At 68.2% G+C, this 115,343-nt stretch carries 93 protein-coding genes (2 of these 93 only partly in view); 60 read left to right on the top strand and 33 right to left on the bottom strand.

From position 1 onward, the window contains the following. The 13 genes from NA3_RS01585 to NA3_RS01525 all read left to right on the top strand — a co-directional run. Positions 1–9,061: the 3' end of a WXG100-like domain-containing protein gene (locus tag NA3_RS01585; RefSeq protein WP_062961768.1), read on the top strand. 10,529 nt of this gene lie to the left of the window's left edge; only the last 9,061 of its 19,590 coding nucleotides appear in the window; its start codon lies off the left edge, out of view; it ends in the stop codon at positions 9,059–9,061. Positions 9,062–9,161: 100 nt separating this feature from the next. Further along, positions 9,162–10,727, top strand: coding sequence for a hypothetical protein (locus tag NA3_RS01580; RefSeq protein WP_227995379.1), 1,566 nt, complete (start codon positions 9,162–9,164; stop codon positions 10,725–10,727). Between the two features lie 196 nt (positions 10,728–10,923). After that, entirely contained in the window at positions 10,924–12,894 is a 1,971-nt protein-coding gene (locus NA3_RS36600; protein ID WP_157126520.1) for a hypothetical protein, read from the top strand. Beyond that, positions 12,891–13,703 carry an ESX secretion-associated protein EspG gene (locus tag NA3_RS01570; RefSeq protein WP_062961766.1) on the top strand — a complete coding sequence of 271 codons (813 nt, stop codon included), beginning with the start codon at positions 12,891–12,893 and terminating at the stop codon, positions 13,701–13,703. Before NA3_RS36600 ends, NA3_RS01570 begins: the two co-directional genes overlap by 4 nt. Before the next feature lie 47 nt (positions 13,704–13,750). Then, the gene (locus NA3_RS01565; protein ID WP_062961765.1) at positions 13,751–14,071 is read left to right on the top strand and encodes a hypothetical protein; all 321 of its coding nucleotides are present in this window, start codon (positions 13,751–13,753) and stop codon (positions 14,069–14,071) included. Positions 14,072–14,145: 74 nt separating this feature from the next. Further along, the gene (locus NA3_RS01560) at positions 14,146–14,451 is read left to right on the top strand and encodes a YbaB/EbfC family nucleoid-associated protein (protein ID WP_062961764.1); all 306 of its coding nucleotides are present in this window, start codon (positions 14,146–14,148) and stop codon (positions 14,449–14,451) included. Positions 14,452–14,575: 124 nt separating this feature from the next. Beyond that, complete coding sequence (locus NA3_RS01555; RefSeq protein ID WP_036498234.1) at positions 14,576–14,890, top strand: type VII secretion target; 315 nt, start codon at positions 14,576–14,578, stop codon at positions 14,888–14,890. Beyond that, positions 14,887–16,272: a hypothetical protein gene (locus NA3_RS01550; protein ID WP_372464250.1), complete on the top strand. Its 1,386-nt coding sequence runs from the start codon at positions 14,887–14,889 to the stop codon at positions 16,270–16,272. The genes NA3_RS01555 and NA3_RS01550 overlap by 4 nt, the downstream gene beginning before the upstream one ends. 9 nt (positions 16,273–16,281) lie before the next feature. Further along, the gene (locus NA3_RS01545) at positions 16,282–16,578 is read left to right on the top strand and encodes a PE family protein (protein WP_062961762.1); all 297 of its coding nucleotides are present in this window, start codon (positions 16,282–16,284) and stop codon (positions 16,576–16,578) included. A 15-nt stretch (positions 16,579–16,593) separates the two neighbouring features. Further along, positions 16,594–17,556 (top strand): PPE domain-containing protein, encoded by a 963-nt coding sequence (locus NA3_RS01540; protein ID WP_062961761.1) that lies wholly within the window; start codon positions 16,594–16,596, stop codon positions 17,554–17,556. Between the two features lie 8 nt (positions 17,557–17,564). Then, a complete protein-coding gene (locus NA3_RS01535; protein WP_062961760.1) occupies positions 17,565–18,353 on the top strand; it encodes an ESX secretion-associated protein EspG in 789 nt (262 codons plus the stop codon). Positions 18,354–18,431: 78 nt separating this feature from the next. Further along, positions 18,432–18,767 carry a WXG100 family type VII secretion target gene (locus NA3_RS01530; RefSeq protein ID WP_030513428.1) on the top strand — a complete coding sequence of 112 codons (336 nt, stop codon included), beginning with the start codon at positions 18,432–18,434 and terminating at the stop codon, positions 18,765–18,767. Between the two features lie 49 nt (positions 18,768–18,816). Next, the gene (locus NA3_RS01525) at positions 18,817–19,128 is read left to right on the top strand and encodes a WXG100 family type VII secretion target (RefSeq protein WP_062961759.1); all 312 of its coding nucleotides are present in this window, start codon (positions 18,817–18,819) and stop codon (positions 19,126–19,128) included. Positions 19,129–19,213: 85 nt separating this feature from the next. Here NA3_RS01525 and eccE (NA3_RS01520) read toward each other — a convergent pair whose 3' ends face one another. Next, complete coding sequence (gene eccE / locus NA3_RS01520; RefSeq protein WP_062961758.1) at positions 19,214–20,977, bottom strand: type VII secretion protein EccE; 1,764 nt, start codon at positions 20,975–20,977, stop codon at positions 19,214–19,216. Between the two features lie 116 nt (positions 20,978–21,093). Here eccE (NA3_RS01520) and eccB (NA3_RS01515) point away from each other — a divergent pair, with 116 nt between their 5' ends. Beyond that, a complete protein-coding gene (eccB, locus tag NA3_RS01515) occupies positions 21,094–22,602 on the top strand; it encodes a type VII secretion protein EccB (protein ID WP_062961757.1) in 1,509 nt (502 codons plus the stop codon). Positions 22,603–22,652: 50 nt separating this feature from the next. Here the strand turns inward: eccB (NA3_RS01515) and eccA are convergent, their stop codons facing one another. Further along, positions 22,653–24,470: a type VII secretion AAA-ATPase EccA gene (eccA, locus tag NA3_RS01510; protein WP_062961756.1), complete on the bottom strand. Its 1,818-nt coding sequence runs from the start codon at positions 24,468–24,470 to the stop codon at positions 22,653–22,655. Between the two features lie 129 nt (positions 24,471–24,599). Between eccA and eccD (NA3_RS01505) the strand changes: the two genes are divergently transcribed. The 3 genes from eccD (NA3_RS01505) to eccCa (NA3_RS01495) are packed head-to-tail and all read left to right on the top strand — an operon-like array spanning position 24,600 to position 31,653. Beyond that, complete coding sequence (eccD, locus tag NA3_RS01505; RefSeq protein WP_062961755.1) at positions 24,600–26,069, top strand: type VII secretion integral membrane protein EccD; 1,470 nt, start codon at positions 24,600–24,602, stop codon at positions 26,067–26,069. A gap of 8 nt (positions 26,070–26,077) precedes the next feature. Further along, complete coding sequence (gene mycP / locus NA3_RS01500; protein WP_084490822.1) at positions 26,078–27,571, top strand: type VII secretion-associated serine protease mycosin; 1,494 nt, start codon at positions 26,078–26,080, stop codon at positions 27,569–27,571. A 2-nt stretch (positions 27,572–27,573) separates the two neighbouring features. Further along, complete coding sequence (gene eccCa, locus NA3_RS01495; RefSeq protein WP_062961754.1) at positions 27,574–31,653, top strand: type VII secretion protein EccCa; 4,080 nt, start codon at positions 27,574–27,576, stop codon at positions 31,651–31,653. A gap of 2 nt (positions 31,654–31,655) precedes the next feature. Here the strand turns inward: eccCa (NA3_RS01495) and NA3_RS01490 are convergent, their stop codons facing one another. Both NA3_RS01490 and NA3_RS01485 read right to left on the bottom strand, forming a co-directional pair. Continuing rightward, positions 31,656–32,240 (bottom strand): GNAT family N-acetyltransferase, encoded by a 585-nt coding sequence (locus NA3_RS01490; protein WP_062961753.1) that lies wholly within the window; start codon positions 32,238–32,240, stop codon positions 31,656–31,658. Continuing rightward, the gene (locus NA3_RS01485; RefSeq protein WP_062961752.1) at positions 32,237–33,076 is read right to left on the bottom strand and encodes a GntR family transcriptional regulator; all 840 of its coding nucleotides are present in this window, start codon (positions 33,074–33,076) and stop codon (positions 32,237–32,239) included. The genes NA3_RS01490 and NA3_RS01485 overlap by 4 nt, the downstream gene beginning before the upstream one ends. 151 nt (positions 33,077–33,227) lie before the next feature. Between NA3_RS01485 and NA3_RS01480 the strand changes: the two genes are divergently transcribed. Further along, entirely contained in the window at positions 33,228–33,749 is a 522-nt protein-coding gene (locus tag NA3_RS01480; RefSeq protein WP_233427266.1) for a DUF4254 domain-containing protein, read from the top strand. 6 nt (positions 33,750–33,755) lie between these two features. Here the strand turns inward: NA3_RS01480 and NA3_RS01475 are convergent, their stop codons facing one another. Beyond that, positions 33,756–34,274, bottom strand: coding sequence for a hypothetical protein (locus NA3_RS01475; RefSeq protein ID WP_128145076.1), 519 nt, complete (start codon positions 34,272–34,274; stop codon positions 33,756–33,758). 109 nt (positions 34,275–34,383) lie between these two features. Between NA3_RS01475 and NA3_RS01470 the strand changes: the two genes are divergently transcribed. Further along, complete coding sequence (locus NA3_RS01470; protein ID WP_062961750.1) at positions 34,384–35,376, top strand: GlxA family transcriptional regulator; 993 nt, start codon at positions 34,384–34,386, stop codon at positions 35,374–35,376. A 41-nt stretch (positions 35,377–35,417) separates the two neighbouring features. Here NA3_RS01470 and NA3_RS39180 read toward each other — a convergent pair whose 3' ends face one another. After that, entirely contained in the window at positions 35,418–38,594 is a 3,177-nt protein-coding gene (locus NA3_RS39180; RefSeq protein WP_308189560.1) for a nucleotide-binding protein, read from the bottom strand. 267 nt (positions 38,595–38,861) lie between these two features. Between NA3_RS39180 and NA3_RS01460 the strand changes: the two genes are divergently transcribed. The 9 genes from NA3_RS01460 to truA all read left to right on the top strand — a co-directional run bounded on the left by NA3_RS01460 (position 38,862) and on the right by truA (position 45,310). After that, complete coding sequence (locus tag NA3_RS01460; RefSeq protein WP_062961749.1) at positions 38,862–40,148, top strand: MFS transporter; 1,287 nt, start codon at positions 38,862–38,864, stop codon at positions 40,146–40,148. Positions 40,149–40,405: 257 nt separating this feature from the next. Next, entirely contained in the window at positions 40,406–40,627 is a 222-nt protein-coding gene (gene infA / locus NA3_RS01455) for a translation initiation factor IF-1 (RefSeq protein ID WP_003886926.1), read from the top strand. Positions 40,628–40,794: 167 nt separating this feature from the next. Further along, positions 40,795–40,908, top strand: a complete 114-nt coding sequence (rpmJ, locus tag NA3_RS01450; RefSeq protein ID WP_025347279.1) for a 50S ribosomal protein L36 — start codon at positions 40,795–40,797, stop codon at positions 40,906–40,908. Between the two features lie 223 nt (positions 40,909–41,131). Beyond that, entirely contained in the window at positions 41,132–41,503 is a 372-nt protein-coding gene (gene rpsM / locus NA3_RS01445) for a 30S ribosomal protein S13 (RefSeq protein ID WP_030513443.1), read from the top strand. A gap of 9 nt (positions 41,504–41,512) precedes the next feature. Next, complete coding sequence (gene rpsK / locus NA3_RS01440; RefSeq protein WP_025347281.1) at positions 41,513–41,926, top strand: 30S ribosomal protein S11; 414 nt, start codon at positions 41,513–41,515, stop codon at positions 41,924–41,926. A gap of 20 nt (positions 41,927–41,946) precedes the next feature. Continuing rightward, positions 41,947–42,552 (top strand): 30S ribosomal protein S4, encoded by a 606-nt coding sequence (gene rpsD, locus NA3_RS01435; protein WP_062961748.1) that lies wholly within the window; start codon positions 41,947–41,949, stop codon positions 42,550–42,552. A 102-nt stretch (positions 42,553–42,654) separates the two neighbouring features. Next, positions 42,655–43,713 (top strand): DNA-directed RNA polymerase subunit alpha, encoded by a 1,059-nt coding sequence (locus NA3_RS01430; protein WP_030513445.1) that lies wholly within the window; start codon positions 42,655–42,657, stop codon positions 43,711–43,713. 49 nt (positions 43,714–43,762) lie between these two features. Continuing rightward, positions 43,763–44,302 (top strand): 50S ribosomal protein L17, encoded by a 540-nt coding sequence (rplQ, locus tag NA3_RS01425; protein WP_062961747.1) that lies wholly within the window; start codon positions 43,763–43,765, stop codon positions 44,300–44,302. Positions 44,303–44,407: 105 nt separating this feature from the next. Then, a complete protein-coding gene (gene truA / locus NA3_RS01420; protein WP_062961746.1) occupies positions 44,408–45,310 on the top strand; it encodes a tRNA pseudouridine(38-40) synthase TruA in 903 nt (300 codons plus the stop codon). A gap of 216 nt (positions 45,311–45,526) precedes the next feature. Here truA and NA3_RS01415 read toward each other — a convergent pair whose 3' ends face one another. Further along, a complete protein-coding gene (locus tag NA3_RS01415) occupies positions 45,527–45,979 on the bottom strand; it encodes an Hsp20/alpha crystallin family protein (protein WP_062961817.1) in 453 nt (150 codons plus the stop codon). Positions 45,980–46,146: 167 nt separating this feature from the next. Between NA3_RS01415 and NA3_RS01410 the strand changes: the two genes are divergently transcribed. Further along, complete coding sequence (locus NA3_RS01410; RefSeq protein ID WP_062961745.1) at positions 46,147–46,992, top strand: LLM class F420-dependent oxidoreductase; 846 nt, start codon at positions 46,147–46,149, stop codon at positions 46,990–46,992. A gap of 75 nt (positions 46,993–47,067) precedes the next feature. Here NA3_RS01410 and NA3_RS01405 read toward each other — a convergent pair whose 3' ends face one another. Continuing rightward, the gene (locus tag NA3_RS01405) at positions 47,068–47,418 is read right to left on the bottom strand and encodes a metal-sensitive transcriptional regulator (RefSeq protein WP_062961816.1); all 351 of its coding nucleotides are present in this window, start codon (positions 47,416–47,418) and stop codon (positions 47,068–47,070) included. 132 nt (positions 47,419–47,550) lie between these two features. On the opposite strand from NA3_RS01405, the gene NA3_RS01400 reads away from it, so the two are divergent. Further along, complete coding sequence (locus NA3_RS01400; RefSeq protein WP_062961744.1) at positions 47,551–48,360, top strand: S-methyl-5'-thioadenosine phosphorylase; 810 nt, start codon at positions 47,551–47,553, stop codon at positions 48,358–48,360. Between the two features lie 34 nt (positions 48,361–48,394). Here the strand turns inward: NA3_RS01400 and NA3_RS01395 are convergent, their stop codons facing one another. Beyond that, positions 48,395–49,387, bottom strand: coding sequence for a GAF domain-containing protein (locus NA3_RS01395; RefSeq protein WP_062961743.1), 993 nt, complete (start codon positions 49,385–49,387; stop codon positions 48,395–48,397). A gap of 160 nt (positions 49,388–49,547) precedes the next feature. Here NA3_RS01395 and NA3_RS01390 point away from each other — a divergent pair, with 160 nt between their 5' ends. Continuing rightward, positions 49,548–50,108 (top strand): NADPH-dependent FMN reductase, encoded by a 561-nt coding sequence (locus NA3_RS01390; RefSeq protein ID WP_062961742.1) that lies wholly within the window; start codon positions 49,548–49,550, stop codon positions 50,106–50,108. Between the two features lie 50 nt (positions 50,109–50,158). Here the strand turns inward: NA3_RS01390 and eccE (NA3_RS01385) are convergent, their stop codons facing one another. After that, complete coding sequence (gene eccE, locus NA3_RS01385; RefSeq protein WP_062961741.1) at positions 50,159–51,835, bottom strand: type VII secretion protein EccE; 1,677 nt, start codon at positions 51,833–51,835, stop codon at positions 50,159–50,161. Between the two features lie 113 nt (positions 51,836–51,948). Between eccE (NA3_RS01385) and eccB (NA3_RS01380) the strand changes: the two genes are divergently transcribed. Beyond that, on the top strand, positions 51,949–53,457 hold the full coding sequence (gene eccB / locus NA3_RS01380; RefSeq protein WP_062961740.1) for a type VII secretion protein EccB: 1,509 nt from the start codon (positions 51,949–51,951) through the stop codon (positions 53,455–53,457). A 9-nt stretch (positions 53,458–53,466) separates the two neighbouring features. Here the strand turns inward: eccB (NA3_RS01380) and NA3_RS01375 are convergent, their stop codons facing one another. Then, on the bottom strand, positions 53,467–54,741 hold the full coding sequence (locus NA3_RS01375; RefSeq protein ID WP_062961739.1) for an MFS transporter: 1,275 nt from the start codon (positions 54,739–54,741) through the stop codon (positions 53,467–53,469). A gap of 209 nt (positions 54,742–54,950) precedes the next feature. Between NA3_RS01375 and NA3_RS01370 the strand changes: the two genes are divergently transcribed. Continuing rightward, entirely contained in the window at positions 54,951–55,493 is a 543-nt protein-coding gene (locus tag NA3_RS01370) for a pyridoxamine 5'-phosphate oxidase family protein (RefSeq protein WP_062961815.1), read from the top strand. Between the two features lie 3 nt (positions 55,494–55,496). Here the strand turns inward: NA3_RS01370 and mycP (NA3_RS01365) are convergent, their stop codons facing one another. Together mycP (NA3_RS01365) and eccD (NA3_RS01360) are read right to left on the bottom strand one after the other, a co-directional pair. Beyond that, positions 55,497–56,858, bottom strand: coding sequence for a type VII secretion-associated serine protease mycosin (gene mycP / locus NA3_RS01365; protein WP_308189559.1), 1,362 nt, complete (start codon positions 56,856–56,858; stop codon positions 55,497–55,499). Between the two features lie 61 nt (positions 56,859–56,919). Then, positions 56,920–58,386: a type VII secretion integral membrane protein EccD gene (gene eccD / locus NA3_RS01360; RefSeq protein WP_062961738.1), complete on the bottom strand. Its 1,467-nt coding sequence runs from the start codon at positions 58,384–58,386 to the stop codon at positions 56,920–56,922. Between the two features lie 159 nt (positions 58,387–58,545). On the opposite strand from eccD (NA3_RS01360), the gene eccCa (NA3_RS01355) reads away from it, so the two are divergent. From eccCa (NA3_RS01355) to NA3_RS01345, 3 genes are all read left to right on the top strand, one after another. Next, entirely contained in the window at positions 58,546–62,586 is a 4,041-nt protein-coding gene (gene eccCa / locus NA3_RS01355) for a type VII secretion protein EccCa (RefSeq protein WP_062961737.1), read from the top strand. Between the two features lie 266 nt (positions 62,587–62,852). After that, the gene (locus tag NA3_RS01350; RefSeq protein ID WP_062961736.1) at positions 62,853–63,167 is read left to right on the top strand and encodes a WXG100 family type VII secretion target; all 315 of its coding nucleotides are present in this window, start codon (positions 62,853–62,855) and stop codon (positions 63,165–63,167) included. A gap of 51 nt (positions 63,168–63,218) precedes the next feature. Next, complete coding sequence (locus NA3_RS01345; RefSeq protein WP_036498258.1) at positions 63,219–63,521, top strand: WXG100 family type VII secretion target; 303 nt, start codon at positions 63,219–63,221, stop codon at positions 63,519–63,521. 90 nt (positions 63,522–63,611) lie between these two features. Here the strand turns inward: NA3_RS01345 and NA3_RS01340 are convergent, their stop codons facing one another. The 7 genes from NA3_RS01340 to NA3_RS01310 all read right to left on the bottom strand — a co-directional run bounded on the left by NA3_RS01340 (position 63,612) and on the right by NA3_RS01310 (position 73,174). Beyond that, positions 63,612–64,889, bottom strand: a complete 1,278-nt coding sequence (locus NA3_RS01340; RefSeq protein WP_062961735.1) for a DUF7373 family lipoprotein — start codon at positions 64,887–64,889, stop codon at positions 63,612–63,614. A 32-nt stretch (positions 64,890–64,921) separates the two neighbouring features. After that, positions 64,922–66,124: a DUF7373 family lipoprotein gene (locus tag NA3_RS01335; RefSeq protein ID WP_128145078.1), complete on the bottom strand. Its 1,203-nt coding sequence runs from the start codon at positions 66,122–66,124 to the stop codon at positions 64,922–64,924. Between the two features lie 74 nt (positions 66,125–66,198). Further along, positions 66,199–67,815 carry a serine/threonine-protein kinase gene (locus tag NA3_RS01330; protein ID WP_062961733.1) on the bottom strand — a complete coding sequence of 539 codons (1,617 nt, stop codon included), beginning with the start codon at positions 67,813–67,815 and terminating at the stop codon, positions 66,199–66,201. A 76-nt stretch (positions 67,816–67,891) separates the two neighbouring features. Continuing rightward, on the bottom strand, positions 67,892–69,136 hold the full coding sequence (locus NA3_RS01325; RefSeq protein ID WP_062961732.1) for a DUF7373 family lipoprotein: 1,245 nt from the start codon (positions 69,134–69,136) through the stop codon (positions 67,892–67,894). Further along, entirely contained in the window at positions 69,133–70,341 is a 1,209-nt protein-coding gene (locus NA3_RS01320; protein ID WP_062961731.1) for a DUF7373 family lipoprotein, read from the bottom strand. Before NA3_RS01320 ends, NA3_RS01325 begins: the two co-directional genes overlap by 4 nt. Positions 70,342–70,480: 139 nt before the next feature. Continuing rightward, positions 70,481–71,899 carry a type VII secretion-associated protein gene (locus NA3_RS01315; protein ID WP_062961730.1) on the bottom strand — a complete coding sequence of 473 codons (1,419 nt, stop codon included), beginning with the start codon at positions 71,897–71,899 and terminating at the stop codon, positions 70,481–70,483. A 75-nt stretch (positions 71,900–71,974) separates the two neighbouring features. Further along, positions 71,975–73,174, bottom strand: coding sequence for a DUF7373 family lipoprotein (locus tag NA3_RS01310; protein WP_062961729.1), 1,200 nt, complete (start codon positions 73,172–73,174; stop codon positions 71,975–71,977). 154 nt (positions 73,175–73,328) lie between these two features. Here NA3_RS01310 and NA3_RS01305 point away from each other — a divergent pair, with 154 nt between their 5' ends. Further along, entirely contained in the window at positions 73,329–74,627 is a 1,299-nt protein-coding gene (locus NA3_RS01305) for an FHA domain-containing protein (protein ID WP_062961728.1), read from the top strand. Between the two features lie 36 nt (positions 74,628–74,663). Here the strand turns inward: NA3_RS01305 and NA3_RS01300 are convergent, their stop codons facing one another. Then, positions 74,664–76,109 (bottom strand): neutral zinc metallopeptidase, encoded by a 1,446-nt coding sequence (locus NA3_RS01300; RefSeq protein ID WP_062961727.1) that lies wholly within the window; start codon positions 76,107–76,109, stop codon positions 74,664–74,666. Between the two features lie 111 nt (positions 76,110–76,220). Between NA3_RS01300 and NA3_RS01295 the strand changes: the two genes are divergently transcribed. From NA3_RS01295 to NA3_RS01260, 8 genes are all read left to right on the top strand, one after another. Then, positions 76,221–78,872: an FHA domain-containing protein gene (locus tag NA3_RS01295; RefSeq protein ID WP_062961726.1), complete on the top strand. Its 2,652-nt coding sequence runs from the start codon at positions 76,221–76,223 to the stop codon at positions 78,870–78,872. Between the two features lie 85 nt (positions 78,873–78,957). Further along, on the top strand, positions 78,958–80,706 hold the full coding sequence (locus NA3_RS38380) for a hypothetical protein (RefSeq protein ID WP_062961725.1): 1,749 nt from the start codon (positions 78,958–78,960) through the stop codon (positions 80,704–80,706). Between the two features lie 176 nt (positions 80,707–80,882). Beyond that, positions 80,883–81,326, top strand: coding sequence for a 50S ribosomal protein L13 (gene rplM / locus NA3_RS01285; RefSeq protein WP_030513473.1), 444 nt, complete (start codon positions 80,883–80,885; stop codon positions 81,324–81,326). Next, positions 81,323–81,835 (top strand): 30S ribosomal protein S9, encoded by a 513-nt coding sequence (gene rpsI, locus NA3_RS01280; RefSeq protein ID WP_062961724.1) that lies wholly within the window; start codon positions 81,323–81,325, stop codon positions 81,833–81,835. Before rplM ends, rpsI begins: the two co-directional genes overlap by 4 nt. A 203-nt stretch (positions 81,836–82,038) precedes the next feature. Then, on the top strand, positions 82,039–83,406 hold the full coding sequence (gene glmM, locus NA3_RS01275) for a phosphoglucosamine mutase (RefSeq protein ID WP_062961723.1): 1,368 nt from the start codon (positions 82,039–82,041) through the stop codon (positions 83,404–83,406). 302 nt (positions 83,407–83,708) lie between these two features. Next, on the top strand, positions 83,709–84,113 hold the full coding sequence (locus NA3_RS01270) for a hypothetical protein (RefSeq protein ID WP_227995377.1): 405 nt from the start codon (positions 83,709–83,711) through the stop codon (positions 84,111–84,113). After that, positions 84,110–85,486 carry a hypothetical protein gene (locus NA3_RS01265; protein WP_062961722.1) on the top strand — a complete coding sequence of 459 codons (1,377 nt, stop codon included), beginning with the start codon at positions 84,110–84,112 and terminating at the stop codon, positions 85,484–85,486. The genes NA3_RS01270 and NA3_RS01265 overlap by 4 nt, the downstream gene beginning before the upstream one ends. After that, positions 85,473–86,480, top strand: a complete 1,008-nt coding sequence (locus NA3_RS01260) for a DUF8176 domain-containing protein (protein ID WP_062961721.1) — start codon at positions 85,473–85,475, stop codon at positions 86,478–86,480. Before NA3_RS01265 ends, NA3_RS01260 begins: the two co-directional genes overlap by 14 nt. A 14-nt stretch (positions 86,481–86,494) precedes the next feature. On the opposite strand, the gene NA3_RS01255 is transcribed toward NA3_RS01260, so the two are convergent. Then, positions 86,495–86,929 (bottom strand): hypothetical protein, encoded by a 435-nt coding sequence (locus NA3_RS01255; protein ID WP_062961812.1) that lies wholly within the window; start codon positions 86,927–86,929, stop codon positions 86,495–86,497. Positions 86,930–86,988: 59 nt separating this feature from the next. Continuing rightward, positions 86,989–88,650, bottom strand: coding sequence for an ABC-F family ATP-binding cassette domain-containing protein (locus NA3_RS01250; protein ID WP_062961811.1), 1,662 nt, complete (start codon positions 88,648–88,650; stop codon positions 86,989–86,991). Between the two features lie 147 nt (positions 88,651–88,797). On the opposite strand from NA3_RS01250, the gene NA3_RS01245 reads away from it, so the two are divergent. The 5 genes from NA3_RS01245 to NA3_RS01225 all read left to right on the top strand — a co-directional run bounded on the left by NA3_RS01245 (position 88,798) and on the right by NA3_RS01225 (position 92,048). Beyond that, entirely contained in the window at positions 88,798–88,989 is a 192-nt protein-coding gene (locus NA3_RS01245; RefSeq protein ID WP_062961720.1) for a PspC domain-containing protein, read from the top strand. Positions 88,990–89,143: 154 nt separating this feature from the next. Continuing rightward, positions 89,144–89,452: a DUF6802 family protein gene (locus NA3_RS01240; protein ID WP_030513482.1), complete on the top strand. Its 309-nt coding sequence runs from the start codon at positions 89,144–89,146 to the stop codon at positions 89,450–89,452. A 169-nt stretch (positions 89,453–89,621) separates the two neighbouring features. Beyond that, positions 89,622–89,972 (top strand): hypothetical protein, encoded by a 351-nt coding sequence (locus NA3_RS01235; protein ID WP_062961719.1) that lies wholly within the window; start codon positions 89,622–89,624, stop codon positions 89,970–89,972. 46 nt (positions 89,973–90,018) lie between these two features. After that, positions 90,019–91,689, top strand: a complete 1,671-nt coding sequence (locus NA3_RS01230; RefSeq protein ID WP_128145080.1) for a WXG100 family type VII secretion target — start codon at positions 90,019–90,021, stop codon at positions 91,687–91,689. A 32-nt stretch (positions 91,690–91,721) separates the two neighbouring features. Next, the gene (locus NA3_RS01225; protein ID WP_062961717.1) at positions 91,722–92,048 is read left to right on the top strand and encodes a hypothetical protein; all 327 of its coding nucleotides are present in this window, start codon (positions 91,722–91,724) and stop codon (positions 92,046–92,048) included. Here the strand turns inward: NA3_RS01225 and NA3_RS36595 are convergent. The 7 genes from NA3_RS36595 to NA3_RS01195 all read right to left on the bottom strand — a co-directional run bounded on the left by NA3_RS36595 (position 92,021) and on the right by NA3_RS01195 (position 100,877). Continuing rightward, a complete protein-coding gene (locus NA3_RS36595; RefSeq protein ID WP_128145081.1) occupies positions 92,021–92,308 on the bottom strand; it encodes a toxin-antitoxin system YwqK family antitoxin in 288 nt (95 codons plus the stop codon). The two genes, NA3_RS01225 and NA3_RS36595, sit on opposite strands and share 28 nt — an antisense overlap. Before the next feature lie 46 nt (positions 92,309–92,354). Next, positions 92,355–93,203, bottom strand: coding sequence for a hypothetical protein (locus NA3_RS01215; RefSeq protein ID WP_062961715.1), 849 nt, complete (start codon positions 93,201–93,203; stop codon positions 92,355–92,357). 418 nt (positions 93,204–93,621) lie between these two features. Then, positions 93,622–94,722, bottom strand: a complete 1,101-nt coding sequence (locus tag NA3_RS36590) for an IQM protein middle domain-containing protein (RefSeq protein WP_128145082.1) — start codon at positions 94,720–94,722, stop codon at positions 93,622–93,624. 10 nt (positions 94,723–94,732) lie between these two features. Then, positions 94,733–99,061, bottom strand: a complete 4,329-nt coding sequence (locus tag NA3_RS01210) for a WXG100-like domain-containing protein (RefSeq protein WP_062961714.1) — start codon at positions 99,059–99,061, stop codon at positions 94,733–94,735. A 12-nt stretch (positions 99,062–99,073) separates the two neighbouring features. Continuing rightward, on the bottom strand, positions 99,074–99,388 hold the full coding sequence (locus tag NA3_RS01205; RefSeq protein ID WP_062961713.1) for a WXG100 family type VII secretion target: 315 nt from the start codon (positions 99,386–99,388) through the stop codon (positions 99,074–99,076). Next, on the bottom strand, positions 99,385–99,912 hold the full coding sequence (locus NA3_RS01200; protein ID WP_062961712.1) for a YbaB/EbfC family nucleoid-associated protein: 528 nt from the start codon (positions 99,910–99,912) through the stop codon (positions 99,385–99,387). The genes NA3_RS01205 and NA3_RS01200 overlap by 4 nt, the downstream gene beginning before the upstream one ends. A 98-nt stretch (positions 99,913–100,010) precedes the next feature. Next, complete coding sequence (locus tag NA3_RS01195; RefSeq protein ID WP_062961711.1) at positions 100,011–100,877, bottom strand: dienelactone hydrolase family protein; 867 nt, start codon at positions 100,875–100,877, stop codon at positions 100,011–100,013. A 130-nt stretch (positions 100,878–101,007) separates the two neighbouring features. On the opposite strand from NA3_RS01195, the gene glmS reads away from it, so the two are divergent. Then, positions 101,008–102,876 carry a glutamine--fructose-6-phosphate transaminase (isomerizing) gene (glmS, locus tag NA3_RS01190; RefSeq protein ID WP_062961710.1) on the top strand — a complete coding sequence of 623 codons (1,869 nt, stop codon included), beginning with the start codon at positions 101,008–101,010 and terminating at the stop codon, positions 102,874–102,876. 21 nt (positions 102,877–102,897) lie between these two features. Here glmS and NA3_RS01185 read toward each other — a convergent pair whose 3' ends face one another. After that, a complete protein-coding gene (locus NA3_RS01185; protein WP_062961709.1) occupies positions 102,898–103,332 on the bottom strand; it encodes a plastocyanin/azurin family copper-binding protein in 435 nt (144 codons plus the stop codon). 151 nt (positions 103,333–103,483) lie between these two features. Here NA3_RS01185 and NA3_RS01180 point away from each other — a divergent pair, with 151 nt between their 5' ends. After that, complete coding sequence (locus NA3_RS01180; protein ID WP_227995376.1) at positions 103,484–105,013, top strand: NAD(P)H-hydrate dehydratase; 1,530 nt, start codon at positions 103,484–103,486, stop codon at positions 105,011–105,013. A gap of 58 nt (positions 105,014–105,071) precedes the next feature. On the opposite strand, the gene NA3_RS01175 is transcribed toward NA3_RS01180, so the two are convergent. Then, a complete protein-coding gene (locus NA3_RS01175; protein WP_062961708.1) occupies positions 105,072–105,890 on the bottom strand; it encodes an SDR family oxidoreductase in 819 nt (272 codons plus the stop codon). Between the two features lie 161 nt (positions 105,891–106,051). On the opposite strand from NA3_RS01175, the gene alr reads away from it, so the two are divergent. The 6 genes from alr (at position 106,052) to tsaD (ending at position 111,322) form a co-directional block, all read left to right on the top strand. Further along, positions 106,052–107,194 (top strand): alanine racemase, encoded by a 1,143-nt coding sequence (alr, locus tag NA3_RS01170; RefSeq protein WP_227995375.1) that lies wholly within the window; start codon positions 106,052–106,054, stop codon positions 107,192–107,194. Then, the gene (locus NA3_RS01165; RefSeq protein WP_062961707.1) at positions 107,194–108,324 is read left to right on the top strand and encodes an alpha/beta fold hydrolase; all 1,131 of its coding nucleotides are present in this window, start codon (positions 107,194–107,196) and stop codon (positions 108,322–108,324) included. The genes alr and NA3_RS01165 overlap by 1 nt, the downstream gene beginning before the upstream one ends. Continuing rightward, on the top strand, positions 108,317–108,802 hold the full coding sequence (gene tsaE, locus NA3_RS01160) for a tRNA (adenosine(37)-N6)-threonylcarbamoyltransferase complex ATPase subunit type 1 TsaE (protein WP_062961706.1): 486 nt from the start codon (positions 108,317–108,319) through the stop codon (positions 108,800–108,802). Before NA3_RS01165 ends, tsaE begins: the two co-directional genes overlap by 8 nt. A 269-nt stretch (positions 108,803–109,071) precedes the next feature. After that, complete coding sequence (gene tsaB, locus NA3_RS01155) at positions 109,072–109,761, top strand: tRNA (adenosine(37)-N6)-threonylcarbamoyltransferase complex dimerization subunit type 1 TsaB (protein ID WP_062961705.1); 690 nt, start codon at positions 109,072–109,074, stop codon at positions 109,759–109,761. Beyond that, a complete protein-coding gene (gene rimI, locus NA3_RS01150; RefSeq protein ID WP_062961704.1) occupies positions 109,758–110,291 on the top strand; it encodes a ribosomal protein S18-alanine N-acetyltransferase in 534 nt (177 codons plus the stop codon). The genes tsaB and rimI overlap by 4 nt, the downstream gene beginning before the upstream one ends. Continuing rightward, positions 110,288–111,322: a tRNA (adenosine(37)-N6)-threonylcarbamoyltransferase complex transferase subunit TsaD gene (gene tsaD, locus NA3_RS01145; protein ID WP_062961703.1), complete on the top strand. Its 1,035-nt coding sequence runs from the start codon at positions 110,288–110,290 to the stop codon at positions 111,320–111,322. Before rimI ends, tsaD begins: the two co-directional genes overlap by 4 nt. Before the next feature lie 26 nt (positions 111,323–111,348). On the opposite strand, the gene NA3_RS01140 is transcribed toward tsaD, so the two are convergent. Beyond that, entirely contained in the window at positions 111,349–112,923 is a 1,575-nt protein-coding gene (locus NA3_RS01140) for a DUF7159 family protein (protein WP_128145086.1), read from the bottom strand. A 689-nt stretch (positions 112,924–113,612) separates the two neighbouring features. Here NA3_RS01140 and groES point away from each other — a divergent pair. After that, positions 113,613–113,915 (top strand): co-chaperone GroES, encoded by a 303-nt coding sequence (groES, locus tag NA3_RS01135; protein WP_030513506.1) that lies wholly within the window; start codon positions 113,613–113,615, stop codon positions 113,913–113,915. 181 nt (positions 113,916–114,096) lie between these two features. Further along, positions 114,097–115,343, top strand: partial view of a chaperonin GroEL gene (groL, locus tag NA3_RS01130; RefSeq protein WP_062961702.1) — the 5' portion only. Its footprint extends 361 nt past the window's final position; 1,247 of the gene's 1,608 nt are visible here — the first part of the coding sequence; it begins with the start codon at positions 114,097–114,099; the stop codon falls past the right edge of the window.

The following is a 115,343-nucleotide window of genomic DNA, read 5'->3' as shown; positions in this document are numbered from 1 at the left end:
TCGCGCTGCGGCGCGCCGGGTGGTCGACTGGCTGCGCGAATTCCAGGCCGCACACCCGGATGTCATCGGCTGGGATGTTCCGGCGATGACGCGGCAGGTGCTGCCGGGTGTGGGCATCGGCGCGGATCCGCCGGGCGAGCTGCGGCGCAACCACAGTTTCGGATCGCTGCGAAGCATTCTCATCCGCGAAGCCCTCGATGCCCACCGGACGGGGACATTCGAGGACTTCCGTGCCGAGGTGCTGGACCGCTTCCGCGCACGCGGCATCGATATCGACCGTCCGCATATCCACGCCGGCGACGAATCCGGCGAAACGCTGCTCGACCCGCCCGCGCGAAACGCCGAGCATGCCGCACCCGAGGCCGGAGCGCCGAAACAGAGTGGCGCGCCGGATATCCGGGAATCGCGCCAGGAGAGCCCGCCGGACGCCGAGTCGAATCGCGACAGCGCGCCGGTCGCCGCTGTCCCGAAGCAGGAGGACGCACCGGGGGCCGGGAAGCCGAACGACGCCGCAGCGGCATCTGCGGATAAGGCCCGGGAGCCGGAGAACGGAGTCGACGAGCCGCAGCCGGGTGCCGAGGTGGCGAAGCAGGACCCGGCCGCGACCGAGCCACCCGAATCGGAACGGCAGCCCGAAGGTGCGGAACAGCGGGCGTCGAGAGTCGAAGGCGCCCAACCCGACCCGATCGACGCCGCGCTCGCGAAGCAGGACGCCGCACACGGCGAATTGCGCCGGATCGCACGAGAACTCGGCCTTCCCGACCGCGGCAACGCGCGTGAGCTGGAGGCCGCGATCCTGCGCCGGATCGAGGACGAGTCGGCCGAACATCAGGCCACCATCGCCCGGAACGATCTGCGTCCGGACCAGTGGGCGGCAGCCCGCGACCGCGCCCAGCAGCGGCTGAACGAGCTGTACGGCCTGCGCCGCGAGATGATGCGCGCCGCCCGGGACTACCAAGCCGCCCGGATCGAGGAACGGCAGCTTCGGGCCGCGAATCCCCAGAGCCCGCCGGATCCCGCCGCGAAGTCCGCAGAACCCGCTCCGCAGGCCGAGCCGGAACCCGGCGCGCGGCCCGCACCCGATGCGGCCGGTGGTGGGACCGATGGTGGCGCCGGTGGTAAACCTCCGACGAGTGGAGGATCGGACGACAGCGTCCGGCCGCAAGGTGACGATGGGTCCGAAAACGCACCAGGACAACAGGATTCGAGCACCCTGCCCGTCCCGCCTCAGCCCGAGCCGCCCGAGCCGCCCGGTGGCGAACGGCCCGCGCGCGAGGCGTGGCATCAGGACGGCCCGCAGCGGGAGCATCGTCCGGTGACGCGTGCCTTGCGCAAGGCGCTGCGGGAGCTGGCGGATGCCGGCACCACGCGCGTTCGCGCCTGGACACGCATGACCGCGCGCGCTCACGATCTCGGTCTGCGGCCGGACGAGATACGGCGCGAGATTCTGCGCGAGACGATCGCTCGCACGGCCGATGCTGCCGGCACCACCCCCGCGGCGCGAGGCGAATTGCGTGATCTGCTCGGCGATCTCGACCGCGGCGCACCCCGGCTGGAGGTCGACCGGCGCGCCGCGCGCCTGGGCGTGCCGCTGCCGTCCGACCATCAGGTCGCCGACGCGATCCGCGACAGGTTGGCACCGCCGGCCCAGCGGCGTGCCGAACTGTCCATCGAACTCGGCGATCGCCGCACCGTCGATCCCCATCGGCTGGAGCGGCTCGCCCGCGAATTCGGCGTCGATCCGGAGGGACTGTCGCGATCCGACCTGCAACGCGCGGTCCGGGACGCGGTGAACGACCATCGCGACACCATCTCCGAGCGGCAGCGGCGCGCGACCGTCGAATCGGTGGACCGGTATCGCACGGCGGCGGCGAACGAATCCGCCCGCAGGGCCGCCGCCCAGCATGCCGCCGAACGCGAAATGCTGCAGCTGCGAGCCGGTTTCGACGATCGCGGCCCGCGGATCTCCGGAGTCTCCTACCGGCGCTTCCGGTTCGACGCCCCCAACCACATACGGGTGGACGGCGCCCCCGGCGAGCGCGGCCGGTGGGTCGGAGTCGGCGCGAGCCACGATCCGGAGCTCCGGTTGCCGGCGCGAGATCGCGTGCGGCATGCGGCCGAGGGGTTCGACGCCGTCTACTACCGGCTCGAGCTGGATCACAACGGCCGGATCTGGGTGAGCGAGCACCATCCGGCATCGACGGAACCCGTTGCGGCGCGGCCGGAAACGGCGCGTCGGCCCGGTGACTGGATCCCCGGCGGTGACGAGCACGACCACGAGCCGGGTACCCGGGCGCTCCGCCGGCAGCTGCGCGATCTCGGCGCGGAGCTGGGTCGCCGAAACGATCAGGTGGACAAGAACTTCGCCAAGATCGTCCAGCTCGCCGAACATCTGGGTATCGACGACGCCTGGCGGATGCGGCCGCGCGAGCTGGCCGGTGCGGTGCGCGATCTGATCGCGCAGCGTCGGGCCCGGGCCGACGAACTGTGGAATCGCGCGGACATCCCCCGGGCCGATCTGCGGAAGTTCTTCGAGGACCGCCGCGCGGAGGAAGCGCGGGCCGAGGAGACCGAATCGCTCGGTAAGGCCCTGCTGGGGCTGTTGCGGGTGCACGATCAGACGTTGGTGGCCGCGCGTGACCGCGTGGCGGCCGATGCCGCGCTACTCGCCGCCCGCGACGTCCTGGCCGGTTACGACGGCCTGCCGCTGGACGCCGACGGGCGCCCCGTGGATCCGGCGAATCCGAAACGGGAAGTGGCGCGGCTGGTTCCGGGCCGTGACGGCACACCGGACCGGCTCGTGGTGGTGGCGCCGGGAGCGAATCCGGATCATGTGCTGGATCCCGCTGTCCGCCGCGCCCTGCTCGGTGACGACGGCGAATTCGTGTTCCAGCAGGTGCGCGTGGACGCCGACGGGCACGTCCGGCTCAGCGACATGCACCGGCCGCCGGCCGGACTCGACACACCCGCGCACCGTCCGGCCGAACTCGAGCAGCCGCGTCGTGCCGGGACCGTGCCGCGTTCACCGGATTCTGCCGAGCCGCGGGCGGAAGACGGGCCCCAGCCGGCGGGCGACCGGCCCGAGCCGGTGGCCGACCCGCAGGCCGCACTCGACGCCAAGGTGCTCGAACGTGCCCATGTGGCAGCCGATCTCGAGTTCTGGCGCAGCAAGGTCGACCATCGTGCCGACCCGTTCGGCGATGTGGATCTGAGCCGCAACCGCTGGTCGGAAACCTTGCGTCAGTTGCGCGGGGACACCGGGCGTTACGTCAGCGACAGCGCGGGCCCGGACAGTCCCGACGTCGCGCGGCACGAGCAGCTCAACCCGGAGCAGGAGCGGGAACAGACCGACCACGTCGACAAACTGGCCGAGGCGCTGGACCGGCTGTTCCATTTCGAGGACCGGCTCGACGCCATCGACCGCGAGATCCACGATCTGGAACAACAGGGCGCCCGGCACGACGCGTCGCAGGCCGAAGCGGTCCGCGACGAACTGGGCCGGGTCGCCGACGAGCACCGGGCCGCCGTCCAGCGTGCGAAACCGTTGCGGCGCATCAGGGATGAGCTGTCCCGGCTCCTCGACGATCCCGCGCAGCGCACTCCCGAGAACCTGCGCCGGCTCGCCGATGCCGAGGAAGCGGTGGAGCACGCCGAACACGAGATCGACCGCTTCAACGACGAGCGGGTCGCTCTCACGGGTGCGTGGCCCGATGCCGTCGCCGATCACTGGCGGGCCGCGGTGGGCACCGACGAGACGCCGGCATTGCGGCGGATCAGCGAGAACGTGTGGGTGGACCACGGTCGCGCACCCGACGAGGACGGAACCGGCGGCCGCCCGGCCCGCTTCATCGTCGTCGCCGGTCGGGCCGCATTCGACCATCCGGACGTGCCGGTCCACGCCGACGATCCGGCCGGGCCACGACGACCGGCCGACGATCGGTTCGACGCGCCGCTGCTGGACGCGCTGGCACGGCATCCCGAACTGGCTCCGCTGCTGAAGGATCCGGCCACCACCGTCGATCGGCTGGCGGTCACCGGCGAGCTGGCCGGCGGTGATCGTGACGGCGCCGGTCAGATTCGCGCGCGCATCGAGACCATGGCGCCGGTGGAGATCGAGCGCACGGGCCTGCCCGCGCACGGCCGCCTGGGTGAAGACGCGCTGCCGTTCGCGGGCGACACGATGGTGCGCTGGCGCGGTGCGGACGGACGGTGGCACGACACCAGGGAGGGCCAGGCCCGCGGTTTCCGCGCCTACCAGCCGGAACTGCCACGCGGCACGAAACTGGACAAATACTGGCAGAAGGAGGTCGACGGCTGGCGGCTGCCGCCCAAGGGGTGGGCGGCGTTCGGCGGTACCGACAACTCGCACATCCCGTACCGGCAGCGTGAGGAGAAGATGCCGGACGGGTTCAGCGGCACACTCGGCGCCGAACCGTTCCAGAACATGGTGGAGCCGTTGGTACTTCGGCTCCTGACCGATCACTGGCCGGAGCTGAGCTACGAGCAGATCCTGACGCTGAGCGAAGCCGGTCGCGCCGAACTATGGTGGCATCAGGGACCGGGGCCGAAGCCGGAGCCGCCGCCGGGCTGGGACGAGGAAGCCCATCACGGCATGCCGCTCGACGGCGCGCTGTACACCATCGGGAAGCGGTGGGTGCAGCTCTACGACATGGCGCGCAAGCATCCGTGGGTGCTGGGGCCGCTGCAGCGCCGCCCGGAGATCGGGGAGTGGGTGCGCGGGCACACCACCTGGCTGCCCGACGGCGCCTTCGATCCGGATCATCCGGTGCTGCGCAAAATTCCGATCGTGCGCTCGTTCCGCGGTTGGAAGGGCTGGCGCGCCGGGCCGCGGATCGATCTGCAACCGCCGCATCGACCGTGGTCCGCCGCCGATCACGTGCCGCCGCGTGACCGCGTGGAGTGGTCCACGCCGCGCCAGAACCGTGATGTCGCGCGCTGGAATGCGGTGCAGCGCTGGGCGGATCGCGTGATCGGCGAATTCGCCGACGATGCCGGCAATGCCGATGTGCACCGGATCGTCGACCTGCTGACCCGGGCCCGCGACCCGCTGCTGGACCCCGCCGATCCCGGCGGCGCCCGGCTGGAGGCGCTGAACCTGGCGCGGCATCCGGACGGCACTCCGCTCACCCGCGCGGAGCTGACCGAGCGCATCCAGCTGGTCAAGGACCACCTCATGCGCAACGAGATGTGGGTGCGCGACCACGCCGACCCGACCGGCCGGATGGTCAAGAAGACCTACGACCGGCTTCCCCATGTGGCCGACGCCTGGCTGCGGCTCACCGGCGAGGGCGACGGCGACGGCCGGACCACGCCGTACAACGAAGATCTGCTGCTGCTCGACGACGCCTATGTCGAAGCCAGATACCTCGCCGACCACGACGACGCCACCTGGCACGACGCCGACCTGGAAGCGGCCCGGTACGGCTACGACTGGGACACCAACCGGCGCCGCCTGAGCGGACATCTCGTAATCCGTGACGGGGTGCCCGTCCATCCGGACGAATTGCCGCCCGATGCGCCCGAGCACGACGGCGACAAGACACTGCGGATGTCGCGGATTCCGTATGCGGTCGATGCGCCCGCACCCGACCCCTCGTGGCTCTCGCCGCGCGAACGCCGCGCCGCCGAGATCCTCGCCGAAGCCGGTGCGCGGCAACGCTTCCCGGGATTGCCCCGCAACCCGGTCGAGGCCTTGAAGGAATTGGCGGCGCGAGAGGCGGGACCGCTGCGCGCCCTGCCCGCCCCCGGTGCGCGCGACCCGCTGCTGGATCTGCTGCTGCGTGCGGGCCGCGTGGAGCAGCTCGCCGACGCCGACCCGGGCGAGCGCTTCGTCTGGGCGGAACGCCTCGGCGAACCCGAAGCCGCCGTGGAGTCGAAGCAACTGCCCGACACCCTGCGCCGGCTGCGCGGCGATCTCACCCGCCGCCTGGACGACCTCGGCGCCGGTCCCGATGAGCCGAATCGCACCCGGCCCGCTCTCGGCGACGGTGCGGGCGAGAGAGGCACGGACGCTCCCGGCGCCGACGAGCGCGGCGTGAATGGGCGTAGCCCGGACGAGTCCGGTGCGGACGGGCGTGGCACCGGTGAATCGGACGAGGGGGATACGGGCGCGAGCGGTGCGAAACCGGATCGCCCGGATCGCCCCGGTTCGGATTCCGGTGGTGCGGTGGCACCGCGCGCGGACGAGACACGGGCATCCGGTGACGGCCCGCTGCGGCAGTCGGGGCCGATGCGACCACACGAATTGTCTTCGAGCCGGCCGGAAGTCGAGCGTCTGGCGACCGAACGGGCGCGCCTCAGCGACGAACTGGCCCGGTTACGCGCCGAACGGGACGCCGCCACCGGCAGCGAACGGGAACGCGCGGCACGAGCCTACGAGGAGGTGCGTGCCCGGGTCTTCGCCCTCACCGAGCGGATCACCGATGCGGCCGGACCCGATTTCCTCGCGGCGCAGGGAGCGCGGCCGGTGACGAACCGCGTCGGAATCATCGAGGGCGACCATCCGACCGTGATCGTGGTCGGCCTACGCTCCGACGGTTCCGGTGGTTCTCCGCACCGTGCCGAACTCGATGCCGCCGCCGACGCCCACCCGGAACTGGCACAGGCTCTGACCCACCCCGACGTCGAGATCCGCTACATCCGCCTGACCGTGGATTCCCAGGGCCGCGCCCACGTCGCCCCCTTGGAAGCGCCGACCCGGCCCCCGCGTCCGGACTCGGAAGCCACACCGCGCGTGGCGGATCCGAATCCCGTCCCCAATCCACCCACGCCAGAGGAGCCCGGCACCGCCCCGCAGCGAGAGGCCCGCAACCAGCAGGCACCCGCCGCCGATTCTCCGCCCGGAGAAGCAAGGGCCGAGCAGGCCGGCGCCGCGAAAAATGCGCGCAGCCAAGCTGATACGCCGAACCTCGCTGTCGCCGGCGAGCGTCCGGTGGTGCCGGTGCGCACCGGCGATCCATCGGAAGGCGAAGGCGGAGGCGCGAATACGAATCGAAACTCGTCCCGCGACGCCGATGCCGGGGAATCCGAAGGGAAGGGAGATCCCGAAGAGGAGCGGGCGGAGGAACCGCGGAACACACAAACGCGCGGGGGCGGTCGGCGTGGGTCCGGCTCGGACGGAGACGGACCGGACTCGGAGTCCGGAGACAGCGGTAGTCGCGCGGGTACCGGTCGGCCGGCGGGGCAGCAACCCCCGGACGGCGGTGCTCCCGATCGCCCGGGCGGCCCGACCCCGCGTGCTCGCGATCCGCGCAAGCCGTACATCACGCCGGTCCCGCACGTCCCGCACAACGCCGAATTCGACTGGCCGGATTACACACCGAAGCGCATCGACGTCAACCTCCCGCCCGCGCCGATCCCCACCCAGCCGCCGCATCAGCCCCCGCCGCATCAGCCGACGCCACCTCATCAGCCGCCGCGGGAACCCGGCCCGGCCCAACCCGGCGTAGGCCATCACAACCCCGGCGGTGGCCATCACGACCCTCACGGTCACGACCACGATCACCATGGTGATCCCAGTGGGCACGGCCACGGGCATGATCACGCCGACAACGACCACCACGGCGACCACAACGGGCACGGTCACGGCGACCACGGCCATGATCATCACGGTCACGGCCATCACGACCACGACGGTCGCGGGCATGGCCATCACGACCACGACCATCACGGGCATGGCCATCACGGTCACCGTCACCAGGGCCACGATCACGGTGGTCCGCAGCACCATGGCCCCGGCCATGACGGCGGGCGTCACGAGGATCACGACCACGTCGAGCGTCCCGGCCCTGGCGATGGCAGTCCGTGGCACGACCGCCATGACCCGGATCGTGTGGGTGACAAGGGCGACCATCGTGATCCGCGGCACCACGGCCACGGTGGACGGGCTGGCTACGGGCTGCCCGGCAGTGGTTACGACGGTTCGCACGTCCGGCCCGAGGGACACGACCGCGGGCCCGATGCCGTCCAGGGCTCCTCGAATCCGGATGCGCCGCGAATTCCGAGTCCGGTGCCGCACGCTCACTCGAATATCCCCGTGCCGCCGTGGCTTTCGGATTCGGGGGACCGGCTCGGCGACGAGAATCCGCGACAGTCCCTGTCGCGCGCGGGGAGCGACCAGGGCGTGAAAGCCGCCGGAACCGCTCCCAACCCGTTCGGTGCGCCGGTGGGCGCGGCGCAACAGCCTGCCGAATCGGCTTTCCCGCAACAGGTTCCGCCGCACCAAGACCTCGGCTCGAATGCGCCTGCCGGCCATTCACCTGCGGCGACCCCTCTGAATCCCGTCGGCCAGGGGCATGGCGGCGCCGATCGGCACGGCACCGGGAACAGTGACGGCATGGGATACGACCCGGTATCCGAGCACGGAAACAGTGACGGCACCGGGTACGACCCGCGATCCGTGATCGGACACGACCACGATCGTCGTTTCTCGGTCGATCGCCCGTTCTCCCTCGGCGATCCCGCTGCAGGCCAGGCGGGACACTTCGGGGCACAACAAGTTCCGGCCATCCAACCGCAGGACAACCTCCCGCAGAACGGCTTCCCGCCGTTCGCCCCACCGATGCCGAACGGCGGGCCCCCGGCCTCCACCTCCACTCCGCGCCACCCCGCGCATCCGAATGGTTTACCGGCTCCCGCACGGCCTCGCATCCTGGTGCAGGAGTTCAGCGGTCACCGATGTGCGGAGGTCGATCCGCTCACCGGTTCGCTGCACGAGGCGGCCGAGCCGATGGGCCCGTTCAGCGGGGTGTACGGCGATCTGGACGGTGTGGAGTTCGTCTTCTTCCGCACCGACGATCGGCTCTTCCTGCGCGTGGCCGGCCGGTTGATCGATGCCGACGATCTGGCGGTCGTCGTGCACTGGCAGCGGGCGGGCCGCCGGCATACCGAGTTCACCGTGACCCGGGCGGGACTGACGGTGTGCACCGTGCGGTATCGCCAGCGCAAACCGGAACTCGACCTCGGTTTGTGGATCCGCGATGTGCTCGACAATCCGGCCCGCCGTACGCAGATCTTCGCCGAAGTCCGGGGTGTGTGGTGAAAAGCGCAGCACCGCACACTGTTACCGACCATCGCACCGATGAGGATGTCCGCACCCGGCCGCGCCGGACGGTGGACGCGAACGAGGAGAACACCGCGACGTGACCCGCCCCGACGACCACGACCCGGTCCCGCAGCCGGAATCCGACCCGGCCGCCACTACGGACACCGCACGCGCCGACCGGCCTTCGCACGACAACGCCGCCGAGGACGAGCCGGACGTCGGCTTCACCCTGGGCGGCGGGGTCCCCGAATCCCTCGCGACGGCAGTGGATCCGGAGGCTCGTGCCAGGGAACTGGCGCACCGGATCGCGCGCGAATTGGCGGCGGTCGCGCCCGAGGGGTGGCACGAGCTGACCGCCGTCTTCGCCCTGACGGTGGTGGTCGGCGGTGGTGAGGTCGTCTTCACCGACGATCAGGACCGCGTGCTGCGCGCCGATCCGCCCGAGTCGGTCCTGGAGTTGGTGCGTGAGCACCGCGACCTGTCCGCCGCCTTCGACAGCGGCCCGTGGTGGCGCCTGTTCGTCCGGTTGGACCGGGAGGGACATCTGCAGGTCGACTACGACTACGGCGACGAACCGTTCCCCGACGATCAGCTGCTGGCGCCGGAGGCGTATCTGGCCGATCTGCAGGCATATCCGCGCGATCGGGTGCCGGTCTGGCTGGGCGCCTACATCGGGCACGGTGACCGGCAGTCCCGCCCACCGGCCGTCGCGGCCCGGCAGGCGCGCGCCGATCGAGCCGAGGGGGTGGTTCCTGTGGTGTCGGACGACGACTTTCCCGATCTACCCACGCTGTGGAGCCGGTGGGCGGTGATGGCGGCCGCCTTCGTCGCCGCCGGATCGCAGTGGGGTCCGCGCGTATTGCCCTCGCTGGGCTGGTTCGAGGGCGCGCGGCGCGGCGGCAGCACGCTGTATCTGCTGCCGGGTGGCCGTGCCGTGCTCTCCGGTGGGGTGTGGGAGGCGCCGGCGCTCGATGCCGCCTACAACGGCGGTGCCCCGCTGCCGCGGCTGTATGCCGGCGCACCGGAATGGGTATCGAATTCGGTGCTGAACCCGCGCTTCGGCGACGGGTTGCTGTCGTTCTGCTACTGGTGGGAGGACGGGCGGTGGTATCGCGGTGAGTCACCCTCGGCCGATCATCTCAGCGACGCGCTACCGGGCGTGTGGACCTCGGCCACCGTGGCGCAGGTGATCCGCGGCCTGATCGACGGCGACGACGACGTGCACTCGGCGGTGGACACTCTGGTCGCCGCGGCCGAGGCGAATGTGGTCACCCGTGAAACGCTGGTCGCCGTCTTCGGTGACGACGGCGGCTTCGATGTCGACGGCGCATTCAACCAGCTCACCCTGGCCGGTGCGACGCCGACGGGCCCGGCGCCGCTGCCTCGGCCCGAGGCGCTCGACCGGGTGCGTGGTCATATCGGCGAGGCCGGGATCGACACCGGCGGATATCCGCTGGATCGACTGCACGCCGACCGGCTCTCGGTGGGCTGGATGGTGTATGTGCCCGCCGAACCCGACGACGTGGCGATCGGCCGGGCCGTGTTCTACGTCGCCGACGACGGTGTGCTGGAACAATCCTCGTCTTCGGTCGCGCCGTCGCTGTATGTCGAAGGTTTCGAACAGCGGTTCCGGGAGCGGCGCGGCGCGTTGCGGGCCGGGTGACACTCGCCGCCGGTGTTTCACCCCGCGTTCAACCGCCGTTGCCACCGGTGTTGCTCGCGCGTCGCAGGATGTTCGAAAGATGATGTGGGACTTGCTATTCGGCGTATCGGCGCGGGCGGGGGACGACCTGCGGCCGGTATCGCCGACGGGGTGAACACGCAGCTTCCGCCGCTGCCGAATTCGAGGAGCACGACCGATGGCGCCCGATCCGACTACGCCCGTCGCTACGGGTAATCCGTGGCCGGCGTTGAGTGACTATACGAAGAACCACACGTCGGGCAACGACGCGTTGAAGTTCGAGCCGGACGTGGCCCTGGAAGTGGCGGCGGCCGCGGAGAACACCATCGCCGCGCTGAAGACGTTGCAGCTCTACACCGACGACCTCACCGCCGGCTCTCCGGTGTCGAATCTCGCGTCGGGCACCGCACTGGGGAAGAAGTTCGGGACCGAGGCCACCGATCTGAAGACGATCTTCGAGGACCACAAGACGATCCTCGGCCAGATGATCGACACCTTCATCGCGGCCGGCAAGGCCTACGGCAAGATGGACGGCTTCAACTCCGCGCTGCTGGACAACGTCAGCGGCAAACCGGACTACATGTGGGACGCCGACGGTCTGGACCCGATGGGTGACCCGCCGAAAGTGCCGGGCACCAACGACGATCTGAAGAATCCCGTCAATGCGATGGACAACAAGGCGGGGCTGCAGTCGTTCCAGTCCTCGACCATCAGCCCCGAAGCGCCCGACTACATGAGCTGGTACGACCTGTTCCAGGTCGGCAACTACATCCGGGTCAACAAGGTGGCCGAGAATCTCGCCCACCACGCGGGTACTTGGTGGTGGATGGCGACCGAGGTGAACAAGGTGTACTCGGATCTGCTCAACAAGATCGACTCGGTGACCGCCGACAAGTGGAGTGGGCCGGGTAAGGAAACCGCGGTCGCGGCGGTGCAGGCCTACGGCAAGAGCATCCCGGGGCTGTCCACCGCGATCAGGGGCACCGGTGATCTGCTGGTCTACACCTCGGGGTGGTTGAACGAGACCCAATACAGCATGCCGCCGAACAACGATGCCGACGCGAAGACGCAGCAGCAGTGGATCCAGACCGTTCGCGAGAGTTTCCGGCGAACCTATGTCTTCGGGATGAACCAGTCCTCGTCGCACGTTCCGGTATTGCCCGCGGCCGCAGCGGCATTCGGCCAGATTCCCGCCGATCCGTACAACCCGACCGGGCAGAACCCACCGGGTAGTCAGAATCCCCCCGGGAGCCAGAACCCGCCGGGCAGTCGGAATCCACCGGGCAGCCAGAATCCGCCGGGCGGCAGCACCCCGCCCGGGGGTTCGACCCCGCCTGGCGGTACGACTCCGGGCGGCACACCCAACGACGCGCAGGCCAAGGCCGCGCAGGAGGCCGCCGCCCGGCACCAGCGGGAGGCGTTGGCGCAGCAGCAGAAACAGGCCGCGGAATTCGAGAAGCAACAGAAGGAAGCGCAGCAGCAGCAACTGAAGGAACAACACCAGCAACAGCAGCAGCAGGAACAACAGCAGAAGCAACAGGAACAACTGCAGAAGCAACAGGAGCGGCAGCAGGCGGTCGCACAGCAACAGCAGGAACAGCAGCAGGTCATGTCCGCTGTGCAGCAACTGATGTCGGCCGCACAGCAGGGTGCGCAGCAGCTGATGCAGGCGTTTCAGCAGGTTGCCCAGACTCTGACGCAGCAACAGCAGCAGGACGCGCTGGCCAAGGCCGGGCTGGGCGATATTCCGGGATTGGGTATTCCGGGTATGGACGGCTCGGATCCGCTGTCCGCCCTGGCCGGTGCCGGAGGGGGCGCGGGTGGCGGCGGTGGCGGCGTGCCCGGCGGTGGTGCCGGGGTGCCGGGGTTGCCCACGCTCAATCGCGATCTGGCGCAGGCCTCCAAGTTGTTCCCGCGCGCGAGCACGCTCAGCACGGCGTTGAGCGCCAACACCGTCGACTCCGCGATCGGCCGGGCCGGCGCCGCGCCGATGGCGGGCACTCCCGGCTCGCCGGGCGCGGCCGGGGCGGGCGCGCAGAACCAGCAGGGCAAGGAGCACAAGCGGCCCGCCTATCTGGACTCGGTGGAGCATCTCGAGGACGCGCTCGGTGATGCGCCCGTGGTCGTGAAGCCGGTCGTCGAGAAATGAACCGCAGCTGGACCTTCACCGATCTCGAATTCGTCGTCATGTGGCGGCATTTCGGTGACGAGGGGCCACCGCGTCCGTTCGTCTACACCACCGATATTCCGCTGGAGGACGACTTCCAGCGCGAATGCACGCGCCTGCGCGACCGCATGCTGGCACAGCCCGACCACACCCTGTTCGACGCGGTGCGCGACTGCACCCGGCCCGATCTCGCCGTTCTGGTCACGGGCTTCGACGGCCACGACCCCCATCGCGGCGAGGGAGCGGTCCGGCTGCTGGCCGCCCGGCGCGAGGACCGCGGCTACCTGCTCACCCAGCTGCCCGGCCGCACGCTGTTGCACGCCGGTGGATTCACGATGGTGCAGTGTGATCCGCTGCGGCTGGCCGATATGGTCGCCGATGCCCTGCCACCGGTCGACGCCGGTGGCTCCGGGCACATATCGCTGCCGCCCGATCCGCAATCACCGGCCGGCGCCACCGAAGCGCACTACGTATCGGCCGACAGTGCGGGCGGTGCCCCGCAACTGTGGGACAGCTACGACGAGCCCGACGACGCCGCCGGGCAGCGCTTCCTCGACATCGTCCCGGAACGGTCCGGAACCATCGAAATCGCCCAGGGCGTCTCGCGTTTCGGCCCGCGTGGTCGCACCGTCCGGCATCTGGACTGGCGCGACCTGTCCGGCGACGGCCGCTATGTGATCCGGGAGGGCCCGCCGCGCACCGCCGCCGGCGTGGACCGGCAGGGACTGATCGCCGCGATCAATGCCGAGATCATCACCGTCGTCCGCGCGATCAAGGACGAGCGCGTCTGATCGCCCGGCGCCACCGTGCCCGTTTCCGACCGACCAGGAGGAGGCTGATGTCCACCGCGACCACGCGATCGGGAGCGATCGCGGTAGAAACCACCGAGCAGGGACTGCCGCTGCGTATTTCGATCGAGGCGAGCGAATTACGCCGCGATCCCGCCGAATTGGCCGCCGAACTGCTCCGGCTGTGCTCGCGCGCGGCCGATCGCGCCGGGCTCGCGCGGCGGCGCCAACTCGCCGAGGCCGGGCTGAGCAGCGACCTGCTCGCCTTGACCGGACTGCCCACCGCGGAACAGGTCGAACGGCAGGAACTGATCGACGAGCAGGAGTACGACACGGAGCCGCAGAGCTGGCTGAGGTCGGTCGAGTGGTAACCCACGACGCCCGAGACGACGCGAACGAGGGGGAACCGATGGCGAATATGCCTGATATATCCGGTGTTTCGGTCATGGACGAGTTGGTCGCCCGCACGGAGCGGCAACTGGAACGCATGCGCGATCTGGGGGACCGGATGGCGGGGGTGCGCGCCCGCGAAACCTCACCGGACGGCGCCGTGACGGTGGAGGTCGACGGTAACGGCGCATTGCTCGATCTCGTTTTCTCACCGTTGGTGAATCGGCTCACCCCAGCGGAATTCGAGCAGGTGGTAGTGTCCACCGCGCGCAGCGCCGCCGCCCGTGCGTTCGCGCAACGCGGTGACCTGATCGCCGCGTTCAACGAGGACAACGGCGCCGGTACGCGCGAGATTCACTGACGCGTAACGCGTTCTTAAGCTCCGCGCGTGCCAATCTACGTCGTCGCCTGTTGCAATTGCTCGGTAGATGTTCGATCCGCCGGTTACGTGAGCGCGAATCGGCTTACCGGGCAGGGGCTTTCAGATGGGCGAGTTGGTAGCAGTACCGGAGGCGATCCGTCGCTACGGGGACACGGCGGCCGCTATGGCCACCGAAACACTCTCCGCGGGCACAGTGAACCAGGCGGTGGCCATCGCCGCGGCCGTTCCGGTCTTCGGATTGATCGGACAGGACTTTCTCGCGACATATGCGCTGGCACAGGCGAATCACCTGAGTTCGGTGGTCGAGCTGGCGACCGTGCACGCCGGTACCGCCGTCACCGCGCATCAGAGTGCCGCCACCTACGCGGCAACCGACCAGGACAACGCCGACCTGCTCGGCGGAATCGGCCGCGCGTGATGGAACCGGGCCTGGACCGGTCGATCGTCGATCTGTTGCGCCAGAGCGCGATGGGGTCGATCGTGGACCGGCCGGTCAACGACGTACTGCGTGAGATGGGGCTGCCGGGCCTGCCGCAGCTGCCGCCGGCGCCACCGCTGCCGCAGCTACCGCCGTTGCCGGTGCTCGACCTGCACGCGCTGACCAAACCGATCACGGATCTGGCCAGCAGTTTCGGCACCGGCAAACTCGGGGCCGGTCCGGGCGGCGACCCGACGCAGGTGCTGTCGCAGATCTCGACCGTGCTGCAGACCGTCGTGCAACTGGGCACCACGGCGATGCAGACGGCGATGTCGCTGTGGCAGGGCGCGGGCGCCCTGTCGGCGGCGGCCAAATCGACCCAGGCGGCCGCCGACGGCGCCGCGGTGGCGGGGCAGGGTGCGCAGATGTCGCTGGGCACGACCGCCGCGGCCGGCAGCGTATTCACCGGAAATGCGCTGATGACGGGCATCACCGCGAAGTATCTGACGTCGCTCGCGGCGGCCGCGCCGTTCATCGTGACCCCGCCGGGGCAGGTGTTCGTGCTGGCGATGTCGGCGCAGACGCTGGCCGAGGCGCTCGCGGTGGTCACCAAGACCCGGGTCGAGCTGGCCGCGCACAGCGCGAAGATGGCGCACACGGGCCAGAAGGTCGAGATCACCAATGTGCCGCACGGGGTGTCGAACGTCGCGGCCCAGCGGGTCGCGGTGCCGCAGGCGTCGCTGAAGTCCGTGGCCGGTACCACGTCCCGGCTCAGCGCCACGCCCTCCGGTCTGTCGACGGCGACCAGTGCGTCGAGCTCGAGCAGCGCCGCCGGCTCTGCGACGCAATATGTGTCGCAGGCACTGCAGATGGTGCAATCGTTGTCCGCCGTCGGCGGGGCCGGCGCGCAGGCGGCGACGAGCCTCACCGGCCGCGCCGCGAAACCGATCGCGGCCCCGGCTCCGGCGGCGGGCGGAGCTCCGGCGGCGGCCGGATCGGGGGCCGGCGCACCCGGTGGCGTCGGCGCCCCGGCGGTCGGCGCACCCGAGATGTCGTCGCCGCTGCAGGCCGCGCGCACCCCGTCGATCATGACGGAGGCGGCCGTCACCGCGAGCACCGAATCCGCGATCGCCTCCTCCGGCACGGCCGGCGGCCCGGGCATGATGCCGATGACCCCGGGAGCGGGCGCGGCCGGAATGGCTCGTGCCGCTTCGGATTCCAGCAGCGCGAGCGATGCGGTACGCGGTCAGCTCGTCACCGCCGCACACGGTAACGACGTCGTGGGCGATATCGCCGGAGTCTCACTTCCCGTGGTCGGCGCCGCCGACGCGGTCACCACCACCCCGGACACCGAGCCGCCGGACAAGGCTCTCACCCTCTAGGAGTTCGCGATGGAATTCGATCCCGTAGTCGCGGCGCGCACCGCCGCCGATCTCGACGCACTCGCCGACCGTCTGGAGGCGGGCCTGCGGGCCGATACCCCGGCGCTGTCGGTCGCCGCTCCCGGTATCGACGAGGTGTCGCTGCGCGCGGCGACGACCCTGACCGAGGTCGGCGCGTCGTTCGACTCGTCCGGCACTCTCGGCGTGCAGGAGCTGCGCAAACTGGCCGCCACCCTCCGGGCGCAGTCGCGCGGGCTGTCCCGGATGGACAGCGACAACGCCGCCGACCTCGGCGCCACGGCCTGATCGGGGCACGACGACATGGTCGAACCGCCGGGTGACGGCTTCACCGGGGTGGTCTGGGAGGCCAGGCCGACCGAGCGGCTGGCGCGCGAACTGACGACCGGTCCGGGGTCGGTGCCGATGGCCGAGGCCGCGTCGGCCTGGGGGCGGCTGGCCGCGAACTTCGGTGCCGCCGTGGCGGATTACGACCGGATCGTCGCCGACATCCGCGGACACTGGCAGTCCGACCACAGTGACGAAGTGCTGGAACGTATTGCGCGGATGCGGGATTGGCTGCTCGACGCCGCGACGGCCGCCGGGCGCAACGCCGCCCACGCCGCCGAACAGGCCGCGGCGTACGAGGTGGCCCGGCTGGCGATGCCGCACATCGCGGAGATCGCGGCGCTGGAACAGGCGATGCACACGGTGCAGGCCATCGGGGCGGCGATGGGCGCGCCACTGGTCGGCGCCGCCGCCGATATCAGCGCCGATCAGGACGTGGCCAAAGCCGGCGCCGCCCGGGTGATGCGCACCTACGAGGCCGCCACCGAACCGCTCGCGATGCCGTGGCAGCAGATCGAGCCGCCGGTGCTGGCCACGGGCGACGCGCTGGCGGGGGAGCAGGCGGCCGCCGCGGTGGCCGCCGAATCGGCACCCGCTGTACCGGCGATTCCCGGTATGCCCGCCATGTCGAACCTGGCCGCCTTCGATATGCCGCACACCCTGACCGGCACCCGTGTGCAGACCGTCGCCCGCGTGACCCAGTCCACCGAATTCACCGCGCTGCAAGCCTCGCCGGCACAGACCGGGACGGCGACCGGCCAAGCGGTCCCCGCCGCGGCCGGCCCCGCCGCCGTGCAGTCCGAGGAGGAGCGCACCGTCCGGGCCGGGGCGGCGGACGCACCCGGCGCCGGCGAATTCGAGATCGATGCCGGATTGGCCGCCGCCCCAGCGGTTCTCGGTGGCATCGAGGCGCCGCCCGGCACCGCGAGCCCCGCGTAAGGAGTGTTATGGCGACCCTGACCAACGACGCCGTCCTGGCCGTCGCCGAGTTGCTCGGCGTCCAGACGTTGCCGCTGGTGCTGGAGGTCGGGCCACGGCAGGACTCGATCGACGCCTTCACCGCCGCGCGAGCCGAGGCGTTGCGCGGCCTGCGCGGTGCCGGACTCGTGGACCGCTACGACGACGTCGAGCCGGAACTCGGTGCGGCCCTGTCGATCCTGGCCCAGCCCGAGTCCGAACTCGCGGCGCGCATCGTCACCGCGAGCGGGACGCGTCGCGTGTCGGTGGCGCGGCGCGGCGCCGGGCACGCGGTCGCCGTCCGCACCGGCGACGAGATCGACGTCCGCACCATCTGGGCGGACGAGGACGGTGGTGCACTGGCCCGCCCCGTTCTGGACGTCCTCGGTCCCGCCGAACCCGCGGATATCGCGAGTTTCAGCGCCCCCACCGACGAGCTGGCGCAGCGGCTGGACAACGCCACGGCGGCAACGGAATTCGCCGAAGCGCTGTACGGCGTGGACGTGGCCGAACGCGCGGCGATCGAATTCGGGATGGCGCTGTCGCAGTGTCACGCCCACGCCGAGATCGTCGCCTACGTCCACGCCGACGGCATCACCACCCGATCCTCCGGCGCCGTGGCGGTGTACGACACCGCCCGGGGCCGGATCGCGGCCAGCCCGGGCGCCGCATCCGACCGGCGGATGTGGACCACCTTCACGCCGGGAACCGATCACCGCGTCGCACAGGCGATTACGGCGCTGATCGGCACCTTGCCCGGGGGAAGGTGGATGCCCTAGCTCGCGAAATCCCGTGCCAGTGACCACCTGTACTACCGACCACCCGTATTACCGGAAAACACAGAGAGGGGCCTGACGATGGCCGGACAGCAAATCAGTAACGATGCAGCGAGTACTTCGCAGGCGCAGACCGATATGGCCAACTCGGTCGATCGCATCCGCGCCACCATCGCCCGCGTGACCGAGGCGGTCGATTCCGCCAAGCGCGGCTGGCAGGGCGACGCGTTCTCCGCGTGCAACAAGGCCGCCCAGGACTGGGACGAGGAAGCAGCGAAGCTGAACCAGATCCTCAACGAGATGACCGAGGAAGTCGGCCACGGTAACAAGACCTACACCGGCCTGGAGAGCGAGAACGAGAACGAGTTCCGTCAGCTCATCTCGCAGACCGGCGGTCTGACCAACCTCGGCGTCTGAGGCGAATCCAGCACAACCGTTCCACCCCGAACGTACGAAAGGTAGCGACATGCTGTACGAAAGAGCAGTTCTCCAGGAGCTCTCCGACCTCCTGAACGGCTTCCACAAGGACCTGCAGTCCGAGGCGAGCAACCTGCAGGACTGCGCGGCCAAGCTGGCCCACGCGTGGGAGGGCAACGCCGGTCTCGAGGCGTTCCAGAAGTCGAAGCAGAAGTGGGACCAGCAGTTCGGTGACATCAACGGCGACAGCGACCCCAGCACCGCCATGGGCAAGGTGTCGGCGCTGTCCAAGGCCGTCGCGGCCGCGATGAACAACGCGACCGCTGCGGACAAGGTCGTCGCCAACGGCTTCGGCGGCTGAGTCCGGCACACTTCTCACCGCGAGGGCCCGCCCGATGTCCCAGATCGGGCGGGTCCTTCGCTGTTCGGACCCGCGGCTGAACCGTTCAGGCCGGAACGGCTGAATTCGCCCCCACGAACCGCAGTTCCTCCGGCGTAGCCACCATGTACACGCTGGTCTCCCCGCTCTCGGTGCGCACGGTGACCAGGTTCGGGGTGACGGGGTCCTCGATGAGGGTGACGTCGGGCTCGAAGCCGTCGGCCACCGGGCCGTGCTGGCGCAGCACCATCACGGTGGCGTCGGAGTGGTGCCCGCTCGGCGCGATGCCGTCGAAGACCACCATGGTCGCGAATCGATACGAACTGGCCTGCTGGGAGCCGGCCGACCAGGTCGCGAGCGTGAGCGCCTGCGGCATATCGACATACCCGACCATCGGCCGCCATTCGTCGTGCCGGTTGGTGTGCACCACCACACTGGCGCCCAGCGCGATCGCGCGCAGGATCACCTGTTTGGCGACCAGCGGGGAGCCGATGACCTCGACCCGGCGCACGTGCCGGCTCACCAGCGGCAGCGCCACGCCCTGTCCCGAGTTGTCGGCGCCGATGAGCTGTCCGCAGCCGGCGATAGGCATCGGCACCCGGTCCAATGCGTCCGGTGGTCCGAGGTAGCTGTCCAGCGGCAGCGCCGGCACTCCGGTGCCCAGCGGCAGGCTGAAAAGCAGTGCGCGCCGCTGCTTTCCGGGCAGCGGAATCAGTCCGGCCGTGCGCACGCGGCACGGCGCGTCGCGGGTCGCGAAGCGTGCCGTCGCTGTCACGGCGATCGACGCGTCGGTGGTCGCGGCCGTGGTGGGGCCGGCACCCGGCACGCGCTGCAGTCGCACGGTGATCGTCGAGGTCACCGTCGGCGTCGACCACACCTCGGCGATGCCACGGGAGCCCAGCGCCTCGGGGGTCATCCGGTAGGTGGTGTGGTGAAAACCGTTGTGCACCACACTGTCCGTCGTTTCCTCGAAGTCCTCCGGCGCCGCGCCGAGGGTCAGCTGGGCGACCGCCTGATTCATCTCGGTCGCCGAGAGCGCGACCGCCGACAGCCCGCGTGCGGCGAGCCGATTGGCCACCCGGCGCGTGGCCACGACCGCCGAGCGCAAGGTGCCTTCCGCCCCGCCGCCGCGCCGATCCACGGCGGCGGCGTTGGCCAGCGGATCCAGCCGCAGGACGACCCAGACCGTTCGATGCGCCACGGCCGGCAGTGGCCCGAGGATGCTCTCGTAGGCACGTGCCACCGCACCGGTGCCGGCACTGCGTGCTCCGGTGCTGATCACATCGATGGCGGCCAGCCGGATGTCGAACTGGTCGAGACAGCGGGCGATCTCGGCGAGCGGCAGCATATCGTCGCCGAGCAGGCCGCTGGGGCTGAGCCGGGTCACCGTTCGCGGCTGTGCGTCGATCCGCAACATGGTGATGAGCCGGTCTCCGTCCCAGCGCATTCCGTAACTTCCGCCTTCGGCCAGTGGAACATTGAATGGCGAATGTTGAACGGCGGTCGAACGATTCCGAAACAATTGCCAACGAAAGGTAATTCCGCGTGCCAGTGATTGCGCGAGAGAAGTACCGCGAATCGGCGCCGGCGCAACGATCACCACAACGGCGGCGACAACGACCGGAACCCACCACAGTGGCGTGAAAACCCTTGCCACGAACGCCCCCACAGCCGCTGTGACCAGCACCGGAAGCACCAGGCGCAGGGGGAGCAGGTGGAAGAGCCAGAATTCCGTCGAGCGCAATTGCGGTGCGTTCGAGCGTGATTCGGAAGCGTCGGAGGAATCGTCGTGAGGCGGTCCGGCTTTTTCTCCGCGCGCGGTGGAGTTCATGCGCACATAATGGACCGAACTCGTTCGGCTTCGCTAGTCTGTCGAAGCGCGGCCGATTCGGCTCGCGCACTCGAATCGGGTCATCGGAATCAGCCAGTGGATATCGGGAGGCGGTTGTGCCGGCGCAGTTGACCACCCGTGCCCAAGTCAACGGCTACCGGTTCCTGCTCAAGCGCTACGAGCACGCGCTCGTACGCCGCGACGTGCGGATGCTGCACGATCCCATGCGCACCCAGTTCCGTTCGCTCGTCATCGGCGCCGTACTGGGACTGCTGGGCGTGGCCGGCGCCGCGATCCTGGCCTTCCTGCACCCGCAGGGCTCCGTGGGCGACTCGAAGATCGTGATGGGCAAGGATTCCGGTGCGCTCTACGTCCTCGTGGACGGAACGTTGCATCCGGTGCTCAACCTGGCCTCGGCGCGGCTCATCACCGGCGCCGACGCCTCGCCGGCCTCGGTCAAGGACAGCAAACTGACCCAGCCGCGCGGTCCGCTGCTCGGCATTCCCGGTGCGCCCGGCGCCCTGCCCGGATCCGGCGATCCCCGGCGGTCCACCTGGACGATGTGCGACAACCTGCTGCCGTCCTCGACGGGAGGCGCGGCAGCGGCAGGCCCGCTCACCACGGTGATCGCCGGGCCTCTGGACAATCCGGCCGGTGGCACCCACGCGGTGCCGGTGCGCGCGGATCAGGCGCTGCTGGCCACCCACGGCGGTAAGACCTTCCTCGTCTACGACGGCAAGCGGGCCGAGATCGATCCCGGCGATTCCGTGCTGATCCGCTCTCTCGGATTGCGGGATCAGCGTCCACGCCCGATCGGCGGCGCGTTGCTCGATGCGACCGAACCCGTTCCGCCGCTGACGGTTCCGGAGATCGACCGGCACGGCACGCCCGGTCCGGGCAAGCTGTCGGACGTGCCGGTCGGCGGTGTGATCCGAGTACACGGCGTGGACGCCGACGAGTTGTACGTGGTTCTCGCCGACGGCGTGCAGCCGGTCACGCCCTTCGCCGCGGGGCTTATTCGCGACGCGAATTCGCAAGGGATGAACGAGATCTCGACCGTGCCGCCGGATCGCATCGTCGGTATCCCGGTTCTGCACCGGCTGCCGATCGACGATTTCCCACAGCAGGTTCCGGCTGTGCTCGCGCCCGACGCCGATCCGGTGGCCTGTCTGTCGTGGAGCCGCGCCGCCGACGACGCGCGCGCCACCGTGACCCTGCTCGCGGGTCGTGCGCTGCCCCTGCCCGCGGATGCGGAGCCGGTCGTCCCGGCGACCGCGGACGGCCCCGGCGATCGGATCGACGGTGTCTATCTGCGTCCGGGCACGGGGGAGTTCGTGCGGTCGGTCGGCGCGGAGCCGGGCGCGGTGAGCAACGGCCCGCTGTTCTACATAGCCGACAACGGGATTCGATACGGTATTCCGGACGCCGACACGGCCAAGGTCCTCGGATTGCCGAAGACTCCGAAGCCGGCGCCGAAGCCCATCGTGGAGGCGTTGTCGGCGGGCCCGGCACTGACCCGGCAGGACGCGCTGACCAGTCACGACAGTCTGCCGCAGTGCCCGGACGGGGGGCCGCGCGCGACAGCGTGCGCCCGGCCGATCCCACCACCCGGGAAGAACAACTGATCGCCACCGGCCGCCCGGCGGGGCGACCGGTTCGCCGAATGTGATGCGGCTCAGCGCAATCCGCCGAGCACGCCTTCCAGCGCCTTGGCCATGTCGGCGCCCTCGATCCGCATGAGCACCGTCTCGTCCACCGCCGACAGATCGATGGATTCGTCCGTGGCCAAACGGAATTCGCGTTCCTCCTCGGCGGCTTCGATCACATTGCGGATGAACCGGCCGTTACCGGCGAGGTCCACCGCACGCCGCTGCTCGCCGCTCTGGTCGGTCACCTGGCGCTCGTAGAGCTCCCGGCACGCGGCCTGGAGCAGTTCCAGCGCGTCCTCGGAGACCTCCGAATCCCGTTTGCTCGCAATGAACTGACCGATCCGGCCGAGTTCCTCGGGCGTGTAGGACTCGAACTTCACGCGCTTGGCGAAGCGAGACGCCAGACCGTCGTTGGAGGCCAGGAACCGGTCGATCTCCCCGTCGTAGCCGGCGATGATGACGATCAGCCGATCGCGGTCGTTCTCCATCCGGGCCAGCAGGGTGTCCACGGCCTCGCGGCCGAAGGCGTCACCGCCGGAAAGACCGGTTTGAATCAGCGTGTACGCCTCGTCGACGAACAGCACCCCGTCCATCGCGGAATCGATCAATTTATTTGTTTTTATCGCGGTGCTTCCCAAATGTTCACCGACGAAATCCGAACGCTTTACCTCTACCAGTCGATCGGTTTTCAGCAAACCCAACCCACAGTAAATTTTCGCCACCACCCGGGCAATCGTCGTCTTACCGGTTCCTGGCGGGCCGGTGAACGCAAGGTGTTGTCCGCGTGGCTGGCTGGACATACCTTTCTCGGCGCGGATTTTCGCCAATTGCGCGGTGGCCTGGAGTTTCGCCACCTGAGTTTTCACCGCGGCCAGGCCGATCTGCTCGTCCAGCTCGGCGCGGGCGACCTCGAGCAGGCGCTTGGCCCGATCACCGCGCTCCTCGGTCTCGACCTGCTCGGCCGTGGGCGCCGAGGCCGGATCCCAGCGGTCGGTGCGCGCGTCGATCAGTTCTTTCGAGGTCACCGTGAGGCGGTACTTGCGGTCGCGCATGGCCTGGGTGTTCGCGGCGAAGTCGGGCGCCTCCGAGAACACCTTCTCGAACAGGGCCTGGGCCTCGTCCTCACGGCCCATCTCGCGCAGGCACAGCCCGCGGCAGAACCGGGCGGTGGTGGCGGCGGCCGGAATCGGGCCGCTCTCGGCGGCCTCCATCCGGCGGATCGCCTCGCCGAACAGGCCGAGCTGCGCGCAGGCCGTGCCGACCATCACGTGCGCGCCCGCGGCCAGGTAGGAGTCCTGCCAGTCCGCCGAACCGGCCAGCACGGTCATCACATCCGGCCAGCGCTGCGTCGTGTAGTGCAGCAGGCCGCGGACGTATTGGCAGATCCGGTCGTCGAGGTCCTGATCGGGCTGCGACAGCAGGCCCGCGCGGTGCCGGGCCAGCTCGTCGAGCACCTGCTCGGCCTCGTCGTAATCGCCGGCGGAGATCAGCTGGGTCGCCTGCGCCAGCCAGATCTCGGTGTATCCGGCCAAGGGATAGTCGATGTATTGGCCCACCACGAACCGGCCCGCCAGCTGCCGCGGCGCCAGGCCGAGCCGGCGCTGCTCGCGGTAGAGAGTGGAGCCGCTGGTCTTGTAGAGGTTGAACACCACCTCGGGGGTGATCTCCCCGGCCGCGGCCCGGCCCAGCCAGGCGTCGCACATGCCCGGATCCCATTCGGTGGCGCGCTGGAATGCGAGCTTCGCATATTCGAGATCGGGCGTGGATTCCTGGCCGTCGATAGCGATGCCCAATGACAATACGCCGGCATCGAAGGCGCGTTGTGCTTGGCGGTTGCCGGTCATACGGACAGTCCCCTAAACGCGTGAATGTGCTAATTCTCGCTCAGCATACCGGCTGCCGTGACAGCCGATCTCGGTTAAGTTTGGAACGTCGCAATACAGCGACGAAAATCGTAGGGAGTTCTGTAATCCGTGACCGAGTCGTCGAGCAGCGGCGTGGGGGCCGTTGACCCGGAATTGTGCCGAGTGTCGGTGATCGGCGGAAATACTCAACTCGATGTGGGCCTGCCCGCGACCGTGCCGGTCGCGGCGTACATCACCGACCTGGTCGAGCTGATCGATTCCCGCAATCCCGACCTGACCGAACACGACGAGGGCGCGCCCGTGCGCGCACAGCACTGGACGCTGGCGCGGATCGGCCGCGACCCCATCCCGCCGCACCAATCCCTCACCGACGCAGAGGTTTTCGACGGTGAATTGCTGGTGTTGCGCTCGGTGACCGCCAAGGAGGCGCCCGCACTCTTCGACGATGTGATCGACGCGGTCTCGCGGCTCACCGCCGAATCGGGAAACGCCTGGTCACCGACGGCGGCGCGGCGAATGGGGTTGGGCGCCGGGCTGATCGCGGTACTCGTCGCGGTGGCGGTCCTCGTGTCCGGTAAGGGCACCGGCATCTGGAACGGATTCATCGCGCTCGGCGCGGGTGTACTCGCCGCCGGCGCCGCGGTGATCGTCGCGCGCCGCTATCCGGCCGAGCGCACGACCGCGATCGTGTTGTCGCTGTTCGCGATTGCGCTGCTGAGCGCGAGCGCGGGGCTTCTCACACCGGGATGGGTGGGGGCACCGCACGTCCTGTTCTCGGCAGTGGCGGCACTGGTGGTGGCGCTGGCACTGTATTCGATGACCCGCGCCGGATCGCTCGTGGTGGCCGCGGTGGTCACCAGCGCGGCGGTGCTCGCGGTGGCCGCGGCCGTACGGATGGTGTGGGACTTCGACATCGCGAAGATCGCCGTCGGCGTACTGATCGCCGGACTGGTGCTGATCACGATGGCTCCCCGGGCGGCCGTGGCCGCGGCGCGCCTGCCGGTTCCCCCGGTGCCGACCGCCGGCGGGGCCATCGACCCCACCGATCACGAACCACGCCCGACCATCGCCGATATCGGTGTCATCGGTGCGACCGCGCTGCCCTCGGCGGCGGGGCTGGAGCGCCGCGCCCACGCGGCCAATCAGTACCAGTCCGGTGTCCTCGTGGGCGCCACGCTCGCAGCGGGTTTCGGTGCCGTCCTGGGTGCCGACCCGCTGGGCGGGTCGCGCTGGCAGGGGTTGATGCTGGCGGCGATCACCGCGGTGGTGCTGTGCCTGCGTGGCCGGGCGTACGCGGACCTCACCCAGGCGTCGACGATGATCGCGGGCGGCACCGCGGTGGCGCTCGCGGTCGCCGCCGGAGTCGCTGTGGCGCACCAGGAGTGGCGTGCGGCAGGCGCGGGACTGTTGCTGATCGTCGCCGCGGCGGTGGTCGCCTTCGGTGTGCTCGGACCTCGCGCGGACGTGTCGCCGGTGCTGCGGCGGGCGATCGAGATCTTCGAATACCTGCTGATCATTGCCATCGTGCCGCTGTCGCTGTGGCTGATGGACGTCTATTCGGCCGCCCGGAACATCTGAACGGGCCGATGACTGTGCTGCGCTACGGAAGAGACTGTCGGGCAGCGGCTTTCGCCGGTGGGGCCACTCGCGGGCTGCGCGCTGCCGCCGCCGCGGCGGTACTCGGCGCGTCGCTGTTCGGCGGTGGTCCCGCGAGCGCGGTCGCCCCGCCGGCGATCGACGAGGACGCCCTCGGGCAGGCGCTGGCCGTCAACGCGAAGAACGGTCCGCCGGACCAGACCGAGAAGCGCGCGGTATGCGCCGAACCGTATCTGACCGGGGCGATTCCGCGGGATCCGCCACTGCCCCAGCGAATTCTCGATCTGGACCGGGCCTGGAAGTTCAGTCGCGGCGCCGGGCAGAAGGTCGCCGTCATCGATACCGGGGTGAACCGCCATCCGCGCCTGCCGGACCTGCAGCCCGGTGGTGACTTCGTCACCGCCGGCGACGGCACCGAGGACTGCGACGGCCACGGCACCCTGGTCGCCGGCCTGATCGCCGCGCGCCCGAGCCCCGCCGACGCCTTCTCCGGGGTCGCCCCGGAGGCGCAGATCCTGGCCATCCGGCAGCTGAGCCTGCAGTACGAGGCGAAGAACCGCACCAACGACGAGACCGGCAAGGTCGCCGCCGGCGGATACGGCGATGTGCTGACGATGGCGGCCGCCGTGGTGCGCGCGGTCGACATGGGCGCCACCGTGATCAACATCTCCGAAGTATCCTGCACCCCAGCGGGTTCCGAAACCGCCGACGGCGCACTGGGCGCGGCGGTGAAATATGCCGCCGACCGCAATGTCGTCGTGGTCGCCGCGGCGGGCAACCTCGATCAGGCCGCCTGCTCGGCCCAGAACGACACCAGCGGCTGGAACGGAGTGCGCACCGTCATCAGCCCGGCCTGGTTCTCCCCGTACGTGCTCTCGGTCGCCTCGACCGATCCGGACGGAGCGACCTCGCCGTTCTCGATCCACGGCCCCTGGGTGGGTGTCGCGGCGCCCGGCCGGTCGATCATCTCCCTCGACAGCAAGCCGGGCGGAACCGGCCTGGTCGACACCGAACACGGCGACGAGGGACCGCTGACCATCGACGGCACCAGCTTCTCGGCCGCCTTCGTCTCGGGCCTGGCGGCCTTGGTACGCAGCAGATTTCCGGATCTCAGCGCGGCACAGGTGATCGACCGGATCGAGCGCACCGCGCACAACCCGGGTGCGGGCCGCGACGATCGGGTCGGATTCGGCCTCGTCGATCCGCTGGCGGCACTCACCGCGCAACTGCCGCCGCCAACCGGGCAGGCCGCGCAGGTGCCACGGGCGATCGCGCCGCCCCGCCCGGATCCCGGCCCCGATCCGCTGCCGCGCCGGGTCGCGATCATCGGCTCCGGCGCGCTGCTGGCCCTGCTGGCCGTCGGATGGGCTGCCGCCCTGCCGTATCGGCGCCGGCGACCCGAACCGGTCGCCGACGATCCGGCCGCCGGATACCTTTCCGCCACCCCGGCTCCCGCCGGGACCGACTCGCCTCGAGGAGAGTAGGCATGTCCACCGACGGATTCGTGCGCCGACCGCGGATCGCCCCGCCGCGGGCACCGGGCGGCGAGGTGGCGCTGACCGCGCCGCCGGAGATTCCGCGGCCGGTGCCGCCCGCCCTGCTGATGCGGCTCATGCCCGTGGTCATGGTGGTCGCGGTGGTCGGCATGCTCGCGATGATGGTGATGATGGGGCGCAACCTGCTCGCCAACCCCTTCATGCTGATGTTCCCGATGATGATGCTGATGTCGATGGTCGGCATGATGGCGGGCATGCGCGGCTCCGGTGGGCCCAAGCGCGCCGCCGAACTGAACGAGGAACGCAAGGACTACTTCCGCTACCTCGACCAGGTCCGCCGCGATGTGCGCAAAACCGGTCGCGCACAACTGCAATCGCTGATCTGGAGTCATCCGGAACCGGCCGATCTGTGCGCGGTGGCCGGCACCCGCCGGATGTGGGAACGCCGCCCCAACGACCCGGATTTCGGGCATGTGCGCGTCGGTGTCGGCAGTCACCGGCTGGCCACCAAACTGGCACGGCCGGAAACCGGTCCGCTCGAGGACCTCGAACCGGTGTCGACGGTGGCGCTGCGCCGCTTCGTGCGCACCCACTCGGTGGTGCACGGCCTGCCCACCGCCCTGTCGCTGCGCGCGTTCCCGGCGATCAACATCGAGGGCCGCCCGGACGAGACGCGCATGCTGGTGCGCGCCATGCTGATGGAATACGTGACCTTCCACGGCCCCGACCACGCCGCGGTCGCGATCATCTGCGCCGACCCGGACGCCGAGGCGTGGTCTTGGGCGAAATGGCTTCCGCACCTGCAACATCCGGTCGACCGCGACGGTATGGGCGCGGCCCGGATGATGTATCGCTCGCTGGCCGAACTGGAGACCTCCATGGCGGCCGAACTGCTCGAGCGCGGCCGGTTCATGCGCAACGCCCAGCCCACCGCCGGGCGCATCCACCTGCTGGTGATCATCGACGACGGCTACGTCAGCGGTACCGAGCGGATCGTCAGCGACGCCGGCCTGGACTCGGTGACCGTGCTCGACCTCACCGCGCCGCAGGCCGGGCTCGCGGTGCGCCGCGGACTGCAACTGGTGGTCGCCGACGGTACCGTCGCCGCGAGATCCGCCGCGGGCGTGGAACAGTTCGCCACCTCGGACCCGGTGACGATCGCCGAAGCGCAGACCCTGGCTCGGGCGCTGGCTCGCTACCGGATCGCCACCGCGGCCCAGATCGTGAGCCTCGGTGACGAATCGCGAGCAGTGCCCGGCCTGATGGAGCTGTTGAAGATTCCCGATGCCGCGCAGATCGATCCGGCCACGGTGTGGCGCCCGCGCAACGATCGCGAGCGACTGCGGGTGCCGATCGGTATCACGCCCGACGGCACCCCGGTCGAGATCGACATCAAGGAGTCGGCCGAGAACGGGATGGGTCCGCACGGATTGTGCATCGGCGCAACAGGTTCGGGTAAGTCCGAATTCCTGCGCACGCTGGTGCTGTCCATGGTGACGACCCATTCGCCGGATCAGCTGAACATGGTGCTGGTCGACTTCAAGGGTGGCGCCACCTTCCTCGGACTCGAATCGCTCGCGCACGTCGCCGCGGTGATCACCAACCTGGAGGAGGAGATCGCCCTCGTCGACCGCATGAAGGACGCGCTGTCGGGTGAGATGACCCGCCGCCAGGAACTGCTCCGCTCGGCCGGCAACTTCGCCAACGTCACCGAATACGAGCGCGCCCGCGCGGCCGGCGCCGACCTCGACCCGCTGCCCGCGCTGTTCATCATCGTCGACGAGTTCTCCGAATTGCTCTCGCAGAAACCGGATTTCGCGGACCTGTTCGTCATGATCGGCCGCCTGGGCCGCTCCCTGCGTGTGCATCTGCTGCTGGCCTCGCAGCGGCTCGAGGAGAACAAGCTGCGCGGCCTCGACTCGCACCTGTCCTACCGGATCGGCCTGCGCACCTTCTCCGCCAACGAATCGCGCGCGGTGCTCGGCATCACCGACGCCTACCACCTGCCGAGCGTGCCGGGCTCGGGCTACCTCAAAAGCGATGCCGACGATCCGCTGCGGTTCAACGCCTGTTACGTCTCCGGCGCCTACGAATCACCCGCGGGCAATGCGCCGGGCCGCACCGGCGGCGGGCAGCGCGGCGGCGGGCAGGAGCCGGTGGTCTTCACCGCGGCGCCGGTGCCGATGCGCACACCGGTGGCCGCCGCCGCGGCGCGCGGGCCGCTGGGCCGGCCCGAACTTCCGCCGCCGCCCGGATCGCCGGAGGCGGAGCGGGACCTACCCGGCACACCAGCCGAAACGGTGCCGAAGACGCTGCTCAACGTGGTGGTGGACCGGTTGCGCGGTCACGGTCGCCCGGCACACGAGGTGTGGCTGCCGCCGCTGGACGAATCACCGTCGGTGGACATGCTGCTGCCCGATCCGGACTGGCGCTCGCCGGTGAACCGGCACGGCCGGTTGTGGTGGCCGATCGGTGTGATCGACAAACCCTACGAGCAGCGTCGCGATGTGCTGATCGTGGATCTGTCGGCGGGACAGGGCAATCTGGCCGTGGTCGGCGGTCCGCAGTCGGGTAAGTCGACCACACTGCGTTCGATCATCATGGCGGCCGCGGCCACCCACACGCCGGAGCAGGTGCAGTTCTACTGCCTGGATTTCGGCGGTGGCACGCTCGCGGGTCTGTCGGACATCCCGCACGTCGGCTCGGTGGCCGGGCGCATGGATGTCGACCGGGTGCGCCGCACGGTCGCCGAGATGGTGACCCTGCTGCACCAGCGCGAGGAGCGGTTCCGTGAGCTGGGTATCGAGTCGATCCATGAATTCCGCCGTCGCAAGGCCGAACTGGCGCAGCGGAGTCCGGCAGAACGAGCGGCGGATCCGTTGGCGCAGGATCTGTTCGGCGACGTCTTCCTGGTGGTCGACGGCTGGGCGACCATCCGCGCCGAATTCGACGTGCTGGAACCGGCCTTCAACGCACTGGCCGCACAGGGTCTGTCCTACGGCATCCACCTGATGATCGGCGCCACTCGCTGGGGTGAGATCCGCCCGGCGGTCAAGGATCTCGTCGGCACCCGGCTGGAACTACGCCTCGGCGACCCCAGCGACTCCGAAATGGACCGGCGCACAGCGGTTCTGGTGCCAGTGGGCCGCCCGGGCCGCGGTCTGACGCCGGAGAAGTTGCACATGCTGGTCGCCCTGCCGCGCCTGGACTCGAGTTCCGATCCGGCGACGCTCTCCGACGGTATCGCGCTGGCGCGCAGCCAGTTCGCCGAGCTCTACGGCGATCGGCGCGCGCCCGCGGTCCGCATGCTGCCGCTGCGGGTACCGCGCGAACAGGTGCTCGCCGAGGCCGCGAAGCACGGCATCGAATGCAGCGCCACCCGCGTGGTGGTCGGTCTCGGCGAGAACGAATTGGCGCCGCTGGTACTGGATTTCGACGCACAGCCGCACCTGATGGCCTTCGCCGACGTGGAATCCGGCAAGACCACGCTGCTGCGCAACATCGTGCTCGGCATCACCGAGAATTCGACGGCCGAGCAGGCGCGCATCATCCTGATCGACTATCGGCGCACCATGCTGGGCGTCCTGGAGGGCCAGCAGCTCGCCGGCTATTCCACCTCGGGCCAGACCTCGTTCGACATGATCAAGGAGGTCGCCGCCTATCTGCGGCAACGGATTCCGGGTTCGGACATCACCCCGCAGCAGTTGCGTGACCGCAGCTGGTGGACCGGGCCGGAGATCTACATCGTGGTCGACGACTACGACATGGTCGCCACCGGCGCGGGCAATCCGCTCGAACCGCTGCTGGAATTCATCCCGCAGGCCCGCGATATCGGGATGCACCTGATCGTGGCGCGGCGCTCCGGCGGTGCCTCCCGGGCGCTGTACGACAAGGTGCTGGGCATGATGAAGGACCTGTCGGTCGACGCGCTGCTGATGTCGGCGCCCAAGGACGAGGGCAAATTGCTCGGCGACGTGCGGTCGGCCAAGTTGGCACCGGGCCGGGGCACGCTCGTATCCCGTGCCCGGGAGAACGAAATGGTGCAGGTGAGTTACCTGCCGCCGGTCTGAGGTCAGGGCACCGGATCGCCCCGGTCCGCGTGCAGGTGTCGCCGCACGATCGGTTCCGGTAACCCCCAGCTGTCGGCGCGGCGTTCGAACAGCGCCGCCGACGGTCCGCTGACCGCGGGGTTGGCGATGCGGGCCAGCCGGAATCCCGCCGCGCGGTAGTACCGGTGCAGGTCGGTATTCCTGGTCCAGGCATCGAGCCGCACCCAATTGCGGTGGCGGACAAGCGCCAGCGCGGCGGCGTGGGCCAGCAGCGCCCGGCCGACACCGTATCCGGCGAAGCGCAGATCGACGATCATGTAGTGCACGATCACCGCGTCGGCGATCTCCCGTCCCGACCACAGTCCGGGGTCGGCGCGATCGTTCACGGTGACGGTTCCCGCGAATTCGCCGTCGACCTCCGCCACCCAGGTCTCCCCGGCCGAGACCGACCGGCCGACCGCATGGGCGAACCGTTCGATCGGCAGCCCCCGGCCTTGCCGGGTCCACTGGTCCGAACCGCGTGCCGCAAGCCAGGCCGTGCGTTGGAGCCGTAGTCGGCAGATGCTGCCGAGGTCGGCCGAGCGGGCCTGGCGGATGCGGATCGTCATGGTGAACCGGGTACCAGCGAGTGACCGAAGGAATGGGAATTGCCCGGAGGATGCGGCGCCCCCAGGGTCTTGCGGATGAGGGCGGTACCCTCGTCGTCACCGAGTTCGTAGGCCAGCCGGTTGCGCGCGGCCAGCGACCGCTGGCGGGTGACCCGCATGATGCGGATATTGCTGGCGCCGATGCGCAGATGGTCGAGCAACATGGTGCCGGCTCCGACACCCAGGACGGCGGCTTCGTCGGCACTCGCCGGGCGGGCCACGACCGTATCCCGATGGGCGGTTTCGGGATATCCGCGCGCGGCCAGCCGTCGCGTCGTGCCCTCCGGAATGTCGTGCGGGGAATCGATTCCGGTGAGTTCGGCGAGGTCACGCGGGTAGTAGCTGACCTCCCACGACCACGGTTCGTTGTCGAGGTACTGCACCACGGTGCGAGCGACGACCCAGGAGTCCTTCGGCACGCCGAGCCAGTGCGCGACATCCGTACCGGCCGGTTCCATCCGGGCGCTGAACTGTTTGGCCGGTTCGCGCCCGGCGGCACGGGCGGTCTCGGAGAAGATGTCGTGGGCCGACTTGGGGCGGTCGCGCCGGATGTGGCTGGTCACCACGGATTCCAGGACCTCTTGGCTACGCACGATCGTGCCCCGGGAAGTCGCTGTGAAGAGTAGGTTTTCGGCGACGAGCACCTGAATCGCGTTGCGCGCGGTCGTGATCGACACGTGCATCTGGTCGGCCAGCTCGTTGTGGCTGGGCAGGCGATCACCAGGTTTGTACGTGCCGTCGCGGATCGCCTCCCGCAGGACGTCGGCGATTCGCTGGTACCTCGGACCGGCGGCCATCTCGCTCCTCGGTTGTACCTTCAAGGAAGAAAAGTCTACTCTGCTGGTTGACGGGGCAGTGTGACCCTTGACACACACATTCAGAGGTTTATTGTAATGAACGTCCTGACCATTGGTTGTACGGCGACGACGGCGAGGCAACGTGGCTGGTTTGGAGACGTCCCCGATGGTGGTCGTGGCATTGCCCGACACACCACACACACCGACGGCCGTCGACTTCCTGACGACCGAAGTTCTGCCGAGTTCGGATCTGTTGTTGCGTGCGTGCCGGGGGCACCGCGTGATCGGCGGCCCGATCCTGTGGTTCGCGCGCGACTTGGCGGTGCTGTTCGAACGCCAGCTCGGCCGCGGCGGTTCCACCCCCGATCCGGATTCCCCCCTGATGATCGAAATCGGCAGACGCCGAATGGAATTGGTGATGGCGATCGACGATTGGATCGTCCGCGCCGTGCCGCAGCAGGGTTCGGGCGCCACCTTGCACACCGAAACGATCGGCGCCGTCATCGATCGGCTGGCCGAAGCGTCGGTCCGCGCGCATCACGCGCTGATGACCCTCGACGCCGATGACGATGTCCTGCACGGCGCCTGGCATCACCTGGCCGAATTGGCCGACGGCTACGACGATCTGGTGCGTGACGTCCTCGCCGGCCGGCGTCGCCTGCCGACCTGGTGAGTCGGCCTAGTAGCTCATCGATCGGCACGAACCCGCCATCCGCGGCGCGCGGCTGTGCCGCGTCCGATCGGCCGGCAGCGGTGCCGGATTCAGCCGGGTCACGCGCCGTGATCGTGACCCACCGGCCAGTTCGGTGAAGCGAATCGTGTTCCAGCCGAACGGCATCAGGTGGACCAGTTCGCCGCGCTCCTCCAGGCGCTCGGCGAGTTCGGACACGATGTCCAGCGCATCCGCCAGGCCGGTGAGTACGTCGTTGTGCGCGCCACCGACGGCGTGTCGATCCTTGCGTGCCCACGGCGCCACGCTTTCGACCACGATGTAACCGGCGTCCTGGTGTACCGCAATGGTTTTCACGACCTCGACCGCGGCCGGAAGTGCCGCGGCGTCGCCCGGCTCGACCGCGATCTGCAGGACGAGGCAGTCCACGAACAACTTCCGGGCGCGCACGGCCGCCGGATCCAGCGCGACCGCGCACGGCCCCGCCGCGGTGACCTCGTATTCGAAGAGGTGACACGCACTGCTCACGATGCGCATCGTGCACCTCTGTTCGCCCTCATCGTCATACCGGCAACCCTAAGCGGTGGATACGCGCGATATCAGTGTCGTATCCGACGCATTCAGTACTGTTTGCGACATGGATGTCGCGGTTTTCGTCGTGGACGGCGTCGGAGACCTCGGTCTCGCCGCCGTCCTGGAGGTTTTCAACACGGCGAACGCGCTCGTCGACGATCCGGAGCTGGAGCCGGAGCCGTGGCGGGTGCACACCGTCGCGCTGGGCAGCAGTGTCCGCTCGGGGCACGGCCATCTGATTCCCACCACGCCGCTGGCCGAGGTACCCGGCGACATCGGCCCGATCGTCGTGCCCGCGGTGCTGGCGATGGACGCGGACGCGGTGGTCGACCTCATCGCCGCACCCGCCAACCGGCCGGTACTGGAACGCATTTCGCAGGCGCACCTCGCGGGGACACCGCTGGCCGCCGCGTGCACCGGAACCTTTTTCCTGGCCGAGGCCGGGGTGCTCGACGGGCTGCCCGCGACGACGAGCTGGTGGCTCGGTCCGGCCTTCCGCCGTCGCTATCCGAACGTCGACCTGGACGAGGGTCGCGTCCTGTGCCGCTCCGGTCATATCGCGACGGCCGCGGCGGCGTTGGCGCACCTCGACCTCGCCTTGGCCACGGTGGCCGGTCGCAGTCCCGCCCAAGCCGAACGCGCGGCCCGGATGCTGTTGGCAGGCCGCGGAGGCGAACAACGCGACTACATCGTCCCGCAAGTGATCGCGCGTGGGAATTCGCTGGTGGCGGCGTTCGAACGCTGGGTGCGCGGACATATCGCCGAGCAGTTCCTGATCACCGACGCCGCCCGCGAGCTCGGGGTCACCGTGCGCAGCCTGCAGCGTGCGACGCAGGCCGAAATCGGGATGTCACCACGGGATTTCGTGAACGAGATCCGGCTCGAGCGCGCCACCCGGCTGTTGCGCACCACCAACGCCACCGTGGAGACGGTGGCCGCGCGGGTCGGCTATCTCAATGCCGGCACCCTGCGCGGCCTGTTCCGGCGCCGCCGCGGCCGCAGCATCGCCGAGGTCCGGGCGACCCCGCTCAGCTGGCAGGACCCCGGCGCTCGGTAACCGCAGCGCTCGGTAACCGCAGTGCTCGGTAACCGCAGTGCTCAGTAACCGCCGAACCGCCGATGGTCGGTGGCGAAATCGTCGGCCACCGTGGCGGCCAGTTCCACCAGCGCACGCTTGGTGTTCTTGTGCAGCCGAGCCAGATCGATCTCGGCGCCCTCGGCCAGATGCGGGTCGTAGGGGATGACGTGCACGGCACGGCACCGGGCCAGGAAGTATTCGCGCAGATGCTGAATCGCCACGTTCGGTGACCCCTCGCGCGGCAGATTGATCACCACGACGGCATTGCGCACCAGGTGATCGTGTCCGTGCAGCGAGAGCCAGTCCAGCGTCGCCGCCGCGCTGCGGGCGCCGTCGATCGCCGACGACGAGATCAGCACCAGCGAATGCGCCAGATCCAGCACACCCGCCATCGCCGAATGCATGAGTCCGGTTCCGCAGTCGGTGAGGATGATGTTGTAGAACCGCTGCAGGACGCGCAGCACCTGGCGGTACTCGTCCTCGCTGAACGATTCCGACGCCGCCGGATCACGCTCGCTGGCCAGCACTTCCAACCGGCTGGTGGCCTGCGAGGTGTGCCGGCGCACGTCGCCGTAACTGCGAATCTGCTGATCCAGCAACAGATCCCGCACCGTCGACCGGGTCTGCAGCGGCACCCGCTGCGACAGTGTGCCGAAGTCCGGGTTGGCGTCGACGGCGATCACGCGGTCGCCACGGATGGAGGCGAAGATCGAGCCGATGCCCATGGTGGTGGTCGTCTTGCCGACGCCGCCCTTCAGGGACAGCGTGGCGATCCGGTAGTCACCGCGCACCGGCTGCCGAATGCGCGCCACCAGTTCCTGCAAGCGCCGCTCCTCCGCGGACATACCCGGATTGATGGCACCGCCCGACATGTGGTGCACCGCGCGCCGCCAGCCCGAGCCGGGGGCCTTCTTCGCCCGGCGCATCGGCACATCCTCCAGCGACGGCGTCACGCCGTTCGGTGGGTATTGCTGCGGCGGCCGGCCCTGCTGATACTGCGCCTGCTGCTGGTGGGCCTGCGGGTTGGGGGCCTGCTGATACTGCTGGGGCGAATTCGCCTGCGGTCCCGGCGTATACGGATTCGGCTGCGCGTACTGCTGCGGCTGGGAATACTGATCCGCCTGCCGTGCGGCCCACTGCTGTTCGGGGCCGGTCGCCGGTCCCGGGACCTGCGGCGCGCTGTGCCATTGAGCGTCCGGGGACGGCTGTGGGATCCGAGGCTGCGACACGCTCTGGGGGCCGGCGACCATCGTCGATTCGGAATTCGGCACCTGCGGCATCGGGCCGGAATGCGCTGTGTGCGTTCCGAAGTCCGGGACGGGCGGCTGCTGGTACGGCGATGCCTGGGGTGCGGCCCCGTACTGCGGGCCCGTGCCGTCGGGCGCCTGCGGCTGCGCTTCGGACTGGGGTGGCGCGGCATCCATCCCGTTCCACGCGATCGCGCCCGTGTCGGGGCCGTGGGGTGCGGAATGGTGCTGGGCGGCCACCGGTTCGGAGGCGAGCCGATGCCGTCCGCTCCACTGCTGACCGGCCGATTCGGCGCCACCGGTGCTCGCGTTGCCGGGGCCGTAGAATCCGACACCGCCGACCACCGACGACGCGCCCGAATCGCTTTCCGGCGCATGGGTTCCCACGGTCGGCGGGTGGAGATCCCGTGTACCGGACGCCGAATCGCCGCCGGCCGCGCCACCCTGCGGAACGGCGGCGTTGCCGGCTGCGAAGGCATCCCACGTGCCCGCGCCACCATGACCCGTATCGTCCGTTGCGACGGGGCGTTCCGTACCGGGGATATTCGAGAGGGCGGTCTCGCCGGGCGCACCCGAATCCGGTGTCGGCCCCTGCGCGACCGAAGCCTCGGCGGCGTCGTCGCGCCCGGGCGCGGAATCGGCCGGCATGGGCGACTGCTCCATTGTCCGGCCGAGCCAGGCGGGCGCCTCCTCCGTGCGGCCGGAAGTCCCGGCGCCCGCGGTCTCGGCGTGTGCACTCGCGTCCGGATTCGATCCGAGCCGGCCGCCCGGCGGAACGTCGGCAGGCAGAGGGGAAGCAATCCCGGCGGGAATTTCGGTCGGCGCGGGGCGGGCATCCGCGGACTGCTGCGGCAAGTCCGGTGCGGCTGCGGTCGCCACGGCCGCGGTGTCGTTCGATGCGGGCGGAAAGTGCTGTGCACCAGTGTTGTCCGGGCGTGACGACGTGTCCTCGTACCCTTCCGGCACGCCCAGTCGCGGCGGCGGTCCGGAACGGGTGGGGGGAGCCGGACTCGGCCACTCGGGCAGCGGCGGCGGAGTCGGGGCCGGGGCCGGCTGCTGGGGCGGTGGCGGCAGGTCTGGCCGCCGCGACACCCGTACGGTCATCTCCGCGTCCACGCCGTCGGCGGCCGGAAGGGGAGTGCTCGGCAGATGGTGTGGTGCAGGCGGAATCGGCGGGCGGGCGGGAGTCTGCGGTGGTGCGGAAGGAAACTCGCCGGACAGCGGTTCGGAGGGGAGGTGGCCCGGCGACTGATTCGGGGGTGGCGTGGTCGGTTCCGGGGGCACCGGTGTGGGATTCGGCTGTGCGATCCCGGGCGGGCGGCCGAAGTCGTGGCGGGTCGGCGCTGCGAAGGCGGACGAGGAATCCGCCGTCGGCGGCTCTGTGGGAAGGTGCGGCGTCTCCCGCGTCGGCGCGGGCGGCGTCGATGGCGACGAATTCCACGGCCCCGGCGGTTGTGTCGGGGGCTGCTGCATCGGTGGCTGCGGCTGTGCCGGCGGCTGCGCGAACTGATTCTGTTGCTGCGCACGGAAGTCGGCCGGGATCAAGCCCTGGGCGCCGTTCGGAGGGTAGCTCTCGGGCGTCTGCTGCCACGGCACCGGCTCGGCGCTCGGAGAACCGTTGCTGCGCAAGGACTCCGGTCCCGGCTGCGCATCACCGTGCGGCCCGGTGGTTCCGGGCGGCCCCCACGAGGGCGAGTGCTCACCGGCGGCCGGCTCGGCGTCGGCCTTGTCCTTGCGGCGGGATTTCCGCCACTTCCGGTCGGACTCCTTCTTGTCGGACTCCGCCCGGTCGTCGGATTTGCGGGAGAACAACCGTCGCGGCCCGCTGTCCTCCGGGATGTACTCCTCGTGCGGGAGGTTCTCGACCGGCGCTTCGTACCCCGTTTGCGTGACGTCGCTCTCCGACAGCCACGGGGGCAGCATCGGCAGATCGTTGTTGTTGCGACTCACGGCAGTACCTCACCGCGGTTCGTCGCCGGGGCCTCGCCGAGGATCGGGTTCGAGGGCGCTGCGTCCGTAATTCGCTCGCTGCGCACGCTCACGGGTGTCCCCCTGGGATCTGCTGGACCGATTTCCTGGACAGCCGGTAGTTTACGCGAGGGCTATCGGCCGTGACGGGCGTCCTACCCACAGCCGACAAGCCGGTCGGCCGACGCGCCGCGCCGCCTGCCGGCGGGTTCGGTTGCCCCTTATTTGCGAGGTCGGGAGCGTATCGAAATGGCAATCACCGCGGGCGATGATCCCCGCGCGGCCCGGTTGGACGAACTTCCCGTCCGGCCGGTCCATCGCACACTCGTCGCCCTCGTGGGCCTGGGCCTGTTCTTCGATCTCTACGAACTGTTCCTCGCCGGCACCATCACCGGCGTGCTCAGGCAGCAGCTCGCGCTGTCGACCTATCAGCTGAGCGGCATCCTCGCCTCGGCCTTCGTGGGCCAATTCCTCGGCGCCCTGGTCATCGGCCGGCTCTCCGACCTCTTCGGCCGCCGCCGGATGTTCATGATCAACATCGGGGTGTACGCCGGATTCACCCTGCTCGGCGCGTTCAGTCCCAACGTCTGGTTCCTGATGGCGACGAGGGTACTCGCCGGACTCGGGATCGGCGCCGAGATGACCGTCTCCGACACCTATCTGTCGGAGACGATGCCGCCGCAGGTCCGCGGCCGGATGATCGCCATCGCCTACACCATCGGATTCTGCGCGGTCCCGACCGTCGGATTCCTGGCCCGGTGGCTGGTTCCGCTGCAACCGTTCGGCACCGACGGCTGGCGCTGGCTGTTCGTCTTCGGCGGGCTCGGCGCCGCGCTGGTGTTCGTCGCCCGTCGCCACATGCCCGAGTCTCCGCGCTGGCAGGCCCAGCAGGATCAGGCCACGACCGGCCCGGCGGCTGCGAGCGGGCGGGCGAAGGTGGCGTTCGCCGACATTCTGCGCGGCGCCAATCGCGGCCGCACCCTGCTGTTCTCCGCGGTGATGATCCTGCAGGTGTTCGGCTACTACGGCTTCGGCACGCTGGCGGTGCTGGTGTTGCAGCACAAGGGGTTCACGGTGGTGAACTCGCTGGGCTATCTGACCGTCACGTATCTGGGCTATCCGCTGGGTTCGCTGCTGTCGATTCCGCTGATCGAGCGCACCGAGCGCAAGTATCTGGTGCTGGCGTCGGCCGCGCTGATGGCGGTGTTCGGCCTGGTCTTCGGATTCGCGACGAGCGTGCCGCTGATCCTGCTGTCGGGCGGCCTGTTCACCCTGGCCAGCAACATCTTCTCCAACGCCCTGCACACGTACCTGCCGGAATCGTTTCCCACGACCGTGCGCGGCACCGCCTCGGGTACGGCCTATTCCCTGTCGAAACTGAGCACCGCCGTCCAGCCGTTCGTGCTGCTCCCGCTGCTGGACAGCCACGGCCCCGGGGCGGTGTTCACGGTGATCACGGTCGCGCTGGTGCTGATGCTCGGACTGATCGGGGCGTGGGGCCCGCTGACCGGGCGCGGTCCGCTCGCCGACCACTGACCAAAGCGGCGCGAGCGGTGTGCAGGACCGCCACGAACGGGGCGAGGGGACCGCATTTGGCCGGATCGCGGGCGCGCGGGTAAGCTTGGTCGGCGGTGCACCTGCCCGACGTCTGTGCTCATGCGACTACGTGTCCGCATGGGGCTTACGAAGAGTATGGCACCGGGTCGACTGGAGTGCACCGGTAACTGCAGTGACAAGCTAGCCGAAGAGTTGAGACCACACAGGGTTTCAGCGTAAGCGGGATCGCGGAGGATATGGCGAAGAAGGACGGGGCCATCGAGGTCGAGGGTCGAGTTATCGAGCCACTGCCGAATGCGATGTTCCGCATCGAGCTGGAGAACGGTCACAAGGTTCTCGCGCACATCAGCGGCAAGATGCGTCAGCACTACATCCGCATCCTGCCCGAGGACCGTGTGGTCGTGGAGCTTTCTCCCTACGACCTGTCCCGCGGTCGCATCGTCTACCGCTACAAGTGAGTTTTCCGGGGAGCGATCCCCGGAGGGAGTTCGGGAGTCTCGGCTCCGGACTCTCGTGGCATTTCGGGGCTCTGGCCTCGGGATCTGCGACAAAAGACTTCCCCAGTCATACGACTGGGGAACACCTGTGTTCACACCCGTGTGAACCACAACCAGATTGGACGGACGTGAAGGTTCAGCCGAGCGTCAAGAAGATCTGCGAGAAGTGCAAGGTGATCCGCCGTAACGGCCGGGTCATGGTGATCTGCGACAACCTGCGTCACAAGCAGCGTCAGGGCTGACCTGGACTGCGCCCCGACGCAGGGGTTCACCAGCCAAGCACCGAACGCAGTTCGGATTGGCACAGAAAAGAAGACCTCCCAGCGCCAGTCGCCGTCGGCGAGCTCGCCGCCTCGGAAACGAGCGGAGAGCGGACGGACGACCTACCCCCGGAACGGAGGCCGGGGCCCCATTCGAGGGGACGGACAGGGAGCAGACCTCCGCAACAGTTAAGGAAGCTGCCACATGGCACGTCTGATGGGCGTCGATCTCCCGCGCGAGAAGCGCATGGAGATCGCGCTGACCTACATTTTCGGCATCGGTCGTACCCGCGCCAAGGAGATCCTGGACGCCACCGGCGTCAGCCCCGACCTGCGGTCGAAGGATCTCAGCGACGACGACGTCACCCGGTTGCGCGATTACATCGAGGCGTCGGAGTTCAAGGTCGAAGGTGACCTGCGCCGTGAGGTGCAGGCCGACATCCGCCGCAAGATCGAGATCGGCTGCTACCAGGGCATCCGCCACCGCCGCCACCTGCCGGTGCGCGGACAGCGGACCAAGACCAATGCGCGCACGCGCAAGGGTCCGAAGAAGACCGTCGCCGGCAAGAAGAAGTAGGGATAACCGATGCCTCCGAAGAGTCGGGCCTCCGGCCCCAAGAAGTCCCAGAAGGCGCGTCGCCGGGACAAGAAGAACGTTCCGCACGGCCACGCGCACATCAAGTCCACGTTCAACAACACGATCGTCTCGATCACCGACCCCGAGGGCAACGTGATCTCGTGGGCGTCGTCGGGCCACGTCGGCTTCAAGGGTTCGCGTAAGTCGACCCCGTTCGCCGCGCAGCTCGCCGCCGAGAACGCCGCCCGCAAGGCGCAGGAGAACGGCGTCAAGAAGGTCGACGTGTTCGTCAAGGGCCCGGGTTCGGGCCGTGAGACCGCGATCCGCTCGCTGCAGGCCGCCGGCCTCGAGGTGGGCACGATCTCCGACGTCACCCCGCAGCCGCACAACGGCTGCCGTCCGCCCAAGCGGCGTCGCGTCTAGCGGGAAAGGATTAGCGAAAAATGGCTCGTTATACAGGCCCCATCACCCGCAAGTCGCGTCGTCTGCGTGTCGACCTCGTCGGAGGCGACCAGGCGTTCGAGCGTCGTCCCTACCCGCCCGGCCAGCACGGCCGCGCGCGGATCAAGGAGAGCGAGTACCTGCTCCAGCTGCAGGAGAAGCAGAAGGCCCGCTTCACCTACGGCGTCATGGAGAAGCAGTTCCGCCGCTACTACGAAGAGGCGAACCGTCGCAAGGGTAAGACCGGCGACAACATGCTGCAGCTGCTCGAGTCGCGTCTGGACAACGTCGTGTACCGCGCCGGTCTGGCCCGGACCCGTCGCCAGGCCCGCCAGCTGGTCTCGCACGGGCACTTCCTGGTGAACAACCGCAAGGTGAACGTCCCCAGCTTCCAGGTCTCCCAGTACGACATCATCGATGTCAAGGAGAAGTCGCTGCCGACGCTGCCGTTCCAGGTCGCCCGTGAGACCCAGGGCGATCGCCCGATCCCGGGCTGGCTGCAGGTCGTTCCGAACCGGCTGCGGATCCTGGTCCACCAGCTTCCGGAACGCGCGCAGATCGATGTGCCGCTGAACGAACAGCTCATCGTCGAGTACTACTCGAAGTAAGCCGTTCGTGCTGCTGGTGGGTGAGCACCGTACCCGACGTGCTCATCCACACCCCAGTTCGTGGGCGTCAAATAGCGGGCGCCCCTGAAGGAGGAGATCCTCATGCTGATTTCACAGCGACCCACACTGGCCGAAGAGGTACTGGCCGAGAACCGCTCGAAGTTCACCATCGAACCCCTCGAGCCGGGCTTCGGTTACACCCTCGGCAATTCGCTGCGCCGTACCCTGCTGTCCTCGATTCCGGGGGCCGCGGTGACCAGCATCCGCATCGACGGCGTGCTGCACGAGTTCACCACCGTCCCGGGTGTGAAGGAAGACGTCACCGACATCATCCTGAACCTCAAGGGCCTGGTCGTGTCGTCCGAAGAGGACGAGCCGGTCACCATGTACGTGCGCAAGCAGGGCCCGGGCACCGTCACCGCCGGTGACATCGTTCCCCCGGCCGGTGTGACCGTGCACAACCCGGATATGCACATCGCCACCCTGAACGACAAGGGCAAGCTGGAGATCGAGCTCGTCGTCGAGCGCGGTCGCGGTTACGTCCCGGCCGTGCAGAACAAGGCCTCGGGTGCGGAAATCGGCCGGATCCCGGTGGATTCGATCTACTCGCCGGTGCTGAAGGTGACCTACAAGGTCGAGGCCACCCGTGTCGAGCAGCGCACCGACTTCGACCGGCTCATCCTGGACGTCGAGACCAAGAACTCGATCTCCCCGCGGGATGCGCTGGCGTCGGCCGGTAAGACCCTGGTCGAGCTGTTCGGCCTGGCGCGCGAGCTGAACGTGGAGGCCGAAGGTATCGAGATCGGGCCCAGCCCGGCCGAGGCGGACCACATCGCCTCGTTCGCGCTGCCGATCGAGGACCTGGACCTCACCGTGCGCTCGTACAACTGCCTCAAGCGCGAGGGTGTGCACACCGTCGGCGAGCTGGTTGCGCGGACCGAATCGGATCTGCTGGACATCCGCAACTTCGGCCAGAAGTCCATCGACGAGGTCAAGGTCAAGCTGCATTCGCTCGGCCTGTCGTTGAAGGACAGCCCGGCCTCCTTCGATCCGTCGAGCGTCGTCGGCTACGACGCCGCCACCGGAACCTGGAGTGACAGCGGCTCCTTCGGCGATGCAGACAACGGCGAGCAGGACTACGCCGAGACCGAACAGCTCTAGGCCTTCCGGGGTGGCAGCCCCGTTCGGCCTTTCCTAAGGAGAACAACCAATGCCCAAGCCCAAGAAGGGTGCTCGCTTCGGCGGGTCGGCGTCGCACCAGAAGGCGATCTTCGCCAATCTGGCCACGGCGCTCTTCGAGCACGGTCGGATCACGACCACCGAGGCCAAGGCCAAGGCGCTGCGCCCCTACGCCGAGAAGCTGGTCACCAAGGCCAAGGCCGGTTCGCTGGCCGACCGCCGCGAGGTGCTCAAGGTGATCCGCAACAAGGACGTGGTGCACGAACTCTTCGCGAACATCGGACCGTCGTTCGAGGGTCGCGAGGGTGGCTACACCCGGATCATCAAGACCGTGCCCCGCAAGGGTGACAACGCGCCGATGGCGATCATCGAGCTGGTCCGGGAGAAGACCGTGACCAACGAGGCCGATCGCGCTCGCCGGGTCGCCGCCCAGCAGGCCAAGACCGAGGCGGCCGAGGCCAAGGCCGAAGAGGCCACCGAGGCGAAGGCCGACGAGGCTGCTGAGGCGAAGGCCGACGAGGCCGCCGAGGCGGAGTCCACCGAGGCTCCCGCCGAGGACAAGGCGGAATGAGTTGGTCCCCGCCACGTGCGGGGACCTCTCGATCTGCGTCGGGAATTCACGAGTGAGCCCGCCGTCCCCTCCGGGTCGGCGGGCTTCGCTCATGTTAACCAGGAAATGGCTGTGACCATGCAGGATCCGGCAGCAACCTCGGTTGCGGTTCGAGTACGGCTCGATATCGCCTACGACGGCACCGATTTCACCGGCTGGGCCCGCCAGCCCGGCCTGCGGACCGTGCAGGGTGTGCTCGAAGAGTCGCTGAGCAAGGTCCTGCGCGAACCGATTCAGCTGACGGTGGCCGGCCGGACCGATGCCGGAGTCCACGCCGAGGGGCAGGTCGCGCATTTCGACACGACCGCGCTGCCCGACTGCGACAAGCTGCTGCACCGGCTGGCGCGGTTCCTGCCGAAGGATGTCCGGGTCACCGGAATCCGCCCGGCGCCATCGGAATTCGACGCCCGCTTCTCCGCGATCCGCCGCCACTACGCGTATCGGCTCACTACCGCGCCCTACGGGGCCCCGCCGCTGCTGGCCCGCAGCGTGGTCGCCTGCCGCCCCGGCGTCGATCTCGAGGCCATGCGCGAGGCGTCGCGAAAGCTGTTGGGGCTCCACGATTTCGCCGCCTTCTGCCGTCGGCGCGAAGGGGCGACGACGGTCCGCGAATTGCAGCGCTTCGATTGGGTCGCGACGCCGATCGGTGGTCCCGGCGTGGCCCGGGCCGGTTCCGAACGCGAAGCCGCCATGTTGACCGCCTATGTCAGCGCCGACGCGTTCTGCTGGTCCATGGTCCGCAGCTTGGTGGGTGCGGTGCTGGCGGTGGGGGAGGGGCGCCGCACGCCCGAATGGGCGGAAAGCCTTCTCGCGGAACGGGAGCGATCCAGCTCGGTCACCGTCGCCCCCGCCCACGGATTGAGTCTGATCGCCGTCGAGTACCCGGCGGATGCCGACCTCGCCGCCCGCAACGCCGAAACCCGGGAGATGCGTACGATCCCCGAGCCGGACGGCTGCTGCGGTAGCTGACGGCCCGCTACCTGCCCCGGACAGCCGACGGCCCCGCGGAGTCCGCGGGGCCGTACGAGTCGCTATTCGAGGGTTGTACGTCTCTCACCTCCTCCGCGCTGCGACGAACCTCGGTTCCGCCCGCGCCTCCGGCCACCGTGCACCGGTGAAGGGTGTTGTGCGGCTTGCACACTCAGCTGTTCGCCGATGGCGCGGGCACATCCCTCTCGCGGCCGGTCAGCTGCTCTCGGAGCGGCCGGCCTCGATGGTCTTCGGGCCCTGGCTCATGCCGCCGATCTCGATGCGCCGCGGCTTGGCCTTCTCGGCGATCGGCAGGGTCACCGACAGCACGCCGTCGTTGTAGGTGGCGCTGATGTTGTCGGTGTCGATGCCCTCACCGAGCGACAGCTGGCGCATGTAGGTTCCCGCGAATCGTTCCGACGCGATCCATTGCACATGCTCGTCACCGGGCAGGCTGCGCTGCGCCTTCAGCGTCAGGGTGCCGTTGTCCACGCTCACGTCGACCGAGCCGGGATCGACACCCGGGAGATCGGCGTTGAGGACGTAGTGGTCACCGGCCTTGAACAGATCCATCGGCATGAAACGTGGCGCGCGCGTGGTTCCGGCGGCATCTCCCAGGAGCTGCCGGGCGACGGTGTCGATGTCGTGGAACGGGTCGAACCTCAGCACAGGAATCACCTCCATATCCAGTGGTGACGCCCGCCTCGGCGGCGAGCGCCGTAAGCTGTCCGATGCCAAATTTAGCACTCGCTTGGGGAGAGTGCCAGATTGCGTGACCGGGATTTTTTTCGGTGCCGGGCGGAATAGTCGCCCGCGCAACGGAGTTCGCAACGACTATGACTGAGGCTGCGCGAACCAGGAATATCGGCACATTCGGCGTATGGCGGTACTACTCCGGTTTCGAACCGGGACAGGCTCGTGAGCTGGAGGGGCTCGGGTACAGCACGTTGTGGCTGGGCGGCTCGCCGCCGGCGGATCTGCCGGCCGTGGAGGCGCTGCTCGAGGAGACCGAGACGCTGACGGTCGGCACCAGCATCGTCAACATCTGGTCCGCGCCCGCCGAACAGGTGGCCGAGTCCTTCCATCGCATCGACCGCCGCTTTCCGGGCCGGTTCATCCTCGGCTTCGGCGCCGGACATCCCGAGCAGGATTCGGATTTCCGCAAGCCCTACGACGCGCTCGTCGACTATGTCGACGTCCTCGACGCCAACGGAGTCCCGAAACAGCAGCTCGCGCTGGCGGCGCTCGGACCGCGGGTGCTGAAGCTCGCCGCCGACCGCACCGCGGGAGCGCTGCCCTACCTCGTGACCGCCGAGCACACCCGGCGGGCGCGCGAAATCCTGGGTCCCGACGCGCTGCTCGTGCCCGAGCACAAGATCTCGTTCGACACCGACCCGGTCCAGGCCCGCCTGACCGCCCGCCCGCGCACGGAGTTCTACCTGAACCTGCGCAATTACGTGGCGAATCTGCGTCGGCTCGGCTTCGACGACGAGGACCTGACCCCGCCCGGCAGCGATCGGCTGATCGACGCGCTGGCGCTGCACGGCTCGGCCGACCAGATCGCCGACGCGCTGGTCGAACATCTGAAGGCGGGTGCCGATCAGGTCGCCATTCAGGTCACCGACGAGGACCACATCGGAGTGCTGCGCGCGCTGGCGCCGGCGCTGGCCGCGCGCGTCTGACCGTCGTTCTCGCGACCGCCGCACCACCTCCGATATCCGAGGCGGTGCGGCGGTCGTGCGAGATGCCGTCGCGGCTCAGGAGCGGACCAACCGCGCGATGGCGTCGGTGGCCTCCTTGATCTTCGCCTCGGCCTCGGGACCGCCCTGGACCGCGGCGTCGACCACACAGTGACTGATGTGGTCCTCGAGCAGGCCCATGGCCACCGCCTGCAAGGCCTTGGTCATGGCCGAAACCTGGGTGAGGATGTCGATGCAGTACTTCTCCTCTTCGACCATGCGCTGCAGGCCGCGCGCCTGCCCCTCGATCCGGCGCAGCCGCTTGAGGTAGTCGTCCTTGGCGGTGATGTAGCCGTGGGTGGCGTGGTCGTGCCCAGGCTGCGCGGCCGCCTCGGCGGTCCGAACCGTGTTGCTCTGATCCTCGGTCACCGACTGTTCCTCGCTCCTGCCCTGGTGGTTCATACCCCCCTAGGGTACATTATTCGGGGCGTACTGTCAGGGTAGCGGGCGCGAGGTGAGGCGGCGGGGGCCGCCGTCGCGGCGTACGCGAGAATTGCGGATATGAGTTCGGATCCCCGCCCCGCACTGGCCATCATCGGCGGTAGCGGCTTCTACGATTTCTTCGGCGACGATGCGACCACCCTCGAGGTCGAGACACCCTACGGTGAGCCGAGCGCGCCGATCACGGTCGGGGAGGTCGAGGGCCGCCAGGTCGCCTTCCTGCCACGGCACGGGCGCAAGCACGAGTACTCTCCGCACACCGTGCCGTATCAGGCCAATATGTGGGCCCTGCGCTCGATCGGCGTACGGCGGATCTTCGCGCCGTGTGCGGTGGGCAGCCTGCGCGCGGACTGGGGGCCGGGCACCGTGGCGGTCCCCGACCAGCTCGTGGACCGGACCTCCGGCCGCGCGCAGACCTACTTCGACAACGGCGGCATCCACGTCTCCTTCGCCGATCCGTACTGTGACGACCTGCGCGCGGTCGCGACGCGGGCGGCGGTGCCCGAACTGCCGATGCAGCCGGCCGCCACCATGGTCGTGGTGCAGGGCCCGCGCTTCTCCACCCGGGCCGAGAGCCGCTGGTTCGCCGGGCAGGGATGGGAACTGGTGAACATGACCGGATATCCGGAAGCCGTTCTCGCTCGCGAACTCGAAATGTGTTACGCGGCAATTGCTCTGGTGACCGACCTCGATGCCGGACTGGAGGCCGGAGAGGGTGTCAGCGCGGCCGCCGTCTTCGCCGAATTCGAGCGAAACCTGGTGCCGTTCAAGACTCTGGTGCGCCGCGCGGTCGCCGGTGTCGAGGGCATGGAGACCTGCGAACACTGCACGGTGCACGCCGGGGTGGCGCTGCCGTTCGAACTGCCCTGACGGACCGGCCCACGCCGGCGCACCGCATCGAACGCTAGGGAATGCCGGGTTCGCGCAGATCGATGCGGGCCAGCGCGAAGTGTGGTGCGCCGGTTCCGTCGGGACCGTGGGGTAGCGGGGAGACCTCCACGTCCACGGTGATCCAGCCTCCGGTCGTATCCGCCAGCCGGAGGTTCGGCAGCGTCCACGACGGCGCGCCCGCCCGGATCGCCGTGCGCGCGGCGATGATTCGCTCCCGGTCGCCGGGATGTGGCAGCGTGCGCTCGTCCGTGGCGCCGGACCAGTCCAGCCCCGGCACCGGCGCGCTGATCCACCGGATCACCCGGACCCGCTCGGTGTCGACCACCGCCAGATACATGCCGGGATTGCGGCTGACCAGCGTCTCGACCGTCGCCGCCTCGAACGACTTCGGCTGCGGTGCCACACTGTCGGTGACGTCGGCCAGAATGCCGCGCCACAGATAGGGATCGGCGGCCGAGTTGCGTGTCGCCATCATCAAGGTGCGCAGTCCCTCCGGCGTGCGCACGCAGATTTCGCCGCACCAGCGCGATCCGGGCGTCGCGCGCGCCACGATCGCGGCCAGATCCAGGGCATCGTCGAAACGTTCGACGTGTTCGAAGGATTCGGCTCCGATCCAGACGCTGCGCTTGCGGTCGAATGCCGGGCCCAGGCCCGCGGACCGCACCTCCGTGCGCCGGGTGCGCGCGTCGAGCAGATGGGTGGCGACCGGAGGCGGCGCGGGCGGGTCGCCGGGGCCCACCCACATCTGCACCCCGTGTACCCGATCGTCCGGCCCGGTCAGCGCGATCGCGCAGGCGCGATGGCCGGACCAGGCATGACGGGATTTCGGCAGCTGCCGCTCGACGGTCTCGCCGCTCGCGGCGGCGGCGGTGAGAATCGGCATCAACCGGGTGGGTACGGTGCGTGCCAACGACTTCCAGCGCCGCGGTGCGGTATCGACGGCGAGGACCGACCAGGTGGGCGGCACGTCCAGTGTTTCGATCAGCAACCAATGTCCGAGAATCACAAGTTTCGCCCCCTCCTGATCGATCTGCGGTGCCCCTGTCGGCCATAGCCGTCCGATATGGCGCACGACGATTTTCTCCCGGGGCACAGGGTATCGGTGCCGCCGGCACGGTCGGCGAGCAGGCCGTCGCTGCGGCGAGTGTGCCGACTAGGCTGACACCATGGACGATCCGCTGCGGTTGGAGGTCATCATCGCCAGTGTGCGGCCCGAGCGGTTCGCGCCCGTGGTGGCGGACTGGTTCCTCCGCACGGCCCGCGCCGACACCGGCCTCGACGTCGGGGTCATCGATCTGGCCCACACCCCCCTGCCCACCGACCTGACGACGACGCCGCAGGTCGAGGCGTTCCGTGAGCGGATCGGCGCCGCGGACGGATTCGTCGCGGTCACCTCCGAGTACAACCACGGCTATCCCGCCTCGCTCAAGACGGCGCTCGACAGCGCCAAGCGCGAGTGGCGGGCCAAGCCGATCGGCTTCGTCGGTTACGGCGGACTGTCGGGCGGGCTACGGGCTGTCGAGCAATTGCGCCAGGTCGTCGCGGAAATCCACATGGTCTCGATTCGCGAGACCGTGAGTTTCCACGAGGCCAAACGCAAATTCGACGCGGACGGCAACACCGCCGACGGTGCCGCCGTCGACGCCGCGCAGCGCCTGCTGCGGCAATGGGCTTGGTGGGCACGTCATCTGCGCACGGCGCGCAGAACCGACCCGTATCCGGGGTGAGCCGATCCGGGCGGCCGCGTCGACCGTGCTAAGGCCCCGGATCGCCGAAATTACCTGTGCGCCTGCGCGACTCGCTGCCGCGGATCCTGCTGCGGCATCGGGCGACGGCCGCGCGGGCTGCCGATGTAGGTCGTCTCCCGGGGAATCGAGACCAGCGTCAAATCGACCTGGGTGGTCCCGGTTCGCATCACCACGTGGTTGCCGATGGCGCCCGGCTGGTGGATCGACAGATCCGGGTTGGTGGCGGGCCAGCCCATCGGATCGCCGGTGACGTAGATGGTGGTCACACCGGCGTGCGGTGCGGGCGCGAGCACACCGTCGACCACGGCCGCGGTGAATCCGGCGTCGCTCTGATGGGTTTCCACCGCGATGGTGAGCCGCTCGGGGTTGCCGATCGTGGTGACCAGCTGTTCCCATGCGTGCGGGCGATCGGTGCGGATGAGGATGCGCTCGCCGACGGCCAGCGCGCGGAACACCAGCTGCTGCGCCAGATACAGCTCGCCGGCCACGTACACGGTCGAAATACCCTGTCCGACAAGGCGAACCGCGACACCGTTGCCGTCCTCGTCGGAGCCGATCAGCTGACCGCAGCCGGAGGAGGGCAGATGCAGGACGCCCACCACGTCGATCGGGTACTGGCTCATCGGGACGGTGTCGTCCAGGCCGGGAATGGCGATCGGCAGGTGGGCCAGCAGGCTCTGGCGATGCCGGCCGTTCAGCGACACCATGCCCTTGCGCTTGGTCTTCTCCGGCAGCTCGCGAGCGGTCAGTCGCCAGGCCGCGCCGATGTTCACCGTCTCGGGTGAACTACCCGGTCGCAGCCGGACCGCCACCGTGGTTCCCCGCGACGGCGCGACCCACAGCTGTGCCAGCAGATCCGAGCCCAGTTGCTTGGGATCCACCGCCGCGCCGATGTTCACGCTGTTGCCCAGTTCCGCGTAGCGCCATCGATGGGTGAGCGCCCGCGGGTCGACACCGGCGCTGATCTGCCAGACGGCCTTGCGGATCTCGGGCGCGGTGAGCACGCGCGACGCGCAGTCGGCATCCTCGAGCGCACGCACGATGCGCTGGGTGGCGATGGTGACCGCCCGGCCCGCGCCCTCCGTGCCGCCGCCGCGCCGGGCCGCGGCCTCCGGACAGGCCAGTGTGTCGAAACTGATTGCGAGCCAGACGGTTCGGTGCGCGGTCGCGGGCAGCGGACCGAGCAGCGATTCGTAGATCGGCCCCGCGGGCGTGCCGGAGCGGCTGCGGTGACCGTGGCTGATGATGTCGATACCGGACAGCAGGATGTCGTGCTGGCTCAGGCACTGTGCCAGTTCGGGCAGCGGCAGCAGATGCGACGCGTGCACGGTGTTGCGGTCGATCCGGGTCAGGCCGCCCTTGGGCGGCAGCACCTCGACGACGGCGACGACGCGGCTGCCCTCCCAGTACAGACCGAGTGAGCGGCCGTCCGGGCCGCGGAAATCGACGGTGTCACCGAGGTCGTAGTCCTGGCGGGTGACGTAGCGCCACGCGGTCGCGATCCACGACGCGATGGTGCGCTTGCCGATCGGGACGAGCAGCACCAGGCCGGCCACGATCGCCGCGCCCAGTGCGTACCAGCCGGGTACACCCACCGCGAGTACGACGACGCCGACGACCAGTCCCAGTAACTGTGCGGCCAGCAGATTCGGCAGCGAGATCCGTCCGAGGAGCGGGCGGCTGTTGGTGCCGCTGGATTCGGCCATCGTCGTCCCCCAAGTACCCGGTGTCGGCCGATTCTTCCATGGCCGAGCTGAACTTCAGTCCTGCTGAACTGTACTGTGTTGGGCGAACGCGAGCACTGTTCGGGGGAGGACTCATGCCTTCAAAGCCCACTACGCGCTGGCAGGTGAGCGGTTATCGCTTCCTGGTCAGGCGAATGGAGCACGCCCTGGTACGCCGGGACGTGCGGATGCTGCACGATCCGATGCGCTCGCAGTCGCGTGCCTATGCTGCCGGGCTGGTTCTGGGTGTCGTCGCGCTGGCCGGCTGTGGCGTGCTCGCGCTGCTGCGGCCGCAGGGGTCGATCGGCGACAACAAGATTCTGCTCGGCAAGGATTCCGGCGCGGTCTACGCCGTCATCGACGGTGTCGTGCACCCGTCGTTGAATCTGGCATCGGCGCGGCTAGCGGTCGGTGAACCCGCAAAAGCGGTGTCCATCAAGGAATCCGAGCTGTCGAAGAAGCCGCGGGGGGCGCTGATCGGCATTCCGGGCGCGCCGTCGTCGCTGAATTTCGACAGCAGCGGCAAGGGTCGCGCGTGGTCGATCTGCGACGAGCTGAAGAACGACGGCAGCCGCGAACTGACCACGACGGTGCTCGCCGGTGATCCGTCGCTGGGTTCCAAGGCGACCAAGCTGGATTCGGGGAAGGCGCTGCTGGTGCAGGGCCGCGACGCCGCCTATCTGATCTACGACAATCAGCGGGCCCGGGTCGACATGAACGATCCGAAAGTGACCGAGGCCCTGGGCATTCGGGGAATGACTCCGCGGCCGATCAGTGCCGGCCTGCTCAACGCGGTGCCCGAGGTGCTGCCGATCGTGCCGCCGAAGATCACCGACCCGGGTGGTACCCCGAGCTATCCGCTGGGCAACCACCGAATCGGTGATGTGGTGCATGTGGAGATCAAGGACCAGTCCTACGTGGTCCTGCGCGACGGCCTGCAGGCGATCTCGCCACTGACCGCCGACATCATTCGCAACTCCAATCCGACGGCTTCCGAGCATCCGGAGATCAGCCAGTTCGACAGCACCCAGGCGCCGGTGTCGACCGAACTTCCGGTGCAGCAATATCCGGCACAGCCGCCCACCATCGTGGACCCCAAGGATCAGCCGGTGGAATGCATGTCGTGGAAGCCGCTGTCCGGCGCGGCCGACAAGGCCGACGGCAGTAAGCGCGCGGAATTGGCTGTGCTGACCGGACATTCGCTGCCGATCCCGGACAGCGCGCAGACCACGCCGCTGGCCCAGGCCGACGGCTCCGGGCCGAACGTCGATGCCTTCTACTCCACGCCCGGCTCGGGATTCTTCGTCCAGACCACGGGTATCGAGGCCGACAGCCAGCGCCGTGACAGCATGTTCTTCGTCGCCGACACCGGTGTGCGCTACGGCATCAAGGACGCCGCGGCGCAGAAGGCACTGGGTATGGACGCCGACAAGGCCAAGCCCGAGCCGGCGCCGTATCAGATCGTCGGCCTGCTCGCCGCCGGTCCGACGCTCGGCCGCCAGGAGGCCATGGTGGCCCACGACGGCGTGGCGCCGGACCCGAATCCGGCCAAGCAGCTGGTGCGTTCCAAGCAGGACCAGTCGGCACAGCAACCGCAGAACTAGCCGGGCCGGCTACTGCCGGGCGGGTGTCTCGGGTAGCGCGCTCTCGCTCGTGCCGAAGCGAATTCCCTTGGCCTCCTTGCCGATCAGTGTCAGAAATGCCACCGCGATCAGCACCGGCACGATGGTCACCGCCAGGGCGAACGGATACCCGTGACTTTCGGCCACCCGCTCCTGGATCGGCAGATTGAGCGAGGCGAGCAGATTGCCCAGCTGGTAGGTCACGCCCGGATAGAAGCCGCGGATCGCATCCGGCGACAGCTCGGTCAGATGCGCCGGGATGACACCCCAGGCGCCCTGCACCACCAGCTGCATCAGAAACGATCCGAGGCACAGCATGGCCGCGGTCGTCGAATACGCGAACAACGGCACGATCGGCAGTCCGAGCAGTGCGCAGAAGATGATGGTGTAGCGGCGACCGTACTTCTGCGACAGGCTGCCGAACACCAGACCGCCGATGATGGCGCCGATGTTGTACACCACCGCAATCCATTTCGCGGTCGCCGAGGACAATCCCGCGCCGCCGTTCTCGACCGCGGACAAGAAGGTCGGGTAGACGTCCTGGGTGCCGTGGCTCATCCAGTTGAACGCGGTCATCAGCAGGACGAGATAGGCGAAGCGGCGGATCACGACCGGGTTCATCACCACATCACGCACCGAGGTCTGGGTGAGCCGCATATGTTCGCGGCTGCTCTCCCACGCCTCCGATTCACCCACGCGGGTCCGGATCACCAGGATGATCAGGGCCGGAATCACCGAGAGCGCGAACAGCCAACGCCAGGAAAGGCCGAGCCAGTTCATCACCAGCAGCGAGGCCAGCGAGGCGAGCAGGTAGCCGAACGAGTAACCCTCCTGCAGGAGTCCGGAGAAGAAGCCGCGCCGCTCGGCGGGAATCTTCTCCATCGCCAGCGCCGCGCCGAGGCCCCATTCGCCACCCATGCCGATGCCGTAGAGCAACCGAAGTATCAGCAGCACAGTGAAATTCGGCGCGAACGCGCACAGGAATCCGATCACCGAGTAGAACGCGACGTCGACCATCAGCGGAATGCGCCGGCCCACCCGGTCGGCCCACAGACCGAACAGCAGCGCACCCACCGGGCGCATGATCAGCGTTGCCGTGGTGATGAACGCGACGTCGGATTTCGGCATATCGAAGGAAGCGGCGATATCGGCATAGACGAAGACGACCAGAAAGAAATCGAAGGCGTCCATCGTCCAGCCCAGTTGGGCCGCGATGAACGAATTGCGCTGATCGGGAGTGAGACGTTGCCTGCCGGCGACTGTCATGGCTGTTCCTGCCCCTCGTGCGACGACCCGCGACGGTCGTACCGCCGGACCGCCGCTGCCAGAAATACTGAGTCATCGCCGGGCCGCCCGTGTCGATCTTGGGCGGATTTACCCGTGCCGACCAGGGCATATCGCCTATAACGGACGAACTTACTGCGCGCCCGCCGATGAATCCGTCCGCCACGCCTCGTCGCAACACCATGGACACTATGCAGACGACCAATCTCGCCGAACTGTACGAGCTGGATCCGCTGGACTGGTCGGCCGTCGTGGCCGGTCTGGACGCCGGGTTCCCGCAGGCGCCCGGGACGGGCGGGCCCGATCGGCACACCTGCTGGCTGGCGACGATCGATCCGGACGGCAGTCCGCATGTGACCGCGGTGGGCGCGTTGTGGGTGGACGGCGCCTTCTGGTTCGAAACCGGCCCGCGAACACGCAAGGCCCGCAACATCTCTCGCGATCCGCGCTGCACGCTCAGCGTGGCGTTGGATACGTTCGACCTCAGCGTGAACGGCACCGCCGAACGCGTCACCGACCCGGCGACGGTGGCACAGCGGGCCGCCGACTGGGCAGGCGAGGGATGGCCGTGCCGGGTCGACGATTCCGGCACGGCCCTGACCGCCGACTTCAGCGCGCCCTCGGCCGGCCCGCCGCCCTGGTACGTCTACCGCATCGTGCCGCGCGCGGCGACGGCGCTGTCGACGGTCGAACCGGGCGGCGCGACGCGCTGGCGGTTCGACGAGCCGCGGTGAACCTCACTCGCCGCGATCACCGAAGCGGCGGCGCAGCGGGAACGACGCGAGATATCCGAGCACGGCGAGCACGGCGATGACACCGGTTCCGATCAGCGCCACATTGCGGGAGGTGTGGTCGGGGGCCGGGGGAGTGGTCGGCACCGGAAGTTGCCAGCTCTTGGCGGCGCTGGGCCGCTTGGGCGGCAACGAATTCGGGACCTGTGCGGTGAGCGCGGCCACCGGGTCGACCGCGCCGTATCCGACATACGGATTCCAGCCCTCGGCGGGTGCGTGGGCGGTGGCCTCGATGCGCTTGATGACATCGAGCGCGCTCAGTTCCGGATAACGGGCCCGGACGAGGGCCGCCACCCCCGCGACATACGGTGCGGCGAAACTGGTTCCGGAGATCGGCTCGGCCTTGCCCTGCTGATCCACCTTCGCGACGGCCGTCCCCTTGCTGCGCGGATCGTCCCAGTGTGGGTCGAGCGAGGTGAGATTCTCGCCCGGTGCCGCGACGCCGACCCACGGGCCCGGCACGGTGAACTTCGAGGGCTGGCCGTTGTCGTCGATCGAGCCCACCGACAGCACATAGTCGTCCCACCGCGCGGGCGAGACGTTCAGATCGACCTTCGTCCACGGATCCGCACTCGGATCCAGCGGATCGATGACCGGGTTGGTGCCCTTGCACTTGTCGTTGTTACCCGCGGCCGTGACGACCACGACGTTCTTCTCGACGGCGGCGTAATGCACCGCGGCGCCGAGGTCGTCGTCGGGAATCGCCCCGGCCTGGCAGGCCACCTCGGACATGTTGATGACCGTCGCGCCCATATCGGCCGCCCGGCGCACCGCCTGCGCCAGGGTGTGGGTGGTGCCGTATCCCTCGGGCATGGCGTCGGGCCCCTTGTCGCGGCCGGCGCCCTTCTTCTGGAAATAGCTCGAGGTCTGCCGGATGCTCAGAATCTGCGCCTGCGGTGCCACACCCGAAAACCCTTGGTTACCGATGCGCGTCGCGGCGATGATGCCCGCCACGAAGGTCCCGTGCGCGTCACAGTCGTCGGTGCCGTCGCTGGCGGAGACGTAGTCACCGCCCGGGATGATGCCCGGCAGCCGGGGATGGCGCATCACGCCGGTATCGATCACGGCGACCAACTGCCCTGCGCCACTGGCGAACTGCCACGCCTTGTCCAGTTCCAGGCTGCGCTGCGCGGCCGGCACGGTCGGGCCGTCCCCGCCGGTGCTCGTGCTGGCGCAGGGTGAGTTCGCCGGCTGCTCCGTGGGGTCCGGCGGCGCCGGGTTACCGCCGGACGGCAGCGCCCCCGGATTCACCACCGGTTTGTCCGCGATCGCCGCACCTGCCCCCGTCGAGGCACTCAGCCCCAGCACCGCGACGACAGTCGCGACCCGAATTACTCTGCGCCCGAACCTTTTCGGATTCATGCGCGGCTCAGAGCGATCGAACGAGCGTGTACAGCTCGGCTACCCAGAACACCAGCGGCAGGACGGCGGCCACGAAGCCGTACTCCAGCAGCTCCACCGCGCGGCGCATCGGCGGCGTCGCCGACTGGTTCGGCACGATCGTGCCCAGGATCAATGCGGCGATGAGCATCACCATGGCGGCGCCGAACACCGCGAGCGGTTGTTCCACCACGAAGGCCGCGCCGACCGTCATGATCAGCAGAATGGCCGCACCGCCGGCGAGCAGCACCACCGCCAGCTCGGCGCTGACGTAGGTGCGGCTGCGGAACATCAGCACCACCGCGCAGACCAGGGCCAGCGCGATACCGGGCCAATAGGGGCTGTCCGCGGACGGATCGGTCGCGGCCAGCGCTCCGATCACGGTCACCAGTGTGGTCGCGCCGACGAGGCCGGCCAGATACATCCGCGCGCGTTCGGATTTCGTGCGCAGCACATCCATGGTGGGCAGGGCGCGGTGGTCGTCGGGATCGTCCTCGGTGGGGTCGATCGGAGTGCCGGGCGAAGGCACCGGCGGCAGTGGCAGTTTCGCCAGCAGCATCGACACTCGCGGTGCCAGCGACAGTCCGCCGAGTGCGAGCGCGGCGGCGACCGCGCCGATGGCCTTGACCGGCTGGGAGGTGAGCAGGCCGACCAACGCGGCGGGGATGGCGAAGACGGAAAGCGTTGTGGCGCCGATGAACAGGGCCAGACCGACCCCACTGACGCGCCAGGCCAGCAGTGCCGTCGCGCCGACGAGTACCGAGCCGAGCAGCAGATTCGCCCAGCCGTAATGGTCGGGCACGATCAACATGCCGGCGGCGAACGCGCTCGGCAGCGCACAGCCGCCGAGCACCAGCGCGGAGGCGGTGTCGCCGTACATGCGGCTCATCACCGTGCCGGCCACCACCAGCAGAATCGTCAGCACCGCGGCGATGGACCCGGTGATCCAGCCCGCCATCGCATCCGGCGCGGCCAGCAGGCCGGTGCATCCGGCGAGCATGGTCAGCACCGCGATGATCGATCCGGTGATCCGCGCGACCTGCGGTGACCAGCTCCGGAAATGGTCGGCGTCGGCGATCGCGACGTTGTACATGATGTCGTCGAACAGCGGACTGGGCGCGACGTGGTCGGCACTTTCCAGCATGAGCAGTTCGCCGTCGCGCACGCCCTGTTCACCCAGGCTGAGCGAATTGGAGAACGGCGGCTGCCCGATGCGCGCCAGCACCCATTCGGCCGGCTGGAATTGTTCGCCGCTGTTGTCGAAATCGTTGGTGCGGCTGTGCTGCGCCACCATGTCGACCACGCTCGGAATGACCAGTGCGACCGGAACGTCGACCGGAATCGCCATATCGACCTGCGTGTGCTTGGCCAGAATTGTCACCCGCGCCAGATCGGGCGCCCGGACGATTCCGCGGCTCGAATCCTCTTCGATATGGTCCAGTCGCGCGTGCGTCACGCTTCCCCCAACTCCGTCTCTACCTGGTGTTTCAGCATGCGCTCCGGTTTGCGGTCGCGCGGCCGATCCGTGCAGAATGCTGGTCGAACTGTACGACATGTCGGCCGCTGCCTCTACACTGAGTCCGCAGTACAGCCGCCGAAGGGGGATCTTCCGTCGATGAGCACTGTCAGGTTCCAGCGTCGTGCGCGCCGGGAGGTTCCGAGGTCACCGGGCGGCGAAGTGACACTGCAACCGCCGCCGGAGATTCCACGCGCGATACCGGGCAGTCTGCTGGGCAAACTGATGCCCGTCGTGATGGTCGTCGGCATGGTCGGAATGATGGCCATCATGTTCACCCGCGGTGGAGGTATCGCCTCCAACCCGATGAGCATGATGTTCCCGATGATGATGGTCTTCTCCATGGTCGGCATGTTCGCCGGTCAGGGCGGTAAGGGGCAGAAGGCCGCCGAGGCCAACGAGGACCGCAAGGACTATCTGCGCTACCTGGACCAGGTCCGCAAGGACGTCGACGAAACCGCTTCCCAGCAGCGCGCGGCGGTCGAATGGAGCCATCCGGAACCGGGTTTGGTGTGGATGCTGGCCGGCACCAGCCGCATGTGGGAACGCCGTCCGGGGGACAAGGACTTCTGCCACGCGCGCATCGGGCTGGGCGGTCAGCGCCTGGCCACCCGCCTGGTCTCGCCGGAAACCGGCCCGGTCGAGGAACTCGAGCCGATCGCGGCCGTATCGCTGCGTCGTTTCGTGCGTACGCATTCCACGGTCCCGGACCTGCCCACCGCCATCGCGGTCAAGGGCTTCGCCACCATCCAGCTCAACGGCGACCGCGCCCAGGCGCGCGATATGACTCGCGCGATGTTGTTGCAGCTGTGCATGTTTCAGGCACCGGACCAGGTGCTGGTCGCGGTGGTCTGCGGTCCCGACACCGCCGCCGAATGGGAGTGGACCAAATGGCTCCCGCACACCCAGCATCCGGATTCCCAGGACGGCGTGGGTACCGAGCGCATGGTCTACGGTTCGATCCGTGAACTCGCCGACGGCCTGAATCCGTTGCTGCACAACCGCGTTCGCTATTCGCGCAACCAGCCCGCCAATCAGAATCTGGTCCACATCGTCATCATCGTCGACGGTGGTCTGCTCGAGGCCGAAGAGGATTCGCTGCGGGAATCCGGGTACGAGGGCGTCACCATCATCGATCTGTGCAGTTACGCTCCGCGCCTTGCGGTTTCGCGCGGCATTCAGATGGTCGTCGAGAACGGTGAATGCGTCGGCCGCGGCGCCACCGGCAACATGGAACGCTTCGCCCTCATCGACCGCATCAGCGCGCGCCAGGCCGAACAGGTCGCGCGCCGCCTCGCTCCCTTCCGGGTGGCGGCGGTCCAGCGTGGCGGCGAGGCCGTGGCCGAGGAGAGCGGAGAGGTCATCGACACCTGGGCCAAGCTGATGGGCCTGGGTGATATCGGAACCTTCAATCCGGAAAACGGATGGAAGCCGCGTTACGGCCGTGACCGGTTGCGGGTGCCGTTCGGTGTCGGCGCCGACGGCTTGCCGGTTTACCTGGATATCAAGGAGGCGGCCGAGGGCGGGATGGGACCGCACGGCCTATGTATCGGTGCCACCGGTTCGGGTAAGTCGGAATTCCTTCGGACGCTGGTGTTGTCGATGCTGGCAACGCATTCGCCGGACCAACTCAACCTGGTTCTCGTCGACTTCAAAGGTGGTGCGACCTTCCTGGGCTTGGAAGGTGTTCCGCATGTGGCGGCCATCATCACCAACCTGGAGGAGGAAGCCGACCTCGTCGACCGTATGAAGGACGCGCTGGCGGGCGAGATGAACCGCCGCCAGGAAGTGCTTCGTGACAAGGGCAATTTCGCGAATGTCCTCGAATACGAGAAGGCTCGCGCGGCCGGCGCGGACCTCGACCCGATGCCGGCGTTGTTCGTCGTGCTCGACGAGTTTTCCGAACTGCTCAGTCAGCACCCTGATTTCGCCGAACTCTTCGTGATGATCGGTCGTCTGGGCCGATCGCTCCACGTGCACCTACTGCTGGCCTCACAGCGCTTGGAAGAAGGCAAGCTCAAAGGCCTCGAATCACATCTGTCCTATCGCATCGGATTGAAGACGTTCTCGGCCAATGAATCTCGCCAGGTTTTGGGCGTTCCCGATGCCTACAACCTGCCGAACAGTCCCGGTGGCGGATATCTGAAGTCCGATTCCGGTGAGATTCAGCGATTCCAGGCTTCCTACGTCTCCGGCCCCTATGTGGGTGGCGGATCGCAGCGAGAGGTGACGCAGGCAGGAATTGTCGGCGGCGAGATCGACATCAATGCACGGCCTTTCATCGCTGGGCAGGTGCCCTTCAGAGCCAGCGACCGGCTCCCGCTGCCGCCCGAGCCCAGCATGATCGAGGAAGTCCAGCAGGACGAAAGCGCCGAAAAGATCTCCAACCTGGGCATGCTGGTATCGCGCATCCAGGGACACGGTCGCCCCGCCCACGAAATCTGGCTGCCACCGTTGGACGAGGCGCCGACACTCGACCAGCTCATTCCGCGCTCGATACTCACCGGTGAGTACAGTCCCGTCGCGAGTTTGCGCACCGCCATAGGAACAGTGGACCGCCCGTACGATCAGCGCCGCGACCCCATGGTGATCGACTTGTCCGGGGCCCGAGGCAATGTCGCCATCGTCGGTGGCCCCCAGTCCGGTAAATCGACCGCACTCCGGTCCTTGATCATGGGTATGGCGTTGACCCATACCGCCGAACAGGTGCAGTTCTACTGCCTCGATTTCGGTGGCGGCACGCTGGCGGGGCTCGAGGGCCTCCCGCACGTCGGTTCGGTGGCGGGGCGCCTGGACGTGGACAAAGTCCGCCGCACCATCTCCGAGATGACCACCATCGTCCGCCAGCGGGAAATACGTTTCCGCCAATTGGGCATCGAGTCGATGGCCGACTTCCGCCGTCTACGCGGCACCGACCCATCGAGCAGTCCCGCGGCCGCCGGGGCACACGAGGATCCGTTCGGAGACGTCTTCCTGGTGGTCGACGGCTTCGGCTCCATCCGCCAAGATTTCGACGCCCTCGAACAGCCGATCATGAACCTTGCCACGCAGGGTCTCTCGTACGGCGTGCACGTCGTGATCGCGCTGAACCGCTGGGCCGAAGCGCGCCCCGCCCTCAAGGACCAGATCGGCACCCGCATCGAACTTCGCCTGGGTGATCCGATGGATTCCGATCTCGGCCGTCGCGTCGCTGCCTTGGTTCCACAGGGCCGGCCGGGCCGCGGTATGACTCCGGACGCAAAGCACATGCTGACGGCTTTGCCTCGTGTGGATGGGGATTCGAATCCGGAGAACCTCGGTACAGGCGTGGCGGAGTCTGTTGCAGCAATCGCGCGGATGACCCCTGGTCGACCGGCGCGGCAGGTCCGTATGCTGCCTGAATTGCTGACGCGCGAGGACATTCTCCGGAGTCTCGGCAACTGGCCCGCAGGTGTGGACACCCGGCATCCGAACCTGCAGATCCCGATCGGCTTGAACGAATCCGAGCTTGCGCCGGTCATGCTGAACATGTCCGAGCAACCGCATTTCTTGATCTTCGGTGACAGCGAATGCGGCAAAACGAACTTGTTGCGCAGCGTGATCAGGGGGATCCTCGAATCGAACATGCCCACACAGGCCAAGCTGATCCTCGGCGACTATCGCCGAACCCTGCTGGGTGTGATCGAGACCGATCATCTGGCCGGCTACGCGCCCTCCTCGGAGATACTCGAAAAGATGATGGCCGAGCTTGCGGGCCTTCTTCGCAAGCGGATGCCGGGGCCGGACGTGACTCAGCAGCAGCTGCGTGAGCGTTCGTGGTGGACCGGGCCCGAGGTCTATGTCGTTGTCGACGACTACGACCTGGTATCCACGTCGAGTGGCAACCCGCTCGGGATCTTGGCCGAGTTCTTGGCGCACGCAAAGGACATCGGCTTCCACCTCATCATCGCCCGGCGGTCGGGTGGAGCCTCGCGGGCGCTGTACGAGCCCCTGGTGTCGAGAATGAAGGATGTGGGCACGACGGCCCTCATCATGAGCGGTAACCGTGAAGAGGGCGTCTTGCTGGCAGGCATCCGGCCGAGCGAAATGCCGCCGGGCCGCGGCACGCTGGCGACGCGCGCGGGGACCAGTCTCATCCAAACGGCCTGGAGCCCGGAATGATTGTGGACAACCTGTCCGAGAGATGGCACGCTAGGTGCCAATTGGACACTCTCGGCCAGTGGCAGCTGTCCGATGTCGAAGGGGGAGGTGGCGAACCGTCGATCATGACGTATGACCGTTTGAGTAGCCGATCGCTTGGTCTGGCTCGGTCTATTCGAGGCAAATGGTTGGAACCGGCAGTGCTCGGGCTGCGTCCAACTTTCATGTAGAGACCACCACTGCCGTCATCAGCAGACGACGGTGAGGACAAACCAGAGGAGCTTATTATGGCGCAGTCATTCAATCTCGATGGTGGAAAACTCGACGAATTCATCAGGCAGATGAACGATCTTCACACGACCATCGACGGCCACGTGCAGACCGCTCGTGCCACGGCGGGAGAGTTGGCGCATCACCTGCAGGGTGGGGCAGGCGATGCCCTTCAGGCGACGTTCGAACGTTTCCTGGACGCAGCGAAGCTGATGAACGACAGTCTCCTGCAGAACGCTGACAACTTGCAGGATGTCAACAAGAAGTATGGTCACGTCGAAATGGACCAGCTGCACCACCTCAAAGAGGTGGATTCGCTTCTGAACATGTGACGGTGAGCTCGTCCGACCTATTCTGACTACAGACATTCATAAGGGGTAACAATGGCCGACTTCGGCTCGATTTCATACAACTTCGGCGGCATCAACGACGGCGGTAGTCAGCTTCACACCGTTGCCAAGAACATCACCTCCGAACTCGAGGACATGGAACGCAAGTTCCAGGCGTTCATGAGTGAAAACTTCGGAGGTGCTGGCGCCGAGGCATTCCAGCAGGTCCAGGTCAACTGGAGCCAGCAGTCCAACGAAATGTCCGCGGCGCTCGCGCAGCTCGGCGTCAAGACCGTCAACGCTGGTGAGGCGATGCAGGGCGCGGACATTCTGGCCGCGAAAATCATCGGCGGCTGATCACGAGGCTTATCGGAAGGGCTGGCCGTATTCCGACGGGAATGTGGCCAGCCCTTTCTGCATCGCTACTCGGAGCGCCTTCAGTTCCTACTACATCCATTCACTGTTTGCCAGTAGTGCGTACTCTGCGGCCGCGCGTTGCTGCGCATCGTCGAGCTGCCGGCTCCATGTGACCGCGACATAGTTTCGGTACTGTATCGCGCAAGTGAATTGTCGATAATAGCCGTTCTCGGGAAGCTGCTTGCATTTCGAGTTCGGAAGGCTCTTGGGAGTCGAGCGGGCGTCGGGATCGGTCAAGAGCTTGTCATAGGCATCGCGGGCAGAGGATTGGCCGGCGCTTCGATACACGATGGCACCGCCGTCTGCGTTCCGCACTATTCCCTTTCCGAAAGCCTGTGCGTTGCCCCCGGCATTGAAATCCCGCGACATCAGACTGTAGGCATCGGAAACGGCGAACCGATCGATATGTGTGGATTCGTAGAGTGCTTTCGCTTCCGCTCTGTCGGTTTGAAGTTGCAGAAAGCCCCGCTCCTCGTACGTGCCCAGTGATCCGTTACGAGGAAGATAATACTTGTTCGGGTTGATAACTCTTCTCATCATGTCGTCAGGGCCCGGTTCGAGTTTGAGCACTTGCTCGGGTGACAAAGGCGACAGCGAGTCGAGCATCGGCAACTGTTTATCGTACGTCTTTTCGACGAGAGTCGTGAGATTGTCCAGTTTCCCGTCCGGGATCTGCGCGAACGTGCTGACTACATACTGACCTCGGGCAACGACGGAGCCGATGGTAGGCGTCCCGGGCTGCCAATGGGAATGAGCCTCCGGATATTTACCCAGACGTACAGATTGGTTTCGGTCCGGTGCTACATCGAAGTCCGCCTTCTCGATTTCCGAGGCGGCGCGATTCGCGCTGTCGTTGCTCGGAAACTGCATTATGGCGAGCGTAATCAGCGTTGCAGACGGTATAGATTGGCCGGTCAGGTCCGGCTCGTGGTCGCTACTTCCTGAAGCGAACCCGAACATGGGCTTGAACCGAATCGCCGCCGCAGCACCTGCTTTGGACAGTACTCGTTCGAAATCCCAGCTCTTCTCCAAGTTCTGAGCGCCGGTGCCGTACTTCAGGTTTGGATCTACATCGAGGCCGGTTACCATGTGGTTCATCAATCGAATTTCAGCCAGCGCCGAGCCGTTCTCTACCGTATGGCTGTACTCCTGGTAGGTGTCGATGGGTTCGGTGGGATATTGTCCGGTGTCCAGATGTCGGACATCGATCTCCCCCGAAACTGGAAATCCGGACTTGATGTCGCCGCAACCCGCCATTGTGATCAAAGTGGCAAAGGTGAGCAGCAGGGAGCGTGAGATTTTGCTCATGATATGGCTCGATTCATGGCGTGATTCCGCGGCTAGTTCGAGTTTTCCAAGATCGCGTATTGGGCGGATGCCCGCTGGTGGACGTCGATGAGTTGGTTGGAACTGATTTCCGCAACGTACTCGTTGTATCGCAGATAGCAGCGAAATCTGAATCTTCCGTAATCATCGCCCCGGTATTCGTAGCATCGAATCCAGGGGAGATTCTTGGGTGAGCCGACCAGTCGATCGAGCTTATCCGGAGCGGAGTGCGCAATGAGCAACTTCTGTGCGGAGGCGGCGTCTTTCGCGCGATACAGCCGACTCCCGTTGCTGGCCATCCAATCCATTCCGGTCACAGCGAACAAGTCGGCGTCGGCGCCGGGATCCGATGACATATGAAGCGCGGCGTGCCGGTCGTAAAACCCGGGGGCGTCCTTGGCGCTCTCGGTGGATGAGCGCCGCAGTGTTCTGCCGAGCATGTTGTCGTGGTCGACCGGCGCTGTCGCGAGTTGCTCGGGGGAGGTCGGCGTGAAGCGATCTATCGCCGGCGCGATGACCGACAGACTTTTGGTGGTCAACTCAGTTAATTCTGCACGCGGGTCTTCGTGTAGTTTCTGTTTTGCGCCGTCCGAAATGCTCAAATAGATCACGAATCGGCCGTGTGCGGTGTATGAATCCAAATATTCTTCACCGGGAACCCAGTAGGAAAGGGTGCCCGGATGCCCGTCGATCGCCACCGGCTGAAAGTCCATTTCCGGCGATCCATGGATGTGATCCGAAAGCGTGCGATCGTACAAAGACTTGGCTGCGCCTGTTGCGGAATCCTGGTCAGTGAACAGGAGTACTGAGTACGAAATGGTCTGGGCTATTCCGAGGTCCCTCTCGGACCTACCCCATGTGTAGTAGCCCGCGATGAAGCCTTTCGCGTCGTCATCCAGGTTCTCGGAGTCGATGCCGGCGATAGACGGGTCCAGCCACGCGTGTACATCGGAATCGGTTACGCCGGCCTGATACTTGAAGCGCGGGTCGATTTCCATTGCGAGGGGAGCAACGCTACCGAGTCTCTGACCCTCCATAATTCTGGCTCGGGCAGGGTTCGGGCTTCCGACCTTACCCGGTGACGTGGTGAAACCTCCGACGTCGAGATCGTTCACACTGACATGTGGAGACGGATCTATACGGTCGGATTTCCCCTGATCTGAGCCGCACGCAGCGCTGAACGCAATGACGACCGCCAGCAGCGTCGCTGTCGGCATACTCGATCTTCGCAATATCCCTCCCCATGCATTCCTGCATTTCTGCGAATGAAATCGCAATCTGCGGTAGCCGCCTACCGCACGCGCTCATGCAATAGTGGTACCAGTTTGGTGAGCATGGTCTGCTCGGAATTCGTCCCCCAGTTTCGAATCGCCGCAACGGTCGAAGCATCATCTAGTGGAACAACGGTGGCGCGTGAGCTGGTCAACTGGAAGGGCAGCCCCAGAAGTCCACCGCCTCCGGCGCTCTTGTCGCTGCGTACCGCGAGAACGTAGCTGTCGTCCGAAAATTTGAACGCGTCGTAGTCCGTGTCCGAAATCGGACGCGGCGACGGCTCGTCCCCCTTCTTCGAATAGTTGAGGTTGTAGACGAACCCCAGGTCTTCGAGGAACTTCGTCTGCGGCGTGCCCTCCAGGTAGATGGCGAGTTTGCCGTCGTTGGTGACATCGACGATCGTGATGGTTTTGCCCGCGAACGTCGGATTCGCTGCGCGCGCTTGGGCAACCGACGTGTACGACGCTGCCGCGGTCGTCGTCGCGGCTTCCGCTGCCGAGGTGGTCGTCGGCCCCGTCCCGCCGGAATTGCCCTGGGTCGCCCACATTCCGATGCCGGCGGCCAAGGCTACGGCGGCGAGCGCTCCGACTCCGCCGAGGAGTAAGGGTTTGCGGCTCTTGGGTTTCGGTTCGAGGAGGCGGGAGAGGTCGGGGTCGGGGCGGTGGCCGGTGTGGGTGGGGATTCCGGATTGGGTCTGGTGGGGGAGTTGGGCACGGGGATCGGTCTGCGGTCGGGGATCGAAGACCTGGATGGGGTAGGTCGGGGAGGTGGTGGTGCGGACCGGGCTGTGTCCGGGGGTGAGGGCGTTCGCGGCGGCGTCGGTGAGTTCGCGGCAGCTGGTGAAGCGGTCGGCGGGATTCTTCGCCAGGGCGCGCGCGATGACGTGGTCGATCGCCGGTGGGAGCCCGGAGTTGACGGCGGTGGCGCGGGGCGGGGGCTCGTAGAGATGCCCCATCATGACCATCGCGGGCTGGGTTGCGGGATACGGGTTCTGGCCGGTGATCAGCTTGTAGAACGAGCAACCCAGGCTGTAGATGTCGGCTCGGCTGTCGACGGCCATGCCCTGGAGTTGTTCCGGCGGCGCATAGGCGATCGTCGCGACGAAGCTGCCGGTCTGGGTGAGTTCGGTGGCGTCGTCGGCGGATTTGGCGACGCCGAAATCGGTGAGCAGGACGCGTTCCTCGTCGTCGTCCTCGGGGGTCGACAGCAGGAAGTTCGCGGGTTTGACGTCGCGGTGCAGGAGTCCGCGGCGGTGCGCGTAGTCCAGGCCCTTGCCGACCTCGGTGACGATGCGCAGGGCGCGCAGCGGAGTCATCGAATGCGGATCGCGGGCCAGTTCGGCCGAGGCGTCGGTGCCGTCGACGTACTGCATGGCGATCCACAGCTGGCCGTGTTCTTCACCGCGGTTGTAGACCGACACGATATTCGGATGGTCCAGGCCGGCAGCGAGATTGGCCTCACGTTCGAATCTGCCCCGGAATTCGTGGTTGGACGACAGTTCACCGCTGAGCACCTTGATGGCGTCCATGCGCGGGAGGCTGGGATGTTTGGCGAGATACACCGTGCCCATCCCGCCGGCGCCCAGCTGGCGAACGATCCGATACCCACCGACGATGGTGCCGGGACTCATCACCATCAGTAACAAACTCCTGGTAGTTCGGCGGGCCGCGTATCGTCGCGGAGCTTACTGGACTTCGAGGTGGGCGGTCGAGTCACGGCTGCCACTGGCTGTTGGCGAACAGCGCGTACTGCGCGGCCGCGCGTTGATGGACGTCGACCAGTTGATTCGAGGTCACATAGCCGACGTAGTTGCGGTACGCGACGATGCAGGTATAGCGCTTGGAGCCGCCGTCGGCATTCTTCGTACCGTTCTCTACACATGCCGAATCCGTCAGCCCGGGAACCGGATCGACGGCGGGGCCGCCGCCCTGGAAGGTGATGCGTTCGGTGACAGCCTTTTTCGCCGAGGCGACGTCGGCGGCGCGCAACACCAGAGCGTCGGAGGTTTTGGCGAATTCGTCGGCCTTCAAGGCGGCGACGCTCTGCGCGGCGGCTTTGCGGTCGGAGGTGTAGTGCAGAATTCCGTGCGGGCCGAATACGCCGTTGTCGTCGCCGTACTGGGGACGCCCGGACTGGCCGGTGTTGAGCGCCCGGCTGAGCAGGTAATCCGGATCCCAGGGAAGTTTGACCGTGTCCTCGTCGGAGATCGGCTGCAGCCGGTCCAACAGGGGGAATTCGACGTCGAGGGCCTTCTCGGTGAGGGAGGTGAGGCTGTTCAGGTTCGGCGTCGGCGTGAGGGCCAGTACCGACACCACATAGGAGCCGTGCGCGAGGAAGGAGCGGATCGATGGTGTTCCGGGGAGCCAATGCGCGTGCGCATCGGGATATTTCGCGAGCGGAACCGGCTGGTTCTGGTCTTTGTGGGCGTTGAAATCGGCGTTGTAGAAATCGGTGGCGGCCCGGGTGGCGCTCGCGGCGTCGTTGAACTGCATGACCGACAGTGCGAGCACGGTGGAATAGGGCTTCTCGGGTTTCGGCCAGCCGGAGAAACCCCAGCCCGCGTCCTTGTCGCTCGCCGCGGTCGAGAATCCGTACACCATGTGGTCGCGTTTGGCGACGGCCTCCATATCGTCCTCGTTGCCCAGCGCATCGGGCAGGACGCCGGCGGAGAAACTGCCCGCCTTCTCGCGCTTCGTCAACGCCGGGTCGACCTGATCCGCGGTCACCACGTACTCGGCGAGGCGCATGCCGGCGGCCTCGGGCGCGTTGACGAAGCCCGGCCGATAGTCCACGTGGATATCGAGCGGCCGCACCTCGTAATTGCCGACATCGAGCTTGCGGACATCTATTTCCGACGGGCCCGCCCAGCCGCCGACGGTCGCGCCGCACCCGGTCGCTGCCAGGAGTCCGACGAGACAGGCCGCGGCAGCCGCCGCCCGGACCGATCGTGTGGTCATTTCGGATCCGCCTTCACCAGAATGGTGTACTGGGCCGAAATGCGTTGCTGCGCATCCAGTAACTGCTCACCCCATGCCAGCGAGGCATACCTGCCGTAGTACACCGAGCAGTAGAAGCGGACGGCCAACGCCTCCTTGCCGTTGTATTCCCGGCATTTCGCGACCGGAAGATTCCGCGGGGGCGCCGCCTGCTTGAAATGTTTTTCCGCTCCGCCCAATTCGTCGCGGATATCGGCGGCGGCCGCCGCATCGCGGGCTCGGTACAACTCGTTGCCGTAATCGGCGAAGCGGTCGACGCCGTCGCGGTCGTACCACACCCGGGACTCGCCCGGATCGCTACTGAAATGCAGCCCCGCATGTCCGAGATAAACCCCGGGCGGGTTGAGCCATTCGCCGGTCGCCTCCTTCGGCCGGATCATGGTCCTGCCGAGCATCCCGTCGATGTCGACCGGGTGGTCCATCAGCTTGTCCGGCGGTGTCGGCTGAAATTTGGCGAGCGCGGGCACAACGGTGTCGAGGCTCTTCTGCACGCGCGAGACGAGCGCGGGGAGATCGACCTTGTTGAACCAGTTCTTGGCCTGGTCGTAGACCGAGGTGTAGACGACCAGCCGACCCGCCGGATACCAGTTGGCGATCGCCTGTTTGGTCGGCACCCAATGCGCATGCGCCAGCAGATAATTGGGGATCGCGACCGCTTGCGTCTGGGGGTCCCGGCCGAAATCACGCCGCTCCAGCGCCGCGGCGACCTCGGTCGCGCGCTGCTCGGTCGGGAAGATCATGGCCGCGTTGACCAGCTCGCTTCCCAGGTTGTCCGGATCGTCGCGGCCGTAGGACGCGAAGCCGCCGATCAGGTCCGGGGCGTCTTCGGCGAAGTTGCCCAGGTCGGTGAAATCCTTCATCACCGACGTCTTGGGATCGAGGAAGACCAGGGTGTCGAGTTTGCCGGTGTGGGTGAAGGCCGGGTCGATATCCATCGGCAGCGGCATCGCGCTGCCGAGTCGTTCCGCCTCGTAGAACGCGGCCTGACCCGGATTGGCGGGTTTGCCCATGTCGCGCGGCGTGGCGTCGTACGGCCCGACGTCGAGACCGCTGAGATCGACGGTCGGCTCGGCGGCCGGAGCGGGAGTCGGATCGGAGCCGCATCCCGTCGCGGCCAGCGCCAACGCGGTTACGGCGGCGGCCAGCACGCGCACGGAATTTCGCATAGTCCCCTCCCACAGGCTCCACGCCGGCGAACACTGGTGCCTGCTCGGCCGACGCTGCGAAGAAGATAGCACCCGCCTGCGACGGGTGCCCTTCACCGGCGGCGGTACCCGGTGTGCGGGCGTCGGCGTGGGCCGGGTGTCACGTCCCTGTCCGCAGATCGCCGACGAACTTCTCGCAGACCGCGGCCATGGGCTGCCAGCCGCCGGTGGGGTATTGGCAGCCGACGCTGACCTGCAGGCCGGAATCCACCAGAACCTGCCAGCGCACCGTGGTGCCGTCACCGGGAGTTTCCTCGTAGGACAGCCCGGGGCGTCCGCCGAAGATCACGTTGCGCTGCAACGGCCCGACCGTGCCGGCCGGCCGCTTGGCGATCTGGGTTTCGAGCGCGGCGGCGACGTCCTCGATGCCGGAACCCGCTGCGAGGTCCTTCTGGACCAGCGAAATGCGTTCGCGCGCACCGTCGTTCGGAGAAAAGTCGACCCGGGCGGCGGTGCGATTGGTGATATGCCAGCCGGCCGGGACCACCGCGCCGACCCGCCCGAAGGTTTCCGTGGGTGGTGCCGGCGCCGCGGACGGGGAGGTGACGGCGGACGGGTGCGCCCGGGTGGGTTCGGCCGTATGCGACTCGCCGCCGGATCGGGTCAGCACGACGGCCGCCGCCACGGCGGCGACGACCACCGCCGACACAGCGGCACCGACGAAGAGCGGAGTGCGGCGCTTCGGTGGCGGCGCGGTGGCGGCCGCATGGTCGTGCAGGGAGCCGACCCACGGTGTCTGCGGGGCGAACTGCGCGGGTTCGGCCGTGGGAGGCATCGCGGGCCCGCCGCGAACCAGGTCCACACCGGACATCGCGCGCAGGTCGACACCGAAGCCGTAGCGCCGGGACAGTTCCGCGCGCATCGCGTCGAGCAGTGCGGGTTCGGCGGTACCGACGACCACGAGATAGCTGGGTTTGCGGCCGCCGAGCAGGCGATCGACGACATCGACGACGGCCTGCACGCCACGGCCCTCGGCCAGGTCCGCGGATCCGATCGTCGGCTCGTATTCGCAGGCCTCGATCCAGGTCTCGGTGCCCGACCGGCCGGTGAGGGTGACGGTCGTGGTGAGTGGATTCAGTTCCACCACCGCGATGCGCTGCTGCTGCGATGTGCTCGCGGAAAGTCCGGCCACCCGCAATGCCAGCGGCTCGACGCCGATCTCGCCGACCAGGCGGCGGGCGCCGGCTTCGAGCGCGGCGCGGCGGCGCGTGCCCCACTCCGACGGGCTCACCACCGTGAGCCGTTCACACGCGGTGGGCAGCCGCAGATTCGTCAGCACCGCGCCGAAGATCGCGGCGAAAGCGTCGGCGACGGTCGGCAGCATCGGGACGAAGGCGATGCGGTCGGCCGCGGCCAGCCGCACCACCGAGACGGCGGGGGAGGGCGGCTGAAGTGGTTCTCCCACAACCAGACTCGCGCCGTCGCTGGCGGGGACGATCGAAGGAGCGCCGTCCCAATGAGTGGATTCGCTGCGCGCCCACAATCGGCTGTCGGTCAGTACCAGATCGACCGTGGACATCAGCTCCCCCTTCCAGGCTGGGTCTCGCGGCATAGTACTCCAGCACGGTGACGCGCCCGCGCCACCCGGGGCCGGTCAGAAGCTGTTGGCCAGCAACGCATACGCCGCGCCCACCCGCTGATCGATATCGTCGCGGCTGTTGGCGTTGACGACCTCGACGTATCGCCGGTAGGGCACGTAGCAGCGGAATCTGCTGTCCTTCTGAGGATCTCCCGCACTGGTGAGCGTCAGGCATCTGGCCCCGGGCACCGACTTGGGCGCGTCGGCCGGCTCGTACTGCTCACCGGAACCGGAGATCAGCCCTGTGATCATGCGCGCGCCGGCATCGGCGTCGCGGACGCGCAAGACCGAGCTGTTGTCGGCGACGGCGATGGCATCCATGCCGGTGTCGTCCACGAGGCGCTGGCGTGTGGTCTCGTCGGAGGAAATGTGCACGAATGCCGGTGCGGCATAGACCGCGAAGCGATCGGCATCGGGTGTGCGGTTCGATCGGTCGCGCACGACCGCGCGGGCGAGCAGGCCGTCCGGATCGACCGGCAACGCGTCCAGTCCGCCGGCCGGCGTCGCCTGGAAGTGATCGAGTGCCGGCACCTCGGCATCGAGGGTCTTCTGGACCCAGGCCAGCAGATCGGCCTCCTCGGAGCGGGGGCGCTCGATGAACAGCGAGATCACGAACTGCTTGTAGGCCATGAAGGTGCCGATGGTGGGGATCCCCGGACGGTAGTGGATATAGGCGTCCGAGTATTTCGGCAGTGCGAGTTTGCGATTGAGGTCGGGTGCGACGCCGAAGTCGACATCCTCGAGTTCGCGCGCGGCCTGCCGGGCAGCGGACTCGTCCGGGAAGCGCAGCACGAGATCGGTGACCGAGGTCGCCGCGGCCGCGCTGTCCAGCGAGCCGGGCTTGTCGGAACCCGCCGCGACATAGGCGACGATCATCTTGTTGCGGTCGAGCACCGGTTTGGAGACCGCGGCCAGCAGGCGGCGGGTGGCCTCGGTGCTGTCGGCGACGACGCGCCCGCCGGCGCCGATCGTCAGCGAGGGGTCGATGCGGACGGCCGGGACCACGGCCTGTGACATCCGCATCCCCTCCGCCAGCGTCCCTTTGCTGCCCGCGGTGGCGTCGTAGCTGTGGCGGTCGACCGGGTACGGGCCGACATCGAGGGTGCGGACATCGATCTCGGCCGCGATCGGGGTGCCCTGCACGCCGCAACCGGTCAGCACGGCCAGCAGTGCGGCGCAGGTGAAAACCAGAAATCTGCGAATCGTTCGGTCCACGGACCGCCCCCCTTCTCCCGGTGCTCTCTCCCGGTTCTCCACCATCGAAATTACCGGACCGGACCCCGCAGCGGGGACTCATGGACAACGATTGCCTTAACCTTGTCCGTGTGGTGACCGCTGCGCTGATCTCGCTCGGAGGCCGATTCCGTTGATGGATCGGCAGGTCGAGGTTGTCGCCGGTAATCATGTCGTCGTGCGCGTCGCGGGGGCGGTTGTCGTTGTCGCGCATCGTGATCGCGGCCGGGTTCACCCCGACGCACCGGCGATGCGGGCCGCCGAGGCGCTGGCGCAGCTGGTGTCCGAGGCCTCCGAGCACGCCCCGCAAGGACCCGGCCGGATTATCGCGCGCGAGGCCACCCGCTGGTTGATACAGGAGGCCGAGCAGGTCGACGGCAGCCCGGTCGACCTGGGCATTCTCTCCAGCTCGGATACCGGCGGGGTCGCGATCTTCCTGCACGGGTCGGTCACCGCGGTCCTCGCGGGCGCCCGGGGTGTCGAGTACTACCGCGGCGTGGATGCCGCTTTCACCGTCGACCGCTTCACCGAACCGCCGGCCCACGCCGCGGCACTGTTCATCGACGACGAGCGCGGCCGGATTCCGGAACTGCCCGAACGCGGCATCGGCTCCTTGGTGGAGGGTGTGGCAGCCGCCGCGGGTGCGGTGATCTGGTTCGAGGGCGAGCGGACACGCGCGCGTGATCGCATCGCCCGTCCCGCCGCTGGTGCGCACCATCGCGCCGAGCCCTCGCCCACTTCGCAATTGGACGCGCCGCGGGCCGAACCGCAACTGCCCCCGCCGCCGACCCGGCCGGACCGGACACCCGATACCGATGCGCGGCAAGGGATATCACATCCCGAACCGGCGGAGGATCCCCGTCTGGCCGAAACCCGGTTGCGCGGTACGAATCCCGCCCCCGGTCCCGATCCCGAATTGGAACGCCGGATGGAGGCGACCGCTCGCGCGACCTCGCTGACGGTGCGGGTGATGGGGTTCAAGTGCGCCCGTGCCCATCCGAGCGATCCACGCTCGGCGTTCTGCACGGTCTGCGGGATGCCGGTCGACCAGACCCAGCAGCCGGCCGAGGTCGTGCGGCCGCCACTGGGCATGCTCGTGCTCGATGACGGCATGACCTATCTGCTCGCGGCCGATGCCGTGATCGGACGGGACCCGGAGAACTCGGAGGCCGCCCAGCGGGGTCTGGTGCCGGTCAAGATCGAGGACTCCTCCGGCGGAATGTCGCGGGCCCACGCCGAAATTCGATTGATGAACTGGGATATCACCGTCGTGGACCGCGGTTCGACCAACGGCACCCGGGCTCGGCCGGCCGGATATCGCGATTGGATTCGGCTGCAACCGAATCAGCCGATGGTGCTGGCGCAGGGCTCCGAGATCATGCTCGGCAATCGCGTCCTGCGATTGGAGCCGGCCGCGCCCCCTCCGTTCGGCTGAGTCGATCGAGCCGTTCGGCTGAGTCGACCGAGCCGTTCAGGAGTAGCGCGCCTCGCAGATCTCCTGTGTGCCCAGCACGCCGGCCCGGAACGCGTCCACCCGGGAGAAGCCGCTCGGCACCGTCTTGCCCTCCACATCGCTGGCCGCCAGCCCATCGCTGAGCAGTCCCGACACCGCTTTGTCGAGATCGCCGGGAGACAGCGCGATATCGCCCTGGCCGGCATCGCGATGCGGATCGGCGAGCTTCGCGGTGATCACCCCCGACAGACAGGCGGCCCGCAAGCCGGTCTTCGCTCCGGTCAACTGCTGGTGCGCGTTGCGCTGCACCGCGAGCGCGTAGCGGGAGACGAACACGACGTAGGCGTTGTAGTCGCCGCCGATACGAGTCGGAAAGCCGTCCTGCTCATCGGTATTCGCGGCGCCGCGCTGTGCGAGGGCCGGAATGTCGGTGCCGATCGTATTGGTCGCGGGGCAGTAGGTGACGGGCACGGTGTCGGCGCCGTTGCTGCAGTGCATGAGGGCGCCGTGATAGTCGTAGGTCGGTTCGGACGGGATCGGCATGATCGCCGCCATCGCCTTGCTCAACTCCTTGAGGCTGTCCTTGGAGATCGCCAGTTCGCCGCGGTTGACGTCGTCGCCGAAGGACTGCGGCAGATTCTTGCGGCGGCGATCGATGTCCTTCATATCGATCGCCTTGCAGCCCTTGGGGCCGTCGGTGAAACCGATCTGCACCGCGGTCACCCGCTCGAAGGCCGAGCCGTGCACCGATTCCGGATCCTCGGGATTGGCGTCGCGGATGGCGACCGTCGCGGCCAGCACGTTGTTGAGGCCGTCGGAGGTGTTGATCGTGAAATGCGCGGCCTTGTCCTCGGCGACGTGACGCATGAACGCCCCGGCGAAACAGTCGGCCTGCTGCTCCTTCACGATGACCGGATCCTTGGCGGTGACGATGCGCGACATCGTCTGGATGGCGTGGCCGTATTCGTGCGCGAGCACCATCACCACGGCCATCTTCCCGAAGCTGTCCTGCATCATCGGCAGCAGAACCCCGCGGTCCCAGCCGACGGAATTGTCCAGCCGACAGTAGGCCGCGTTGACCAGGTGATAGGTCGTGTCCTTGCAGAACTGCGTCTCCTGCGAGCGCGGCGCCTTCGCGCTCCAGGAATAGAACTTGGTGACGGGGGTGAAGTCACCCTGGAATTCGTTGTGATACTCGTCGCGCCAGTAGCTTTGGATGTCGTCGATGGCGTTGAGCGCCAATGTGTCCACCGCGCCCTTGTCGCCACCGGTCGCGGTCAGCGCGGAATCGGGAACACCGGAACGAGGACCGCTGGGGCCGCTGGTGGTGGGCAGTCCGGCGACCTGGAACGGGTCGTCGTAGATGGAAACGGCGTACCCACCGGTCGTCATGGTGCATCCGGCCAGCAGGCCGACCGCCAGCACCAGTACGGCGAGGGTCGCCGTCACCGGGCGTTTCGCCATCTCCCCATCCCTCCCCGGGCCGGTCGTCGCTGCGTCACCTGCGCCGCCCCCGGCGATCGGGGGCACGTTCGAGCCCCACCGATGTCACGGCCATCGCATATTATCCGGCTCATGTCATTACCGGGGGCGCAGAAGATCACCGTGCGCCATGAGGGAACCGATCGGATCTTCGAAAACACTCAGCAGGTGACCCTGGGCCGCGCGCCCGAGGTGACGGTGTTCGTCGACAGTCCGCTGGTCTCTCGTGTGCACGCGACACTTGGCTGGCAGGGGGGCGCCTGGGTGCTCTCCGACAACGGCAGTACCAACGGGGTTTTCGTGGACGCCCAGCGGATCACGCGTCCCGTTCCGGTGGATCGGCCGATGCTGGTCCGGCTGGGTGACGCGATCACGGGGCCGCTGGTTCATCTGCTGCCGGAGGCGCAATTCCGGCCGCCCGCGCCGCCCACCCGGGCGCAGTCGCCGGGCCGTGCGCCGAATCCGCCCACCCGGGACGCCGGTCCACGAGGCGGGGGGCAGCACGAGGGTGGTCAGCGTGGCGGGGGTCAGCACGGTGGGGGACAGCACGGTGGCGGGCAGCAACAGCGCCGGCAATCGCCCCATCCCACACCGCAATCCGGGCAGTTGCGCCGCCCGCCCGCGCCCCAGCCGCCGTCGCGGCCCGCACAAGGGCCGAATCAACGCCCGTCCCAACCGATTCCGGCGGCTCACGGTTCGGGCGGTGTGCCGAACGTCAATATGACCACCAAGGCCGACACTTCGGCACTGCCGCCGGTGCGCGCGCGGGCCTCGACCGCGCCGATCGCACGGGCCGACCGCATTCCGGCCGGCGGCCTGACCATCGGCCGCACCAGCGACAACCAGATCGTCGTCAACGATCCGCTGGCCTCGCGCCGGCACGCCCGCCTGATCAAGAGCGGCGAGGGCCTCGTCCTCGAGGATGTCGGCTCGGCCAACGGCACCTTCGTCAACGGCCGCCGCGAGCAGCGGGTCGCGCTGCGCGAACGCGATATCGTCACCATCGGCAACGTGGACTTCGTCGTGCAGGAAGGCACGTTGAAGCACCGCAAGAAGCCGGTCACCGAGCAGGGATTGAGCGTGCACGGCGTCGGCTTCGTCGTCGAGGGCAACAAACAGCTGCTCGTGGACGTCAACATGCAGGCCGGCCGCGGCACCCTGACCGCGCTCATCGGACCCTCGGGCGCCGGTAAGTCGACGCTGTCGAAACTCATTGCCGGAACGACACATCCGTCGGCCGGTGTGGTCACCTTCGAGGGCCGTAACCTGCACGCCGAATACGAGGCCATGCGGAGTCGGATCGGCATGGTCCCGCAGGACGATGTGCTGCACCGCCAGCTCACCGTGCGCCAGGCGCTCGGATTCGCCGCCGAACTGCGGCTGCCGCCGGACTCCTCGAAGGCCGACCGGCAGCAGGTCATCGACGGTGTGCTGAAGGAACTGTCGCTGACCGAACATGCCGATACTCGCGTCGACCGGCTCTCCGGCGGTCAGCGCAAGCGCGCTTCCGTCGCGCTGGAACTGCTGACCGGTCCGGCCCTGCTGTTGCTCGACGAACCCACCTCCGGTCTGGACCCGGCGCTGGACCGGCAGGTCATGACCATGCTGCGCGAGCTCGCCGACGCCGGGCGCACCGTCATCGTGGTCACGCACTCGGTGGCCTGCCTGGACATGTGCGATCAGGTGTTGCTGCTGGCGCCCGGTGGCAAGACCGCGTTCTGCGGACATCCGGCCGGGGTCGGCGACTTTCTCGGGACCAGCGATTGGGCGGAGATCTTCGCGCGGGTCGCCGCCGAACCCGATCGCGCCTTCGCGAACTACCGGTCCCGGCAGGCGGCGCTGCCACCGCCACCGCCGGCGGTGCCGCGCGGTGTGATGGGACAGCCACCGAAATCCAGTGGCTGGAAACAACTGTCGACACTGTCGCGACGGCAGGTCCGGCTGATCCTGGCCGACCGCGGCTACCTGGCCTTCCTCGTGGTCCTGCCGTTCGTGCTGGGTGTGCTGTGCCTGGTCGTGCCGGGGAAGAACGGTTTCGCCGCCGCCCCACCGATCCTCGGGCCGGACGGCCAATTGCATCCGCAACTCACCGGGGGAAGTGAATCTCAGCAGCTGCTGGTCGTTCTCATCCTGGGCGCATGCTTCATGGGGTCGACGCTGACCGTCCGCGACCTGGTCGGGGAACGCCCGATCTTCCTGCGGGAGCGCGCCGTCGGCCTGCTGCCCTCGGCGTATCTGCTGGCGAAGGTGATGGTTTTCGGTGTCGCGGCACTGCTGCAGTCCGCGGTGCTGGTGGCCATCGTGCTGGCCGGGAAGAACCCTCCCGGGACGGGGGCGCTCATCCCGTCCGGCAGTGTGGAGCTCTATGTCGATATCGCGCTGACCGCGGTGACATGTGTGGTCGTCGGATTGTTGTTGTCGACCGTGGCCAAGTCGAACGAACAGGTCATGCCGTTGCTGGTGGTCATGATCATGTGTCAGCTGGTGATGGCCGGAGGCATGATTCCGGTGACCGATCGCGTGGTGCTGGAACAGCTTTCGTATGTCTTCCCGTCGCGCTGGGGATTCGCCGGCGGCGCCTCGACCATCGATCTGCGCACCCTGTTCGTCAACGCCCAGCCCGATGCGATCTGGCAGCACAAACCCGGTTTCTGGTTCCTCGACGCCGGCATGTTGATCGTGCTCACCGCGGCGCTGTCCACGCTGACATGGTGGCGTCTGCGGCTGAAGAAGTCGGCCGCGTGAACGGGGCCGCGGACGAGCATCGACAGGGAATGTCCGCACTAATCGGGCCTGCCCCGAGCGTGCCGACGCGACAGCAGGCACACTTATGCATGTGACGGCTCGAGTTGGGGCGATACATCTCGGATGGGATGTGGTGTCCGTGGCCGCCGGTGGCGGTGGGATACCGATCCGCCCGGTCCAGGTGGAAGGCACATATACGCCGCCTGCGTATTTGCTGGCGGACAAGTCCGGACGGCTGCACACCGCGGGCGTGGACCGGCAGCGGCCCGATCTGGGCATCGCGGTCTCCGACGTGCGCGACATCCTCGGGCATCAGCAGATCCGCATCGCCGGGGCGACCTGGCCGGCGGAGTTGGTGTTCCGTGCCCGGCTCTACAACCCGCTCGCCGCGATCGGCACCCGGTTGCGCGGCAAGCCCGACGTGGTGGCGTTGCCGTTCCCGGACGACTGGGCCGACGGGAAGGTCGAGGAGTACTGCCGTCTGGTCGAGCAGATGGATGTCGTCACCGACCCGCTGCCCGAATCCGTGGCGCTGTCCGGTTACGTGCGGGCCCTGGGCCTGGTGCAGCCGCCCGCGCACGGCCGCCGCGGTGTCGGCGCGACCGGCGTCTACTCCGACGGCCGGGTCTGCCTGGTGGTGGCCGTCGACGGGGACGACGAGCAGCCCACCGAATCGGTCGGGGTCCCGATCACGCCGGATTCGATGCGGGACGCGCATTCGGCGGACAACGTCGTCATCGAGGTGATGGCCGCGGCCCGCTCGATCGGCGCCGACACCTCGACGGTGCTGCTCACCGGCAACGTGTGTTTCAACGACGCGTTGCGGCTGGCGTTCCAGAATCATCTGGGCAACCGGCTGCGGGTGGCCGATCATCCGATGCACGCCCTGGTGCTGGGCGCGGCGCATCTGCTGGTCACCGACAGCGAATACGCCGAGGCGGAGCAGGGTCCGGTTCCAGCGCCGAATCCGGCTGTGCCGAATCAGCCGGGTCCGCCCCGACCCGGTCCGATGCAGGCGGCGTCGAATCAGCCCGGCCCGAATCGCGGTGTGCCGCAAGCCGATTCCCGGGCCGAGAACGCGGGCCGGCACGCGTGGCAGGACGCGGGATTGCCCGACCCCGCGCGCCCGCCCGCCGAACCGCAGCATCGTCCGGAGCCACCGAATCCGCAGGGGCTCGCCCAGGGCCGGCACGCGGCGCGCGATGCCGGGCCCATATCGGGCCCGCTGCCTCTGCCGGCCGGTGAGCCGACCACCCGGTTGACCCGGGAGGCCGGCCGGCTGGAAAGCAGGTTCACCCGCCCCCCGGCCGGCCCGGTCGATGATCAGCGGACCACCGAAACCGGTGGTCGGTCATCGGCCGGGGAACCACCCGACCACGAGGAACACGCCCACAAGGGCAAGCTGTGGAGCAAGGTCAAGGACAATCTGTTCGGCGCGCCGACGATCGTCGGGGCGGTGGCGCTGGCGGCGCTCGCGATCCACGCCGACGGTGAACCGAATCACATGGCGCGGCCGCTTCCCGACCACATCTCGGCGGCGATGCCCGGGGCCTCCGGCGCGCGTACCGGCGGCGCGGCGGCCCTCGACGCGCGATCGCGGGCCGGGACCGGCGCGGAATCCGACTTCGGCTCCTGGCCGGCCGTGGACAAGGTGGCACGCGCGCCCGAGCCCAGCCCGGCCTGTTCGGTCACGCCGAACGCCGTCGAGCGCCCGGGACCGGATATGCGGACGGTCGCCGACCATCCCTGTGCGCATCTGGCGGTCGACAATCTGCACTACGTGGTTCCGACCGTCCCGGGTGCGTTCGACTCGGGCCCGCCGATTCACATCTGACGAGTGAAGAGGCGATTTCGGGACCCCGATCCGGTCCTGGTATCGTCGTCGTTCGGCGTGCGGTACGTCGCGGATTCGTCCGTGCCGTCCCACGAGCCCCGGGTCTCCACCGGCCGCCGGGATCACTCGACCGTTCGCCTGGCTGGCAGAACATCAACGACAGACAGGGAAGCACTGTGCCTACGTACAGCCCGAAGGCGGGTGACGTGACCCGGCAGTGGTACGTCATCGACGCCACTGACGTAGTGCTCGGCCGCCTTGCCGTGCAGGCAGCGAATCTGCTGCGTGGCAAGAACAAGCCGACCTACGCCCCCAACGTCGATGGTGGCGACTTCGTCATCATCATCAATGCCGACAAGGTTGCCGTTTCCGGCAACAAGCGCGAGGACAAGCTCCTCTACACCCACTCCGGGCACCCCGGTGGCCTGAAGTCCCGGTCTGTCGGGCAGCTGCTCGACACCCGGCCGGAGCGCGTCGTGGAGCGTGCCGTCAAGGGCATGATCCCGAAGAACAAGCTGGGCAACCAGATCGCGCGCAAGTTGAAGGTCTACGGCGGCCCGTCGCATCCGCACGCGGCCCAGCAGCCCGTTCCGTTCGAGATCAAGCAGGTGGCCCAGTGACCGCTCCTGAGGAATTCAACGAGGAATACGTCGAGGACGCCCCCGCGGAGGTCGTCGACGAGGGTGCCGGCTACGACGCCGAGTACACCGAGTCCGAGGGCTTCGCCGCGCCGGTCGTGATCGACCGCCCGGTGCAGACCGTCGGCCGCCGCAAGGAGGCCGTGGTCCGGGTTCGCCTGGTCCCGGGTTCCGGCCAGTTCGTGCTCAACGGCCGCACCATCGAGGACTACTTCCCGAACAAGGTGCACCAGCAGCTGGTGAAGTCCCCGCTGGTCACCGTCGAGCGCACCGAAACCTTCGATGTGCACGCCCGCCTGGTCGGCGGCGGCCCGTCGGGTCAGGCCGGCGCGCTGCGTCTCGCCATCGCCCGCGCGCTGATCGAGGTCACCCCGGACGACCGTCCCGCCCTCAAGCGGGCCGGCTTCCTGACGCGTGACCCGCGTGCCACCGAGCGTAAGAAGTACGGCCTCAAGAAGGCCCGCAAGGCTCCGCAGTACTCGAAGCGCTGATCTTGCAGCGCGCGGCCGCTCCCACTCGCACCCGCACGGTGTGCCGGTGGGAGCACGGCCGACGCGACCCCGTACGAGAGCAGGCGTCCAATCCCGGGCGCCTGCTCTCGTGCTGTATCGATCGACGGTAGGCCGGGGCGGGCAGCCTGCGTCCGACGCAGGGTCTCCGCGCTCACCGCAATTCAACTCGAGGGGCGAGATAGATGGGGCGTTTGTTCGGTACCGACGGAGTCCGCGGCCTTGCCAACGACTCGCTGAGTCCGGAACTGGCACTGCAGATTTCGGCGGCCGCGGCACAGGTGCTGGGCCGGGGCAGATCGCGCGCGGTGGCGGTGGTCGGCCGCGATCCACGCGCCAGCGGCGAGATGCTGGAGGCCGCCGTGACCGCCGGTCTGACCGCCGCCGGAATGAGTGTGCTCTCGGTCGGTGTCCTGCCGACCCCGGCGGTCGCGTATCTGACCGCCGCCTACGACGCCTGCCTGGGCGTCATGATCTCCGCCTCGCACAACGCCATGCCCGACAACGGCATCAAGATCTTCGCAGCGGGCGGTCACAAACTCGACGACGGCATCGAGGACAAGATCGAGGAACTGGTCCGCGCGAAGGGCTTCGTGCGTCCGACCGGTGCGGGCATCGGCCGGGTGCTCAGCCTCTCCGGCGTCGACGGTCATGTCGAGGACCACTACAGCCTGGCCGGCACCCATGAGCGCTACGTCGAACATCTGGTGGAGGCCACCGGCCGCGATCTGTCCGGCGTCACCGTGGTCGTCGACTGCGCGCACGGCGCGGCCTCCGATGTCGGCCCGGCCGCGTACCGCGAGGCGGGCGCGCGCGTGGTCGCGATCAACGCCGAGCCGAACGGGCTCAATATCAACGAACGGTGCGGATCCACACATCTCGAGAACATTCGGCGTGCGGTGCTCGAGCACGGCGCCGACCTGGGCCTGGCCCACGACGGCGACGCCGACCGCTGCCTCGCCGTCGATGCCTCCGGCGCCGTGGTCGACGGCGACGCGATCATGGCGATTCTCGCCCTGGCGATGCACGAATCGGGCGAGCTGGTACAGGACACCCTGGTGGCGACCGTGATGAGCAATCTGGGTCTGCACATTGCACTGCGCGATGCCGGAATCACCGTGCGCACCACGGCGGTCGGCGATCGCTACGTGCTGGAGGAGTTGCGCCGCGGTGGCTACAGCCTGGGCGGCGAGCAGTCCGGACATCTGGTCTTCCCGCGATACGGCACGACGGGCGACGGACTGCTGACAGGTCTGAAACTGATGGCACGGATGGTGGAAACCGGGCGTGGTCTGGCCGATCTGGCGAGCGTCATGACGACCGTGCCGCAGGTGCTGGTGAACGTCCCGGTCGCCGACAAAGCCGCGGTCGCGGCCGCGCCGGAGGTTCGCGAGGCGGTGGCCGAGGCCGAGCGCGTCCTCGGTGACAACGGCCGAGTCCTGTTGCGCCCGAGCGGGACCGAACAGCTGATCCGGGTCATGGTCGAGGCAACCGATTCCTATCGCGCCAAACAACTCGCCGACGATCTCGCCAAGTGTGTCGCCGCGGTCTGAGCGCCGGGAGCGCGTCGCGCGGCGCGATGAACGGGGTGCGTACGCCGCGTAGGGGTGCGGCTGTATAGGCCTTGTCGAGCGGTGGGCGCTGCGGCCGCGATCGCCGCACTCGCGCATCATCGTCCGAATATCGGCTGGTCATCGCAAGTGTCGGTGATCGGCGGCGGATTCCGGAGGGGGCCTGGGAAGGTCGTCGGCGCGCCGACGGTCCCGGAGATCGGGGCGCAACTGTCGGCTCCGGGAAGTATGGTTGGACGCAGATCATGACGCGACAGCGAAGCTTGATTCCGTGAGGGGGAACAGTGGACCCGCTGAAGCTTGACAAGTCTCCGACGCTCGACGACTCCGCGAATTCGGCGCCGCCGACCGCCACCGCATCCGCTCCGGATGCGGTGATGCGGGTCGATCCCGCGGCGATGGCGGCCTATACGGCCATCGCGAATACCGTTTCCCAACAGCTGGCTTCGGCGGCGTCCGTGACGGCCGGCGCGGTCGACCCGCAGCAGCTGGCCACCGACCTGGGGCTGGTGGGAGCGGACTTCGCCGCCAAATTCGCGGCCGCCGTCTCCGAACACGCGCAGGCGCTGTCCACCGCCGGCAAACTGGTCTCGGCCTACGGGCGTGGGCTGCACACCTATACCGCTGGTGTCCAGGGCACCGACGAGGATTCGGCCATCGCGATCACCCGGACGGAGTCGCGTTCATGAGGCGCCCGACCGCATTGCGCCGCCGGCCCAACGCCGCGCGCAACGACACCACCACGCCCACAACGACATCCGATCCGTCCGTGGATCCGCCGATCGTCGCGACCCTGGTCCGGCCCCTGCTGGACCTGCGAGCCGCACTGGGCACCGGTGTCGCGACGCCTGCTGCGACCATCACCGGCGCTCTGTCCAGCGCGTCCACACAGGCCGCCGACACCGAGGGACCACACCGCGACGGCGTCCACGCGCTGGAATCCACGTGGACGGGTCCGGGCTCCGACGCGGCGGTACCGGCCTTGCGCACCACCCAGACTCAGATCGGTGACATCTCCGACCGGGGCCCGGCCTACCTGGGTGTCCTGGCCGACGCCCACGCGACCAGTGCGCGGGCGGCCGGCCGGATGGACCGGATCATCGCCGATTTCCGGCGCGACGCTCGAACCATCCTCGGCAACGCGACCGCCGCGCCGGATACCGATGCGGTGATCAACCGGGCCACCCAGGCGCTGCGCGACGCGATCACCACCGTCACCGCCGCACGCACCGAAATGGACGATCACTCGCGCCGATTGGACGAGATGGGTCCGCTCACGGTCACCACGCCTGCCGGACTGAATTCCTCGCAGTCGTGGGGAGATACATCCGGTACGGTGCTGCCCAGTGCCTACGGCGCGATTCCGGGCCAATACGGCACGGCCCCAGCACAATACGGTGTGGCGCCCGGACAGCAGCCGATCGATCCGGCTCAGCTCGCGCAGCTGCAACTGCAGCAGCTGCTCGTGCAGGCCGGTGTGCAGGTCGGCACCTCGGCCATCAATGCCGGCGTGGATATCGGTACCCACCTGATCGACAAGATCGCCGAGGTCGGCACACACACCATCGACACGGTGGCCTCCTCGGTCGACCAGGCGATACCGCAGCTGATCAACCCGGACCACGCCGGCGGCGACAAGACCAATCCGGCTGGCACGTCCGGAAATTCGGCGAAGCTGTTCGACTTCGGCCCCGGCAAGGCGACCCCCGGAACGACCGGTCCGGATTCGATCATTCCGGGCGCTCCGGCGCCCGACAAGGTGCCGGCCGACAAGACCCCGGCCGACAAATCCGATCCGCCACCGCCCTCACCGTCGTCCATCCTTGCACTGCCGGCGGACCCGGCACCGATGCCGAAACCACCGGCACCCGCACCCGCACCCGCGCCGGCTCCGGAGCCGGCGCATCCGGGCGGGGTGGCCGGAGGTATGGCCTTGCCCCCGCCGGCCGGTAGTGGACAGGACCACAAACCTCGCGACGGTCAGCTCGGTGTCACCGTGCCGGCGGCCGAGACAACCGTTCCCGCCGCCGTGATCGGCGACTTCGGCGATGACACGGTCTGAGCCGGACCCGCAGCAGGACAATCCGTTCGACCTCGGCCTGCCGATGGTCCGGACTCCCGTCGGTAAGCAAGGCCGCAAGCGGCGGCCGGGCCGGCGGAACCCGAACCGGCCGGCCGCGGCGGCCTATCGTGGCGCCGTGGCCGTGCCGCCGGCGCGGCCCGGACCGGAGCCTGCGGCCTATCCGTCGGGGGAGTGGGAACAGTGGCTCGAACCGGCACAGCGGACGACGCCCGAACCCGAGCCCGAGCTGGAACCGGAACCGCGGCGCATCCCGGTCGGAGGGCCGCTGACCGATCCCGACCTGGTCGACAAGTCGACGCTGGTTCCGCACATCGTCGACCGCTCGGGCGGTAACCCCGGTCCCGCGCTGCGACGTCCGCGTCCACGCCAGGCCGGGCCGCGCCGCGATCATCGGCGTGGTGAAAAGCTGCTGGCCGCACTTACTTTGATCGGTGTCGGCATCGTCGTCGTCTCGGTGGTGCTGACCGTCATCCACACCGGGAAGCGGTCGCAGCCGGCCGCGACGAGACCGCCGATGGTCGCGGCGGTGCCGGTGCCCACCTCGGCGAGCACAACCCCGCCGCCGTCCTCGACCACCACGGCGGCGCCCTCGACGATCGCCACCGACGGCTGCGAGCAGCAGCGCACCGCGGAAGTGGTCTCCGGTACCGACCCGGGAGGCACCGCGAGCGGCCCGGACGCCATCCTGGCTTTCGAGCGGGCGTACTACGTCCAGCGTTCGGGGTATGCCGCGCGCGCCGTCGTCGCCGATGACTCGTCGGTGCCGCCGGCCGACCAGATTCAGCGCGGTATCAACCAGGTGCCGGTCGGCACCCGCTACTGCGTGCAGATCACCCGCACCGGCGAGGAGGGGCAGTGGGAAGTCCGCCTCACCCAGCAGAAGCCGGACGAGCAGCCGCATGCGTTCACCCAGATCATCAGCACCCGAGCGGAATCGGGCCGCACGCTGATCACCGGCATCGCCGCCGGCTGAACCGCGTCGAGGAGTCAGAACCGGGCGTGCACGAACCCGGTGAACGGCACGAGGAAGCCACCGATCTCGCAGACGATCAACGCGTACATGGCCGATCGCAGCGGCAGCCCGACGGCGCCGCGGAATTGGTTCGTCGTATCCCGCCGCAACCCGTGCAGGCAGTACGAGCCGATGGCGCCGGCGAAGAAGCCGAGAACAACCAGCGCCGCAACGAGATTCACCGCGGTCGGCCAGTCCGACAGTTCCACGAAGACCGCCAGCAGCAGCGCGGCGAAGCTGTACATCAGGGCCGCCCGATGCGCGATATCGACGTAGGGGTGTGCGTGCCCCTCCGGTGAGGTCCGCATCCCGTGGTACTTCCACACGCCCAGCAACAGTGCCCAGACGAAGAGAAGGCCGGCGATCAGGAGGGTGATCCGGGTGTCCACACCGAGCTGTATCTGTTCCATGCGGATCTCCTGGGCGGCCGCGTGCGGCATCGCGATCGCAACGCCGAGCAGGTTCTGGTTCAACGGTCTTCGGTGAGTTGTCCGGCGGCCATGTGCCAGCGCCGGGTCGCCCGCACGGTATCGAGCATGCGGCGATCGTGGGTGACCAGCAGCAGCGTGCCGTCGAACGAGTCGACGGCCTGCTCCAACTGTTCGATCGCGGGTAGATCCAAATGGTTGGTCGGCTCGTCGAGTACGAGCAGATTGACCCCGCGCGCCTGCAGCAGCGCCAGCGCGGCGCGCGTGCGCTCACCCGGCGACAGGGTGTCGTTGGCGCGCAGCACGTGCGGGCCGCGCAGCCCGAATTTGGCCAGGAGCGTGCGGATCTCCGCCTCCGGCCAGTCGGGTACCTCGGCGCCGAAGGTGTCGGCGAGCGAGGCTGTTCCACGGAACAGGCCACGCACCTGATCGACCTCGCCGATCGCGACCCCCGACCCCAGCGAGGCGGTCCCGGCATCCGGCGTCACCTTGCCCAGCAGCAACGCCAGCAGCGTGGATTTGCCCGAACCGTTGGGACCGGTCAGGACGATCCGATCACCCCAGTCGACCTGCGTGGTGACCGGACCGAGTGCGAACTCACCGCGCGAGACGACGGCATCGGAGAGCGTCGCCACCACGGAGCCGCTGCGCGGTGCGGAGGCGATCGACATCCGCAGCTCCCACTCCTTGCGCGGCTCCTCCACGACCTCGAGCCGTTCGATGCGGCGCTGGGTCTGGCGCACCTTCGAGGCCTGCTTCTCGGTGGATTCGGCCCGCATCTTGCGACCGGCCTTGTCGGAGTCCACCTTTCGCGGATCGCGAGTCTTGCGGCGTGCATTGCGCACCCCGTGTTCGAGCCAGTTCCGTTGCATCACTTGTCGCGCTTCCAGCCCGGCCTTGGTGTCGGCGTACTCCTCGTAGGCCTCACGCGCGTGCCGGCGGGCGATCTCGCGTTCGGCAAGATACGAGTCGTAGCCGCCGTCGTAACTGCCGACCTGCTGCTGGGCCAGATCGAGTTCGACGATCCGGTTCACGGTGCGCGCCAGGAACTCCCGATCATGACTGATCACCATCAACGGTGTCCGCACCCCGGTCACGAAGTTCTCCAGCCGGGCAAGGCCCTCCAGGTCGAGATCGTTCGTAGGCTCGTCCAACAGCAGAATGTCGAAGCGCGACAACAGGACCGAGGCCAGTCCGGCGCGGGCCGCCTGCCCACCCGACAGCACGGTCATGGGCGTGTCGAGGCCCTGCGGCAAACTCTCGGTGAGTCCCAGTTCGGCGGCCACCTCGGCGGCTCGCGGCTCCAGGTCGGCACCGCCCAATGCGAGCCAGCGTTCCAGGGCGGCCGAATAGTCCTCGGCGGCAGCATCGTCGGTCGCCAGCCGTTCCGCCGCGGCGTCCATCGCCCGCTGCGCCTCCGCCACTCCGGTCCGGCGGGCCAGGAATTGGGCCACCGTCTCCTCGGCCAGGCGTTCCGGTTCCTGCGCCAGGTAGCCGATGGTCGCATCGGGCGGGCTCAGCGTGATCCTGCCCGTCTGCGGCGTGCGGGCGGCCAGCATCCGCAACAGCGTCGACTTGCCCGCTCCGTTCACCCCCACCAGGCCGATCACATCGCCGGGCGCCAGCACCAGATCCAGGTCCTCGAACAGCACCCGGTCTCCGTGCCCCGCCGACAGGCCGTGCGCATGCAGAGTCGTACTCACACTCACGAGTCTGCCGGGTTCGGGGTATCACCCTGAGTCCGGGCTGGGGAAATCAGGGTCGGGATGGGTCTCGCGCCCGATGCGCGCGGGGGTGCGCACACAGCACAGTGGAATCACCACGCACGACCGTGACAGGAGGAGAGCGTCATGACCGCCCCCACCCGCCGCCTCACCCGATCGAACTCCGACAAGTGGATCGGCGGCGTCTGCGGTGGCCTCGCCGAATACTTCGGCTGGAACGCCAACCTGATTCGCCTGCTGTTCGTCCTCTCCTGCCTGCTGCCCGGCCCGCAGTTCATCGTCTACCTGGTGCTGTGGCTCATCATCCCGAAGCAGTAACGGGCGCGACAGGACAGTAGTTATCCACAGGCAAACCCGCGGCCGACCTCGGCGCCGGTCAGTTATCCACAACATGCCGGGCCGGGGATGCGCGGTACCGCTTCCGGATGCCAGGATGGAACAAATTCCCGCACGTCCCTCGAGGAGCACATACATGATCCATTCGGGCGATCTGCCGGGCCTGGACCTGCCGGAAGTCGACGCGCACTCGGACCTCGGCGGCATCGGCGCCGTGGAGCTGAACCACCCGTCCCAGGACATCGACGCCGACGGCATCCTGGACACCGAAACCTTCCACAGCGACCACTCGATGGAAGTCTGGTCCGATATGGACCACGACGGCTACGCCGACCACGTCAGCATCGTCGACGACGGCGGCGACTACTCCGCCTGGGAATTCCACCACTATCCCGACGGCCGCACCGAGTGGGTCCAGGTGGACAAGGGCAAGATGGGCAAGTGAGCGGCGAGGCTTCGGTTTTCGACCGCCCGCCCGGCAAGTAGATTCACCGGGTGTGCGTCCGGGCGCGATCGTCGGTTCGTCATGGAACCGGTCGCTGTCCGTGTGCGTCCAAGAGAGTACGGGAAGACTGGGGCATCGGCCGCAGGTCAGCGAGGGAGGGGAGCTAACGATGGCTTCGGATGGCCACGTCAAGGTGGACGTCGTATCGCTTCAGCGGATGGCGACGAATCTCAAGGGCTCCGCAGGCGTACTCGATAACAAGACCACGGAGTTGACTTCGCACACCTTCGGAGGACCGCAGGCCGGCCGTGCCTACACTGCCGACGGCGTCAAGATCAACCACTCGCTGGGACACCTGACCACCTGGCTGAAGAATTGGCAAACGGCGATCGCGAAGATGGGGGAGACGATGAGTACCAGCGCGAACACCTACTCGACGGTCGATGACTCCAACGTCGAGAAGTTCAATGCGACGGGTGTGAACTTGAACCCGACAACGCCCGCCGCGGCGCGCGTGTGATGTGGTCCCGATGTCGAGCGCAGTGCGCCCGTGGTGGTGAATCCTGGTGACTCTCAACATTTCTACCGACGCTTCGGCGGATAAGATCCTGGACGAAGGTTGCACCGGCCTTATGTTCTTCCAGGAATATCTGCCCCGGTACGCGCGGGTCAACAAGCTTCTCGGATTCGGCCGAGCCGACATGCCGTCCTACGAATCCTTGTGTGCCAAATACGATACCGAGCGGGGCATGGATCTTGCCGCCCTGGACGGTGTCGCGCAGGATCTCAGCCGTGTGGTCGGCGAGGCCAACACCGAACTGGAACTCCAGAAGACGCAGCTAGGCGCCTTGCCATCCATCTGGCAAGGCACTGCGGGCGATGAAGCCCATGCTTTGCTCGATCAGCAGGTCCGGCGTGCGCAGACGGACTACGACCAGGTCAAGGCGGCGGCACTGGGTTTGGCGTTTGCGCCCGCTTCGTTGCGGAATGCGATCTTGGGCAAGGCGGAAGCGGTAAAGAAGTACTGGAGGGAAGACGGTCCGGATTTCGATGGTTCCGCCGGTCGTCAGAAAATCGACTGGATGATCATGGTGGCGGCCGAGTACAAGAACCCCGGTACTTATGCCCCAGCGGTGTCCAGGCCGCTTGCCGAGGAATACGGGCCCACCGCCTCGGACTGGCTTCGAACGGTTTTCGTCCACGGAGTGGACGAAACCGTCCAATCTTTCGATGCCCTGTGTGCGAAAACGAAACAAACGATCGAGCAACTCTACGGCGGCATATCGGATACCCTCGACAGGCTCGACGTATCGGCGTACCCGATGCCGGCAGGTACTCCCCAGCCGAGCAACCCGGGGCCTTCTCCGGGCAATCCAGGGCCTTCTCCGGGCAATCCTGGGCCGGCGCCCGCCAATCCGGGTCCGGCTCCGGCGAATTCGGTTCCCGGTAATCAATCGACACCGGGGAATACCGTTCCATCGTCGGTCTCGCCGACGATCACCTCCGGACTCGACGGACTCGCGCAGATCAGTCAGGTCGCATCCCAGCTCTCTCCGGTGGTCAGCACGCTCGGGCAGTCGCTGACCCAAGGGGCGACGGCGTTGTCCACTGCGATCCAGCAAGGGTTCGACGGCGCCCTGCAGCAAGTGCAGTCGCTGCTGCAGCCGCACGACGCGAAGGGGTCCGCGGACGGTAAACCGAATGCCGAATTCGATATCGCCGGAAGGCATCTGAAGTTCGAGATGGGCCCGAACGGTGAGCTGAAGGTCGTGATGTCCGACAGTTCGGGCGACGAGAAGACCTACAGCATGAAGCTGGATGAGCACGGTAACCCGGTGATCAATACCGAGGAGAAGAAGCCGGGTGAGGGCGGGGACGCGGGGCAGCCGGCCGACTCGCCAGCGGGTGCCGGTCAGCAACCCGGGGAGCAGGAACCCGGTGAGGGCCACAAGCCTGATGGCGCCGACCATAAGCAGGACAGCGGTGTCGGCAAGCCCGGCAACGATGATCAGGCCACTTCGCCGCCGAAGCCGACCGGCCAACAGCCGCCGACCGGAGGTGGTCAATCGAGCGACAACGGAGGTAGCCAAGCCAATCCGGTCGTCCCGCCGACTTCACCCCCGCCGCCCCGCCGGGACTCCGAGACCGATCACAAGCCATCGGCCGTTCCGCCGCAGGCGCCGCCGCCCGATCCCAACAGTTCGGGTGCGGAACTGGCCGAGGCCGGCCCACTCTGAGTCGTCGCCGCTGAGCACCCGGGAGCAATGAGATGGACCTCGCCCGCCACCTCGAAGAGGTGATGTACGAACACAACCGCTGGCTGCGCAACCACAACGAGGATTACGAGGAAGCTCAACGCCGACTCGTCGCCGACGGAGCGCATCTCGCCGCCGATATCGATAGAGGCATCGCCGAAGCCGAACGCCTGGCCGCCGCCGAAGCCGAGGAACGCGAGCGCCAGGAAGAAGAGGCCCGCGAGCAACGCGAAGCGATAGCCCGTGCCGCCGCCGCCCGCAAAGCCAACCAGGCCGTCGCCCCGATCGACGACGAAGACGAGGACGACGCCTATTACCGCCGCAAGAGCTGGCTGGTCTGAACCGGCAGGCTTCCGTCCGCCACGGCCGGGTCGGTCGGTCCCAGATCGTTGTCCCCGTTGTCGTCGAAATGATCTTCTTCCGCCAGACGGCGGTTGGCATGCCATTTCCGGAAGACTCCGCAAGGGTTGCCGGCGATCATTTCCCCTTCGGACATCATCCGTCCGTCGGCCCACCACTTTCGGCTCCGCCCGAGGCGAGGGGTATGCGCCGATGCGACCTCGCGCCACATACGGCTCGGCGACCAGAACTGCTGAGTCATCTGGACTCGATCTTGTCGCCGAGTTCGCACGTCACACCTGTCACCGCTACTGCTGTGCGAGATTTGCGAGCTGTTGCAGTGTGGGAAGCTCAGCGTCCGGCGCGTTGGGCTGGATCATGCCCGACATGTGGTCTTCGGGGAAGGCGCGACATCTGTCGAGGATTTCGAGCGGTGGAACGTTCTGTTCGTAGCCCTCGGTAATGCGAAGTTTCCACAGGCCGGCGGCGATTTGTGCGGTTCTGCCGGCTGCCGCGCGGGGCAGGTAGCCGGCCGCGTCGTTGGTGGTCGACGCCCACAGGTAGGCAATAAGGTTGCCGCCCTTGGTAATCGGCAGATACCGAATCGGTGAGTCGGTGGTCGAGGGGTAGGTGGCAGCGGGAGTAGAGACGAGTGGTCCCCAGCCCTGCGCGCGGTTCACCGGTGTGCCGTCGGGGAATTCGCCGTCCTGAATGAGGGGTCCCGGCGCCGCAGGCCCGCCCGGGTTGGTGCGCTGGTAAAGAGTGTCGAGGTTCGGCGCGTCGAGGACAGGTGCGTCGGCGGGGATGTAGCCGCCGATGGGGTCTTCGGGCGCACCGACCCAGCGCTGTACAGCATCGACGGGACGTAATCCCTGCTTGCACGCGGCGTCGAGCCGCTCCCGCCAGACATCCATCCAAGAGAACTCGTCACGACTCGAGATGCGAACCAGGCCGGCGGAGTTGTGGTGCTGCGACGCCCAGATGTGACCGACGAACTCACCGCGGATCAGGATCGGCCAGTAGAACAAGGGCTTACGAGTCCATGGCTCGTATCGCCCTTCGAGCGGATTGCGCTGCGGCTTCGGTTCCGGATACTCGGGCGTTCCCGGCGGCGGGAGGGGGCCCCAGTTGTAGCTGGTGTCGTCCCAGGAGTTCACTGTGGTGGGTCCCGTGTACGAGGGTTTGTCTGGTCGATTCCCCGAGTATTCGGTCATTCTTCGAGTCGGGAAATTTCGGGGTTCTGCGTCATGTTTGGTAGGCGATCGGACGGCGCGACCAGCGATCGTAACCTGGTGACAGGTCGGGCGGCGGCGGGAGGGGGCCACCACCGGAGGGGACGACGGGATGAACTCGGAATTCGGCTGCATGTGTCACCTTCGGGCTCGGATATCTACTACGACCGAACGGCCCCCTCGGGCGGCAGAACTCTCGCGCGTATCAGGTATCTGACTCCGGTGTAGCGGTCGCCGACCGGATTGGGCACGACTTCCACGATCTGATAGCGAGTGCCCCGCTGTAAAAACCGGCGGATCGACGGCGTTTTCGGCGAGATGCAACGCGGTTGACGGCTGGGACTTATCGGTCGGAGTGAATCTCTAATTGAGAATCTGTAAAGGGTACTCCTCGGCTGCGTAGAGACTCTGCAACTTGCCAGGTGAACCGTTGTTTCGGGCGGTAATGTGTGCTCTTGTCGGATATCAAGAATATCCTGCCTTCTACTGCGCCGATCTCTCCGGCACCTGCCACGGGTGCGCCTGCAAGGAGGCTGGAGTGATGGAATTGCCCGAGGATATGCCATGGTGACCAGTAGAGATTCCCGAAAGCATCCATGACAAATATCGCTCGACCACCTTGGGGGGTCCAGAGCGTAGCGCTCCCCCTGGTATCCAGGGGTTGCATATTACTGTCGTAAGCCAGGCCTTTTTCGAACGCGATTCGATAGGATGCCCGTTCCTGATCGGTCAGATAGCGCACCTGTTTTCCTGGCCAGATGGTATTTCCGGGGAGGTTTTCGCCGTGGAACTCCGGTAGCAACGGAGTGGTCTCGAACCGTGGTTTTTCTGCAGGGTGAGTACCGGACCCGGAGGGCTGGAGGGGGGTAATTATCTCCGGTGGCAGAGTTGTTGCATCGAGGAGTTCCTCGATGATTTCGGTCGGCGATCGCGGATCGAGCGCTACCAAAGCGGTTCTCGTTTGATCATCGTTGTGAGGCCAGATCAGGCCGATCTCGACTCCGGACCCGAGTTTCATCAGAAGGTAGTACCGGCGTTCGCCCGGAGGCTGCCCGAATGCCTGCCCGACTCTGTCCTGAATATAAGGAAAGGGTGCGTTTATTATGGCGATAAGAGGGGCGTTGAGAAACTCCGGCCAGCGAAGTATGGGTACGGTCTGGAACCGTGGTTCAGGCCACGGCTTCATTTCGTCCAGTCGGCTCAACACGCGACTTAAAAAGTCTCGTATCGCAGCTTCGTTATGTGCTGTAGGTATTGATGTTATGGGTCCGCGGGTCTGAACAGCATGTTGTATCGCTTCATATTCTTCCTGCGGAGTCATATTCCACAGGGGTTGGACAAGAAGCGCCCGCGCCGTGCCGTCCACGGCATCAGGGCCGAGATCGGGGTAGTACTCGCTGTTGTAGACGATAGCGTCCACAACGGACCGCCACATCTCGCTCATAAGAACCCTTCTACGATGCGTCCGGTGTCAGTCTGATCTGGTCGCGTGTTATTTGAACTCCCATCGCTCGCAACCGGTCGACCACCTGCAACGTGTAACCGTGGCTGGGACGATAGTGGCCGCTGCTATCGGTGATCATTTGGAGTTCACCGTTTATGACGACCAACTCTCCGGCACCGGCGACCGGCGCCCCAGCGAGAAAGCTGGAGTGATGGAACACGCCGGGCTGTTGAAAGAGTGAAGCGTAGAGATTTCCATGCTCATCCATAACGAAGATGGCGTTACCCTGCCCGTTCCAGACGCTCACACCCGACCTGGTATCGAAAAGTCTTCCCTGCGCATCGTAAATCCGTCCTTCGTGGATTCTGAGGCGAAATTGCTGGCGACCCACATCATCGTAATACCAGACTCCCGTGGGCCACCGACGTCCAGGAATCTCTTCGCCGACGTACTGATCCATCATCCTCGTCGTAGCCAGTGGGTGATTCAGATCGCCACCGTGCTGCGTAAACCATCCATCAGCCGGGACATGGTGCCCAGGATGCTGGTTGGTACTCGGACCGTTGTGAGGGCCGGTGTCTGATGGTGTATCGGGACCATGTGAGCCCGGTGAGGCGCCATGGGTATTTCGACCTATACCCAGCGTGCCCAACAGGCGTCGCCAAGCGGTGCGACTTCCGCGATCGGGGGCCGGGTGTGAATGTTGAGCAGGCGGCGATCCCAGCGCTTGGTGGGGCGCCGGGTGTTGGGTGGTGGGGCCAGTGTGCGGTGGGCCCGAAGACGTCCGGTTCGAGTTTGTGTGCGTCGCTTGCTCTCTGGCCGGATGAGCGGTGGGTTGCGATGGATTGTTGTCGCCCGTCGGTCGGGGCGTGTTGCGGGCATCGGGCCCCGGAACCGGATGGCGTCCGGGACCGGCCGACGGGTCGGGATGTGGCCGGCCCGGTCGCTCGGGTTGTGTCCGCGCGGCGGGCTCGGGGCGGGCCGGTGACGGGTCGGCCGGCCGACGCGAGGGGCGCGGTGTTTCCGGATGAGGTGTGGTGCCCTCCGGGTGGGTTCGTGGCCCTGCCTCCGGGCGCGGTGCCGGCTCGCCGGGGCGATGATTCGGCCGGGGCGTCTCCGGGTGGGATCCGTTCGGCTGTGGGGTGTCCGGGTGTGGGTGATTCGGGCGGTGTGCTTCGGGGTGCGGTGCCGGGTGGGTGCCGGGCGACGGGGTTGCGCTGCGCCGCATCCATTCCGGTGGGCGCATCGAATTCGCGAGGAAGTTCGGGTCGTGGTGGGCCCAGCGGGGTGGGGTTGCCGGTTCGGGTTCGCGGCGCGGCGACGGGGTTTCCGGGTGTTCGGTTGGGCGGGCTGGGCGTTCGGGGGCGCCGGCGGGACGATCGTGGGGGGTGTCGCTGGGACCGTGCGGGGGCGTGTTCCGGTCGTGCGGTGTTCCGTCGCTCGATGTGGGAGTGCGCTCGCCCGGGCGCTCGGGGTGAGCGGCGCTTTCCGCGGACGAGTCGTGAGCGGTCGCGGCGTCGCGCGGCCGAGAAAATGAATGCTCTTGTGCGGCAGGGTCTTCCGTTCGCCGGGCGCGATGTTCCTCCCAGCGGCGGACTTCCAGATCGTGCGGGCTTTCCCCGGGCGGGTGGGCGCGGGCCGCCGAGATCTCTTCCGGCGTCGGCTGATAGCGGTCGATGTGGGGGTTATATCGGCCGGAGTAGAAGGGATCCATGTGGATCATCCGGCCGTCGTTGTGCCGGGCGACGTATGTGTGCACCGCGGGGTCGAAACCCGGGCGGTGCGGAGGCGGCTGCGGCGGCGCTGCGGGCGGTTCCCCTTCCGCGCTGCGGTCGGTGCCGGTCCGCGGGGTTTCGGCCGCTTCCGCATCGGAACGGTCGTCGTGTGCGCTTACCGAATCGTCGGTAGGGCGCTGCTCGCCGGTTCCGCGGGCGGGGGTCTCTGCGGCGCCGGGATGTTCGGAGGTACGAATCGACGGATCGGCAGGCGCGGATGAGGCGTCCCGAGTCCCGTTGCGCGCCTGGGAATCCGAATGATTCGCGGCAGCGCCGGACGGTCGCTCGACGGCCGGCTCAGCGGTGTTCCGGTTCGGCGCGTGCGCGTTTCGGTCATGCGGAGCCGGTGTGCGGCTCGGCTCCGGCGTGCGTGCCGGTGGGCTCGGCTCCGGTCGCCGCGGAGAGTGGTCGGCGGCGGTCGAGCCGGGCGTGTGACGACCCGGCTCCGGGCGGCCCGTGGCGCGCGGCGCGGACGGCGCGGGACGTGCGGGCTCGGTTCTGCTCGGCGAGGGAGTCTCGGTTCGCGCGTTGTCGCGCGGGACACGGGAATTCTCCGGGCGCGCCGCGGTCTCGGGGCCGATGTGCGGCGCTGCCGTTCGTGGGTCGGAGTGCGGTGTATCCGTGTGGGCTGGGGTGTGAGCCGGGGCGTTCGGTCGATGCGACCCCTCACCGCCGGCGGAGCCGAGAGATCCCAGCGACCCCATCGAGGGAGTCGCCGACGGCGTCGTGGCCGCGGGGGTGTCGGCGGTCGCGGCGTGTGTGGTCGCCGGGGTGGCGTCGGCCGGAGTCGGCGTCCGGTCGCCGCCGGGGTGCGGCGCTGCGGCCGGGTCGACCGAACTGCCGTGCGGCGTGGCCGTGGGGTGTGCCGGATCGGGTTGCGGTGAAGGTGACTCGTGTCGGCCGACAGGCGTTCCGGCGTCCGGGTGTCGCGACGGATCCGGTGCTGCCGTGGGGGAATCGGGGTGCGCGGCGGAGGGCGGCGTCGCCGGATCCGAATGCGGCGCGCCGCCCGGTTGATCGGTTCCCGGCCTGGTCGTCGCCGGTGCATCGTGCGGGGGCGAACTCGCATCCGGATGCTGAGGTGCGGCATGGTCCGGCGCCGGTTGGGTGCCCGGCGGTGTGTCGTGGGAGGGCGGCGAGGTCTCGGAAGCGCCCGGATGCGTGGTCCCGGCGGCTTCCGCCGGGGCCGGCGCGTCGGTGTCCCAGTTCAGGCTCGACCCGGGGCGAGAGGCCGCTTGTTCGGGAACGGAATGTTCCACCGGTGCCGGATGACCGGACGGGCCGTTCTCCGTGCCGGCGGTGTGCGGCGCCGACGCCCCATCCGTCGCCGGCGTGTCGTGTTGCGGCGCAGGGGGTTCCGTGTGCTCGGGGAGACCGTTTCCGTCGCTGGGCCGGGCGGTTCGGTCCGGGGCCGGCGTCGAATCGGTGGTGGGCGTGGCCGTCTCGGTGCCGGCGGGCGCGGGCTGCGAGGTGTGAGGAGATGGTTGTGCGCCGGTGTCGCCGGTATGTGCGGGCCCGGCCGGCGCGCTGTCGTGAGCCGGCGACGGTGCGGGCTCATTGTCGTGCGGGCCACTCGAATGCGACTGTCCCGCAGCGGAATCGGAACGTCCCGCCTCACCGGATTCCGTCGTTCCGGATTCGTGGCTCGCGGGAGCGGTTCGCCCCTCGTGCACCTGCCCGAGCGCACCCTGGGCCGCCCCGGCGACCGACGACGTCGCAAGCGTGGTCGGGTCGACCTCGAATTTCCCGCCGAACGGGACGCTCGCCGCGGTCCCCGCCACCGATCCGGCCGCGCCTCCGACGGCATCCGCGGCGGTGCGCGCGGCGAACTTACCGGCGGTCGACCCGGCCTTGTCGACGAGACCCTTGGCCAGACCGTCCGAGCCCAGCTTCGCGCCTACGGCCCCACCGACAGCACCCGAGACACTCTCGGCGAACAGCCCTTTCACTTCCTCGCCGGTGAAGCCGCCGCGCTTGCCCTGTGCCATCTGCAGCAGGCTGGCGCCCGCGTCGACACCGGCGCCCTGGGCCACACCGATGATCGCGGCCTTGGCCAGCGCCCGGGTGGAAATCTTCTGGATCAGCCACTTGATGATCTGGCGAATGGTCAGGCGCGCGGCGACCTGCGCCGCAGCCTCCTCCGCCGCGGCGACGGGTGCCCCGATACCCGTACATGCCGTGGCGATCGCCTGGATCATCTGGATCGCGAAGATCACCAAGGTCGCGATGATGACGTACTTCGTATGTTCGATATCGGTGGCGGTGTCGTCGAGGTCCTTGCTGAGACCCTTGACCTCCTCGATCAGCCCCGGCCACAGGCCTTTGTCGCCCGCGACCTGATCCCAGAATTCCTTGATCGCCTCGTGCGTCTTGCCGTCGACAGCGGCCAGGGCCGACGTGGTGACCGATCCCGCATCGGTCTGTATCTCGGTCAGCGCGTCGGCGAGCTGGTCCCAGCCGTGGGCGAGCCGCCGCATCGCGGTCTCGTCACCCTTCGGCCAATCACCGGCGCCGACTACATATTTCGCGACCCACTGCAGTTCGGTGGGAATTTCGATACCCATGTGGCGCGCGGATCAGAATTGGGTCTGGGTGATCGCGCCGGCGTTGGATTGGTCCTGCGCCTGCAGCGTTTCGGCAGCGGAGCGCATATTGCCCGCCATACTGCTGAGAATCGCGGCGAGGTTGCTGCCGGTCGTGACGGCCTTACCGGCCGGGTCGACGTACCCCTTCGCGAACTTCCCGCCGATTTCGTCGTCACCCCAGCATTCGCCCTCGGCCTCGACGATCCGCTTCAGGTTCTGCACCGCGGTGATCACCCGGTCCGAGACGTCGTTGTAGCGGGGCTCGGTCGCCCGCAGGGCGGCCGGATCGACCTTGAACGTGCTCATCGCTCCCCCCGCAGGTAGCCGCGGTTGCGGTAATAGTCGTCCTCGTCCTCGTCGTCGAACGCCCTGGGCTCCGACGAGTCCGGTTGCGCCGGTGTGCTCGCCGCCGGATCGGGCAGCAGCGTGTTCATCAGATCCTTGATGCTGGGCGCGCCCGGAAGGATGTCGGAGAGGTCGGGTACGTCACCGGCGACGTCCTGGATCGGCGCCAATGCCTGCTGCGACAACTCGCCGGCGCGGCGAGCGGCGGCCTGCGCGGCCTCGGCCATCGACCTCCCGAGTTTCTCCGGGGTCGACCGCTTGAACGCCTCAGGTTCCAGATGGACCTCCACCACCACGCCCGCGACATTGGCGACGACGCGGACCAGATTGTCCGCGGACCAGGCCTCGGCTGTCGTCGCGGCCAACCGCTCCTGCACATCGGCGAGTTCGCGCTTCTGCTGTTCGAAGGTGGCCAGAAGGGAATCGACCTCCAGTCGCAACGCCTCGTTCCGCGCCCGCGCGGCCTCCTGCTCGGCGTCCGCCATCTGTCCACCCCTCCGTCGAAAACCAGCCGTCAACATATCCGACGCGGCCCGGCGAGGATCGGTTCCCACCGTTCTCGTGCGCGCCGGGCGACGGCCTTCTACTTGCGCAGTGCGCGGGCTACCTGGACGAGCTGCAGGGGCGAAACATGTTCGGGCTCGGGCTCTTCGGTGGCTTCCGGGTCGACTGCGGAGGTGTGCGGGATGTCGGCTTCCGGGTCGGCGAAGGGCTGGTACTTCTTGTCGCCCAGGAGTTGGTAGCTGAGGTAGCCGACCAGGAGGGCGCGGGTGATGCGTTCGGTCTTGGGTTCGTACTTGGCGGCGCCGAGGGCGGCCAGGGCGCGGCGGCCCTCGACGATGCCGTTGTGGGTGGCCTTGTCGACGGTGCGCAGTGACATCGGCCCGCCCCAGGCGGTGGCGAGGGGCTGCGCGGTGCAGTTGCCGGTGGAGATGTCGGCACCGCCGGCGACGATGAGGGCCGGGGTGTCGATGCGGGGGGCGAGGGCTTCCGCGCTCGGGGCGGTGGGTGCCGGATAGAGGGCCGCCACGGCGCCGACCTTGCGTTGCGAGGCGGCGATGACGGCGGCGCCCGCGCCCATCCCGTGCCCCGCCAGGGCGAGCTTGTCCGGATGCACGCTGATCTTGCCGCTGCCCAGCCGCACGCCCGCGCAGATGTCGAGGGTGGTGAGCAGGTCGGTGGCCAGGTTCAGGTGCGAGGGGAGCGGGCCGCGTTCGGTGTCGGGTGCGGCGGCGACGAAACCCCAGGACGCGAGGTGCTCGAGCAGTCGGCGATAGTTGCCGGCGCCGGCGAGCCAACCGTGTCCGAAGGCGACCGCGGGCAGGTTGTGGCCCTCTTCGGGGGTGTAGACCACGCCGGGCTGCCCGGCGATGCCGAGGTTGCCTCGCATCACCCGGTGCGGACCGGGGCTGGTCAGAATGCTCAGAAGCGATTTCACAGACACCGACACGGGGGTGAACTCTACCGAGCGCCGCCCGGAATGCGGCACTGTCGCGAGCGGAGCGGCCCGGACATGCCGTCACCTGCGTCGATAGCGGGCCGATTCGCGTGTCCACGCGGCCCAAGTAGGCTGGGACACCATGTGCGGAATCGTTGGCTACGTCGGGTACCGGGACGCGCTCGGCGTCGTCGTGGACGCACTGCGCCGCATGGAGTACCGGGGCTACGACTCCGCGGGCGTGGCGATCCTGGACGGCGCGGGCAGTCTCGCGGTGGAGCGCAAGGCCGGTCGGCTGGCCAATCTGGAGGCCGAGCTGGCCGAGGCCGGAACCGCCGCGTTCGCCGGTACGACCGGTATGGGGCATACCCGGTGGGCCACGCACGGCGCGCCCACCGACCGTAACGCGCACCCGCACCGCGACCTCGCGGGCCGGATCGCGGTCGTGCACAACGGCATCATCGAGAACTTCGCCCCGCTGCGGCGCGAGCTCGAGGAGTCCGGGGTCGAACTGCGCAGCGATACCGACACCGAGGTCGCCGTGCACCTGGTCGCCCAGGCCTATGCGGCCGGACCCACGGCCGGTGATTTCGTCGGCAGCGCACTGGCGGTCCTCCGACGGCTCGAGGGCGCGTTCACCCTGGTCTTCACGCATGCCGACCATCCGGGCACGATCGTGGCCGCGCGTCGCTCGACACCGCTGGTGGTCGGTGTGGGCAAGGGGGAGATGTTCATCGCCTCGGATGTGACGGCGTTCATCGAGCACACTCGCGAAGCGGTCGAGCTCGGTCAGGACCAAGCCGTCGTGATCACCGCGGACAGCTACGTGGTCACCGATTTCGCCGGCAACACCGAGGGTGTGCCGACCCGGCCGTTCACCATCGACTGGGATCTGGCCGCCGCCGAGAAGGGCGGCCACGACTACTTCATGCTCAAGGAGATCGAGGAGCAGCCCGCCGGGGTGGCCGAGACGCTGATGGGCCATTTCGACAACGGCCGCATCGTGCTGGACGAGCAGCGCCTCGCCGACCAGGAACTCCGCGAATTCGACAAGGTGTTCGTGGTGGCCTGCGGCAGTTCGTATCACGCCGGCCTCCTGGCCAAGTACGCGATCGAACATTGGACCCGGGTTCCGGTCGAGGTCGAGCTGGCCAGCGAATTCCGCTACCGCGACCCGGTCCTCGACCGGTCCACGCTGGTGGTCGCGATCTCGCAGTCCGGTGAGACCGCCGACACGCTGGAGGCGGTGCGGCACGCCAAGGAGCAGAAGGCGCGCGTGCTCGCGATCTGCAACACCAACGGCGCTCAGATTCCGCGCGAATCCGATGCCGTGGTCTACACCCGCACCGGCCCGGAGATCGGGGTCGCCTCCACCAAGGCCTTCCTCGCTCAGATCACCGCGAATTACCTTGTCGGCCTTGCCCTCGCGCAGGCGCGCGGCACCAAGTACCCGGACGAGGTGGCCCGCGAATTCGGCGAGCTGGAGGCCATGCCGAAGCTGGTGGAGCGGGTGCTCGAGACCGCGCCGCAGGTGCGCGAGATCGCCCGCCGGTTCGCGCATCAGTCGACGGTGCTGTTCCTCGGCCGCCACGTCGGCTACCCGGTCGCTCTGGAGGGTGCGCTCAAACTCAAAGAGCTGGCCTACATGCACGCCGAGGGTTTCGCCGCCGGTGAGCTCAAGCACGGCCCGATCGCGCTGATCGAGGAGGGCCTGCCGGTGATCGTGGTGATGCCCTCCCCGAAGGGACGCGCGGTGCTGCATTCGAAGCTGCTCAGCAATATCCGCGAGATCCAGGCCCGCGGCGCCCGCACCATCGTGATCGCGGAGGAGGGCGACGATACGGTCCGCCCGTTCGCCGACCATCTGATCGAGATCCCGGCAGCCCCGACCCTCTTCCAGCCGCTGCTGTCGACCGTGCCGCTGCAGATCTTCGCCGCCGAGGTGGCGCAGACCCGCGGCTACGACATCGACAAGCCACGCAACCTCGCGAAGTCGGTCACCGTCGAATAGCGGCGGGCGACGGCGTAGCGTCTACCGCACCGTGACGGTGCCGCGCATTTCGGGATGCAGCGGGCACAGGTAGCGGTAGACGCCGGGGACGGCGAAGGTGTGGCTCCACTCGCCGCCGGTGAAGATCGGGCTGTTGATGCCCATCGCCGCATCGCCGATGCCCTGCACGGCATGCGGCACCTTGTCGGAGAACTTCCAGGTCACGGTGTCGCCGGCCTGCACGGTCACGGTATCGGGGGAGAACTTCATATCCTCGACGTGCACGGTGACCGAGGCCGGTTGGGGGGAGGTCGGCGAGGCTGCCGCGGTGCCCGGCGAAGTGGCCGCCGCGGTCGTGGTCGGCGGCGTGGAAGTCGTTGTGTTCGAACCGCATCCGGCGATCAGCACGGCGGCCACCAGCGCTCCGGCGGTCGGGAGGAGACGCGCTGCGCGGGTGCGTACGGTGCTGTGTGCCATGGGTACGAGCCTAGTCCGACGGTTGCGTCCGGTTCGCCGCACCCGCGCGCGGTTCCGGCGGCGACAAGGCCGCGGGCATGCGGGAACCGGAGGCTCCGGGCGTACTCTGCTGGAGGTTGTCGATTCGAGCGCGATCCCGACGAGGAGGCGAATGATGGCACCGGCCCTGCGAGGATACTTCACCGTCGACGAGGTGCGAGCGGCCGAAGCCGACCTGTTCGAGCGGGTCGCCGCGGGGGTGCCGATGCGCCGCGCCGCATACGGATTGGCGAATGTGGTTGCGGCCGAACTGCGGGAACGAACGGGAGGGGTCACCGGGCGGTCCGTGACTCTGCTCGTCGGGTCGGGGGACAACGGCGGTGATGCGCTCTGGGCGGGCGCCGCGCTGCGCCGGCGCGGGGTGGCGGTGACGGCCGTGCTGTTGTCGCCCGAGCGAGCGCATGCGGAAGGACTCGCGGCGCTGCGCCGGGCGGGCGGGCGAATTCGTGAGGCCGGCGCCGGATCGGCCGCCGAATTGCTGGGCGCGCCGGACCTGGTGGTCGACGGCATCGTCGGAATCTCGGGCCGGGGTGCGTTGCGACCGCGGGCCGCCGAACTGGTGGCGGCGGTCGAGGCGCCGATCGTCGCCGCCGACCTGCCGAGCGGGGTCGATCCGAATACCGGTGCGGTGGACGGCCCGGCGGTGCGGGCCGCGGTGACGGTGACCTTCGGCTCGTACAAACCGGTGCACGCTCTCGCCGCGCCGTGGTGTGGGCGAATTCAGCTGATCCCCATCGGTTTACGGCTGCCCGAACCACGACTGGCCGCGCTGGAGCCGGGCTCGATCGGTCGTGACTGGCCGGTGCCCGGACCGCACGACGACAAATACACGCAGGGTGTGACCGGCATCCACGCCGGCAGCGACACCTATCCCGGTGCCGCGGTGTTGTGCACCGGCGCCGCGGTGGCCGCCACCTCCGGCATGGTGCGCTACGCCGGAACCGCGGCCGCCCAGGTTCTCGCGCAATTCCCGGAAGTCATTGCCGCCGATAGTATTTCCGGCACCGGGCGGGTGCAGTCCTGGGTGTTCGGGCCGGGGGCGGGCACCGACGACGCCGCGCGCGAGCGCCTGGCGGAAATCCTGGCCACCGATCTGCCCGTGGTGGTCGACGCCGACGGATTGACCCTGCTGGCCGCCACCCCGGAACTGGTGACCGGTCGCGGCGCGCCGACCGTATTGACCCCGCACGCAGGCGAATTCGCGCGTCTCACCGGCCGTGAAGTCGGAGCTGACCGGGTGGCGGCGGTCCGCGAACTCGCCGAGAAATGGCAGGTGACGGTCCTGTTGAAGGGACGGTCCACGCTGGTTGCCACCCCCGGCGAGCCGACGCTCGTCAACGAGGCGGGCGGCTCCTGGGCGGCCACCGCCGGCGCCGGGGACGTGCTGTCCGGAGTGATCGGCGCCCTGCTGGCGGCGGGACGGGACCCGGGGTGGGCGGCGGCGGCCGCCGCGCGCGTTCACGCCCTCGCCGCCAACCTCGCCGCCCACGCGAAGGTGGATGCGGGAGCGCCTATTTCGGCCACCCCGCTCCTGCACCGGCTACGAGCGGCGGTACGAACCCTGCGTAGTCTCGCCGAAACCGCGGACGTACTGCGGGCCGATCCGTTCCTGCCACGCGAGCTCGACGCCGAAAGACGGTAGGCGCCGGGGCGCGGAGACCGAAGCGCCGGCGGCTCGGGTCCTGCCGGTTCTCACCCGGTCAATCCCCTTGGGCCGCGAGCGTTACCGACTCCCATTCGCGCCACGTCGACAGTCGCGACTCGTAATCGGCGGTCGCGATCTGCAGCGGCGCGGCACCGAGGAACAGGCGCAAGGGCGGCTTGTCGGCGTCGACCACCGCCAGGATCGCCGCCCGTGTGGCCGTCGGCTCACCGGGTTGCTGGGCCGACCGGGTCCGACTGCGCGCCGCGCGCACCTCGTCGTATGCGGGGTTCTCCGCGCTGTGCACCGACGACGGGCCGGCCCAATCGGTGCTGAACCCGCCCGGCTCGATCAAGGTGACGTGAATGCCGAAACCGGCGACCTCCTGCGCCAGCGACTGCGAGAACCCCTCGAGCGCCCACTTCGACGCGTGATAGGCGCCGAGATTGGGGAAGGCGCTGATCCCGCCGATGCTCGACACCTGGATGATGTGGCCGCTGCCCTGCGCGCGCAGAATCGGCAGCGCCGCCTGGGTGACCCACAGTGCCCCGAAGACGTTGGTCTCGAGCTGGGCGCGGACCTCGTCCTCGGTGAGTTCTTCGATCATGCCGAAGTGGCCGTAGCCGGCGTTGTTGACCACGACGTCCAGGCGGCCGAACCGCTGGGCGGCCTCGGCGACCGCGGCGAAGTCGCCCGCGCGGTCGGTGACGTCCAGCTGCAGCGGCAGGAAGGTGTCGGGGTAGGCGGCGACGATGTCGTCGAGTGTCTCCAGCTTGCGCGCGGTTCCGGCGACCCGGTCGCCGCGCTCGAGGGCTGCCAGAGCCCATTCGCGTCCGAATCCGCGGGAGACGCCGGTGATGAACCAAACCTTGCTCATGAAACCCCTCTGGTGGATGGGTGGTGGCGGGCGGCGTATGCCCGCGTGAACCACGCTAATGAGCTGGAGTGCACTCCAAGCAAGGGGTGATTTGGGCCCGATCCGATATCACCCGGGCGCGCCGGACGGGCGCGGCGCGCCGCGTGGCAGGATCGGTAGCCGTGAGTAGCGCTGATCCGCAGGTGGAGACCGTCGTCGATCTGGATGCCATCGCACACAACGTGCGGATACTGCGCGAACACGCGGGCGATGCCGCGGTGATGGTGGTGGTGAAGGCCGACGCCTACAACCACGGCGCGGTGCAGGCCGGCCGGGCGGCATTGGCGGCGGGGGCGGCCGAACTGGGCGTGACCACCATTCCCGAGGCGCTGGAGTTGCGCGCGGCCGGTATCACCGCGCCCATCCTCAGCTGGCTCAACACCTCGGACGCCGATTACGCCGCCGCGATCGCCGCCGATATCGAGATCGGAGTCTCCTCGACCGCCCAGTTGCGGGCGGTGGAGCGCGCGGCGCGCGCGAGCGGAACGACCGCGACCGTCACGCTGAAGCTCGATACCGGCCTGAACCGCAACGGCGTCTCATCCACGGAATACCCGCACGTGCTGCGTCTGCTGCAGGAACTGGTCGCCGAGCGAGTGGTGCATCTGCGGGCGATGTTCTCCCATCTCGCTCATGCCGATCAGCCGCAGCACCCGGTCATCGACGTGCAGCGGGACAGATTCGTCGAGGCGATCGCCCTTGCCAAGGATTACGGGCTGCAGCCCGAGCTGGTGCACCTGGCCAACTCCGCGGCGACCCTCACCCGGCCCGATCTGGCGTTCGACATGGTGCGGCCCGGTATCGCCGTCTACGGCCTCAGCCCGATTCCGGAGATCTCCGACTTCGGCCTGCGCCCGGCCATGACCTTCCGGGCGCGGGTCGCCCTGGTCAAGCGAGTGGCGCAGGGCGAAGGCGTGTCCTACGGGCACGAGTGGATCGCGCCGCACGACACCACGGTGGCGCTGATTCCGGCCGGTTACGCCGACGGCGTGCCGCGCGGGCTCGGCGGCCGGATCGAGGTGCGGATCGGGGATGCGCAGTATCCCAACATCGGCCGGGTATGCATGGATCAGCTCGTCGTGGACCTCGGCGAGAACCGGCAGGGCGTGCAGGAGGGCGACAGCGCGGTGCTGTTCGGCGGGGCCCCGGGCGATCCGCACGCACAGCGGTGGGCGGAACTGATGAACACCATCCATTACGAGATCGTGTGTTCCCCGCGTGGCCGTGTCGTGCGAGGCTATACCGGACAGGCAGGGGTGGTGTGATGGAACCCGAACGGGCACATCGGTTTCGGAACGCGCGGCGGGTACGGTACACACTGCTGCGGGGCGGGGTGGCGTCGGCGACTGTGCTGGGCGCTCTGGCCGGTGCGCAGGCGCTGCGGCGAATGGGCGCCGCCGTCGCCTGGCCGGCTCGCGGGGACGATCTGCGCGACGAGGATTTCACGCTGCTGGACCGCGATCCCTCGCGCCGGGTGGTGGCCGACGACGGCGTACCGCTGGCCGCACGTGTCGTCGGCGCCGAGAATCCCGCTGCCACCGTCGTGTTCGTCCACGGCTTCTGTAACAGCATGCACTCGTTCCACTTTCAGCGCCGCGATCTGGCGCGACAGTGGGGTTCGCGGGTTCGCATGGTGTTCTTCGATCTGCGCGGGCACGGCAGCTCCGGCACGCCGAGCAGTGCGAGCTGCACGGTCGCCCAACTGGGACGCGACCTGCTGCGGGTGATCGAGGATTGTGCTCCCCACGGCCCGCTGGTGCTCGTCGGGCATTCCATGGGCGGGATGGCGATTCTCGCGGCGGCCGCCCGGGATCCCGAATTGTTCGAGCGCCGCGTGCTGGCCTCAGCGCTGCTGTCCACCACCGCGGCCGGGGTGACCCGCGCCGGCGCGGCACAGCTGTTGCGCAGTCCCGCGATCGACGGGTTCCGGGTGCTCGTCCACACCTCCCCGGCGCTGGTGCAGGCCGGACGGGTCACGGCACGTCAGCTGATCACCCCGGTCCTGCACGTCAGTTCGTTCCACGGCGACGTCAGCCCCACTCTGTCGCGGTTCACCACCTCGATGATCGATCGGACACCGGTCGAGACCATCGTGAAATTCCTCGAAGCCCTGCAGGTGCACGACGAATCGGCGGCGCTGCCGGTGCTCGCGCCGCGGCCGGCGCTGGTCGTCGGCGGCGACCACGACCTGATCATCCCGTTCCGCAATTCGCGTGCACTCGCCGCCCGGCTGCCGGACGCCGATCTGATCCGGGTCACCGACGCCGCGCACATGGTGCATCTGCAGTATCCCGAGCTGATCAACGCCGCGCTGGACCGATTGCTGTTGCGCGCGGGCGTATTCGGCGGCGCGTCCGTCGAATTCGGCGCGGGCCGGGAGGCGAGCAATGGCTGAGCGTCGCGACCGAGCCCCGGAAGAGCAGGGCGAGGCGGAGCGCCGGGAACTGCCCACGGTCGCCGATACCGAGGCGCTGGGCCGGGAACTGGCCGCCGAGCTGCGGCCCGGCGATCTGGTGGTGCTCGACGGTCCGCTGGGTGCGGGCAAGACCGCGCTGACGCGGGGGATCGCGGCCGGGCTCGGGGTCGAGGGCCGGGTCAGCTCGCCGACCTTCATCATCGCGCGGCAGCATCGCGCGGGCGCGGCGCCGGGATCGATACCGCTGGTACATGTCGACGCCTACCGGCTGGGCGGCGATCTCGACGAGCTGGACGCCCTGGATCTCGACGCCGATCTGCACGAATCGGTCGTGGTGGTCGAATGGGGTCTCGGCGTGGTCGAACATCTCGCGGACCGGCATCTGCGCGTGCGGCTGCACCGGGAAGCGGAATCGGAGACCCGCACCGCCACCTGGGAGTGGGTCGGACAGTACTGATCGGTTGTGATGCTCGCCACCGATGCGCCGCGGGCGAATACGCGGCAGCGCGGAATTCGGCCTCACCGCAGGGTCCGGACCGCAGGCCGCCGCACCGGCGCCCCGGCAGTCGTTGCGGCACTTGGTCGTTGACGAGCGCCGCGCGGCCGCCCCGTCACGACGTGCGCACATCCGACCGGCAGCGGTTTGCCCCGCAGTTGCGACATGCGGATACGCCGACGGCGCTGATGGCATACGGGAGGTGACCAACCGGTATCGTTGAGGCAATCATGCTTGTACTTGCTGTCGACACCGCGACGCCTGCCGTTACAGCAGGACTGGTGGAACTGGAGCAGGCCGCCACACAGCCGCAGGTCCGCACTCTCGCCTCCCGGGTGACCGTGGACGCGCGCGCCCACAACGAGGTGCTCACCCCGCAGATTCTGGCGTGCCTCGAGGAGGCCGACCGCACGCGCACCGATATCGGCGCGGTCGTGGTGGGTATCGGCCCCGGCCCGTTCACCGGCCTGCGGGTGGGGATGGCGACCGCCGCCGCGTTCGGTGACGCCCTGGGCCTGCCGGTGCACGGCGTCTGCAGTCTCGACGCCATCGCCGCGGAGGCATGGCGCGAGGTGCCGGGCGGCCAGGACGACCGTTCCGGCGCCGAACTGCTCGTGGTGACCGACGCCCGCCGCCGCGAGGTGTACTGGGCGCGGTACCGCCGCAGCGGGCGGGTCGACGGTCCCGGCGTGTGCAAACCCGTCGACCTGGATTCCGGGGACGCCACCGCGATCGCCGGATCACCCTCGCACGTGGACTTTTTCGATCTGCCGGTGCTGCCGGTGGAGACCCCGTCGGCGGCGGGGCTGGTGCGGTGTGCCGCCCGCGACATCCTCGCGCGCGCGACGCCGCAGCCGCTGGTCCCGCTGTATCTGCGCCGTCCCGATGCGGTCGAACGCAGCTATCAGGCGGTGCGATGAGTACCGAATCCTCGCCGGTGGTCCATATCGAACCGATGGGCCCGGCCGATATCGCGCGCTGCGTCGAACTGGAACTGCTGCTGTTTCCGGAGGACGATCCCTGGCAGGACGTGGCTTTCCGCTCGGAGCTGGCCGGTTCGCACAATCGCTATCTGGTGGCGCGTGACGACGACGGACGCATGCTCGGGTACGCGGGCATCGCGCTGCTGGGCACGCCCGACCATCCCGAGGCCGAGATCCACACCATCGGCGTCGATCCGGACGTGCACCGCGGGGGTATCGGGACCGCTCTGTTGCGGGCGTTGCTGGCCGAGGCCGGGCGGCGTGGTGGGCCGGTCTTCCTCGAGGTGCGGACCGACAATGCGCCGGCCATCGCGCTCTACGAGAAGCACGGCTTCCACATCATCGGCCTGCGCAAGAGCTACTACCAGCCCAGCGGCGCCGACGCGTTCACCATGCGCCGCCCGGCGATGACCGGGTTCCCGCATCCGGGCGCCGAGCGCGCCCACGACTCCGAGGTCCTGTCATGATCGTCCTGGGTGTCGAAAGTTCCTGTGACGAAACCGGCGTCGGCATCGTGCGCCGCCATCCGGACGGCACCTGCGAACTACTCGCCGACGAGGTCGCCTCCAGCGTCGATCAGCACGCGCGGTTCGGTGGCGTGGTTCCCGAGATCGCCTCGCGCGCCCATCTCGAGGCCATCGTGCCGGCCATGCGGCGCGCGCTGTCGACGGCGGGCATCGCCAAGCCGGATGCGCTGGCCGTCACCATCGGACCGGGGCTCGCCGGTGCGCTGCTGGTGGGCGTGGCGGCCGCGAAAGCCTATGCGGCGGCCTGGGATATCCCCCTGTACGCGTTGAACCATCTCGGCGGGCACGTCGCCGTCGACACTCTCGAACACGGTCCGATGCCGCCGTGCGTGGCCCTGCTCGTCTCCGGCGGGCACACCCATCTGCTGCACGTGACCGATCTGGCAGAGCCGATCGTCGAACTCGGCAGCACCGTCGACGATGCCGCCGGCGAGGCGTTCGACAAGGTGGCGCGGCTGTTGGACCTCGGCTTCCCGGGCGGTCCGGCGCTCGATGCCGCTGCGGTTCACGGTGATCCGGCCGCGATCGCTTTCCCGCGCGGGATGACCGGGCCGCGGGATCCGCGGTACGACTTCTCCTTCTCCGGTCTCAAGACCGCCGTCGCCCGCTACGTCGAGGCGGCCCAGCGCACCGGGACCGAACTGCCGATCCCCGATATCGCGGCCTCGTTCCAGGAGGCGGTGGCCGACGTGCTGACCATGAAGGCGGTACGCGCGGCGCAGGACGTCGGCGTGGACACGCTCGTGCTCGGTGGCGGCGCGACCGCCAACTCCCGGATCCGCTCGATGGCCGAAGAGCGGTGCGCGGCCGCCGGTCTGACCCTGCGGGTGCCGAAGCCGCGCTTGTGTACCGACAACGGCGTCATGATCGCCACCCTGGGCGCCCACGTGATCGCGGGCGGCGCCGAGCCGTCCCCGTTGACGGTCGCGACCGACCCGGGTCTTTCGGTGTCCACCAGCCAGATTCGCTGAGGCCGTCCCGAAAAGAACTCCCCGGCTCAGTCCTGAGGCCGCACGGTCGTCGTGCTGGGTGCTGCCGACCGCCCGGACGGAGCGGATTCACCCGCCTCGGCGGGCTGGGCCGGATCGGTATCCGCGGACCCGGAACTCGAATGCGGCACCGGAATTCGGGTGCTGCCCGGCTTGGTCGGCGCGGTCCCCGGGGTGGGGCTGTCCGGTGTGCTCGTACCGGGCGTAACCGGTTGCGGTGTGGTGGTTCCCAGTAGCGGTCCGAGCAGATGCGGCAGGTTGGGCAGCGGGATCTGTGGCAGATTCGGATCCGGCCGCAGTACCGGCGCACTGGTCGACGGCGTGACCGGCGGCACCTGATCGGCATTGGTGGTCGGCAGCGAGCTGCCCGGCGCCGAACTGCCCGGCGGGGTGGTGCTCGTCGGCGGATGCTCGGTCCGGCTCTGCCCGGTGCCCTCCGTCGATGTACCCGTGGGCATCGGGGACGACGACGCGGGCGGGGTGGTCAGCTGAGCACCGGTCGTCCCCGCCGGGGTCACATCCTGGTGGGCGGTGGGCACGAGCTCCTTGACGCCGTAGCCGACCACGAGACCGACCACCACGACCGCACCGACGAGGGTGCCGATCAGTTTGGTGAAGGTTCCGGCCGACCCGTCGCTACCGAGCGCGATCGGGGAGAAGGCCGAGGGCTGGGCCGTATCGGCCACCAGCGCCGCACCTTTCGCGGTCACCGCCTCCGGCTCGGGAACCGAGACCACCGGAATGTCGAGCAGTGCGCCGAGTCCCTCGACCAGCGAGGCGATATTGGCGCCGCCGCCGATGATCGCCAGCGCCTCGGGGGTTTTCGGCGCTCGTGCGAAGACCGCGCGGGCGTAGTCGGCCGCCTCGTGCAGCAGATCGGCGATCAGTTCGCCGAAATCGGCGCGGGTCAGCTTCAGCGGCTGCCCGGCGACGTGGTCGATGGTCACCGCCGGGGCGATCGACAGATGCTCCTTGGCGGCCCGGCTCCGGTTGATCAGCATGGTCCGGTTGGGCCGGGTACCCCTGCGGGCGAAATGGCAGTCCAGCAGGTGGTGGTAGATCAGCTCGTCCACCGCGGCGCCGCTGATGGTTTCGGTGCGCTCCGAACGCAGCACGGTGTCGTCGGCCAGATCGGCCACCGTGACCGTCGTACCGGAGGCGCCGAGGTCCATCACGGCCACCGTCTCGTAGCGGTCGAGGAGGCCGGTGTCACGCAAATAGGTGAGTGCCGCAGTACTTTCGGGGATGAGCTGCACATCCCGGCGCTGCTTACCGATCGCGGCGCGAATCGCCATCGCCTGCTCACGATCGCGGTAGGCGACCGCGATGGCCCCGGCCGGGACGGGCTGGGTCTGCGGCGCCGAGGCGCCGGGCGTGTGCGTGCCGACCCGGTGCAGGTAGTCGCGCGGCATCTGCGTGGTCATCAGTTCGATCGACGAGGCGACCAGATCACCCGGATCGGAATGTGCCACATCCGCCGACACGACGCGGTAATCGAAGCTCTGGGCACCGTTGGGCGCGGTGGTGACGACGGCCGAGCAGACGACTTCGTTCCCGGCGGATATACCGAGGGATGTTCGCATGTTCACCTCCCTTCTCGAGCTGGTCGAGCGGACGGCCTTGGTGGTACCGACCATCTCGAACGGACATCAGGGGCATCCGCTGTGCGGCGAATACTCCGCGCGCGGATCGGGGCGGGTCTTCCTCCGTCTGGGGGGCGGTCCGGTGAGGCGCCATTCCGTCAGGCTGTCGGTCCCATCAGATGCGATCCGTTTTCAGGGTCGGGACCGGCCGTCGATCACGTGCGGTCTTTTCTCGTCTCAGGTGTGCGCGAGGTCGTCGCGCGATGGGTGAAGCTTTGGTACTCAACGGATCGCGTGACGGTTACGGCCGATGGACGCGCCGTAACGACACAACTGTCGTACGACATGACCGATCACGGAACCGTCTTACATACTGTCACAATCCGTTATCCGAACGTTACAGATTTTTTGGATCAATTGCCACGCCCTCGGGCGTGTCGCAAAGTCAGCACTGCCCACCCTTGAGCGCTGGCACTCTCGTGTATAGAGTGCTAGTCGGCACTGGTTGTGCTCAGGTGCCAGCTCGACTTTGGGCAAGGGTCCCGGCACCCGCGACGACGGGGCTGTGCGCAGGGTCGGCACGGCGGTAGTGGTAAGACTCCACGAACGCCGCATCAACACCGTGACCAAACCGTGAGTCCGGGGAACAGCCCCGGACGACCGAATCCCCTGAAAGTGGAGGGCTCAACGTGGCGAGCGTGAACATCAAGCCGCTCGAGGACAAGATCCTCGTCCAGGCCAACGAGGCCGAGACGACGACCGCCTCCGGCCTGGTCATCCCCGACACGGCGAAGGAGAAGCCCCAGGAGGGCACCGTCGTCGCCGTAGGACCCGGTCGGTGGGACGAGGACGGCGAGAAGCGCATTCCGCTGGATGTCAAGGAAGGCGACGTCGTCATCTACAGCAAGTACGGCGGCACCGAGATCAAGTACAACGGCGAGGAGTACCTGATCCTGTCGGCGCGCGACCTGCTGGCCGTCGTCGACAAGTGATGACCGACCGATGACCCACGCGGCCGTCGCGATCCGGATCGCACCGTAACGATCACTGCCCCGGTGTCCCACGCATGGGCGCCGGGGCAGTGATCGTTGTGGTTCCGGATCGCGGTCGCTGCTTCCGGCCGCGGGTCGTCGCAGGCCCGTCCACCACTCCCACCCCAAGGACATCTCAACCATGGCAAAGCAGATCGAGTTCGACGAGAAGGCTCGTCGGGCAATGGAACGCGGCGTCGACAAGCTGGCCGACGCCGTCAAGGTCACCCTCGGCCCGCGCGGCCGGCACGTGGTGCTGGCCAAGGCGTTCGGCGGCCCCACCGTCACCAACGACGGCGTCACCATCGCGCGCGACATCGACCTCGAGGATCCGTTCGAGAACCTCGGCGCGCAGCTGGTCAAGAGCGTCGCCACCAAGACCAACGACGTCGCCGGCGACGGCACCACCACCGCCACCGTGCTGGCCCAGGCCCTCATCAAGGGCGGTCTCAAGAACCTCGCCGCCGGCGCCAACCCGATCGGCCTCGGCGCCGGCATGAGCAAGGCCGCCGACGTCGTGTCCGAGGCGCTGCTGGCCGCCGCCAAGCCGGTCTCCGGTGAGAAGGCCATCGCCCAGGTCGCCACCGTCTCCTCGCGTGACGAGGAAATCGGCGAGATGGTCGGCAAGGCGCTGACCACCGTCGGCAAGGACGGCGTCGTCACCGTGGAGGAGTCCTCCACGCTCAGCACCGACCTGGAGATCACCGAGGGCGTGCAGTTCGACAAGGGCTACCTGTCGGGCTACTTCGTCACCGACCCCGACAAGCAGGAAGCCGTCCTCGAGGACGTCCAGGTGCTGCTGCACCGGGAGAAGATCAGCTCGCTGCCCGACTTCCTGCCGCTGCTCGAGAAGATCGCCGAATCCGGCAAGCCGGTGCTGATCATCGCCGAGGACGTCGAGGGCGAGGCGCTGTCCACCCTGGTCGTCAACGCCATCCGCAAGACCCTCAAGGTCGTCGCGGTCAAGGCGCCGTTCTTCGGTGACCGCCGCAAGGCGTTCCTCGACGACCTGGCCGTCGTCACCGGTGGCACCGTGATCAACCCCGACCTGGGCATCAGCCTGCGCGAGGCCGGTCTGGACCTGCTCGGCCACGCCCGCCGCGTGGTCGTCACCAAGGACGAGACCACCATCGTCGACGGCGCCGGCACCCAGGAGGCCATCGATGCCCGCGTCGCGCAGCTGCGCGGCGAGATCGAGGCCACCGACTCCGACTGGGACCGCGAGAAGCTGGAGGAGCGGCTGGCCAAGCTGTCCGGCGGCGTCGCGGTCATCAAGGTCGGTGCGGCCACCGAAACCGCGCTCAAGGAGCGCAAGTACCGGGTCGAGGACGCGGTCAGCGCGGCCAAGGCCGCGGTCGAGGAGGGCATCGTCTCCGGCGGTGGTACCGC

The sequence above is a fragment of the Nocardia africana NBRC 100379 genome (assembly GCF_001612635.1).
In the GTDB taxonomy this organism is placed as follows: Bacteria; Actinomycetota; Actinomycetes; order Mycobacteriales; family Mycobacteriaceae; genus Nocardia; species Nocardia africana.
This window is presented reverse-complemented; position numbering and strand designations above follow the sequence as displayed.

Bases quoted from the DNA above. Each gene is read 5' to 3' on its own strand.
- NA3_RS36600 (WP_157126520.1), top strand. From the start codon at position 10,924: ATGGCGCCCGATCCGACTACGCCCGTCGCTACGGGTAATCCGTGGCCG.
- NA3_RS01570 (WP_062961766.1), top strand. From the start codon at position 12,891: ATGAACCGCAGCTGGACCTTCACCGATCTCGAATTCGTCGTCATGTGG.
- NA3_RS01565 (WP_062961765.1), top strand. From the start codon at position 13,751: ATGTCCACCGCGACCACGCGATCGGGAGCGATCGCGGTAGAAACCACC.
- NA3_RS01560 (WP_062961764.1), top strand. From the start codon at position 14,146: ATGGACGAGTTGGTCGCCCGCACGGAGCGGCAACTGGAACGCATGCGC.
- NA3_RS01555 (WP_036498234.1), top strand. From the start codon at position 14,576: ATGGGCGAGTTGGTAGCAGTACCGGAGGCGATCCGTCGCTACGGGGAC.
- NA3_RS01545 (WP_062961762.1), top strand. From the start codon at position 16,282: ATGGAATTCGATCCCGTAGTCGCGGCGCGCACCGCCGCCGATCTCGAC.
- NA3_RS01540 (WP_062961761.1), top strand. From the start codon at position 16,594: ATGGTCGAACCGCCGGGTGACGGCTTCACCGGGGTGGTCTGGGAGGCC.
- NA3_RS01535 (WP_062961760.1), top strand. From the start codon at position 17,565: ATGGCGACCCTGACCAACGACGCCGTCCTGGCCGTCGCCGAGTTGCTC.
- NA3_RS01530 (WP_030513428.1), top strand. From the start codon at position 18,432: ATGGCCGGACAGCAAATCAGTAACGATGCAGCGAGTACTTCGCAGGCG.
- NA3_RS01525 (WP_062961759.1), top strand. From the start codon at position 18,817: ATGCTGTACGAAAGAGCAGTTCTCCAGGAGCTCTCCGACCTCCTGAAC.
- eccE (WP_062961758.1), bottom strand. From the start codon at position 20,977: ATGAACTCCACCGCGCGCGGAGAAAAAGCCGGACCGCCTCACGACGAT.
- eccA (WP_062961756.1), bottom strand. From the start codon at position 24,470: ATGACCGGCAACCGCCAAGCACAACGCGCCTTCGATGCCGGCGTATTG.
- mycP (WP_084490822.1), top strand. From the start codon at position 26,078: ATGACTGTGCTGCGCTACGGAAGAGACTGTCGGGCAGCGGCTTTCGCC.
- eccCa (WP_062961754.1), top strand. From the start codon at position 27,574: ATGTCCACCGACGGATTCGTGCGCCGACCGCGGATCGCCCCGCCGCGG.
- NA3_RS01490 (WP_062961753.1), bottom strand. From the start codon at position 32,240: ATGACGATCCGCATCCGCCAGGCCCGCTCGGCCGACCTCGGCAGCATC.
- NA3_RS01485 (WP_062961752.1), bottom strand. From the start codon at position 33,076: ATGGCCGCCGGTCCGAGGTACCAGCGAATCGCCGACGTCCTGCGGGAG.
- NA3_RS01470 (WP_062961750.1), top strand. From the start codon at position 34,384: ATGGATGTCGCGGTTTTCGTCGTGGACGGCGTCGGAGACCTCGGTCTC.
- NA3_RS01460 (WP_062961749.1), top strand. From the start codon at position 38,862: ATGGCAATCACCGCGGGCGATGATCCCCGCGCGGCCCGGTTGGACGAA.
- infA (WP_003886926.1), top strand. From the start codon at position 40,406: ATGGCGAAGAAGGACGGGGCCATCGAGGTCGAGGGTCGAGTTATCGAG.
- rpsM (WP_030513443.1), top strand. From the start codon at position 41,132: ATGGCACGTCTGATGGGCGTCGATCTCCCGCGCGAGAAGCGCATGGAG.
- rpsK (WP_025347281.1), top strand. From the start codon at position 41,513: ATGCCTCCGAAGAGTCGGGCCTCCGGCCCCAAGAAGTCCCAGAAGGCG.
- rpsD (WP_062961748.1), top strand. From the start codon at position 41,947: ATGGCTCGTTATACAGGCCCCATCACCCGCAAGTCGCGTCGTCTGCGT.
- NA3_RS01430 (WP_030513445.1), top strand. From the start codon at position 42,655: ATGCTGATTTCACAGCGACCCACACTGGCCGAAGAGGTACTGGCCGAG.
- rplQ (WP_062961747.1), top strand. From the start codon at position 43,763: ATGCCCAAGCCCAAGAAGGGTGCTCGCTTCGGCGGGTCGGCGTCGCAC.
- truA (WP_062961746.1), top strand. From the start codon at position 44,408: ATGGCTGTGACCATGCAGGATCCGGCAGCAACCTCGGTTGCGGTTCGA.
- NA3_RS01410 (WP_062961745.1), top strand. From the start codon at position 46,147: ATGACTGAGGCTGCGCGAACCAGGAATATCGGCACATTCGGCGTATGG.
- NA3_RS01400 (WP_062961744.1), top strand. From the start codon at position 47,551: ATGAGTTCGGATCCCCGCCCCGCACTGGCCATCATCGGCGGTAGCGGC.
- NA3_RS01390 (WP_062961742.1), top strand. From the start codon at position 49,548: ATGGACGATCCGCTGCGGTTGGAGGTCATCATCGCCAGTGTGCGGCCC.
- eccE (WP_062961741.1), bottom strand. From the start codon at position 51,835: ATGGCCGAATCCAGCGGCACCAACAGCCGCCCGCTCCTCGGACGGATC.
- eccB (WP_062961740.1), top strand. From the start codon at position 51,949: ATGCCTTCAAAGCCCACTACGCGCTGGCAGGTGAGCGGTTATCGCTTC.
- NA3_RS01375 (WP_062961739.1), bottom strand. From the start codon at position 54,741: ATGACAGTCGCCGGCAGGCAACGTCTCACTCCCGATCAGCGCAATTCG.
- NA3_RS01370 (WP_062961815.1), top strand. From the start codon at position 54,951: ATGCAGACGACCAATCTCGCCGAACTGTACGAGCTGGATCCGCTGGAC.
- eccCa (WP_062961737.1), top strand. From the start codon at position 58,546: ATGAGCACTGTCAGGTTCCAGCGTCGTGCGCGCCGGGAGGTTCCGAGG.
- NA3_RS01350 (WP_062961736.1), top strand. From the start codon at position 62,853: ATGGCGCAGTCATTCAATCTCGATGGTGGAAAACTCGACGAATTCATC.
- NA3_RS01345 (WP_036498258.1), top strand. From the start codon at position 63,219: ATGGCCGACTTCGGCTCGATTTCATACAACTTCGGCGGCATCAACGAC.
- NA3_RS01340 (WP_062961735.1), bottom strand. From the start codon at position 64,889: ATGAGCAAAATCTCACGCTCCCTGCTGCTCACCTTTGCCACTTTGATC.
- NA3_RS01335 (WP_128145078.1), bottom strand. From the start codon at position 66,124: ATGCCGACAGCGACGCTGCTGGCGGTCGTCATTGCGTTCAGCGCTGCG.
- NA3_RS01330 (WP_062961733.1), bottom strand. From the start codon at position 67,815: ATGGTGATGAGTCCCGGCACCATCGTCGGTGGGTATCGGATCGTTCGC.
- NA3_RS01325 (WP_062961732.1), bottom strand. From the start codon at position 69,136: ATGACCACACGATCGGTCCGGGCGGCGGCTGCCGCGGCCTGTCTCGTC.
- NA3_RS01320 (WP_062961731.1), bottom strand. From the start codon at position 70,341: ATGCGAAATTCCGTGCGCGTGCTGGCCGCCGCCGTAACCGCGTTGGCG.
- NA3_RS01315 (WP_062961730.1), bottom strand. From the start codon at position 71,899: ATGTCCACGGTCGATCTGGTACTGACCGACAGCCGATTGTGGGCGCGC.
- NA3_RS01305 (WP_062961728.1), top strand. From the start codon at position 73,329: ATGGATCGGCAGGTCGAGGTTGTCGCCGGTAATCATGTCGTCGTGCGC.
- NA3_RS01300 (WP_062961727.1), bottom strand. From the start codon at position 76,109: ATGGCGAAACGCCCGGTGACGGCGACCCTCGCCGTACTGGTGCTGGCG.
- NA3_RS01295 (WP_062961726.1), top strand. From the start codon at position 76,221: ATGTCATTACCGGGGGCGCAGAAGATCACCGTGCGCCATGAGGGAACC.
- NA3_RS38380 (WP_062961725.1), top strand. From the start codon at position 78,958: ATGCATGTGACGGCTCGAGTTGGGGCGATACATCTCGGATGGGATGTG.
- glmM (WP_062961723.1), top strand. From the start codon at position 82,039: ATGGGGCGTTTGTTCGGTACCGACGGAGTCCGCGGCCTTGCCAACGAC.
- NA3_RS01265 (WP_062961722.1), top strand. From the start codon at position 84,110: ATGAGGCGCCCGACCGCATTGCGCCGCCGGCCCAACGCCGCGCGCAAC.
- NA3_RS01260 (WP_062961721.1), top strand. From the start codon at position 85,473: ATGACACGGTCTGAGCCGGACCCGCAGCAGGACAATCCGTTCGACCTC.
- NA3_RS01255 (WP_062961812.1), bottom strand. From the start codon at position 86,929: ATGGAACAGATACAGCTCGGTGTGGACACCCGGATCACCCTCCTGATC.
- NA3_RS01245 (WP_062961720.1), top strand. From the start codon at position 88,798: ATGACCGCCCCCACCCGCCGCCTCACCCGATCGAACTCCGACAAGTGG.
- NA3_RS01240 (WP_030513482.1), top strand. From the start codon at position 89,144: ATGATCCATTCGGGCGATCTGCCGGGCCTGGACCTGCCGGAAGTCGAC.
- NA3_RS01235 (WP_062961719.1), top strand. From the start codon at position 89,622: ATGGCTTCGGATGGCCACGTCAAGGTGGACGTCGTATCGCTTCAGCGG.
- NA3_RS01225 (WP_062961717.1), top strand. From the start codon at position 91,722: ATGGACCTCGCCCGCCACCTCGAAGAGGTGATGTACGAACACAACCGC.
- NA3_RS36595 (WP_128145081.1), bottom strand. From the start codon at position 92,308: ATGACTCAGCAGTTCTGGTCGCCGAGCCGTATGTGGCGCGAGGTCGCA.
- NA3_RS36590 (WP_128145082.1), bottom strand. From the start codon at position 94,722: ATGAGCGAGATGTGGCGGTCCGTTGTGGACGCTATCGTCTACAACAGC.
- NA3_RS01210 (WP_062961714.1), bottom strand. From the start codon at position 99,061: ATGGGTATCGAAATTCCCACCGAACTGCAGTGGGTCGCGAAATATGTA.
- NA3_RS01205 (WP_062961713.1), bottom strand. From the start codon at position 99,388: ATGAGCACGTTCAAGGTCGATCCGGCCGCCCTGCGGGCGACCGAGCCC.
- NA3_RS01200 (WP_062961712.1), bottom strand. From the start codon at position 99,912: ATGGCGGACGCCGAGCAGGAGGCCGCGCGGGCGCGGAACGAGGCGTTG.
- glmS (WP_062961710.1), top strand. From the start codon at position 101,008: ATGTGCGGAATCGTTGGCTACGTCGGGTACCGGGACGCGCTCGGCGTC.
- NA3_RS01185 (WP_062961709.1), bottom strand. From the start codon at position 103,332: ATGGCACACAGCACCGTACGCACCCGCGCAGCGCGTCTCCTCCCGACC.
- NA3_RS01180 (WP_227995376.1), top strand. From the start codon at position 103,484: ATGATGGCACCGGCCCTGCGAGGATACTTCACCGTCGACGAGGTGCGA.
- NA3_RS01175 (WP_062961708.1), bottom strand. From the start codon at position 105,890: ATGAGCAAGGTTTGGTTCATCACCGGCGTCTCCCGCGGATTCGGACGC.
- NA3_RS01165 (WP_062961707.1), top strand. From the start codon at position 107,194: ATGGAACCCGAACGGGCACATCGGTTTCGGAACGCGCGGCGGGTACGG.
- tsaE (WP_062961706.1), top strand. From the start codon at position 108,317: ATGGCTGAGCGTCGCGACCGAGCCCCGGAAGAGCAGGGCGAGGCGGAG.
- tsaB (WP_062961705.1), top strand. From the start codon at position 109,072: ATGCTTGTACTTGCTGTCGACACCGCGACGCCTGCCGTTACAGCAGGA.
- rimI (WP_062961704.1), top strand. From the start codon at position 109,758: ATGAGTACCGAATCCTCGCCGGTGGTCCATATCGAACCGATGGGCCCG.
- tsaD (WP_062961703.1), top strand. From the start codon at position 110,288: ATGATCGTCCTGGGTGTCGAAAGTTCCTGTGACGAAACCGGCGTCGGC.
- NA3_RS01140 (WP_128145086.1), bottom strand. From the start codon at position 112,923: ATGCGAACATCCCTCGGTATATCCGCCGGGAACGAAGTCGTCTGCTCG.